This window comes from Paenibacillus selenitireducens (genome assembly GCF_002021565.1).
In the GTDB taxonomy this organism is placed as follows: domain Bacteria; phylum Bacillota; class Bacilli; order Paenibacillales; family Paenibacillaceae; genus Paenibacillus_K; species Paenibacillus_K selenitireducens.
The window spans coordinates 56,753-172,095 of record NZ_MSZX01000006.1 but is presented as its reverse complement, the minus strand read 5'-3'; the positions used below and the strand labels follow the sequence as shown (position 1 = coordinate 172,095).

111 protein-coding genes, 2 pseudogenes and 1 riboswitch (2 of these 114 running past the window's edge) are annotated in these 115,343 nt (G+C 44.9%); of the genes and pseudogenes, 93 read left to right on the top strand and 20 right to left on the bottom strand.

Annotated features, from left to right (window positions below; all coding sequences use genetic code 11):
* From dnaB to BVG16_RS16305, 40 genes are all read left to right on the top strand, one after another.
* On the top strand, positions 1-1,299 hold the 3' portion of the coding sequence (gene dnaB, locus BVG16_RS16490) for a replicative DNA helicase (RefSeq protein ID WP_078499779.1). Its footprint begins 117 nt before the window's first position; 1,299 of the gene's 1,416 nt are visible here — the last part of the coding sequence; the start codon falls outside the window, past its left edge; it ends in the stop codon at positions 1,297-1,299.
* Between the two features lie 16 nt (positions 1,300-1,315).
* Positions 1,316-1,507, top strand: coding sequence for a hypothetical protein (locus tag BVG16_RS16485; protein ID WP_078499778.1), 192 nt, complete (start codon positions 1,316-1,318; stop codon positions 1,505-1,507).
* A gap of 122 nt (positions 1,508-1,629) precedes the next feature.
* Positions 1,630-2,163 carry a crossover junction endodeoxyribonuclease RuvC gene (locus BVG16_RS16480; protein ID WP_078499777.1) on the top strand — a complete coding sequence of 178 codons (534 nt, stop codon included), beginning with the start codon at positions 1,630-1,632 and terminating at the stop codon, positions 2,161-2,163.
* Positions 2,164-2,165: 2 nt separating this feature from the next.
* Positions 2,166-3,176: a hypothetical protein gene (locus BVG16_RS33160; protein ID WP_198957490.1), complete on the top strand. Its 1,011-nt coding sequence runs from the start codon at positions 2,166-2,168 to the stop codon at positions 3,174-3,176.
* 56 nt (positions 3,177-3,232) lie between these two features.
* Positions 3,233-3,436 (top strand): hypothetical protein, encoded by a 204-nt coding sequence (locus BVG16_RS16470; RefSeq protein WP_078499776.1) that lies wholly within the window; start codon positions 3,233-3,235, stop codon positions 3,434-3,436.
* 17 nt (positions 3,437-3,453) lie between these two features.
* Complete coding sequence (locus BVG16_RS16465) at positions 3,454-4,593, top strand: DNA-methyltransferase (RefSeq protein WP_078499775.1); 1,140 nt, start codon at positions 3,454-3,456, stop codon at positions 4,591-4,593.
* A 26-nt stretch (positions 4,594-4,619) separates the two neighbouring features.
* Entirely contained in the window at positions 4,620-4,988 is a 369-nt protein-coding gene (locus BVG16_RS16460) for a nucleoside triphosphate pyrophosphohydrolase family protein (RefSeq protein WP_078499774.1), read from the top strand.
* Positions 4,989-5,034: 46 nt separating this feature from the next.
* Complete coding sequence (locus BVG16_RS33725) at positions 5,035-5,163, top strand: hypothetical protein (protein WP_269845602.1); 129 nt, start codon at positions 5,035-5,037, stop codon at positions 5,161-5,163.
* Positions 5,164-5,299: 136 nt separating this feature from the next.
* Positions 5,300-5,629: a hypothetical protein gene (locus BVG16_RS16455; RefSeq protein WP_078499773.1), complete on the top strand. Its 330-nt coding sequence runs from the start codon at positions 5,300-5,302 to the stop codon at positions 5,627-5,629.
* A gap of 128 nt (positions 5,630-5,757) precedes the next feature.
* On the top strand, positions 5,758-6,243 hold the full coding sequence (locus BVG16_RS16450; RefSeq protein ID WP_078499772.1) for a hypothetical protein: 486 nt from the start codon (positions 5,758-5,760) through the stop codon (positions 6,241-6,243).
* A 678-nt stretch (positions 6,244-6,921) separates the two neighbouring features.
* Positions 6,922-7,158, top strand: coding sequence for a hypothetical protein (locus BVG16_RS16445; RefSeq protein WP_078499771.1), 237 nt, complete (start codon positions 6,922-6,924; stop codon positions 7,156-7,158).
* A complete protein-coding gene (locus BVG16_RS16440) occupies positions 7,148-7,483 on the top strand; it encodes a hypothetical protein (RefSeq protein ID WP_078499770.1) in 336 nt (111 codons plus the stop codon). Before BVG16_RS16445 ends, BVG16_RS16440 begins: the two co-directional genes overlap by 11 nt.
* A gap of 179 nt (positions 7,484-7,662) precedes the next feature.
* A complete protein-coding gene (locus BVG16_RS16435) occupies positions 7,663-8,238 on the top strand; it encodes a protoporphyrinogen oxidase (protein WP_233147060.1) in 576 nt (191 codons plus the stop codon).
* Complete coding sequence (locus BVG16_RS16430) at positions 8,216-10,165, top strand: phage terminase large subunit family protein (RefSeq protein ID WP_078499769.1); 1,950 nt, start codon at positions 8,216-8,218, stop codon at positions 10,163-10,165. Before BVG16_RS16435 ends, BVG16_RS16430 begins: the two co-directional genes overlap by 23 nt.
* A gap of 13 nt (positions 10,166-10,178) precedes the next feature.
* A complete protein-coding gene (locus BVG16_RS16425) occupies positions 10,179-10,439 on the top strand; it encodes a hypothetical protein (protein WP_078499768.1) in 261 nt (86 codons plus the stop codon).
* A gap of 74 nt (positions 10,440-10,513) precedes the next feature.
* A complete protein-coding gene (locus tag BVG16_RS16420; RefSeq protein WP_198957488.1) occupies positions 10,514-12,145 on the top strand; it encodes a phage portal protein in 1,632 nt (543 codons plus the stop codon).
* Complete coding sequence (locus tag BVG16_RS16415; protein WP_078499767.1) at positions 12,126-13,307, top strand: head maturation protease, ClpP-related; 1,182 nt, start codon at positions 12,126-12,128, stop codon at positions 13,305-13,307. The genes BVG16_RS16420 and BVG16_RS16415 overlap by 20 nt, the downstream gene beginning before the upstream one ends.
* A 3-nt stretch (positions 13,308-13,310) precedes the next feature.
* Positions 13,311-13,700 carry a hypothetical protein gene (locus BVG16_RS16410; protein WP_078499766.1) on the top strand — a complete coding sequence of 130 codons (390 nt, stop codon included), beginning with the start codon at positions 13,311-13,313 and terminating at the stop codon, positions 13,698-13,700.
* Between the two features lie 14 nt (positions 13,701-13,714).
* On the top strand, positions 13,715-14,791 hold the full coding sequence (locus BVG16_RS16405) for a major capsid protein (protein WP_078499765.1): 1,077 nt from the start codon (positions 13,715-13,717) through the stop codon (positions 14,789-14,791).
* 16 nt (positions 14,792-14,807) lie between these two features.
* Positions 14,808-15,212, top strand: coding sequence for a hypothetical protein (locus tag BVG16_RS16400; RefSeq protein WP_078499764.1), 405 nt, complete (start codon positions 14,808-14,810; stop codon positions 15,210-15,212).
* The gene (locus BVG16_RS16395) at positions 15,209-15,547 is read left to right on the top strand and encodes a hypothetical protein (protein WP_078499763.1); all 339 of its coding nucleotides are present in this window, start codon (positions 15,209-15,211) and stop codon (positions 15,545-15,547) included. Before BVG16_RS16400 ends, BVG16_RS16395 begins: the two co-directional genes overlap by 4 nt.
* Positions 15,544-16,113 carry a phage tail protein gene (locus BVG16_RS16390; protein ID WP_078499762.1) on the top strand — a complete coding sequence of 190 codons (570 nt, stop codon included), beginning with the start codon at positions 15,544-15,546 and terminating at the stop codon, positions 16,111-16,113. The genes BVG16_RS16395 and BVG16_RS16390 overlap by 4 nt, the downstream gene beginning before the upstream one ends.
* A gap of 2 nt (positions 16,114-16,115) precedes the next feature.
* Positions 16,116-16,646, top strand: a complete 531-nt coding sequence (locus BVG16_RS16385; protein ID WP_078499761.1) for a hypothetical protein — start codon at positions 16,116-16,118, stop codon at positions 16,644-16,646.
* A gap of 25 nt (positions 16,647-16,671) precedes the next feature.
* Complete coding sequence (locus BVG16_RS16380) at positions 16,672-18,087, top strand: phage tail sheath family protein (protein WP_078499760.1); 1,416 nt, start codon at positions 16,672-16,674, stop codon at positions 18,085-18,087.
* 18 nt (positions 18,088-18,105) lie between these two features.
* Entirely contained in the window at positions 18,106-18,633 is a 528-nt protein-coding gene (locus BVG16_RS16375) for a phage major tail tube protein (RefSeq protein WP_078499759.1), read from the top strand.
* A gap of 12 nt (positions 18,634-18,645) precedes the next feature.
* Positions 18,646-18,945, top strand: coding sequence for a phage tail assembly protein (locus BVG16_RS16370; protein WP_078499758.1), 300 nt, complete (start codon positions 18,646-18,648; stop codon positions 18,943-18,945).
* 150 nt (positions 18,946-19,095) lie between these two features.
* Positions 19,096-22,179, top strand: coding sequence for a phage tail tape measure protein (locus tag BVG16_RS16365; protein WP_078499757.1), 3,084 nt, complete (start codon positions 19,096-19,098; stop codon positions 22,177-22,179).
* Entirely contained in the window at positions 22,166-22,372 is a 207-nt protein-coding gene (locus BVG16_RS16360; RefSeq protein WP_078499756.1) for a tail protein X, read from the top strand. The genes BVG16_RS16365 and BVG16_RS16360 overlap by 14 nt, the downstream gene beginning before the upstream one ends.
* A gap of 2 nt (positions 22,373-22,374) precedes the next feature.
* The gene (locus tag BVG16_RS16355) at positions 22,375-23,430 is read left to right on the top strand and encodes a phage late control D family protein (protein WP_078499755.1); all 1,056 of its coding nucleotides are present in this window, start codon (positions 22,375-22,377) and stop codon (positions 23,428-23,430) included.
* Positions 23,431-23,432: 2 nt separating this feature from the next.
* Complete coding sequence (locus tag BVG16_RS16350) at positions 23,433-23,852, top strand: hypothetical protein (RefSeq protein WP_078499754.1); 420 nt, start codon at positions 23,433-23,435, stop codon at positions 23,850-23,852.
* Positions 23,849-24,241: a phage tail protein gene (locus BVG16_RS16345; protein WP_078499753.1), complete on the top strand. Its 393-nt coding sequence runs from the start codon at positions 23,849-23,851 to the stop codon at positions 24,239-24,241. Before BVG16_RS16350 ends, BVG16_RS16345 begins: the two co-directional genes overlap by 4 nt.
* On the top strand, positions 24,238-24,531 hold the full coding sequence (locus tag BVG16_RS16340; RefSeq protein ID WP_078499752.1) for a GPW/gp25 family protein: 294 nt from the start codon (positions 24,238-24,240) through the stop codon (positions 24,529-24,531). The genes BVG16_RS16345 and BVG16_RS16340 overlap by 4 nt, the downstream gene beginning before the upstream one ends.
* A gap of 188 nt (positions 24,532-24,719) precedes the next feature.
* Positions 24,720-25,649, top strand: coding sequence for a baseplate J/gp47 family protein (locus tag BVG16_RS16335; protein WP_233147075.1), 930 nt, complete (start codon positions 24,720-24,722; stop codon positions 25,647-25,649).
* On the top strand, positions 25,642-26,205 hold the full coding sequence (locus BVG16_RS16330) for a phage tail protein I (protein WP_078499750.1): 564 nt from the start codon (positions 25,642-25,644) through the stop codon (positions 26,203-26,205). Before BVG16_RS16335 ends, BVG16_RS16330 begins: the two co-directional genes overlap by 8 nt.
* 1 nt (position 26,206) lies before the next feature.
* Positions 26,207-31,549: a phage tail-collar fiber domain-containing protein gene (locus BVG16_RS16325; protein ID WP_078499749.1), complete on the top strand. Its 5,343-nt coding sequence runs from the start codon at positions 26,207-26,209 to the stop codon at positions 31,547-31,549.
* Positions 31,550-31,575: 26 nt separating this feature from the next.
* Positions 31,576-31,902: a hypothetical protein gene (locus BVG16_RS16320; protein WP_078499748.1), complete on the top strand. Its 327-nt coding sequence runs from the start codon at positions 31,576-31,578 to the stop codon at positions 31,900-31,902.
* Complete coding sequence (locus BVG16_RS33155; RefSeq protein WP_198957487.1) at positions 31,902-32,066, top strand: hypothetical protein; 165 nt, start codon at positions 31,902-31,904, stop codon at positions 32,064-32,066. The genes BVG16_RS16320 and BVG16_RS33155 overlap by 1 nt, the downstream gene beginning before the upstream one ends.
* A gap of 70 nt (positions 32,067-32,136) precedes the next feature.
* A complete protein-coding gene (locus tag BVG16_RS16315; protein WP_078499747.1) occupies positions 32,137-32,595 on the top strand; it encodes a phage holin family protein in 459 nt (152 codons plus the stop codon).
* Positions 32,595-33,209 (top strand): glycoside hydrolase family protein, encoded by a 615-nt coding sequence (locus BVG16_RS33395; RefSeq protein ID WP_078500119.1) that lies wholly within the window; start codon positions 32,595-32,597, stop codon positions 33,207-33,209. The genes BVG16_RS16315 and BVG16_RS33395 overlap by 1 nt, the downstream gene beginning before the upstream one ends.
* Before the next feature lie 71 nt (positions 33,210-33,280).
* Positions 33,281-33,952, top strand: coding sequence for a DNA-methyltransferase (locus BVG16_RS16305; protein ID WP_078499746.1), 672 nt, complete (start codon positions 33,281-33,283; stop codon positions 33,950-33,952).
* 629 nt (positions 33,953-34,581) lie between these two features.
* On the opposite strand, the gene BVG16_RS16295 is transcribed toward BVG16_RS16305, so the two are convergent.
* The 4 genes from BVG16_RS16295 to BVG16_RS16275 form a co-directional block, all read right to left on the bottom strand.
* On the bottom strand, positions 34,582-34,818 hold the full coding sequence (locus BVG16_RS16295; protein ID WP_078499744.1) for a hypothetical protein: 237 nt from the start codon (positions 34,816-34,818) through the stop codon (positions 34,582-34,584).
* 70 nt (positions 34,819-34,888) lie between these two features.
* The gene (locus BVG16_RS16290; protein ID WP_078499743.1) at positions 34,889-35,299 is read right to left on the bottom strand and encodes a type II toxin-antitoxin system HicB family antitoxin; all 411 of its coding nucleotides are present in this window, start codon (positions 35,297-35,299) and stop codon (positions 34,889-34,891) included.
* A 28-nt stretch (positions 35,300-35,327) separates the two neighbouring features.
* The gene (locus BVG16_RS16285) at positions 35,328-35,516 is read right to left on the bottom strand and encodes a type II toxin-antitoxin system HicA family toxin (RefSeq protein ID WP_078499742.1); all 189 of its coding nucleotides are present in this window, start codon (positions 35,514-35,516) and stop codon (positions 35,328-35,330) included.
* Positions 35,517-36,103: 587 nt separating this feature from the next.
* Positions 36,104-36,322, bottom strand: a complete 219-nt coding sequence (locus BVG16_RS16275) for a helix-turn-helix domain-containing protein (RefSeq protein WP_078499740.1) — start codon at positions 36,320-36,322, stop codon at positions 36,104-36,106.
* A 317-nt stretch (positions 36,323-36,639) separates the two neighbouring features.
* Between BVG16_RS16275 and BVG16_RS16270 the strand changes: the two genes are divergently transcribed.
* From BVG16_RS16270 to BVG16_RS16250, 5 genes are all read left to right on the top strand, one after another.
* Positions 36,640-37,542 (top strand): hypothetical protein, encoded by a 903-nt coding sequence (locus BVG16_RS16270; RefSeq protein ID WP_078499739.1) that lies wholly within the window; start codon positions 36,640-36,642, stop codon positions 37,540-37,542.
* A 15-nt stretch (positions 37,543-37,557) separates the two neighbouring features.
* Positions 37,558-37,740 (top strand): hypothetical protein, encoded by a 183-nt coding sequence (locus BVG16_RS16265; RefSeq protein ID WP_078499738.1) that lies wholly within the window; start codon positions 37,558-37,560, stop codon positions 37,738-37,740.
* Positions 37,740-38,057, top strand: coding sequence for a hypothetical protein (locus BVG16_RS16260; RefSeq protein ID WP_078499737.1), 318 nt, complete (start codon positions 37,740-37,742; stop codon positions 38,055-38,057). Before BVG16_RS16265 ends, BVG16_RS16260 begins: the two co-directional genes overlap by 1 nt.
* A 114-nt stretch (positions 38,058-38,171) precedes the next feature.
* Positions 38,172-39,155 (top strand): ParM/StbA family protein, encoded by a 984-nt coding sequence (locus BVG16_RS16255; RefSeq protein WP_078499736.1) that lies wholly within the window; start codon positions 38,172-38,174, stop codon positions 39,153-39,155.
* Between the two features lie 12 nt (positions 39,156-39,167).
* Positions 39,168-39,425 (top strand): hypothetical protein, encoded by a 258-nt coding sequence (locus tag BVG16_RS16250; protein WP_078499735.1) that lies wholly within the window; start codon positions 39,168-39,170, stop codon positions 39,423-39,425.
* 679 nt (positions 39,426-40,104) lie between these two features.
* On the opposite strand, the gene BVG16_RS34030 is transcribed toward BVG16_RS16250, so the two are convergent.
* Positions 40,105-40,332 (bottom strand): helix-turn-helix domain-containing protein, encoded by a 228-nt coding sequence (locus BVG16_RS34030; protein WP_078499733.1) that lies wholly within the window; start codon positions 40,330-40,332, stop codon positions 40,105-40,107.
* 66 nt (positions 40,333-40,398) lie between these two features.
* Here BVG16_RS34030 and BVG16_RS16235 point away from each other — a divergent pair, with 66 nt between their 5' ends.
* Both BVG16_RS16235 and BVG16_RS16230 read left to right on the top strand, forming a co-directional pair.
* Positions 40,399-40,674 (top strand): LexA family protein, encoded by a 276-nt coding sequence (locus BVG16_RS16235; protein WP_078499732.1) that lies wholly within the window; start codon positions 40,399-40,401, stop codon positions 40,672-40,674.
* A 250-nt stretch (positions 40,675-40,924) separates the two neighbouring features.
* Positions 40,925-41,929: an HRDC domain-containing protein gene (locus BVG16_RS16230; RefSeq protein WP_078499731.1), complete on the top strand. Its 1,005-nt coding sequence runs from the start codon at positions 40,925-40,927 to the stop codon at positions 41,927-41,929.
* A 51-nt stretch (positions 41,930-41,980) separates the two neighbouring features.
* Here BVG16_RS16230 and corA read toward each other — a convergent pair whose 3' ends face one another.
* Positions 41,981-42,916, bottom strand: coding sequence for a magnesium/cobalt transporter CorA (gene corA, locus BVG16_RS16225; RefSeq protein ID WP_078499730.1), 936 nt, complete (start codon positions 42,914-42,916; stop codon positions 41,981-41,983).
* 369 nt (positions 42,917-43,285) lie between these two features.
* Positions 43,286-43,400: riboswitch (SAM riboswitch) on the top strand.
* 109 nt (positions 43,401-43,509) lie between these two features.
* On the opposite strand from corA, the gene metA reads away from it, so the two are divergent.
* From metA to mqnC, 5 genes are all read left to right on the top strand, one after another.
* Entirely contained in the window at positions 43,510-44,427 is a 918-nt protein-coding gene (gene metA, locus BVG16_RS16220) for a homoserine O-acetyltransferase MetA (RefSeq protein WP_078499729.1), read from the top strand.
* 21 nt (positions 44,428-44,448) lie between these two features.
* Positions 44,449-45,618 (top strand): aminotransferase class I/II-fold pyridoxal phosphate-dependent enzyme, encoded by a 1,170-nt coding sequence (locus BVG16_RS16215; RefSeq protein WP_078499728.1) that lies wholly within the window; start codon positions 44,449-44,451, stop codon positions 45,616-45,618.
* A gap of 3 nt (positions 45,619-45,621) precedes the next feature.
* Entirely contained in the window at positions 45,622-46,788 is a 1,167-nt protein-coding gene (locus BVG16_RS16210) for a trans-sulfuration enzyme family protein (RefSeq protein ID WP_078499727.1), read from the top strand.
* A 92-nt stretch (positions 46,789-46,880) separates the two neighbouring features.
* Positions 46,881-48,239 carry an EAL domain-containing protein gene (locus BVG16_RS16205; protein WP_078499726.1) on the top strand — a complete coding sequence of 453 codons (1,359 nt, stop codon included), beginning with the start codon at positions 46,881-46,883 and terminating at the stop codon, positions 48,237-48,239.
* A 123-nt stretch (positions 48,240-48,362) separates the two neighbouring features.
* Positions 48,363-49,496, top strand: coding sequence for a cyclic dehypoxanthinyl futalosine synthase (mqnC, locus tag BVG16_RS16200; protein ID WP_078499725.1), 1,134 nt, complete (start codon positions 48,363-48,365; stop codon positions 49,494-49,496).
* A 109-nt stretch (positions 49,497-49,605) separates the two neighbouring features.
* Here the strand turns inward: mqnC and BVG16_RS16195 are convergent, their stop codons facing one another.
* Both BVG16_RS16195 and BVG16_RS16190 read right to left on the bottom strand, forming a co-directional pair.
* A complete protein-coding gene (locus BVG16_RS16195) occupies positions 49,606-50,010 on the bottom strand; it encodes a DUF4183 domain-containing protein (protein WP_078499724.1) in 405 nt (134 codons plus the stop codon).
* A 138-nt stretch (positions 50,011-50,148) separates the two neighbouring features.
* Positions 50,149-50,433: a DUF4183 domain-containing protein gene (locus BVG16_RS16190; RefSeq protein WP_078499723.1), complete on the bottom strand. Its 285-nt coding sequence runs from the start codon at positions 50,431-50,433 to the stop codon at positions 50,149-50,151.
* A gap of 259 nt (positions 50,434-50,692) precedes the next feature.
* On the opposite strand from BVG16_RS16190, the gene ytxC reads away from it, so the two are divergent.
* From ytxC to BVG16_RS16085, 21 genes are all read left to right on the top strand, one after another.
* Entirely contained in the window at positions 50,693-51,607 is a 915-nt protein-coding gene (ytxC, locus tag BVG16_RS16185) for a putative sporulation protein YtxC (protein ID WP_078499722.1), read from the top strand.
* A gap of 365 nt (positions 51,608-51,972) precedes the next feature.
* On the top strand, positions 51,973-53,913 hold the full coding sequence (thrS, locus tag BVG16_RS16180; RefSeq protein WP_078499721.1) for a threonine--tRNA ligase: 1,941 nt from the start codon (positions 51,973-51,975) through the stop codon (positions 53,911-53,913).
* A gap of 223 nt (positions 53,914-54,136) precedes the next feature.
* Positions 54,137-55,045, top strand: a complete 909-nt coding sequence (locus BVG16_RS16175) for a carbohydrate ABC transporter permease (protein ID WP_078499720.1) — start codon at positions 54,137-54,139, stop codon at positions 55,043-55,045.
* 28 nt (positions 55,046-55,073) lie between these two features.
* Entirely contained in the window at positions 55,074-55,895 is an 822-nt protein-coding gene (locus tag BVG16_RS16170) for a carbohydrate ABC transporter permease (protein WP_078499719.1), read from the top strand.
* A gap of 128 nt (positions 55,896-56,023) precedes the next feature.
* Positions 56,024-57,382, top strand: coding sequence for an ABC transporter substrate-binding protein (locus BVG16_RS16165; RefSeq protein ID WP_078499718.1), 1,359 nt, complete (start codon positions 56,024-56,026; stop codon positions 57,380-57,382).
* Between the two features lie 151 nt (positions 57,383-57,533).
* Entirely contained in the window at positions 57,534-59,336 is a 1,803-nt protein-coding gene (locus BVG16_RS16160; protein WP_233147059.1) for a sensor histidine kinase, read from the top strand.
* Positions 59,302-60,912, top strand: a complete 1,611-nt coding sequence (locus tag BVG16_RS16155) for a helix-turn-helix domain-containing protein (RefSeq protein WP_233147058.1) — start codon at positions 59,302-59,304, stop codon at positions 60,910-60,912. The genes BVG16_RS16160 and BVG16_RS16155 overlap by 35 nt, the downstream gene beginning before the upstream one ends.
* A gap of 23 nt (positions 60,913-60,935) precedes the next feature.
* Positions 60,936-62,804 carry a DUF2264 domain-containing protein gene (locus BVG16_RS16150; protein ID WP_078500117.1) on the top strand — a complete coding sequence of 623 codons (1,869 nt, stop codon included), beginning with the start codon at positions 60,936-60,938 and terminating at the stop codon, positions 62,802-62,804.
* A gap of 28 nt (positions 62,805-62,832) precedes the next feature.
* Entirely contained in the window at positions 62,833-63,954 is a 1,122-nt protein-coding gene (locus BVG16_RS16145; RefSeq protein WP_078499716.1) for a glycoside hydrolase family 88 protein, read from the top strand.
* 532 nt (positions 63,955-64,486) lie between these two features.
* Positions 64,487-65,533, top strand: coding sequence for a peptidyl-prolyl cis-trans isomerase (locus BVG16_RS16140; RefSeq protein WP_078499715.1), 1,047 nt, complete (start codon positions 64,487-64,489; stop codon positions 65,531-65,533).
* Between the two features lie 37 nt (positions 65,534-65,570).
* Positions 65,571-69,902, top strand: a complete 4,332-nt coding sequence (locus BVG16_RS16135; RefSeq protein ID WP_078499714.1) for an S-layer homology domain-containing protein — start codon at positions 65,571-65,573, stop codon at positions 69,900-69,902.
* A gap of 143 nt (positions 69,903-70,045) precedes the next feature.
* Positions 70,046-70,663, top strand: coding sequence for a 3D domain-containing protein (locus BVG16_RS33720; protein ID WP_078499713.1), 618 nt, complete (start codon positions 70,046-70,048; stop codon positions 70,661-70,663).
* A 23-nt stretch (positions 70,664-70,686) separates the two neighbouring features.
* Positions 70,687-71,187, top strand: a complete 501-nt coding sequence (locus BVG16_RS16125; RefSeq protein ID WP_078499712.1) for a hypothetical protein — start codon at positions 70,687-70,689, stop codon at positions 71,185-71,187.
* A gap of 187 nt (positions 71,188-71,374) precedes the next feature.
* Positions 71,375-72,316 (top strand): cell wall-active antibiotics response protein LiaF, encoded by a 942-nt coding sequence (gene liaF, locus BVG16_RS16120; protein WP_078499711.1) that lies wholly within the window; start codon positions 71,375-71,377, stop codon positions 72,314-72,316.
* 5 nt (positions 72,317-72,321) lie between these two features.
* Positions 72,322-73,365, top strand: coding sequence for a sensor histidine kinase (locus tag BVG16_RS16115; RefSeq protein ID WP_078499710.1), 1,044 nt, complete (start codon positions 72,322-72,324; stop codon positions 73,363-73,365).
* A complete protein-coding gene (locus BVG16_RS16110) occupies positions 73,352-74,005 on the top strand; it encodes a response regulator transcription factor (protein ID WP_078499709.1) in 654 nt (217 codons plus the stop codon). The genes BVG16_RS16115 and BVG16_RS16110 overlap by 14 nt, the downstream gene beginning before the upstream one ends.
* Positions 74,006-74,107: 102 nt before the next feature.
* On the top strand, positions 74,108-75,754 hold the full coding sequence (locus tag BVG16_RS16105; protein ID WP_078499708.1) for a trypsin-like peptidase domain-containing protein: 1,647 nt from the start codon (positions 74,108-74,110) through the stop codon (positions 75,752-75,754).
* An 81-nt stretch (positions 75,755-75,835) separates the two neighbouring features.
* Complete coding sequence (locus BVG16_RS16100; RefSeq protein ID WP_078499707.1) at positions 75,836-76,531, top strand: response regulator transcription factor; 696 nt, start codon at positions 75,836-75,838, stop codon at positions 76,529-76,531.
* Positions 76,532-77,977, top strand: coding sequence for a sensor histidine kinase (locus BVG16_RS16095; protein ID WP_078499706.1), 1,446 nt, complete (start codon positions 76,532-76,534; stop codon positions 77,975-77,977).
* Positions 77,978-78,040: 63 nt separating this feature from the next.
* Positions 78,041-78,988 carry a 4-hydroxy-3-methylbut-2-enyl diphosphate reductase gene (locus BVG16_RS16090; RefSeq protein ID WP_078499705.1) on the top strand — a complete coding sequence of 316 codons (948 nt, stop codon included), beginning with the start codon at positions 78,041-78,043 and terminating at the stop codon, positions 78,986-78,988.
* A gap of 12 nt (positions 78,989-79,000) precedes the next feature.
* Positions 79,001-79,501: a DUF2062 domain-containing protein gene (locus tag BVG16_RS16085; RefSeq protein ID WP_078499704.1), complete on the top strand. Its 501-nt coding sequence runs from the start codon at positions 79,001-79,003 to the stop codon at positions 79,499-79,501.
* A 51-nt stretch (positions 79,502-79,552) separates the two neighbouring features.
* On the opposite strand, the gene BVG16_RS16080 is transcribed toward BVG16_RS16085, so the two are convergent.
* Both BVG16_RS16080 and BVG16_RS16075 read right to left on the bottom strand, forming a co-directional pair.
* Positions 79,553-80,749 carry an MFS transporter gene (locus BVG16_RS16080; RefSeq protein WP_078499703.1) on the bottom strand — a complete coding sequence of 399 codons (1,197 nt, stop codon included), beginning with the start codon at positions 80,747-80,749 and terminating at the stop codon, positions 79,553-79,555.
* A gap of 71 nt (positions 80,750-80,820) precedes the next feature.
* Positions 80,821-81,099 (bottom strand): ArsR/SmtB family transcription factor, encoded by a 279-nt coding sequence (locus tag BVG16_RS16075; RefSeq protein WP_408635341.1) that lies wholly within the window; start codon positions 81,097-81,099, stop codon positions 80,821-80,823.
* A 244-nt stretch (positions 81,100-81,343) separates the two neighbouring features.
* Here BVG16_RS16075 and aroF point away from each other — a divergent pair, with 244 nt between their 5' ends.
* The 3 genes from aroF (at position 81,344) to serC (ending at position 85,365) form a co-directional block, all read left to right on the top strand.
* Entirely contained in the window at positions 81,344-82,408 is a 1,065-nt protein-coding gene (aroF, locus tag BVG16_RS16070) for a 3-deoxy-7-phosphoheptulonate synthase (RefSeq protein WP_078499701.1), read from the top strand.
* Between the two features lie 290 nt (positions 82,409-82,698).
* Positions 82,699-84,123, top strand: coding sequence for a type I glutamate--ammonia ligase (gene glnA / locus BVG16_RS16065; protein ID WP_078499700.1), 1,425 nt, complete (start codon positions 82,699-82,701; stop codon positions 84,121-84,123).
* 153 nt (positions 84,124-84,276) lie between these two features.
* Positions 84,277-85,365 (top strand): 3-phosphoserine/phosphohydroxythreonine transaminase, encoded by a 1,089-nt coding sequence (gene serC, locus BVG16_RS16060; RefSeq protein ID WP_078499699.1) that lies wholly within the window; start codon positions 84,277-84,279, stop codon positions 85,363-85,365.
* Positions 85,366-85,451: 86 nt separating this feature from the next.
* Here serC and rsgA read toward each other — a convergent pair whose 3' ends face one another.
* Positions 85,452-86,510, bottom strand: coding sequence for a ribosome small subunit-dependent GTPase A (gene rsgA, locus BVG16_RS16055; protein WP_078499698.1), 1,059 nt, complete (start codon positions 86,508-86,510; stop codon positions 85,452-85,454).
* A gap of 274 nt (positions 86,511-86,784) precedes the next feature.
* The gene (locus BVG16_RS16050; protein WP_078499697.1) at positions 86,785-87,501 is read right to left on the bottom strand and encodes a response regulator transcription factor; all 717 of its coding nucleotides are present in this window, start codon (positions 87,499-87,501) and stop codon (positions 86,785-86,787) included.
* A 160-nt stretch (positions 87,502-87,661) separates the two neighbouring features.
* On the opposite strand from BVG16_RS16050, the gene trmL reads away from it, so the two are divergent.
* The gene (gene trmL, locus BVG16_RS16045; RefSeq protein ID WP_078499696.1) at positions 87,662-88,126 is read left to right on the top strand and encodes a tRNA (uridine(34)/cytosine(34)/5-carboxymethylaminomethyluridine(34)-2'-O)-methyltransferase TrmL; all 465 of its coding nucleotides are present in this window, start codon (positions 87,662-87,664) and stop codon (positions 88,124-88,126) included.
* Between the two features lie 114 nt (positions 88,127-88,240).
* The gene (locus BVG16_RS16040) at positions 88,241-88,495 is read left to right on the top strand and encodes an AbrB/MazE/SpoVT family DNA-binding domain-containing protein (protein WP_078499695.1); all 255 of its coding nucleotides are present in this window, start codon (positions 88,241-88,243) and stop codon (positions 88,493-88,495) included.
* Between the two features lie 273 nt (positions 88,496-88,768).
* Here BVG16_RS16040 and BVG16_RS16035 read toward each other — a convergent pair whose 3' ends face one another.
* Both BVG16_RS16035 and BVG16_RS16030 read right to left on the bottom strand, forming a co-directional pair.
* A complete protein-coding gene (locus tag BVG16_RS16035) occupies positions 88,769-89,839 on the bottom strand; it encodes a phosphodiester glycosidase family protein (protein WP_078499694.1) in 1,071 nt (356 codons plus the stop codon).
* Entirely contained in the window at positions 89,836-90,249 is a 414-nt protein-coding gene (locus tag BVG16_RS16030; protein ID WP_078499693.1) for a hypothetical protein, read from the bottom strand. Before BVG16_RS16030 ends, BVG16_RS16035 begins: the two co-directional genes overlap by 4 nt.
* A gap of 294 nt (positions 90,250-90,543) precedes the next feature.
* On the opposite strand from BVG16_RS16030, the gene BVG16_RS16025 reads away from it, so the two are divergent.
* Together BVG16_RS16025 and BVG16_RS16020 are read left to right on the top strand one after the other, a co-directional pair.
* A complete protein-coding gene (locus tag BVG16_RS16025) occupies positions 90,544-92,604 on the top strand; it encodes an alpha-galactosidase (RefSeq protein ID WP_078499692.1) in 2,061 nt (686 codons plus the stop codon).
* 137 nt (positions 92,605-92,741) lie between these two features.
* Positions 92,742-93,980, top strand: a complete 1,239-nt coding sequence (locus BVG16_RS16020) for an aminotransferase-like domain-containing protein (protein WP_078499691.1) — start codon at positions 92,742-92,744, stop codon at positions 93,978-93,980.
* A 105-nt stretch (positions 93,981-94,085) separates the two neighbouring features.
* On the opposite strand, the gene BVG16_RS16015 is transcribed toward BVG16_RS16020, so the two are convergent.
* Positions 94,086-94,844, bottom strand: a complete 759-nt coding sequence (locus tag BVG16_RS16015; RefSeq protein WP_078499690.1) for a DUF2161 domain-containing phosphodiesterase — start codon at positions 94,842-94,844, stop codon at positions 94,086-94,088.
* A 215-nt stretch (positions 94,845-95,059) separates the two neighbouring features.
* On the opposite strand from BVG16_RS16015, the gene BVG16_RS16010 reads away from it, so the two are divergent.
* From BVG16_RS16010 to BVG16_RS33380, 8 genes and pseudogenes are all read left to right on the top strand, one after another.
* The gene (locus BVG16_RS16010; protein WP_078499689.1) at positions 95,060-96,955 is read left to right on the top strand and encodes a PrkA family serine protein kinase; all 1,896 of its coding nucleotides are present in this window, start codon (positions 95,060-95,062) and stop codon (positions 96,953-96,955) included.
* Positions 96,956-97,145: 190 nt separating this feature from the next.
* Entirely contained in the window at positions 97,146-97,928 is a 783-nt protein-coding gene (locus BVG16_RS16005; RefSeq protein ID WP_078499688.1) for a class I SAM-dependent methyltransferase, read from the top strand.
* Positions 97,929-98,051: 123 nt separating this feature from the next.
* A complete protein-coding gene (locus BVG16_RS16000; RefSeq protein WP_078499687.1) occupies positions 98,052-99,401 on the top strand; it encodes an MATE family efflux transporter in 1,350 nt (449 codons plus the stop codon).
* A gap of 159 nt (positions 99,402-99,560) precedes the next feature.
* Positions 99,561-100,001: a MarR family winged helix-turn-helix transcriptional regulator gene (locus BVG16_RS15995; protein ID WP_078499686.1), complete on the top strand. Its 441-nt coding sequence runs from the start codon at positions 99,561-99,563 to the stop codon at positions 99,999-100,001.
* A gap of 24 nt (positions 100,002-100,025) precedes the next feature.
* Positions 100,026-101,213, top strand: a complete 1,188-nt coding sequence (locus BVG16_RS15990) for an MFS transporter (protein ID WP_078499685.1) — start codon at positions 100,026-100,028, stop codon at positions 101,211-101,213.
* Positions 101,210-101,767 (top strand): GNAT family N-acetyltransferase, encoded by a 558-nt coding sequence (locus tag BVG16_RS15985; RefSeq protein WP_078499684.1) that lies wholly within the window; start codon positions 101,210-101,212, stop codon positions 101,765-101,767. The genes BVG16_RS15990 and BVG16_RS15985 overlap by 4 nt, the downstream gene beginning before the upstream one ends.
* 133 nt (positions 101,768-101,900) lie before the next feature.
* Complete coding sequence (locus BVG16_RS15980) at positions 101,901-102,917, top strand: globin-coupled sensor protein (RefSeq protein ID WP_078499683.1); 1,017 nt, start codon at positions 101,901-101,903, stop codon at positions 102,915-102,917.
* Positions 102,918-103,445: 528 nt separating this feature from the next.
* A pseudogene (locus BVG16_RS33380) lies at positions 103,446-103,634 on the top strand (ATP-binding cassette domain-containing protein); the annotation flags it as partial.
* 240 nt (positions 103,635-103,874) lie between these two features.
* Here BVG16_RS33380 and BVG16_RS15970 read toward each other — a convergent pair.
* Positions 103,875-105,248 carry a sulfatase-like hydrolase/transferase gene (locus tag BVG16_RS15970; RefSeq protein WP_078499681.1) on the bottom strand — a complete coding sequence of 458 codons (1,374 nt, stop codon included), beginning with the start codon at positions 105,246-105,248 and terminating at the stop codon, positions 103,875-103,877.
* A gap of 214 nt (positions 105,249-105,462) precedes the next feature.
* A complete protein-coding gene (locus tag BVG16_RS15965; protein ID WP_078499680.1) occupies positions 105,463-106,314 on the bottom strand; it encodes a protein phosphatase 2C domain-containing protein in 852 nt (283 codons plus the stop codon).
* A 199-nt stretch (positions 106,315-106,513) separates the two neighbouring features.
* On the opposite strand from BVG16_RS15965, the gene BVG16_RS15960 reads away from it, so the two are divergent.
* Both BVG16_RS15960 and BVG16_RS15955 read left to right on the top strand, forming a co-directional pair.
* Positions 106,514-106,972 (top strand): DUF3939 domain-containing protein, encoded by a 459-nt coding sequence (locus BVG16_RS15960; protein WP_078499679.1) that lies wholly within the window; start codon positions 106,514-106,516, stop codon positions 106,970-106,972.
* Positions 106,973-107,123: 151 nt separating this feature from the next.
* A complete protein-coding gene (locus BVG16_RS15955; protein WP_078499678.1) occupies positions 107,124-107,555 on the top strand; it encodes an Rrf2 family transcriptional regulator in 432 nt (143 codons plus the stop codon).
* Here the strand turns inward: BVG16_RS15955 and BVG16_RS15950 are convergent.
* Positions 107,552-108,346, bottom strand: coding sequence for a helix-turn-helix domain-containing protein (locus tag BVG16_RS15950; protein WP_078499677.1), 795 nt, complete (start codon positions 108,344-108,346; stop codon positions 107,552-107,554). The two genes, BVG16_RS15955 and BVG16_RS15950, sit on opposite strands and share 4 nt — an antisense overlap.
* A gap of 146 nt (positions 108,347-108,492) precedes the next feature.
* Between BVG16_RS15950 and BVG16_RS15945 the strand changes: the two genes are divergently transcribed.
* The 3 genes from BVG16_RS15945 (at position 108,493) to ptsG (ending at position 112,873) form a co-directional block, all read left to right on the top strand.
* Positions 108,493-109,302, top strand: coding sequence for a phytanoyl-CoA dioxygenase family protein (locus BVG16_RS15945; RefSeq protein WP_078499676.1), 810 nt, complete (start codon positions 108,493-108,495; stop codon positions 109,300-109,302).
* Between the two features lie 235 nt (positions 109,303-109,537).
* Positions 109,538-111,139: an ATP-binding protein gene (locus BVG16_RS15940; RefSeq protein ID WP_078499675.1), complete on the top strand. Its 1,602-nt coding sequence runs from the start codon at positions 109,538-109,540 to the stop codon at positions 111,137-111,139.
* Positions 111,140-111,310: 171 nt separating this feature from the next.
* Positions 111,311-112,873 carry a glucose-specific PTS transporter subunit IIBC gene (gene ptsG / locus BVG16_RS15935; protein ID WP_078499674.1) on the top strand — a complete coding sequence of 521 codons (1,563 nt, stop codon included), beginning with the start codon at positions 111,311-111,313 and terminating at the stop codon, positions 112,871-112,873.
* A gap of 511 nt (positions 112,874-113,384) precedes the next feature.
* On the opposite strand, the gene BVG16_RS15930 is transcribed toward ptsG, so the two are convergent.
* Together BVG16_RS15930 and BVG16_RS15925 are read right to left on the bottom strand one after the other, a co-directional pair.
* On the bottom strand, positions 113,385-114,983 hold the full coding sequence (locus BVG16_RS15930; RefSeq protein ID WP_233147057.1) for an ATP-binding protein: 1,599 nt from the start codon (positions 114,981-114,983) through the stop codon (positions 113,385-113,387).
* 166 nt (positions 114,984-115,149) lie between these two features.
* Positions 115,150-115,343: pseudogene (locus tag BVG16_RS15925) on the bottom strand (SpoVR family protein); its annotated part runs 445 nt beyond the window's last position; the annotation flags it as partial.

Here is a 115,343-nt window from a genome sequence, read left to right as displayed (position 1 = left end):
GATACCTTAAAACCGATGGCATTCGCGAATCAGGCAAATAGATTCATTTTCGAAGCGGCGAATGAGCTGGTCAAGGAAGATGAACCAATAGATTTTGTTACGTTGACTAGCCGCTTAACCGAAAAACAACAACTTGAAGACACAGGTGGTCCAAGCTATTTGTTAAAACTGGCTCAATCAGTACCGAGTGTTGCAAATGTTCAGTCGTACATTGAGACACTGAATGAAAAATATATGCTACGTGAAATTATCCGGTCGAATATGTTGCAGATCCGCGACGCCATGGAAAATGGTAACGTTAAGAGTTTGCTCGCAAGTATGCAGAATACTGCGACAAAGCTGTCCGATCAGGCTGCGCCAAAGCAGGAGTTTAAGCGAATCAAGGATGTAGTGATCGAAGTATTTGACGATATGGAGCATCGATATGAGAACCGAGACAGTGGGGGAGTAACAGGTTTACCGAGTGGGTTTACAGACCTGGACGTTATGACCGCGGGTTTTCAAAATAGTGACTTGATCATTGTTGCAGCTCGCCCTTCCGTTGGTAAGACGGCTTTTGCTTTGAATGTGGCTCAGAATGTTGCAGTCAAAATTAAGGAAACCGTAGCGATTTTTAGCTTAGAGATGGGCGCGAAACAGCTTGTGCAGCGGATGGTAAGTGCTGAGGGTGACATTGATGCCAGCAAGATGAGGACAGGACGTTTTGAATCAAACGATTGGGTAAAAGCTTCGGAAGCGATCGGAGCGCTCGGCATGTCGAACATCGTAATAGATGATTCACCGACCATCACGGTAAATGACATCCGGAATAAATGCCGACGACTGAAGCGTGAAGAAGGCCTCGGTATGATAGTGATTGATTATCTACAACTTATCGCAAGCGTGGGGCGCGGCACTAATCGCCAAGAGGAAGTATCCCATATATCACGGATCTTGAAGCAAATCGCAAGAGAACTAGAAGTGCCAGTCATCGCATTATCTCAGCTCAGTCGTAGTGTAGAACAGCGACAGGACAAGCGTCCGATGATGTCTGATCTTCGTGAATCCGGGTCAATCGAGCAAGATGCTGATGTTATCGCATTCTTATATCGCGATGATTACTACGATAAGGAATCTGAAAAGAAGAATATCATCGAGATTATCATCGGTAAGCAGCGTAATGGTCCGGTCGGAACGGTTGAGCTAGTGTTCTTGAAGCAATATAACAAGTTCGTGAATCATGTCCGTTCTCAGCGTGATGAAAAACCAAACCAAGAGAAACAAAACAATAAAAAAACTGATAAGCGTAAATGGGCTTAAGAAAGAGAGTGAGCAAATGAGTCTCTTAACACGTTGGGCTGTCTATGAATATATGAAAATGCGATTTAGAAGCACGGGATGCGCTCCCGATCGGAACGAGCTGCTTAACGAATTCGCTGGCATAGATCCGGAAGAGTTGAACGAGGGCATCGAGGAGTTCAATGCGCTGATGGGGAATCAGCACGCGGGGGCTGGTCGCGTTGGCTAAGTTCGCGGATCCGCTTTATCAGAACGAGATTAGATTTGATGTTTTAGATAACGGGAGGGTGGTTGGTTCGGTGTTTTTGTTGGACCATAAGCTTCTTCCTAACAACAAGGGGAGAACAAGCTATGTTGATCTTAGGAATAGACCATGGAACGAATACCGCCGGCTGGGCAACGATGCGCGACGGAAAGCCTATTGATTTTGGATTACGGAATTTCACAAGTATTCCAATGCCTAATGTACTCGATGCAATCTATCAGGATACTTTTCGGATGATTGAGCAGGAGCAGCCGGATGTGATCGTACTCGAGCGTCCGGTTCATTTTAAAAATGCTAATAGTGTTCTTGCTTTAGTAGGTGCTTTCTCTGTGGTTACATTGGCCGCGCTTCACTTAAACGTACCGATCGCTCATGTAAGACCAACAGAACTAAAGATGCAAACAGGTAAAGGGAATGCAGACAAAGAAACTGTCGCCATGGAGATGCAGATGTTATTCGGTCTTGATTATGACGAATTGGCTGTGCCGGTGTATTACAAAAAAGATGATCCTAAAGGCAAATACAAATTAGGGGACGTAAGGGAACGCCTCTTCGATCCTTCCGATGCCCTCGCCCTATGCTGGACTTATCATCAAAACAAAATCAAAGGAGCTGTTTAACCATGAGTTACGTATCCTACAAAGCTAAATTAAAGAAGATCAACCTTAAGCCTGACGGCACGAAAGAGATCGTCCTAGAGACTGCGGATCTACAGGGGCAGCTTGAAACGTTAAGCGATATGATCGGAACTAAATTAGAGGTTACACACGACGATGAGGTTGTGACATATGCAGTTCAAATCAACACGAAGACTAATAAACCTATTCGTGAGTATAAAGTCGATGAGACAGGCGTTGTATCCGAAGTGAAGCCAGAGGGTGAACAGGTCGAGCTAGAACTTGATGGTGTTCCTAAAGAAGTGATCGAAACGAAATCAGAAGAGAAGGAACTCGACAAGGAAATCATTGATGATTTTATCGCTGCAGGTATGTCGCCAATATTCGAAGATATGCCATATGAATTTACTGATATGGTTCGACGTTTACGCGATGGTGAGACATACGTCAAGTTCGCAAATGAGCTGGACATGACGGTTATCGAAGTAGGGGCTATGTTCGATGAATACCGTAAGCGTGTTGCTGAGATGGCCATCAAGTGGGATTTATGGCGTAACGGTAAGATCAAAGGCGAACCGGCGGTACAACAAGTTACAGAAACTATAGAGGGCACTGAACCTGATCCAAATGCAGAACAGGAATCAACCGAGGGTGAGGAACAAATTCCACCGACTGAAGAAGTTAACTTTGAAACTGAAGAACAAGATCAAGCCGAATCAACCGACCAGGAAACTGTAAAGACTCCTGAACCTGAACAAGTTACTGAGGCGAAAAAAGAAGTTACTGCAGTTGATATCGACAACGAAGCTCTAGAAAAATACATCCTTGAGCATAAACCTAAATTTGATGGAATTGAACTTGATTTCCCGGAATTACTGAGACAGCGCAAAGAGGAAGGTAAGACATGGATGAATATCGCTTCTGTCATTAACTTGTCGAGTAGTAAATTGAGTACTATCTGGAAGTCTTATAAGGAACTGGTTGCAAAGAAAATGACAGAGGAGGGAGCGGCGTAAGCCGTTCTTTTCTTTCGATTATTAAAAACATAAAGAAGATCATTGGAGGAAGTAAATTGAACAAACATGATCAGCAGCGTAAAGATGCTTTGATAAAAACCTTATTGAAAGCAAAGGAGCAAGCGGAAACGGCCCATCTTTACTTATCAGTACTTGGTCAGGATCCAGAGGAGATCGCGGACACTATCTTCGCACTTGAGCACATTGAAATCGTATTGGAACAACTTAATAAGTCTCAATTGGTTGGAGCTATAGATTAAATGGAGGGGGTAGGGGGATGTCAATACTTCAAGGAGATTGTCGTCTGATTATGCAGCGCCTACAGTCGAATCACTTCCATACTTGCGTGACATCTCCACCATATTGGGGTCTCAGGGACTACGGCATTCCTCCAAGTGATTGGCCAGCTATGAGTTACTCCCCGATGGCAGGGCTTCCTGAAATAGATGTACCAGCGTGGACAGGCTGCTTGGGATTGGAACCGACTCCCGAAATGTTTGTGGGCCATATGGTTCTTGTTTTTCGCGAAGTATGGCGGGTGATGCGCGATGACGGAACACTATGGATGAACTTCGGCGATTCATACGCAGGATCGATGAAAGGAAGAAATGCAGATGGACAAGGTAACCCGGGAGGAGTTCATAAGCAACATAAAGGACAGCACTTAGGATCGATAAAGTATAAGGAGCAGCAAACGACGGGACTTAAACAAAAGGACCTTGTAGGTATACCGTGGCGCGTCGCTTTCGCCCTCCAAGCAGACGGTTGGTATTTGAGGATGGATAACATTTGGAGTAAACCAAATTGCATGCCTGAGAGTACCCGAGATCGTCCAACTAAAGCGCATGAATATATGTTTCTCCTATCTAAGTCCAAACAGTACTATTACGACGGCGAAGCTATTAAAGAGCCACTTGCTGCTTCGAGTATAAGTAGATTATCACAGGATATTGAATCTCAACATGGATCAGAGAGGGCTAACGGCGGCACAAGAACGAATAGAAGTATGAAAGCAGTCGGTGGATCAAAGGGTGCCTTCGGTCCTGCTCAATCACGTAGAAGAAGTGGGAATATTGAGCGAAAGACAGGAAAAGACAGAGGACGGCCAGACTCTAGCCTAGGGGCATCTGTTCCGTGGGAAGGGACAACGAGAAGCAAGCGATCCGTTTGGACGGTGGCCACAGCTCAATTCTCTGAAGCCCATTTCGCAACCTTTCCGGAAAAGCTCATTGAACCTTGCGTATTAGCCGGCGCTCCAGTTGGCGGTCATGTCCTGGACCCGTTCGGCGGATCCGGAACGACTCGAAAGGTCGCTCTCGAGAACAACCGGGAATGTACGATCATCGAATTGAATCCTGATTACATCGAAATAGCAGAAAAAAGAACGGCCGTTATTCAACCAGTATTGAATATATAGGGCAAACGCCCAGGGAGAGATGAGATATGAAATCAATTAACGATCTTGTAAAAGAAGCGCACCAAAATGCGGTATCAAAGGGATGGTGGGACGAAGAACGGAGTTTCGGAGAAATCATTGCCTTAATTCATTCCGAAGCATCGGAAGCACTGGAAGATTATCGAAGTGGTAGCAAACCAAATGAAGAGTGGTATCAACATAAAATTGACGGAGCAACATACACACAACATACTCCAGCACATAAACCGTGCGGCATCCCATCAGAGCTTGCAGACATTGTTATTCGCGTGTTCGACGCTTGCGGCAGATATGGGATCGACTTGGAACGCGCGATTGCTGAAAAGATGACATACAACGCAACACGGCCGCAGCGTCACGGCGGCAAAGTGATCTAGGGAACGGATATTAAGAAGAGGGCAAAGCCCAAGGAGGATGAAACGGATGGGATGGATTATTAAATTCACACAGGACTACGACGGGTATAAAGCTGGTGATGTGTTAGAACTTGACGAGTCAGGATTATGTATATATTACTGCGGCGTTAGAAAAGTAGCAGTAAGAATTGATTGATGCACATTACAACAATATAACGCAACACATAGGCCGAAGGACATCAATCGACTGAATCACCTAGCGAAGCGGCAGCCGTATAGATCAATTCTAATCAATCAAAGGGGAGGATACTCCCCTAAAGGAGAGTGCTTATATGAATCAGGAACGATTTGATGAAATAACACAAACATTAGAAGAAGTAGAATGGCATGGGTATGTTGGAGGGCAGGAGTACCATGAAGATATTTCATTTCTGTTGGATAAAGTAAAGAGACTGAAAGAAGAACTAGCTGCAGAGAAAATCAGGGCAGACGAATTGCAGACGCGATCCGCTGAATGGATATGCAGGTACAACAATGATAAAACAACCTACCATAAATCAAATGAGATGGCCAAAGCACTTCGACAGATTCGACAGATTGCGAATGATGCAGATTTAGAAGATTTCGCGATTATAGTGGATCAGGTGTTAGGGAGGGAGTAGCTTATCAAATATTGGAGCTGTATGTTGAATAAAACAAACCCCGCAATCCTTGGCCGGGTACGCGGGGCTTAACAATCAATATCTCACATCATCAAATATACCATATAGACGAATTGAGGGGAATGACGATGATGTGGGGACAAGGCGAGCTATTTGCTTTAGCTTCGAAGGAAGAGGTCCAGCGGACTAAATTCCTGCTCGAAAAATATAAAAGCATGATGTCGCTAATACAGGACTTTGAGAAACACCAGGCGGATCTCGCACAAGTCGCCGTTGATGGGGAGGTTGCCCGGCGGATCGATAACGAGGAATATTATGCTAACAAGACCGCCAATGCAGTAATACTCATGGAAAAGCAGAAATGGGTGTATGAGGAGTATAAGTTTTATACGTATATGCTTCGTCGCGCACATGCCATAATAGAAGAACACGAGGAAAGAGAAGCAGTAGAACTAAGATACTTCAATGGTTTCAGCCCTCAAAAAACTTACCATCATCTTCGTAAGCTAGGATGGAGTGAAAGAACAATTGGAAGAAGAATAGATTCTGGAATTGAATCTATGGCTAATTCATTGAAGATTATGGGATTCTTCGAAAGGAAATCGGATTTTTGATTTTTTGTCAGGTGAATGCCTAAGTTAGCTTTTTGTTGTCAACACATGACGAAAATACCGTGTTATTATGACATTGTAGAAATCAGGCGAGAATGACACGCACGGCTGCACAATGCAGCATATAACCGGGGCGTACCTCTTCTCGTCATTTCTATATTTATGATCAAATGTGAATTAGAGAGATATTAGAACATTAAGCGAGTAAATCAAATGTTTCTTAACTCAAAGGAATTTTGAATCGTTTGACTCCAATTTTGTTGGCTCGGTAAAATGGTCTTGTTCTTCCTCTCTAGTAACTAAGCACATATGCTTTTAAAGCGAAGAGCACAGCAAATTCGCGGCGGACGGTTTACGGACGCATGCCTTTAATCTTTTATATAGAACACACGAACCACTCCAATTGCGGGGTGGTTTTTTTATGTCCTCGAAAGGATGTGATTGAATGAACGATTTCTTTAAGTGGTTTATGAAGCACGCGAATATATGGGCTGAACAACCAATAGCTCGTAACAGGGAGGAAAGGCGACATGGTCAGAAAACGTAAGAAAAAACGAATTATTATAGGCCCGCCTCCAAAACAGCCAATCAAGTGTATAGGATGTACAATCGGAAGATGGGACGGTGTTAAACAGTTCTGTATGCTTCCTGGTGAGTGTAAGAGAAAGGAGTTTAAAACGTATGGATAATATTGTGGTTATTGTTCTTCCTGAAACAATTGCACAGTTCTTTAATATATTTGCCTCTGTGCTTCTGTTTATCATGGTGTTCTTCCACTTCAAAGATATCTTGAAGCAAATCAGACTAAAGCGAGAATTCAAAAAGCTGAATGATAGGGAGACTATTGTTCCTTTATCTGGTCACTTTAAAGTAGATGTTAATACGATCATGAAGGGTGATAAGCAAGATGAGCAGTGAATATCAAGTCGTCGATTGTAACGAATGCAAGCAAAAGTTCGAGATCAAGGCAATCAAAGTCAGGCGATTAGAGAATGCCGTTGATCTGAATTATTTCGTATGTCCACATTGCAAGCGCGAATACACATCCTTCTATACAAATACGGATATCCGTTTCGAACAGAAGAACGTTCAATCTTTGTATGCACGGTTTAGGAATGCTAAGACCCAAACGACCAGACTGAAGATCGATGAGAAGATCAAAGCAAGCAAGGTTAAGCTTAGGACGATGATGACGGAGCTTAGGCAGTCGATTGATAATGACTTACAGAATGGCGTCAATTAGCGCGTATATCAGTTGAATGATGAATAACACTCCCCATTAAATAGAACGGCTCAGAGGGCTACCCCCGTATTCGAGCGGGTCCTCCTGGGGGAAAAACCAGACTGCGGGTGCTAGCGACCCCGAATTCAAGCTAGTTGCAGAAAATTTTTTTTAGACCATTTCGGTAGGAGGTGAAGGTTTTGGGAGAGGAATCAAAAGTGAATCCGCAGACATCGGCTATGATAGCGAAGATATTTGGTGTCACATCTAAGAGAGTGCAGCAGCTCGCAGCTGATGGCACCATTGAAACGATCGATACCCCAAAAGGGCGGCGATATGATCTTATTCCTACCGTTCAAATGTACATTACTCATCTAGCTGATAAGGCGAATGGCCGCGAGAAGAAGGAGAAGGATTCGGATCTTGAGACTCTAAAGCTTGAAGCTGAAACAAAGAATAAAATTGCTAAGTCACGAATGGTTGAATTGGAGTTGGCCGAGCTTGAAGGCAGCATGCACAGGGCCGAGGATGTTGAGTCTGTTCTAACCGATCATATTATGCTTGTTCGATCAATGCTGATGGCCATGCCTGGTAAGCTTGCGGTCGATCTTTCAAAATCTAAAACAGCAACCGAGGCATCTGAACGAATAAAACGCGAGGTATATCAAATCATGGGTTATCTCGCTGAATATAAGTACGATCCTGACGAATTCAAAAAGCGTGTAAGGGAACGGCAAGGATGGAGTGAGCGACATGGAGAACGCGAAAACGAATAAAACACGTTTCCGAGTTTTAAATCAATCTATTTCTAGATCATTTCGTAATTACACGCCGCCTGAAGATTTAACTGTTTCCGAATGGTCAGGCAAGCATCGTGTATTATCACGTGAGAATAGTGCAGAAGCCGGCCCATGGAACAATGACCGAACGCCGTATCTTGTTGAAGTCATGGATGCTTTTACAGATTATCGGATCGAGAAGATCACACTTGTGGCATCGAGCCAGGTTGGTAAATCAGAGCTTGAGTTGAATATTATCGGATATATTATCGATCAGGATCCGGGCAGCGTTCTTTATATTCAACCAACCGAGGGCGATGCTAAGAAATTTAGCCGGCTGCGGATCGCTCCAATGATCAGAGATAGCGCACAACTTCGCAAGAAGGTCGCGGATATTAAGAATCGCGATAGTGGGAATACGATGTTACAGAAGTCGTTTCCTGGTGGGATGTTAACGATTGTTGGTTCGAATAGTGCGAGCGGTCTTGCGTCCACGCCTGCTCGTTACGTACTTGGTGATGAGCGTGATCGATGGGCATTATCGGCCGGCACTGAAGGTGATCCGTGGGCGCTCGCAGAAGCGCGGACAACAACCTTCTACAATAGCAAAATGGTTGATGTATCAACACCGACGATTAAAGGCTTTTCTCCAATTGAAAAATCTTTCGATGAAGGTACACAAGAACGTTGGTGTCATCAGTGTCCGGAATGCGATGAGTGGAACAATATTGTATTTGATCACATTAAGTTTAAGTTCGACACGGTTGTTGTTCGGAAAAAGAAAGATTATATTGTGAAATCCATTGAATGGTGCTGCCCATCTTGCGGGTGCTTATCGAGTGAAGATAAGATGCGCACGCAGCCAGCTAAGTGGATAGCAGAAAACCCAGCGGCGCTCCATAAGGGGCATCGCTCTTTTTGGTTGAACGCCTTTGCTTCTCCTTGGCAGCCGTGGTCTAAAGTCGTATATGCATTCTTATCAGCTCAAAATGATCCCCAACGTCTGAAGGTTGTTTATAACACAATGTTAGGCGAGCTTTGGGAAGATCGCGGAGATATTGAAGATGAAGATACATTGCTTTCACGGCGTGAAGATTACGGTGATCGTCCAGATGGGACGCCTGTCGAGTTACCAGCCGGTGTATTGGTTTTAACATGCGGGGTCGATACGCAAAACGACCGGCTAGAGTACGAAGTTGTTGGTCACGGACATTATGGTGAAACGTGGGGAATCAAAAAAGGGATCATTATGGGGGATCCTCATTTATCAGACGTTTGGGAACGGCTTGATGATTTACTTGATCATGTGTTTCGTTTTGCAGATCCTTCACGTGGTCTGAAGATTTCAATGACGTTTGTCGATAGTGGTGGTCATAAGACGCAAGATGTATATCGGGAATGTCGCAAGAGAACACACCGGAGAGTTTTTGCAATCAAAGGCGTCGGCGGGGACGGAGTTCCATACACAAGCCCGCCGCGAAAAGCAAAGATTGTCGTGAACGGTAAAGTCGTTGGAACAACCTGGCTTTATTCAATCGGCGTTGATTCTGGTAAGTCAGACATCATGAGCAACATTAAGGTTCAGGAAGCTGGCGCAAAGTTCTGTCATTTCCCACACGACGAAGAGCAAGGTTATGATTCAGTATATTTTAATGGTCTGTTGTCTGAACGCCTGGTAATTAAGCAAAGCAACGGTAGGACGCGATGGGCTTGGGAGAAGTTGCCTGGACATGAACGGAATGAAGCGCTAGACTGCCGAAATTATGCGCTGGCTGCTTTCCGATCTATGGATCCAGACTTGGATGCAGTCGAAAAACGATTGCGCGGTCTATCTCTTCCTTTGCAGAAGGATGATCAAGTGTCTGAGAAAAAGAAGAGGGCGAAGGTAAAAAGACATTCAGTCGCTTCCGGTTCAGAATGGTAAAGGAGGATGGATTATGATCAGTCGAAAAACACTTGAAGAACGACTTGCATTTCGAAATAAAGCTTTGGAAGAAGCAAGGGCTGCATACCTTGCATTGTTGAATGGGGGAGTGAAATCCTACTCGATCGGTAGCCGTAATCTAACGAAATTCGATATCCCGCAACTTGAAAGTACAATTTCGAGGTTAGAAAAGGAAGTATCGAGCTTGGAGAGCCAGCTGGATGGAACAGGTAGGTCCCGTAAAGCTATCGGTGTCGTTCCGCGTGACTGGTGAGGTTATATGTCGCAAAGCGGCTTTAACATAGAAGTCAATTCTAACGAAAGGAGGGAGTTTCAATCGACTACTTTATGAAAAATGGATTACTGCTTCCTAATACCGCGATGAGCACTGGTAAACAACAACGAGCCGACCCAATTCTGAATAAAGGGTATAGCGATGCTGGTGCTAGTTTCACGAAGAAGGCAATGAAAGGCATGATTCCCAACAGCGGAAGCCCTAGAGAAGATATTGATTATAACAATGCTACTCTTCGGCAGCGCGCTAGGATGCTTTACATGGCCGCACCGATTGCAACCAGCGCGATTCGAACCAACCGTACAAATGTTGTTGGTATCGGTTTGAAATTGAAAAGTACGATTAATCGTGAAGTGCTAAAAATGACACCTGAAGCTGCTGAATCGTGGCAAAAACATACAGAAGCTGAATTCGAGTTATGGGCAGGTCGTAAGCGATCATGTGACGCGACAGGAATCAACGATTTTAACAGCATGCAACAACTCGCTTTAGTCTCTTGGCTTGTATCCGGGGATGTTTTTGCAATCACTAAATACCGTGACCGTACAACTTTAATGCCATATGGATTAAGGATTCATATTATTGAGTCTGATCGTGTCAGAACGCCAGTGAAGTATGGAAGCTTATCTTCAAACTATACTACCGGCAAGTCTGGAAACGGCAATATGATTTATGACGGTGTTGAAGTGGATTCGGAGGGCGCTGTTGTAGCTTACCATATAGCGAATACTTATCCACAATCGATAGATTCAAGTATTACCGAATTTATTAGAGTCCTCGCATATGGTGAGAAAACAGGCTTGCCGAATATTATGCATGTTATGGAAAGTGAACGCCCTGAGCAGTATCGAGGGGTTACTTATCTTGCGCATGTCATTGAGCCTTTACTTCAAATGCGCAGGTATACAGAAGCCGAAATCATGGCAGCTTTGGTTCAAAGTTTTTTCACGGCTTTCATTAAATCTGAATCTGATCCTAACAACATGCCATATAACGAGGTGGGCGGTCAGCAAGAAGTGAGTCGGGATCCGAATGAATATGAGATGGGGCCTGGAACAATCAATGTAATGGAGCCTGGTGAGGATGTAGAGTTCGGAAGCCCAACGCATCCAAATTCGGGATTTGATGTATTTATGCGAGCGATTAGTGAACAGATTGGTGCGGCTTTAGAGGTACCAGCGGATCTCTTGCTTAAGTCCTTTAACAGTAGTTATTCTGCGAGCCGAGCTGCATTATTGGAAGCGTGGAAAGCCTTTCGAATGCGTCGTGTCTGGCTGACCAATGATTTTTGTCGACCGATTTATGAGGTTTGGCTTACTGAAGCGGTGGCACTTGGTCGCATTTCTGCTCCTGGCTTCTTGACGGATCCGCTGATTCGGCAAGCGTATCTCGGAAGCGAGTGGATTGGCCCGTCGCAAGGGCAAATCGATCCAGTCAAAGAGATTACTGCAGCTGTATTGGCGATCGATAATGGCTTAAGTACCAGGGAACAAGAAACGATCAAGCTGAATGGTGGACAGTATTCAAACAACGTCGAGCAATTAGCTATTGAAAATGAAAAGCTCATGGCAGCCAAAGGGCAACAATCGAATGAATCGATCGTTAATAACGAAAGCGTCGTGAAAAATGTAGTGAAAATGGTTATAAAGGAGGCGCTTCAGGGAGATGTCCAAAGCAAAACATGAATTACTTAAAGCCTATAATATGGCCATGATCGGCGATAACGATGCTGAGATTACAATGTACGGCGAGGTCGTCTCGACACGACCGATTGACTGGTGGACGGGAGAACCGGTGCCGGGTAGCTTCATCGCAGTTGATGAGTTCATTCAGGATCTCGAAACAATCAAAGATAAAGATAATATCACCATACACATCAACAGTGTTGGCGGCGATTTATATGGCGGCCTTGCCATTTACAACCGCCTTAAATCTTTGAAAGGCTACGTCACAACAATATGTGACGGGTTAGCAGCCAGTGCAGCGAGTTTAATTCTTCAAGCTGGTAAAACTCGAAAAGTATATGCCGGTAGTAACGTGATGGTTCACGGAGCTAGCGGCTTTTTATATGGCTACTACAATGTGAACGATCTTACGGAGGCAATGGAAACGATGGCAGCACATAACAAAGTTGCTGTTAATGCCTACGTTGAAGCAACTGGAAGAGACGCTGAAGAAATTAAATCGCTCATGAGCACGACCACCTGGTACGCCGGACAAGAAGCAGTTGACGCGAGCTTAGCCGATGAGGTGGTTAATAACGGAAAACCAGTGACTATGAGCATGAGTCAAGATCGCAGCCACATAATGGTGAACGGCGTTTCGATGTCGGCCCGTAGTTTAGGAAACATTCCGCAAGGTATCCCAGTTTCGCCGATGATGCCTATTAATAATCGTTTTACTCCGGAGGATCAATCCCCGGTTGTAATAAATAAAAATGATGGAGGTAAGAAAATGGAGATTAAGAATCTTGAAGAATTGCAAGCTGCTTATCCGGAACTTTGTTCAGAACTTACTAGAAAAGTTAATGCTTCAGCTGTTATTGCTGAAAGGGATCGAATCCGATCGATAGAGGATATTCAAAACGCTATCGGGGATGAAACATTGGTGAAGGATGCAAAATTCGGCGTAAATCCGATGACTGCAGAACAACTAGCATTCAAAGCAATGCAAGCACAGGCGTCCATAGGGATTAAAGTTATTGAAAATTTAGAAACTGACGTGAAAAATTCCGGAGGAGACAAAGTAACGCCTTCGCCAAATGATGGGAATAAATCACCTGAAATGCAAGAGTCAGAGGTCGTGAATATGATTGTCGGCAATCGTGCCGTAAAGAAGGGAGAATAAACAATGCCTAGATATGACGAAAACCTTGGTTCTATGCAATACGATAACCTGGTTAACAGTAGTGACGTTACACTTATTACAGCAATGCGTAATCTTCGTGGTGGGCAAGGTATCCTAAAACGCGGTACCGCGCTTGCGTTAAGTTCTGGATCCGCAGGTGATAAGTCTCTGGTTATCATCGGAACAGCTGCAGCAGCTGATGAGACTTTAACACCGAATGCAATTCTTACGGATGAAGTAGATACCGGAAGTGCAAGTGTGAAATCCGAAGTATATATTACTGGCCACTTCAACACCAATGGAGTTATCACAAAAGGTGATGTTGAAATTACTGCTGATCAGATCGAGGACTTCCGTAAAGTCGGTATTTTCTTCGATACAATGATGAAATAGGGAGGATTTACAATATGTCAATCAATATTTATGCAACTCATACCATGCTCGCAGCAGTTAATCAGATGCTTCCACGTGCTACCTTCTTACGTGATCGATACTTCCCAACTAACGAAAGCACGGATATGTTTCCTACTGAAGATGTTCTTGTTGAATACAAAGACGGAAACAAAAAGATGGCTCCTGTGGTTATGCCACGAAAAGGCGGGATCACTATTGAACGTGAGGGTTATACGACTCAACGTTACACGCCGCCGCTTGTTGCACCGCAGCGTCCATTAACAATTGATGATCTTAATAAAAAGGGTTTTGGTGAGAACTTATTCAGTCAACGTACACCAGCGCAACGGCAAGCGGAGATTCTTGGTCAGGATCTAGCTGACTTTGATGAGATGCATGGAGCTCGTGAGGAGTATATTGCAGCACAATGTATGATGAACAACGGGTACAAGCTTCGGCAGTATGCTGATAAGTACGGAAGCAGCGACTTCAAGGAGTACGAGATTAGATTTTATTCGGAGGCATCGAACCCTTCCATTTACACACCAACGATTGATTGGGATGATCCTAATGCTGACATTATTGCAGATTTAACAGTCATGATCCGTATGCTCACGTCTAAGGGGCTGCCTGCTACGGAGATTGTAGTTAATCCGGATGTGGCAGATACAATCATTAATAACCCGAAAATTCAGAAGTTGCTCGATAACATGCGTATCAATCTAGGGAATATTGCACCAACTTTATTACCTGCAGGTGCTGCGTCGATCGGTAAAATCAACGTTCAGGGTCGCGTGATTGAAATCATTAGCTATGACGAGCAATATGAAAACGAAGAAACAGGGGTCCTAGAATATTACATCCCAAGTGGTCAGGTTATTCTTACGGCTCCTGCCGCTGGTCGCGGATTGTATGGCGCTGTTACACAACTGGAGCAAACTGATAGTCAATTCCACACGTATATGGGTAAGCGGGTACCGAAGTATACTGCTGACGCTAAAGGCGAAGTTCGGGAATTGAAAGTTTCCAGCAGACCGCTATTTATTCCGAAGAACAAGAGCCCATGGGTAACAGCGAAAGTATTGAAATAAGTGGGAGGTAAAAAGCATGATTAAAGTCATTCAAGGCGTATATGGATTCAGGGATGGAGCCGTGCTTCGCCCTAAAACGATTAATGATGAGCCTTTTGAATTATCACCGCTAGAAGAACAAAGGCTTGTTGCTCGAGGTGTGGCTGAATATGTACAAGTCCATACAGACGGATCCACATCCGCAGTTGTTGGAATTCCGAAGTATGATGCTGAAATGAAGGCAGATGAATTACGTGCCATCGGCAAACTTTGTGGTCTGTCGTTCAAGGCGGGAACATCTAAAGTTGAGATGGTTGCAGCAATTGATGCGTTCTTAGCAGAACAAGATAAAGTTGAAAGTTCGACTGTCGGCACACATGCGGAACCAGGTGATGACAACGAGGAGCTCCCTTCGTTCAACCCTGCCGAGGCAGTTCAATGACTAGCGCATTTAAGAAAATGATTGAGAATGATACGAAAATATTCCTTAATATCGATGAGTTCGGTGAAGTGGCGAATATAGACGGGGACGATATCTTGGTGATGATCGATAACGACATCATTAATAAGCGTCCTCGTTTGTTTTCGACAGGCACTGATCCGTATGCACAAGGAGTATATCAGTCATTGATCACCTTCTTTGTAAAGAAAGTGGATCTCGGTTATACGCCTGTAGAGGGTCAAGATATACGATTTAATGGGAAAGTAAGCCTCGTTAAAAGTGTTTCGGATAATCTCGGTATATTCGAAATTACCCTGGAGTCGAATGAGACATGATAAAACTCTCTTCTAATACCATTGAAGAGTTAAAATCAATTACTAAAAGCCTTAAGTATGTTGAAAGAAACGTACCTAAGGCTTTTTCTGCTGCGCTCAATCGTACGGCTCAGGGCGTGCGCACTGAAGGAGTCCGGAAGATAAAAGGGACTTACCAGATTAAGTATCGTGGTCTTAAGAACGAGATCCGAATCACAAAGGCTAATCCTAAAAAGCTTTCAGCAATATTGCAAGCAAGTGGTCGAAACATTCCCTTGATTCAGTTTAAGACTTCACCTGGTAAGCCCCCAAGGAAGCAGCCGAAGGTGCTAAAAGCATCGGTTAAAAAAGGGAAGAACAAAGCAATCCCGGGTGCTTTCGTCGCGAATCTTGGGCAGTATCAACCAGGTGTATTTATCCGGACGGGGCCAGGGCGTCGCGCACCAGTTGAAGAATTATTTGGTCCTGGTATTCCGGTGATGTTAGGGGAGCCGGGAGTTGTCGAGCATATGCGCAAGGAAGCTGACCGAAGAATGGCGGGACGCCTTGATCACGAAATGAAGCGAGTACTAGGAAGGATGAAGTAAGCATGTCGGCAGTACTATTACTTGATGCAGTCAGCAGATTTGTAAGAAAGACGGTTGAGGAATACTCTGCAGCTCAAGGGAAGAACGGAGTTTATAAGCATCCAAAGGTTTTTGAGTGGTATCTTCCATTCAAAAATCCAAAGATCCCTGAGGATACTGATTTCCCCTATGTCGTTGCGCGGATTGTTAATGGCAAAGATGCTGTCAACCAACGGAACGATGCTGAATGCACGGTCGATATTGCTCTTTCATTTGGGGTGTATTCGGAGGCCACTGATGAAGAAGGATTCAAGCAGCCAGATGGAGGCTACGATCTTTTGAATTTAATGGAGCATGTACGCATTACATTACTCAATGAAAACATTATCGATAAGAAGTATGAAATTCAGCGGCCGTATGTCTGGGAGATCCCTGAGGAACAGCCGTACCCCCTTTGGGTGGGACTTGCACAAACTCAATGGAAATTCCAGAGTATCGAGCCACAAATAAAAGATATCGATATTTATGCAAATAGATTCGCTTGGGAGAAATGAAAATTATGAAAAGAGGTGCTGACCTGTGGCGTTTAAACACGGTGTATCAGTAAACGAAAGAGGCACGAAAATCACGGGGCAAAAGAGCGTAGACTCTGCAATAACGGTTGTGATTGGTACGGCTCCTATGGGACGAGTAAACGTACCGTTTGTTGCACGGTCTCGCGCTGAAGCTGTAGCAGAATTCGGTTTCTCAGAGGATTTCGAGAGTTTCACATTATCTGAAGCAATTGACTCGCATTTTTCTTTGTACAAGCAGTCCTATGCAATTCTAGTAAATGTTCTTGATCCGTCTCTTGCGAAGAAGTCCACTACTAATACGGTAGATTTATTACAAAGAGCGACCGTAACGAGTATCCAATATCCATTGGTGGATAGCGTGAAGTTGAAGAAGGATGCTGTTACTTATGTTAAAGATACCGACTTTACTGTTGCTCTTGATAAAGATGGTTTCTTAGTTATTTCTCTTACTGCTACGAGCACCATTACTACGCCGTCTATGGGGCTAACAATCACGTATGATGCGATTGATGTTTCAAAAGTTAAGAATACGGATATTATCGGGGTAGTTGATCCGGCTACCGGTAAGAAAACCGGATTAGAAATTTTAGATGACATTATGCCACTGTTCGGCGTTATCCCAGGATTGGTGATTGCTCCGAAATTTTCTACCGATCCGGTTGTTGCAACAGCTATGATTGCCAAAGCTCAAAATATCAATGGCATGTTCAAAGCGTTTGCATTGACAGATTTGGATACGAAGCTTATTCGCACGAAGCAAAAGGCTATCGAGTCGAAGAAAGTCGGCGATCCTGGACAGGATATCATGTGGCCGAAAGTGCAGAAAAATGGTCGGATCTATCACATGAGTACGCATAAAGCAGGGCTAATCGGTCAAATGGATGCGGCAAATAGTGGCGTACCTTCTAACTCTCCATCAAACAGATTGATGCAAGTAGATGGACTTGTACTCGCTGATAAGACCCCTGTGTCACTAGGACCAAATGATGCAAACGATCTGAACGGAGTTGGGATTTCAACAGTATTATCTTTTACTGGTGGCCCGAGAGCATGGGGTAACCGTACGGCAGCACATCCAAACTTAACAGACATGAAGGATATCTTCATCCACGCAAAGCGCATGATGTTTTGGATTAACAACTGGATCATTATTGATACTTGGGAGAATGTTGATGCTAACATTACCAAGCGATTCATTGAGGCCGTTACGACTAAGCATAATATTCGGTTAAATGGTTTGACCTCCATGGGTGCCATTTTAGGTGGGACATGTAAATATGATCCACTAGAGAATCCTGTGACTCAATTAATTGAAGGGACAGTGAATTTTAGTTTGTCAGTGGGTATTCCTGGAGTCGCTGAAAATATTCAGTTCGGCATAGAAATCGATCCGACATACCTAGCCACGCTATCACTGTAAATAGAAAGGGTGAAATAAATGAGTCGTACTTTGATTGATGAGAAACTGATAGATTATACCACTTTCCTTGAAGGAAATACGTACTTAGGGGTTACGAGCGTGCAATTACCGGCCCTCGAAATGATGTCGGATACTTTAAAAGGCGCAGGTATCGCTGGTGAAATCGATTCAATTACACCAGGGCACTTTGGGCCTATGCCGATTATTTTTAATTGGCGTACAACCCCGACTCGCGAAGCAGTTCAGCTTATGAAACCCAAAGCGCATTTAATTGAGTTCCGAGCTGCGATCCAGGTATTCAATAAGACAACTAGCGAACATGATGAAGTGGGGAAAAAAATCACTGTTCGTGCATTTCCAAAGAAACTGGATCTAGGAAAAGCAGAGGCTGCCACAACAATGGACGGCAGCAATGAAATGGAATGTATTTATCTTAAAGTCGAGGAAGATGGAGCTGTTCTGATCGAGATCGATAAATTGAATAATATTTATGTCGTGGATGGATTCGATTATCGAGCCAAACTTCGTAATATTTTGGCACTATAGGAGGGGATCCGGATGAAAGAAACAATTGAACTGCTAAATCCAATTGAGTTTCATGGGCAAACGATAACGGGAATCGAGCTAGACTTTGAAATGCTAACCGGCGAAGTTTTAATACGCATCGATCGAGAGTTTATGGCAGCAGATCGGATGAATGAAGCCGTGAATATTAGGGAGTACTCGAAAGAGTATCAAATTCTAACAGCTTCCCATCTATCTGGATTGCCAATGGAATTCTATCACAATATCAAGGCACGGGATTTCTCAGCTATTACTACGAGGGTCCAGCATTTTTTTATCGGTATAGACTCTTAAAAAATGATTCAAATACAAAGCGACTGCTCATGGAGGCAGTCGCTTTTCTTTGTAAAGAATCGTATACACCGATTTCTTATTATCTCCAGCTCCCGATTTGGGAGCTTTTTGATTGGTACGAATTATTCAAAGGCGAGGGGTGAGGGATAAATGACAAAAGCGTATGAAGTGGAGTTCAGGCTTGCCGGCCAGCTCGAATCATCGTTTCGTAAGACAATAACGGATGCGGCGAACGATTATAAGAAGCTGACTGATGCGGCAAAGAAGCTTGAAAAAGGCTCCGGCAAATCATCCCTTACACAACCTGTCCGCGAGGATCTAAAACGTACTCAATCCGAGATGAGGAATACGGAATCTGCATCACACAAGATGCGGAATGTATTGTCTAAGAGTCTACTTCCCTTAACTGCAGGATTAGGTGCTGGGGCAGTACTTGCAAGCTCATTAAATAAGTCGATTGACTTTGAAGCTCAACTTGATTCCATACAAGCAGTAAGTGGTATGGCAACGTCCGAGATGAAGAAAGTACACGATCTTGCGCTAAAAGAAGGAGCTAGAACAAAATATTCTGCTCTTGAAGCGGCCCAGGGCATGGAGGAAATGATCAAGGCGGGTCTTAGCGCCCAACAGGTGCTTGATGGTGGCTTAGCTGCAGCACTCAACATGGCTGCAGCCGGCGAGATCGGGCTTGCAGACTCAGCCGAGATCATGTCTACCGCGTTAAACGCCTTCAAGAAGGACGGGCTTGAAGCTTCTAAAGTAGCGGATATCTTAGCAGGTACCGCGAATGCTTCCGCAACCGGTGTAATGGAATTGAAAATGTCCTTGTCACAAGCGTCTGCTGTTGCTTCCGGTGTAGGCATGAAATTTAAGGATACCAACGTTGCGCTTGGGGTATTCGCGAATAATGGATTAAAAGGATCAGATGCAGGTACATCGCTGAAAACGATGCTTTTGAACCTGTCGCCGATAACAGCGGATGCACAATCTGAGTTTGAACGCCTAGGACTTACAACCTTTAATGCAACAAAGGCACTGGAGTTCCTGGAACGCCAGGGCGTTAAGCCAGCTTCGAAATCAACCAAAGATATTGTCGACGCAATGATGACATTTGCTGCTAAAACACAAGGAGCAAAGGTCGGTTCAGATAAGGCGAACAAATCTTTCCGAGAAATGGCGTTTAATGCGGGCGCGATGAGCTCCGAGTTTTATGACGCTAACGGTAATCTTCAATCTTTGGATCACATTGCTGGTGCATTGCGTAAATCTTTGTCGGCTCTTACATCAGAGCAGCGCCAAGTTGCACTTAAAACGATGTTCGGTACCGACGCAATCCGCGCAGCGAATATCTTGTATGAAGAAGGCGCAGACGGCGTAAGAAACTTTACCGAAGAAATGAGTAAGGTTACTGCTCTCGATGTCGCAAAGAAACGTATGGATAACGCCAAGGGTGGCATAGAACAATTCCGCGGAGCGATGGAGACATTGCAGATATCAGTCCTGGAACCAACGCTACCTTTGATTAAGGATCTCGCCTTGCAAGCTGCCGATGCTTCGGAGCAGTTCCAGTCATGGATGAATACACGCCAGGCTAAAGCATGGGGTAACACTTTACTATCTGTTCTCAAAGCAGCACCGAAAATGATTGGTGTAACGGCTGCTGCAATGGCTGCTGTGAAAGTGGGTCAAGGTGTAAACAAAACAGCGAATTTTATCAAGGGATTGGGTAAAGTCCAGGAGGCGGGTTCAGGTGCAGCGAAAGGTATTGCACTTCTTGGGAGAGCTGCTACCTTTTTGACTAACCCGGTGGGGATGGCAGTTGGTGCCGTAGGATTACTGACGGCAGGTGTTATAGCCTATAAACGTCACAACGAAAACGCAAGACAATCATTGATCCATATGAAAGATTCATTTGACACAGCTTTCTCCGACTATTCAGCGATTGTAGAGCACAGGCAAAAAACGAAGGATCTAATTGCTGAGTATGATCGTCTTAATACCAAAATACAGGATTCAAAGACACCTTCAGAGGAATTGACGACAGCACGCGAGAAGTTGGCAGATATTGAACAGCAACTAATCGACTTGAACCCGGATATTATAAAATCTGAAAGCGCCAAAACAGACAAGCTTCGGGAACAAGCTGAGTTAGCTGATCGTTTGAACGATGCTAAAGAAAAGATGGGCAGGATTGAGCTTCAAAAGACGGTAACGGATAACATAGCCAAGCGACCTCAAGTGGAGAAGGAGTATTCGAAACTTAAAAGTGACGTACCAAAGTATGAGTCAGAGTACGAGAAGCAGCGGGCAGATTACGTTTTATATAATGATTTTATTGCTCGACAAAATGAAGTTGTATACAATACCAGGCTGTCACTACATGATCAACAAGCACAGCTAGAAACTTTACTGAATGAGTTGGAAAATACAACCGGTAAATCATATCTCGGAAACTGGAACAATGTGTACGAAGAGAGGGATGCATTGTATAAATCATACCAAGATAACTATGAGAACTGGCAAAAAGCAAGCGAAGAATTGCAAATAGTCGAACAAAGTTATCTGTCTATGTATGATGCTGCTAAGAAGTATCACGAGCAAGAGACAAAACTCGAAGGAACACTTGAAGATCAAGCGAAGAGATATCAGTTTATGACTGATGAGCAGAAGAAGCATTTCCAAGAGGCCTTTGACAAAGTGTCGAAGTTAAGACAAGAGATGAACCTTTTGCCTGCGAAAACAACATTGGAATTAGAAGTTATCCAGAAGACTTCGGGAATCACTCCGAAGCCTGCTCCTTCTGATGTAATCCCTGAACCATTTAGGCTAAAAATCCCACATTATGCTGATGGTGATATCGTTAATAAACCTCATGTCGGAGTATACGGGGAAGCTGGTCCTGAAGCATTTATCCCAATCAATAACAAACCACGCTCTCATGCGATCTTAGATAGAGTTAATCAAATGATGGGGCGTACTGAGCAACAACCAAGAAGCAATCCTTTGGCTTCGGATGCTGCATCTTTTGGTCAACGCGCACAGACAAGTCCTGTGGTTTCAGGTCCACCTATAACCATTGAAAATAAGTCGAGTGTAGTTGTTCAAGGAAATGCAGATTCGAGCACGATTAAACTTATCGAGCAAGCGTTGCAAAAGAGCAATGAAGACTTTGCGCGTAAGATCGAAGCATACTTCAGACAAAAAGGGAGAGTGAGTATGAGTGGGCCAGTATAAAACGATCCAAGGGGACACATGGGATGCAATATCATTCAAAGTGTATGGAAACGAAATGCTGTTCCCTCTGCTTATGTCTGCCAATCCTGAGCATGTGTGGGTTGTGATTTTCGACGCGGGTTATACCCTGGCTATTCCGGATAAACCCGAAGAGGTATCGGAAGATTTACCGCCTTGGAAAAGAGGCGATTAATTATGAGGTCTTCCAAAATTCACATTAATTATAACGGAAAGAATATCACAGAAAGTCTCATGAATTATGTGACCGATTTAAGTTATACCGATGCTTCAAGCGGGGAGCTCGATGATCTCTCTATAACGGTTTCGGATAGAGATAACAAGTGGCAGAAATCGTGGGCACCGGTAGAAGGGGACAAGGTTTCTGTAGCCATCGAAGTTTTTAATTGGTATAAGGAGGGGGACCAGAAGAAATACCCTTGCGGTACATTTCATGTAGATGGCCTTACTTTCACTGGCCCACCTGATTTAATTGATATTAAGGCAGCTTCATTCCCCGTTTCTTCGGATGCTAGGCAAGTCAAAAGGACGAAGGTTTGGGAGAAAGTAAAACTATCGACCATATCCGCAGATATAGCTAAAAGGGCAGGATTAAAGCTTGTTCGAGAAGTGCCAGACGATCCTACGTATGATCGAATCGAACAACAAGAGCAAACGGATCTTGCCTTTTTGCTCGATTTGACCAAGCAAGAAGGAATTGCCGTTAAGGTCACGGAAGGAAAGCTTGTTCTCTTCGACGAAGCGAAATTTGAGAAGGGAAAATCCGTTGCTACGTTTGAGCGTGGCAAAGATAACCTAATTGATTACAACTTCGAATGGTCGGCGGCCAATTGTGCCTATCGTGCTTGTGAAGTCACATATGAGGAGTCAACCAAAACCACGAGCACCAGCAAGAAAAAGGGAACAAAGAAGGCTGTTAGCGTAACGAAAAAGGTAACATATACTCCGCCCGGCGCACCTGCGAACGGGCCTGTTTTGCGTATAAAGGAAACCGCGAAATCACAGGCCGACGCGCTGCGGATCGCTAAGAACCGGCTACGTGAGAGGAACAAACAAGCGAATAGGGCGACGATGACCATTGTAGGCGATATTCGTATTGCTGCAGGCGTTGTTGTGACGATCGTAGGCTTCGGCAAATTCGATGGGAAGTATATCGTCGATAAGGTGACTCATCAGGTCGGTAGCAATGGCTATGTATCACGAATGGAATTGCGAAAGGTATTGGGGTGGTAATTATGCAATGGGTACGACATGGTGAAGTGTCGACTGTTAACGCTGAAAATATGACGGTTCGCGTTGTATTTAATGGGTTAGATACATCTGTTTCAAATGATCTTACTGTACTCGTCCCTCCAGGGCGTTCCCAGTATTACATGCTTCCGGAAGTGGGTGACGAAGTTATATGTCTGTTCACTGAGTCGGAGGGGTTTTGTATTGCTGTTTATCAAACGGTCATACCAGAGGCAAGCCCTGGAACTTGGGGGATATGGTTTGATGATGATAATCAGATTGTATATGAGAATGGGAAACTTACGATCAAAGCAGCGGAGATACTCCTGAACGGCAAAGTCAGCACATCGGATTTGAAGATTACTGGTAACCTTGATGTTTCGGGTAAGATCAACGGATATACACCGGGGAGTGGAGACCTATGATCGGCTCCTTTGGTGAGGTAAATTTCTTAGTAAGCCATGACAAGATCCGGACATTCGATGATTTTCAACGGGCTACCGCGGGGCGATGGGCTGAACATGCTGTACTCGGGAAAAAGCCATTACTGCAATATATTGGCCCTGGGCTGGATACTGTCACATTCACAATGAAATTCAACATCTACTTGGGTGTGGATCCCCGCCTTGAACTTGATAGGTTGGTAACAATGGATCGCGGTGGAAAGGCCTATACACTGACAATTGGCGGGAAAGCACTAGGAACCTATAAGTGGGTTATCTCGACCTTAAACGAAGCTTTTAAAACGTTGGATAACGAAGGGAATATTTTAACTGCTGAGATCCAGATCGAACTGAAGGAGTATGCGAAATGATTGTAAACTTTAGTCCGAAAAGCATCGATGAAGAGATCCACCAGAATGTTGTATGCATTATCGAAACCGTCGCGGGATCCGTTCCGCTTAATCGGTCGTTTGGGCTAGATTCTACGGATACCGATTTACCCGTGAATATATTACAAGCGCAGATGACGAACAGGATTATATCTGCGCTGCAGGATCTTGAGCCGAGGATTGTCGTGGAAGCCGTAACGTACCAACCCGGCGAGGACGGGAAGGTGAATCCAAATGTGAAATATAAAATAGCCGAGGGGGTGACGTTTTGAACCTTGAGCAACTACCAGACATAAGTTTTGTGGATGATGATGTTGAGAAAACCTTGAATAACATCATTACTGTATATGAGGCGGCAGAAGGTCGGAGGTTATTACCCGGCGATCCTGTACGCCTTTTTTTATTGGCAATAACACAAATTATTGTGCAGCAGAGGGTGCTAATTAATCATGTGAAAAAGATGGATCACTTGAAATATGCATTTGGGAACTTCCTTGATCATATTGGAGCTCGAAGCGAGACAAATCGATTAGCAGCATCGCCGGCACAAACCACTGTGAAATTCACTCTCTCAGCCCCGAGGCCATCGGCCATAACTATTCCAGTAGGGACAAGGATCACAGGCAGTGGGAGTCAATTGTTTTTCATTACAAAGGGTGTTGCAGAAATTCTTCCAGGCTCTTTAACGGTGGACGTTCCCTGCGAATGTGTACAAGCAGGAACAGTTGGGAATGGTTTCTTGCCTGGTCAATTAGATACATTGGTGGACCTTATCCCTTTTGTAGCAACCGTGCAAAATATTACGTCAAGCGCAGGCGGAGCTGAAAGAGAATCGGACGACTCTTATCGTGAGCGGATCCGGACGGCTCCCGAAGGATTTTCGACGGCTGGGCCAGAGGGTGCATATCAGCATTGGGCCAAGACTGCAAGCCCCGCAATCGTAGACGTTGGTGTAAGTTCGCCGAGCGACGCGGTGGTGCAAGTCGTGCCGCTGCTCGCCGGGGGCGCGCCCCCTTCGCAGGATATCCTTGATGCGGTCGCGGGTGCGCTTAATGACAGGAGAATACGGCCACTAACAGATAAGGTCGTTGTCAAAGCGCCGACCATGAAGTCATTTTCAATTGAATTCACGTATTGGATCAGCCGTGAAAGGGCCGCAGAAGCTACCGCGATACAGGCGGCGGTGATTCAGGCCGTTAACGATTATATGCTATGGCAAAAGTCAAAGCTTGGCCGCGATATCAATCCCTCTGAATTAATCCGGAGAGTGATGGTCGCCGGTGCAAGCCGAGTAAATGTCGTAAAGCCAATCTTCACAGAGGTCAACACATCGGAGATAGCAACAGCATCCGCTCCCAATGTGACCTATGGGGGAATGGCCGATGATTAATATCAACGAAATAAGTTTGCTTGACCTTATCCCGCCAAATTTATTGCAGGATCCTAAAGTGGTTGCTGCAGCTAAGGCAATCGATAGCGAGATGCAACAGATCACGGATGAGATTAATAAGCTTCCTCGATACTCACGTATGGACGAACTTACAACGGAGGAAGTCGACGAGATGGCTTGGGAGCTGCATATCGATTTCTACGATCCAAAGTTGCCGCTCCAACAGTGCCGGGAACTGGTTAAGAATGCAATCCCTTGGCATCGACGCAAAGGTACGCCAAGCGCCGTCGAAGAACTTATTTCGACCGTCTTTGGGGGAGGCAAGGTTGAGGAATGGTACGAGTATGGAGGCAAGCCGTATTACTTCCGTGTATTGACTGACGATCCGGAAGCGACTGCAGCGAAAGCCCAGGAGTTCATTCGTGCGATCGATACCGTCAAGAACTTACGGTCCCGGCTTGAGAAGGTCATTATTACACAAACCACAGATTTACCAACTATTTTTGCAGGGGTCCTGCATATGGGCGAATACATGTATGTAAGACAGGAGGGGTAGTATGGGAGCTTTCGGCGGCATGATGTTTACGAACAAAGGACGTAATCTTGAGACCAAGGCGCAAACAGGTGTGCAATTGAAATACACAAGAATAGCTCTTGGTGACGGCGAGCTTAAGGGCGCTTCTGTTTTAGATTTGAAGAAGCTTATTAATGAGAAGAAGTCCCTCCAGATCAGGGAACTTCGCGTACAGGAAGCTGGCCGTGCTGTAATCGGGGCACTACTAACAAACCACGATATCACGACAGGCTTTTATTTTAGAGAAATTGGTATTTTCGCACAGGATCCGGATGAAGGTGAGATTCTATACTGCTATGCAAATGCTGGCACGAATGCGGAATACATTCCTGCAGGTGGCGGGTCCGATATCATCGAGAAGTATGTATATGCGAATGTGATTATTAGCAATGCAACGAATGTCACTGCGGTTATTGATCAATCTTTGGTGTTTGCAAAGCTGAATGAATTCAATGATTTGAAAGCGGCATATGATTCACACAAGGCAGATTCGGTCATCCATATTACCCAGGCCGAACGTGCTGCTTGGAATGCCAAGGAAACCCCGGCGGGGGCGCAAGCCAAGGTTGATGCTCATAAGAATGATACTACAATCCATATTTCTGCTGCCGAAAGAACGGCCTGGAATGCGAAGGAAACTCCTGCAGGAGCTCAAGCAAAAGTTGACGCTCACGCGAACGACACTGTTAAACACATAACAGCCGCCGAAAGAACAGGATGGAATGCAAGGGAGACCCCTGCTGGTGCTCAAGCGAAGGTTGATGCTCACGCTAATCGCAAGGATAATCCACATGGGGTTACTACGACGCAAATTGGTGCAGAGACGCCAGCGGGGGCTCAGACAAGGGCAGACAAAGCACTAACTGATGCAAAAGCATATACCGACTCAAAAGTAAATGAAGTCGTTCTAAAGCAATCCCTTGGCCCCAGCGCTAACCTAATCAATGCAGATCAAGCCAGCGCGGTGGATTTAACTGTATATGGAGTGATGCTAACTAACAGGCTAGGGGATTTGGGGACACTTAAAGATGCTAACGCAGATGGAGTTGCTGATACCTGGAGGAGATCTCCTGCCGGTCAAGGGAAATATACTTTTAATGGTAACTATCAAAAAATTGAGTCCTTATCATCGGATACGCTACAAAATGAAAGGTATATCGCCAGCGCTACTGGAACACCTCATAATAAAGTTATTGCTGGAAGGAAATACATTGCGATTGTAGACGCTGAATCAGATGGGGTATCGACTGCTAGACTAGTGTTGAACTTAGGCTCTAACGAGGGGAATCCTGTAGTTAGTGTAACAACAAAGGTTAATAAAACTTTATATGTAAAATTGGTTACAGTTGCGGATTCGAATAATGCATATATAGCTTTAGCAAATTATGATCCTGCAGGAACGGCTGGATGGGTTCAGTTTAGAAATGTGGATTTTTGTGAAGTCACCGACGACACTCTCTGGAATGCAATCGGCACTACAATCACAGAGAGCAACATCCGAGACTATATCCCGCACATCGATGGACGTAAGCCTGTACAGGGTATTGTGATTACCAAGCAAGGGAAAAACCTAATTCCACCATTTACTGAATGGATTACAAAAAGAAGTGATGGTAATTTTCCAATTGATAAAATTGAGATTACATCTAATTACGTAGCTAAAATGACAAGAACATCAGGTAGCGGAATGATGACTTGCAAAATAAGAACCGCACCAAACTCAAAACATACGCTTGCTTTTGAAACAAATGACAATATAAGTGTTTATGTTTACGATAGTAAAATGACTCAAATTGCAACAAAGCCATTCCTAGCTGGTAAAGGTCAATTGATCTTTGATTCCACAACTGGAACTGATTACGAAATTGGAATCTATATTTCAAGCACCACTCCTAATACTAGTGCAATTATTTATTATCCAATGCTAACGATTAGCACCGTGGAGGCCTCATTTGAACCACGCGAAGATCAACGAGTTCTTTTACCTGCAACACTAGGTGAAGTCAATGGGGTACGGGATGAAGTAACCGTAAGAGGGACAGAAGCGACGTTGAATCGGCGTGTTAGTATTATGAATGTACTTGATGGTAGTCAGTCGTGGGTACTTGCACAAGGCTTAACGGGCTTCAAGAGAATTAGATTAGACAATGTCTATTATGGTATAACAAACTCGGAAGTAGTAACTAAATTCAATGGAAAACTACTTGTTAATAACGGAGGGAACTATCCCGCAGCCGATATTAGTGGGTTATACAACCCATCAAATGTTAATACAAATCTTAATATAACCGTGGATAACGCTGATACAGGGTGGACAGACACCCTCAATCCTAATGCTAATGCAGTCAAAGCTTTGATGAACGGATGGAAAGCCACAGCCAACGATAGTAGCAAGTATACATCGTGGGTGTCGATTCTCGATGGCAAGGCAGCGACGACTAACACAGAGGCATGGGTAGCTGCAAACAAGGCTCCGGGCTGGACAGGCTGGGCAACACTTGATTATGCACTTGCTACACCTGTAATAAGCAAAGTAAACGATGCAGATGGATCTATTTCGCTTCATCCAGGCGGTAATGTGATTACGGTTGAGTCAGGGGCTATTTTCAAAGAGCCTATTATATTCAAGAATGGAAATGATGGTTTTTATTACAGTAATACTACATCGGGAAGTTTTGAAAGCACGGTATTTAAAAAGCGTGTTAAAAAGATTCTTAGAATAGACGAGGGTATTAAAACAAATGTGCCATTCCTTGCTTCTACAGCTAATATGTACGGTTTGGAAAGGCCTAAGATTAAAGTGGAAGAGTTCAATCCTAATGCGCAGTACTTTGCAAGTTATTTAACGTTGGATAATTACTCTTATTCCGCTAACGTGTCTCAGACGGACGTACAGTATAAGGTGGGGCTTAACGGTACGGTATCGGATGCAGTTAATAACATCGCACGCCTAACGACGGAAAATGACGCTCAGAACTACGCTGAAATGTATATTCAAGCGTTGGCGGAAAACAACAAGCTTGATATCGTAAATCACAAAGAAGATTATGTCAAACACCAGGCAGATGGTGGAACTACAGCCGGAACAAGCACAGCGTATACGTGTTCATCGTCACCGAACCCAACAGCGCTTGTCGATAAGACCTGCCTTGTAATCACGGCGCATGTCGACAGCGGAGCAAATCCTACTATCAAATGGGGAACGCTCGCGGCAGCACCAATTAAAAAAGCGAACGGTAACCCTGCGACGCTCAAGAAGGATGGCATTTACACACTAAGATACAGCGCTGGTACGGCGGCTTTTATCTTACAGGGTGAAGGGGGTGAGTACGGAGACGCTACCGCAGCGCACGTATTGAATCCTAAGACGATCGGAACAGATACCGGATTAGTAACAGGTACGATGGTAAATAACGGCGGTAAACCAATAGTCAGTGGTGCCACCATGATATCAGCCGTTAGAGCGCACGGGTCAGACCCTAACAGCATCATAATAGATTTAAAACCAACGGGCGCTATGTATGTTGACGCTAACACCGTTATTCAACAGACAGTTAACTACCTCATAGATAGTAACATTAAGCACGGGGTGAAGGTAGGGAACTTACAGAATGGAGCGCCAGCAGGATCGAGTATCACAGGCACATTCACGTCTGACGGCGTTGGTGACGCAACTTGGCTGCTTGAAGGGGCTGTGATGTACTCGAAGGGTGTCAAGTATGCAGGCTCTATGAAGAACTGGAGTGGAAAAGACTACCTTGTAGGATATGGATCGATAAAGAAGTATTATATTGACGGGTCGGACAACGTGCCTGCGTTCGAGGTAACTCCACCGACAGGAGGGTACCTCACGAATACCACTGTTTGGAAGCAACGGATAGCAGGGCTTTACGCCGACAGAATCGCACACGGACAGGTAATAGGCAACACAGTAATAGGAGGAGAAGCGATAGTAACAGGTACGTTCACCTCAGATGGAAATGGAGATGCAACATGGGTACTTGAAAGTGGAATAATGTACTCAAAGGGTGTACGGTACGCTGGGGCGATTAAGAACTATAATAATAAGACTTTCCCAACAGTAGCCTTGACATTCATCAATAAGGTTCTCTATGATGATACTCAGAAATTAGGCTCTATCCAGTTTAAGCCCAACACAGCGGGGTACGTAACTACAACGACAGACATCAAGCTGGACGTTTCGAACCTGTTGCCGTCGAATATAAAAGCGGGGGTGATGGTGGGAAACCCCGGATGGACAGACGGGTACATGACTGGTACGTTCACCAGTGATGGAACGGTCAACGCTTCTAGGATTCTTGCAGGGTTCATTGGATATGCTTTAGGCGTCAAGTATGTAGGCACAATGCCGAACTACATCGGCAAGGCTTTCCCGCTGATGAGCTCAGGCTATATCAAAGCCATAGACGTGGCACCGTTATACACCACAGTAACGTTCCAGCCGAACGGTAACGGGTACATTGATTCCACGTCAACCCTACAAGTCCAGATCGACAACTTGAGACCTGAGAACATCAAGCACGGTATCGAGATGGGGAACGTAGACAACCAGACCTTAGTTGTCACAGGTACGTTTACATCTGACGGCACGCTGCTTGACTCGTCCAGCCTGCTCGCTGGGCTCATCGCGTACTCGCGGGGCATGAAGTATACAGGTACTATGCAAGATTTGGCGTACTCTACGATGACTGTTGGGTCAGATAAGATGGAATCCATCGAGGAGATGACAGGCGGCTATATCGGGTCATACTTCACATACAAGCCTAATATATACGGTCGCATAACTGATACTACAAAGTTCAAAATGGGTGTGTTCGGAATCACTCCAAATAGCGTGCAGTTCGGTCAAAAGTACGGAGTGAGTGGCACGGGGCTGTTTAAGACAGGTACGTACACAAGTGACGGAAACATCACGGCGGGCGATCTTGCTGTAGGTAAGGTCGCGTATTCACAGGGTCAGAGGATAGCGGGTACAGGAACTAATTCGAAACGCTATGCAACAGGTCAAGTAACAAGTGGTTCAAGTCTTTGGCAATTCACACTTAATAACGATGGTTCAATTGGGAGAGCGTATCCAGCTGAGGTACTTGGTTTAGCCTTCAAACCGTCGACAATATTGTTGTACTTCTCCGCAGCACAAGTAATGTATAACGAAAATCAAATGCGTGATGGGTATAGATATGTCGAAAATGGTTATAAGGTATTTTGGCGGTTAGACGGTACACAAGCCTATGTTACACAAGGTGGGTTTAGAGTGCCGACTGATCTTGCAGCAGCTACTTACACATGGTATGCATATGAATAGTAATCAAAATTACGAGGTGATCTAGGATGGAACTTGGTAAAAGGCTTATATACGATAGTCAAACTGGAAAGATACTAAACGGGACATTTGAGGAAATGGCAGGTAGCCTTCAAGAAGGGTTGCGTCCGCTAGAAATTGATTTTATTGACCTACCTTATGGTTACGCCGAGAACAATTTCCGTCTCGCGTCTGCGTACCATATTGACGTCACAAAACCAAAAGACGCGCCGATTGTGGAGCGGATCGTAATCGACGGATATGTACCGCAGGTGCCGACGGAAGCCGATCGGATCAAAGAATTAGAGGACCAGCTGTTGATGCAAGAAAACGAAAAAGTGGGAGGGATTTTGTAATGGTAAACGAGGTTATTGTACGTATCTTGGCAGAGAGAATCTTAGGCGGCGGTGAAAACCCGTTGAAACAACGACCGTTTGAATTAGACGATGTCACGAACGCTGACTATCGCAAAGCGGTCGAGGATTATATTATCGTTAAGAGTGGAGTCGTAGAAGCTTAAGCGCCGCCGATATGGTAGGCGCTATTATTATGCCCTCGGGAGTCCGGGGGCTATTTTATTTGAGGGGGATATGTACGTGGAAAAAGCCTGGTCATATATCGCAGGCGCCCTATTGGTGCCTGGCTTTAATTTCTTTTACGGAATAAGCAGTACCGCACGCGGCTTAATGATCGCATTAACTTTCTTTGTAATTTTAGATTGGATCACCGGCATTCGTGCCGCACAGAAAGATAAATCATATGGGAGCAGATACGGGATAGATGGTGTGTTCAGGACATTTTTCATCTTGCTTCTTCCCGCGGGCGGCCATTTGTTGGATCAAGCATTCGGGCTTCCGGACGTATTATTTGGGGCGCTTGTTATCGGCGTGCTCTATCATCATTTGCAGTCGATGACGGCGAATGCGATCCGCGCAGGGTGGGGGAATTGGTTTCCCGAATGGCTGCTTAATAAGATAACGGACTGGGTAGAAAATGAATTGCAGAAAAAAGTAGAACGGGCTGATTCAAGAAAGGGTGAAGGTAAATAATGAGTCGTAAAATATTAGAAGCAGGTATCAAGCTTATTAAAAATTTCGAGGGTTGCCGCTTAAAGGCGTACAAACCTGTACCAACTGAAACATTCTGGACCATCGGATGGGGGCATTACGGCCCAGACGTTACGGCAGGAATGACAGTCACACAAGCTAGAGCTGACGCTATGTTTGTTGATGATTTGAAAAAGTATGAAGCGTATGTAAACAATCCATCCTATGTGCCGGTGACAGTGCAACTTAATCAAAATCAATTTGATGCGCTAGTATCATTTTGCTATAACTGTGGTCCAGGTAACTTGCAGACGCTTTGCAAAGACCGGACGATCGCTCAAATTGCAGATAGCATAACCAAATATGATAAGGCTGGGGGGAAAGTGCTGACTGGTCTAGTGCGTAGGCGTGAAGCGGAACTAGAGTTATTTAACAAAAAGGAAGCTTCGTCAGCGTCTGTGAGCGATAAAGTTAATGTGGATGTAAACGGTAAGAAGACGCTCGATGGAATTATGATTAATGGGCTGGCTTATGTACCGGTCCGTGTCATCGCTGAGTCGCTTGGTGCGCGGGTGGATTGGGATGGTAAGAGTAAGACGGTCAAAATTAATAAGTAATACGTTCCCCATCGGTTGCGGCTGGTGGGGCTTTTTCTCATCTAGAATAAACTACATTAGGAGATGACAGCATGATCTACAATATGGACTGTATCAAAGGAGCACAACAATATTTAGAGGATGAGTCTGCAGATTTAATCGTCGCGGATCCGCCGTATAATTTAGGGTTTGGCGGTACGACTCAGACCAAGACCAAGAAGCCAAGATTTAATATTATCGCGAATGATAAGCTCTCTGACCGTGAGTTTCAACGCTTCACCTTCTCATGGTTGCGCGAAGCTTACCGTGTTCTTAAAACAGGGCGGCACATTTATGTATGTATTGATTGGCGTATGTATCCTCTCATGGTGTTATGGATGAAGAAGGTTGGCTTCACAATTAAGAACTGCATTGTATGGGATAAAGAGCAGATGGGCATGGGCTGGCAGTATCGCTACCGGCACGAGTTTATTATCCTGGCGTCTAAGGGAAAGCAAAAGGTGCGGCGGATCAGTACGCGTAAGGCTACTGACGTTTGGCGTATTCCACGTATTAGCGGGAACAAGACAATTCATCCAACGGAAAAGCCGGCTAGCTTATTAGAACCGATGATCTTGAATAGCAGCGAGGAAGGGGAGCATGTCGTGGATTTCTTTGTCGGTTCAGGACCGGCATATCAGGCAGCCGTACAACATAAGCGAGAGTTTACAGGATTTGAGATTGATCCGTATCATTTTGAGAATGCAGTTAACAGATTGAAGTGAAAATAACCCCACCGGCTTAGGCTAGTGGGGTTATTTTATTTGAATTCCCAAGCGCCTACGAATTTCAATTACGTATAACTTTAACTTTGATTTACACTTCGGCTTTTTTTTATATATTATATACTTGATACACTAACTGTACTGTATCGGCATTATTAGCAACCGCATTCACCTAAACCACCAATACCACCCATACAACTGCAAGCGACTATTACTAACAAGATGAACAATACAAGGATTGTACCTGTGTTTGTAAATAGACCTCCACGAAACTCGCCCATGTAAACACCTCCCTATTTTTGAGTACACGTTATGTTATGAAGGCTGATCTCACTTTGTTTGGACGATTGTTACTAGTTATTCTTTTTACTATATTGATATTGACGCCATCAAAAAGAGAACAGGATCACTCTGAACTTTATACACGAAAAAAAGCATGGATACTGTAATAGCCAGTCCATGCATCTCGAAAGGGTTTGAAGAGGTTGTTTAATATATGTAAGCAACAGATGAAAGGACACTAGAACCGAGTGAATTGGTTAATATTTACTAGCTTCCGAGGCTTTTCTCCATTTCTATAACAAATAACCCCACTGGCTTAGGTTAGTGGGGTTATTTTTGATTTTCAGTTAGATTGCCATAATTCCAATTGGGCTGTCCCAGTCGCAGGCCTCTGATTCGTCAGTGGTTTCATTATTTGTAATATCCCAAGTAATCAAAAACTCTTCGTTATCAGTATTTAGCGCGTGAGCTTGGTACGTTTCGCCATCGTCACTTATGTGTGGATCTTGCGTCGTCCGATATTCTTCACCTTCAATTGTAAGAATCGTGCTGTTTCTTGCGTTCAAATCTTCGAATTTCAACATCCAATACATCTCCTTGTTGAATGATTATTAGAATGCACGAACGACAAACTACGTCTATACGTTCTATTTATTACTTCTTGTTCAAAATACCCAATTCCTGCTTTAAAGCATACTGAAGGACTTGAGAGAAGTTTAGGTCTGCTTTAGTGGCTTCAACTTCTAACCATTTCGGCAGAGTCACATTTTTTGTGACAGATTTGTTCAGATGTTTGTCGCGAATAAAACCAGTTCGCCCTTCGATGAGTGTATAAAACCCATCTTCAACCTTTTCAAGCTGTGAGAGATCGGAAGCTGCAGGGATTTCGTCGTTGTCTTCCTCCATACCGTATAGATGTAAGGACAATGCTTCTCGTGCCATCGCTAAAGCTTCCTCTAAGGCATCACCTTCGGTATGACAACCGGGTAAATCAGGGAACGAAACTGTAAAACCTGGGACGCCTTCCTCTGACTCAAATAATGCGGGGAATACGTATTTATCCATCTATTTAACTCCTTTCGGACGATGGGGGTTAATCCCCCATGTCCTTTAGAATGTTTCTTAATGTTTTTGGTTTCAAGTCTTTTCTAGGGTGCGTTATCGTAAGTTTGTGCTTGTGGGTTGGATGTTTGTAATGATGATGGCTGCCTTCTTGACTTATGAAGTACCAACCCTTTTGCAGTGCCATCTGGATCAATTCCCTAGAAGAATAACTCTTCAAGTGTTTCCCTCCTTTCTTAATCTTATTATAACACGCATAAATAATGCATGTCAACAAAAATATGCGTATAAAATATGCGTGTAAAAATAAAAAGAAGAATCTAGATAGATTAAGATTCTCCTTACTTGTTCACTAGTTATATTCCCATTATTTCTTTCTGTGTTAAAATTTAGGGATTACATAGAATGAAGGGATGAGGAAATGAGATTGAAGTCACTGCTAATACTATTCTTAGTCGTAATAAATGTTCTTATCTTGTCGGGCTGTGGAGATCCGGAGGAAAAGATTCGAGAGAGCTCACGGTACAACATTGTAAAGTCAGTTGAAATGTACTTAGAGTATATAGATTCGAATATCATAAATGATTCACTTAGAGATAATTTATTGACGGTTATTAAGAGGAAAATAAATGAATTGAATTCCAACAATATAAATGATTCAAATATGGAAAATTACCAAAAGCTTGTGGAATACATAGAAGGTGGCCGAGAGACTGACGAAGTGAGGAGGATATATTCGGCATTAGGTGGTGAATAGAAGCAAGTAATACATTGACAGAAATAAAGCCCTGGCATATCGCCGGGGCTTTATTTGTCGTTGGGCTTGTCTGGAATATGTTCGATCAGGTCGTTTACTGAGCAATCTAATGCAACGCAAATCTTATCCAAAGTATCGAATTTTATTCCGTCAGTTTTATCGTTGTACAGCTTAGTAATCCCGTTTCTATGTAATCCAGTTATATTTGCTAGGTCAGAGATTTTGAGCTTCTTTTCTCCCATTATTCTTGAAAGATGGACTTTGATCAATATAGACACCTCCGATAAACAAATTATACAACGCAATATTAAGAATATCAATTGAAATGTTGACAATGCACATTGTAGTGTGTATTATGAAGACATCGAATAACACTGCGGTGTTAAAATTACATATTGGGGTGGTTTTAAGTGACACTAAGATATGCACGACACTTCTTGTCTGGAACATTCATAATTACGCTAAGTAACGGCAAATGCTATTGCATGCTTCCAGACACATTCACGAAACTAACCGGAATTCACTCAGCAGCCTTCGAGGGTAGCTGTTTTATAAAATAACTTTCCAAGAAAGGAGACATCAATCAATGTCTACTCCCAAGGTTGTCATACAGCTAGCCGAAAAACGAAGTCGAAACGAATTGACTTTACCGATCCAGCACTTTATTGCCATGGATGATTGGATCGATAAACTCGGGAAACAGGCGTACATTGCTTGGCTCAAATTATATACATACGCAGATCGTACAGAGGAACAACGATTCAATGCTTCATTGACGAAGCTTTGTACACGTCTGGACGTCTCTAAGGGAACTTTCTACTCTAAAGTCGTTCCGCAGCTTTGGGATTATGGTTTCATCGATTTCAAGGAGTGCGACGGGTTCCTGACGATCATCGTCTATTCGTATCCGCAGAACAAGATTGAGTTGGCGTCTAAGCCACTTAATAAGATACGCGATTATGCAACGGAATGGGAGACAGAGAATCGGGAGCGGGCAAAGTCCGGCGGCAGAAAGCCTGGGCAATCTACAGGCTCCATCGGTTCAGAAAATGAACCATCTGTTATTAACGGTTCAAAAATAGAACCAAAAACCAGTTCAAAAATTGAACCCAATAATATATCTAAATCTCTTAATAACTCAAATAACTTGAATGATTGTATGGGCGATGCTGACGCATCGGCGGAACACTCAGAAATTTATCAAGCCTTACAAAAACATGCGAAAAAGAACTGCTATGTGCTCGATAACACGCCGATCGGTACCTGGTACATAGACGAGATGTACACCATGCTTATAAACCAGTTCTCCAACCAGCTTGATCCGCAAGTGGTGCAATTAGCAACAGAGCTATATTTTGAGCGAGCTTCAGCAATAACCGTAAATGGGGTGGTGATGAAACTGCAGCTGGATAATCCGGTCGGATACTTCCAGTGGTGCTATAAGGATGCAATCAAGCAGTTTAAGGCAAGAAGGAACAAAATAGCATAGAGAGGGTGTTTTGGAATGGAAGTAGGATACGTAACAGTGTTTACATATCTAGGGTATGAGATTTGCACGATGTCTCCAGCTAAGCCAGGACAGTTCGGTTATATCATTAATCATAAGATGTATGAAGATAAAGAGTTTGTATATATCCAACATGCAATTGAAGCAATCAATTTTGCTATTAAAAGGGGTGTATTGTGATGTGGAAATACGATGTGAATTCACCAGAGTGGCAGGAAGAATGGCAGGAATATTTAAGAAAGATTCACGAGTTAGAACGCGAAGAAGACCGTCTCGATCTTGGTACAAAAAAGAAGAGACGTATAACGGTAACAATGACTGACAAGCAACTGAGCATGCTTCAGGAGCGAGCTAAGGATTGTAATGTCTCTGTAGATGATATTCTTTCAAACTACATCGCCGATCTAACCTGTACCCATTCAAATGGGTCAGATGAAAGAGATAGAGCTTCATCATATTTTGAACGGACTTGGTTGGCTCACAATAGATATTTATAGAAGAAGTTATATAAAAACTTCTATAAAATGTATGATTCACACCGCTATAACGTTGGTTTTCTATAAAAAGTTATATAACTACTTATATAAAAAATGATAGGGAGAGTGTTTCGGATGAAAAATGTAAGAGCGACTGATATCGGATATGGACTACTGAAAGACATCGATGCAAAGGGGAATGTGTGCAAGACTCGGGCAGTAGTTGGTCGCCTTGGTGATTCATTGAATCCAGGGGACACGTTGGCAGCCGATGTTATTACGATTGATGGAGTATCATATGTCGTAGGCGATGACGTGTACAAGCTTGGTCGCAAGCCGATCGTCGCTAATGAGACTGTTGATAGAGCTCATTCGGAAGCCTATAAGGTACTAGCTATGTATTCATTTGCGAAACGCCACACGGAGGACAATGAAGGCGTCAGCGTTATCACGGGGTTGCCGTTTCAAAATTTAGATGAAGCTGGTCAAATTAAAGAATTATTCAATGGTGATCATTCTATCCTATTCAATGGCCAGGCATTGATCATTAAAATCGATCAAACCTTCGTCGTTTCTCAAGGTCTGGGTACATACTATTCACTTGTAAAGCAGCGGGGCAGCGACATCCTCACAAAGCGGATCCTAATTGTTGACCTTGGATTTAAAACGATCAATTATCTACCGACTACTAGCGGTGAAATCGATACTTTGACTGTAAAGACGGCCCGAGAGCTTGGCATCCAGGCAGCATACAAAAAGATCGCAGATGCGGTTAACCTGGAATACAAGACGGACTATAAATATTATCATGTCGACGAGCTGCTTGATAACGGTGTTTCTCAGCAGGACTTAGACAAAGGTAAATATTTCGAACCAATCAAAGAAAAGTCATACGTCAAGGAAGCTTTTGATGAATATGCAAAGAGTGTGTGGGCTGATCTACGAGACAAGTACAGTAGCACGTTTTTGGATGAGCTCGACGAGGTTGTGTTCGGCGGTGGTACGGCGGAGCGGGTGGAGGCGAACTTGCTGGAGCATAAGAAACACTATTGTTCGATCATGGATAATGCCCAGGACGCACAGGTTCTCGGATATGAAGAGATAGCAAAGAAGTTATAAGGAGACGATGACATGGCTGAGAAGCGCCGGCAGAAACTTATATACTTCGGTAAGCGTGATGATGCAATATGGGATGCGATTCAAGCAATACCTGACGGAGATCAGAATTTTCATATGAAGGAAGCGTTCAGGATGTATTTTCTAACTCAGGATGTAACCGAAGTAAAAGCAACACCTTCATCACTATCGGCTGTACACCAGCCTGCAGCAAATGAAGATCATACAGATAAAATTGATCTCATTAAGTTATCTGGATCAATGATACTGTGATTGAACAACTACCATAATGGCATAAGAACCGTTATGGTAGTTTTTTTACTTGTAAATAAGAACAAACGTTCTGTATAATGAAAACAACGTTCATAATTGGGAGTGACTACCATGAAAAGTTTTTTTAATAATCCGCTATCTGATATTCAGCGCAAGGTTTTAAGGATCCTTTGCAATTACAATCATACTCATAGACGGATGCCAACTCTTGGCGAATTAAGCATTATGACAGGTAGTGGTGAGTCGAGGCTACTCAGGACGTTATTGGCTCTTGAGGAACTGCAGTATATTATGTGGATACGCGGATACACTGACACGATTGTTGTTATTGAAGAGTATGAGAGAAGATCGGGATATAGCAGGTATGTAACCTCATCAAATTATTTATATGGCAAGATTTGAGTCTGGAGACGCATGACAGGATTTCCGTTGAATTTCTGGCTAGGCACAAAGAAACAGAGATTTTGTCGAATGGTAGGGTTTAATTAACTCGATCAACCCAGTTAATCCATGTTGGAGAATATTCTTCAATTATTTGATCATATGTTCCAAAAGTGTTGAGTGGTATAATTTTCACATATTGGTGTAACCGTAATTAATAGGAGGGATGATTAAAGGTTATTTTGTCAAAAGGGTTTGTTCAGCAATACTGAACAATAATCTAGAGGGGCGCAGTGTTTCACTGCTTTGCTCTTCTAACAGGCTCGTATTTGTATATGTCTTTTGGTTCACACTTTAGGATATGACAGGCTAAGAATAGGTTGTCTATACTCATAAAGTTCGTACCATTACACCAATTTGTTACCGCTGATCTATTTACACCCATTTTGTCAGCAAAAATTGATTTAGACATACGCCTTCTTTCCAATACCTGTTCAAGATGGCACCCCTCATAGATAAGTTCCATGAAGAGTTTTCTCCTATTAATATTATTTATTAAAAGTATAACATCAAAAGGCGGGCGACATAATTAATGGAATGTGATTATTTTTACCTTAGAGTGAACAATGATGATATGGTGGGAGATCTGATTAATGTTGGAGATGTCGTTATGATTAATAGACAGTCAGAAGTGGGCCCCCAAGATATAGCTGCAATAGTAAATGATTTCGGAATAATACTAAGGAGAGTTGATAGAAAGGGATGTAAATTTATATTAACGGCATCTAATCCCGATCTAACACAAGATGAATGTAATGATATTAGTATAATAGGAAGAGTTGTAAAGGCGCTAGTGAAGATTAAATAAAATCTACCCATAATGGCACCCACAATTCTACCCACATTTTGCCCACGGTGGGGGTTATTAACGCTTGTTATTCACTTGTTACGCTTAGTTATACATATGAACTCTAAAACTTCAAAACCCTTGGTACAACGGGCATCTTTAGTTACGCTTGGTTACGATTTGTTATACCTCAATAATAGGTAGCACCTCTCTTACTTCGGTGAGAGTGGTGCTTTTTTGCGTTCATTCGTTCAAATCATGGAGGTGCAAGATGAATATTGTGTTTCTGAATAGCTTTGATCGCGCGACTGAGGAGGATCGTATCGTGACCTCACAATTATCCATTGGCGAGGCGGATGGCGTGTGGCAGTTGGTGTGGAGTGAACCGCATGAAGGTAAGATGGAACCGACGATATGGTACTCCGGTACGTCGTGGGGAGAATTGCTGACTACCTTTCGACACGGTGTAGCCGTGAAGTTGGGTGAAGGCTATAAGCCGATAATTGATGGGATGTTACAGGATGTTTCTGAAAGCCAAGGAAGACAGCATCGTTCTCAATTACTAGCCTGCTATAGTGATTTATATCCGAATGACAATTTGTACGCGATGTTGAACACATGGCGAAGATCCCGTGCATCCGCGGATCGCAAAGCACCATACTTTATCGCAACGAACCGAATGCTTCGTTTATTAAGTGTGTACATGCCGCAGACGATGGAAGAATTATTGCAGCTGCCTGGTTTCGGGGAGAACAAAATCAAGCAATACGGAGAAGAGATTATTACGTTGATGCAGGAACAACAGCGTACGCATGACTTTCCATTAGATTGGGTCAAGGAACATGTATCCCAGGAGGAATACTCGCAGTGGCTTTTCAAACAAAAAGAAATCAAGTATAAGCAGGATATGGAACGTTTAGCAACCCATCGTCAGATTCTTGAAGGGGTTCAACAAGGTTACTCCATTGCAGATCTAGAGCATCACTGTCAGATGTCTCGCCGAAATATCATCATCGCCGTCGAGGCATTAGAACGCGAAGGGTATGAGACAGACGCTTTAATCGAAGCTGAGTTAAGACAGGTGCCGGCTGACGAACAAGCTGCCATTTGGTCCAGCATGGAGCGTGGCGGCGAGCGGTATTTGAAGCCGATCCTGCTCGATGTATACGGCGAGATCGGGTTGCAGGGAGATCAGAGCTCCATACTATACGAGCGAATTCGCCTTGTTCGAATCCGCTATCGTCGTCAACGTGATGTGGTGCAGCAAGCGGGATAAATGAGAAAGGACGTGATCGTGGGAACCTCCCAGCAATCACGTCCTCTCTGTTCATAACCAATCTTTCTTCTTGAAAAGGAAGAACATGCCAACCCCTAAGCAGAGCATGGCGCCTAATACGATATAGTATCCGTAGGACCAATCTAACTCAGGCATATTCGTAAAGTTCATGCCGTAAATCCCTGTAATGATCGTCAGCGGCATGAATATCGTAGTTAAGGCTGTGAACACCCTCATAATATCATTCGCTCGGTTCGCTACGCTGGACTGGTAAGCTTCTCGTAAGTTGCCCATGAGATCGCGGAACGTATCGAAGGTCTCTGATATTTTGACGGCATTCTCATAGATATCACTGAAGTACTTCTGGAGCTGATCGTCGATCAGACGCAGATCTTTTTTATTTAACGTTGCGATCACGTCTTTCTGCGGCCCAAGAACTTTCTTTAACCACAGAATTTCGGAACGCAATCCGATAATTTCATTGAGGTGGGTTTTCTTCGTATGGAGCACGATATCTTCTTCCAGATGTTCGATCTTATCTTCAATTCGATCACCGACAGAGAAGTAGCTGTCGACAACAAGGTCGACCAGGTGATATAAGAACCGATCGGGTCGATTGACCTCTTGTTCCCACAGAATCGGCTTCACCGTACGAAGTTCATTAATTTTTTGTTTGGTTACCGTAATAATATAATGTTTGCCTAAGAACATGTTCAATGCACGGAGGAAGATTTCCTCATCATCGAACCGAATGCTGTTAATAACGATAAAATAATGCCCTTCATAGATTTCAATCTTCGGGCGCTGCTCTTCTTCACTTAAACAGTCCTCCACGGCCAAGTCATGCAGCGTAAATAACGGTTGAAGTACGATGAGATCATCTACATCGGCATCAATCCAGTAAAAGCCATTCGTTGGAGGATTAATGGCCTCGTTAATATCTTCGACGGTACTAAAAACACCATCTTGTACCAAACGGATTTTCATCTGATTTCACCCCTCATCCCGAATGAATCAGGTCGGGGCGCAAGGGAGAGGTCTTAATAGACAGACTTCTGGCGCGACCGACAGATTTCATTCTTATTCAATTGTCCAATACACTTACACCTCGTTGGTATCGGGTCGCCGTCCATCCATTCTCACCTCACTGTAATCTGCTGAACACTCGTTTTAGTATAACTCGCAAGTACTATACAAGCAATAAAAAAACATGTGCTGAAGATAAAATACAATATGGGTTAAAACGGCGAAATGTGCGGTAACGAAAAACTTAATTGGCTGCAGGGAAGTGTATTGACGTTCCTTAAAATTTGGATTAAAGTAGGAAATAGTATAACTGAATATTTTTTTGCTATCTTCTTATCAAGAGTAGGTGGAGGGACCAGCCCGATGATACCCGGCAACCGACTGAAAAGCACGGTGCTAATTCTTGCGGAAGCGATTATTCGTAATCAATTCTGAGAGATGAGAGAGGCGCCTGAAATTGTGAATGAAGGCCTTCTCATGTAGGGAGGCCTTTTTTTTAATGCCTCCTTACAACAAAACAATTACATTTAGGTGCCAACAAGGAGAGATGAATAATGCCGATTAAAGTTCCAGATTCATTGCCAGCAAAAGAAATATTGAACAATGAGAACATTTTTGTGATGGATGACAGCACAGCCTATAAACAAGATATTCGTCCGCTGCAAATTGTTATTTTAAACTTAATGCCTACGAAGGAAACGACGGAAACGCAGCTTCTGCGACTAATCGGGAACACACCGCTTCAAGTGGATGTGGTATTGCTGCACCCGAAATCGCATACGTCCAAAAATACATCAGCCGAGCATTTAGAAACGTTCTATCATACCTTCGAAGATATTCGTCATCGCCGGTTCGACGGTATGATCGTTACAGGTGCGCCGGTCGAGCAAATGGATTTCGAAGAAGTAAACTATTGGGAAGAACTTCAGCAGATCTTTGAATGGAGCAAGACGCATGTCACTTCGACGATGCATATTTGTTGGGCCTCCCAAGCAGGCTTATATTATCATTTCGGTGTTCCGAAATACGCGTTGGAAGAGAAGTGCTTTGGCGTATTCCCTCATGAGATCAGCAAACCTAATGTGGGTCTTCTGCGCGGATTCGACGAGCAATTTTTCGTACCGCAATCACGCCATACGGAAGTTCGACGTGAAGATATTGCGAATATTCCTCAGCTTGATATCTTGTCCGAGTCCGAAGAGGCAGGCGTCTACTTGGTCGCGACCAAGGACGGTCGTCAAATTTTCGTGACAGGCCATTCCGAGTACGATCCGCTTACATTAAAATGGGAGTATGATCGTGATGTGGCGAAGGGGCTCGATGTGGCAATCCCAAGAAATTATTATCCTAATGATGATCCTACACGGATTCCGAAATCGTTATGGCGCGCCCATGCCAACTTATTATTCTCTAATTGGTTGAATTACTATGTATATCAAGAAACACCTTATGATCTAGGATCAGGGATTTAAATAAGAGGAGGAGTCATCAACATGTCTGAATACAAAATTGAAAGCCGCCTCGCGCAAATCGGTTCGATTGAAGAACCGGTAACCGGTGCGATTACCTATCCGATTTATCAAGCCACTGCCTTTCGACATCCCAAGCTAGGACAGAGTACCGGATTTGATTACATTCGTACGAAAAATCCAACGCGTTGCGTCTTGGAAGAAGCGGTTGCGAAGCTGGAGAGCGGCGATGCAGCATTCGCCTGTAGTTCAGGCATGGCTGCCTTGCAGACGGTGTTCGCGAAGTTTAGCCAGGGGGATCACCTGATTGTCTCGGTTGATTTATATGGAGGAACATTCCGTTTGCTTGAAAAAATCATGTCGCGTTTTGGCGTAACAGCTTCATACGTGGATACGAATGATTTTGACGCCTTGGAAAAAGTATATCAATCGAATACAAAAGCAGTCGTTATTGAGACGCCGACCAATCCGTTAATGATGGTGACAGATATAGAAGCCGTGGCGTCTTGGGCGAAGCACAAAAATATGCTGACGATTGTCGATAACACCTTGTTGACTCCTTTCCTCCAACGTCCGATTGAACTCGGTGCAGATATTGTCGTTCATAGCGCAACGAAATATTTGGGCGGGCATAATGATGTCTTAGCCGGGTTAATTATTACAAAGGGAAAAGAATTGTCGGAAGAAATCGGATTCTTACATAATTCGATTGGTGCGGTTCTTGCTCCAAGTGACAGCTATCAATTAATGCGCGGCATGAAGACGTTAGCACTTCGCATGGAACGTCATGAATATAACGCAACACGCGTGGCAACTTATCTACAAGAGCATCCCTCCGTGGATCAAGTCTATTATCCGGGACTGCCAGATCACCCGGGATACGATATTCAGAAGAAACAATCGTCAGGGAACACGGGGATTTTCTCTTTCAAAATGAAGGATGCAAGATACATTGAACCGATCCTGCGTCATATCCAACTCATTGCTTTTGCGGAAAGTTTAGGCGGGGTTGAGTCCTTGATGACGTATCCAGCCGTTCAGACCCATGCGGATATTCCGATTGAGATTCGTGAGCAAGTCGGGGTCGATGACCGTCTATTACGCTTCTCCGTTGGGATTGAACATGTCGATGACATTATTGCAGACCTTTCGCTTGCGATTGAAATGGCAAGACAAGAAATTGAGGGGGCATAGACGATGACACAACCATTGGATCCGCAAAATCGTAAATTTGCAACCAAATTGATTCATTTCGGCAGTGAGATTGATGAGACCACCGGGGCATCCAGCGTGCCTATTTATCAAGCCTCTACGTTTCATCATCATGACATTTTTAATCCGCCGACACATGATTACTCCCGTTCAGGAAATCCTACGCGTCAGGCGTTAGAAGATTATATTGCATTGCTTGAGGGAGGGGCGAAAGGCTATGCCTTCCCTTCCGGTATGTCAGCGATTTCAACGGCATTTTTGTTATTCTCCGCGGGGGATCATGTGATCGTGACCGAAGACGTATACGGGGGAACCTATCGTTTCCTGACTACGATTCTAAGCCGCATGAATATCGAGACAACGTTCGTCGACATGACTGATCTGGACCAAGTGAAGTCAGCTCTGCAAGCGAATACGAAGGGGATCTTTATGGAGACCCCGTCCAATCCGACTTTGAAAATAACGGATATCGCAGCGGTTGCCTCTTGGGCGAAGGAGCATGGACTCTTAACGATGCTGGATAATACCTTTATGACACCTTATCATCAACGTCCAATCGAGCTGGGTGTCGACTTGGTTCTGCACAGCGCAACGAAATTCTTAGGGGGACATAGCGACGTTCTTGCCGGACTGGCGGTTACCGCTACCGAAGAATTGGGACGCCAAGTCAAATATTTGCAGAATGGTATGGGATCTGTTCTGAGTACGCAAGAGAGCTGGTTATTAATGCGCGGTATGAAGACGCTAGAAGCGCGTATGGCACACTCCGAGAAGAGTGCGATCCAGCTAGCAAAGTGGCTTGAGCAAGAACCGTCGATTTCAAAAGTATATTACCCAGGTCTAGAGAATCACCCGGGCCGTGAAATCCATGAGAAGCAATCCGCAGGATACGGAGCGGTGGTATCTTTTGATGTAGGTTCAGGCGAGCGTGCCAAAAAAGTGCTGAATAAAGTGAAGTATCCACTTGTGGCTGTAAGTCTTGGAGCGGTGGAAAGTATCCTATCCTACCCTGCGATGATGTCCCATGCATCCATGCCGCGTGAAGTACGGTTGGAGAAGGGAATTACGGACGGCTTACTGCGTTATTCTGTAGGGCTTGAACATATTGAAGACCTCATTGCAGATCTGGCGAATGCGCTGCAAGAAGACTAAAATTCTAATTTTACTTCATGTCCTGCTGTGATAAAATTGAGACAATCAAGTTAGTCACGAACAACTTGGATACAAGGGGGCATGCGTAACGTATGAATACCGTATTTCAGCATTGGTTACAACGCTTGAAAACCTATAGTATGCTAACACGAACCAATCGTTCGATGAAGGTATTGCCGCCTCATTTTATCGTTCGCGATCCGGTTGTTGGATTGGTTCGAAAAGCCCGCAAAAACGGGCATGTGTGCTCTCTCGTTTTGATAAGTATCCAACAATTTGATGAACTCATTCGACACTATCCTGCGGAGACCGTTCGCTTCATTACCACGACGCTAGAGCAGGTTATGCGTGAGACCATGATGGAGTATGTAGATGAATCCCGATTAATCGGTGTGAAACAGCTACAGACGAATGTGTATGGTATTTTTATTCAAGAGCCGAGCATTTTTTCGGCACAAGAGACGGATACCCTAGCCATTCTCATCGGCAAATCCATTCAGACGGATTTGAATTTTGAACTTCAGAAGCAGGACATCTCGGTTCAGGTTATTAGCGCTGCGACACAATTGTCTAACGCCATTGCAGATGAGCAGTTAGCGATTCACCAAGCTTTGCAAGAAGCATGGTCGGCTGCTGTCGGCGCCATGTCAACACCGTACAATACGTTAAAGCAACAGTTGAACGATATTATTCTGCATAAAGATATTTCCGTGTTAGCCCAGCCGGTCATGAATCTGGAGACAGGGGATGTATTCGGTTATGAAATTTTAACGCGCGGACCTGAGAATACCGTGTTCCATGGTCCGGAGAATCTATTCGAATATGCAGACCGGGTGCAATTGCTGTCTGAATTGGAATTTGTCGTGATCCAGAAAGCTTTCGAAGAGGTCCGTTTGAAGCAAATACAGAATCAGGTGTTCATTAATATCACGGCCGTAACCCTCAGCCACCCTTACTTCGAGCGCAATGTAAGACGATGGACTTCAGCGTATGGCATCGAATCATGCCAGATTATTTTCGAGATTACTGAGCAGCACTTGATTCGTAATTTTGAGATCATCTCCAAAGTGATACATAAGCTGCGTGGGCATGGGTTCCGTCTAGCTATTGACGACGCGGGAACTGGGTATTCGAGTCTGCAGTCCATCCTCGAGATTATCCCGGACATTATCAAAATTGATAAGTCGCTGATTCAGCAGATCGATCGTGTGGCAGCGAAGGAATCGCTGCTGAAGGCCATTATGGCTTTTGCCCAAGATATCCATTGCCAAGTTGTAGCTGAGGGTGTTGAACGGGAAGAGGAAGCGGGCGTGCTCTTGAAACATAAGGTCGAAATGGGACAAGGATATTATTTTGCAAGACCCGAACAATTCATTGCAAATCTTCAGCAATTCGGGCTGGAGGAACTCAAACAAAAGATCCATCGCTTACGTTCCATCACAGCATCCTAGGATGCTGTTTTTCTTTGTGAATTGTGTTACGATGAGAAGAACGGGCTTTATGCTAGGCATGGACATACTTAAGGAAAACCAAAAATAGAAACGTAATTAATGAAGTTGGGAGATGACGAAGTCATGACGGTAGACCGTATATTAGATAAGGCTTTGGCAGGCGAACGCATCCAGGTGGATGAATGCATCACGTTGTTCGAGTCCGATCAAGTGGAGAAAATGGGGCATGTCGCAAATCAGATTATGAAGAAATGGCATCCCGATCCTGTTACCACATTCGTCATTGGACGGAATATTAACTATACCAATATTTGCGACGTATATTGCCGGTTCTGTGCATTTTATCGTGCCCCAGGAAAAGATGGAGGATACGTGCTGCCAGATGAAGTGATATTCCAAAAAATTCAAGAAACAATTGATGTTGGCGGTACTGAAATTCTCATGCAAGGCGGTACGAACCCGAATCTGCCGTTCAGCTACTATACAAATTTGTTGCGCGAGATTAAGAAGCGGTTCCCGGAGATTACGATGCACTCTTTCTCGCCCGCAGAAATTATGAAGATGAAGGAAGTTTCCAATGGCTTGTCGCTCGAGCAAGTTGTTCGCGAAATTCATGAAGCAGGTCTGGATTCCTTGCCAGGCGGCGGCGCCGAGATTCTAGATGATCGTACACGGCGCAAAATTAGCCGGTTAAAAGGTTCTTGGCGCGATTGGATGGATGTCATGCAGACAGCGCATAAAATCGGCATGAATACGACGGCTACAATGGTCGTCGGTTTCGGTGAAGGCATGGATGAGCGAGCATTGCATTTGGACCGTGTCCGTATTGCACAAGATGAATGCTTGACGAATCAATACCCGTCGAAAGGCTTCTTGGCCTTTATCCCTTGGACTTTCCAACCGGACAATACAAATATGAAAGCCGATAAAGTAACGCCTGAAGAGTACTTGAAGACCTTAGCGATCAGCCGGATTTACTTGGATAACATTCCGAATTTCCAATCCTCTTGGGTAACGATGGGACCTGAAGTCGGCAAGCAGACGTTAAGCTATGGCTGTAATGACTTCGGAAGCACGATGATCGAGGAGAATGTTGTATCTGCAGCAGGTACGACCCATAAAGTAAATATTGAATCGATCTTAAGACTTATTCGTGAAGAGGGTAAAATCCCAGCACAGCGCGATACGAAGTACAACATTATCCGTACGTTTGAAGAAGAATCGCATGTAGATCGCGATTTTATTATGCAGAACTAATCGATAATAACTACAACGCTTGTCAATTATTCATCCAAATGGAGGGATTAAATGACAAGCGTTTTTTGTCGTCTGGGATACATTGGAGATAAAATCGTTGGAGTTCCTTTTAAGATGTAGTGATTTTAATAAACTGAAGGATGATGGGAACACCTTGCGTAGGAGCTTCACTTAAAATCAAAATATCCTGATGTACAACATATAAATTGGGGGATTGAAGGATCCCATTAATAAACAGATTAATAATAGATATACCGTTAGGATCGAGTATACCGGAAGTACTGAATTGTAGCACTGCATCATTACTTGTGTACTGATTATTTGTTCCATCAGAAATCGTCGTATACTGGAAGATTTCTGTCTTCAGTATAATTGGAGGACACGGATTAGGAGGGCACGGATTCGGTTTGCCAGGAAAAATGTCTGGGCAACCTGATGGTGTGATAACTAGGTGCTGACTACGTCTGACATATGGCTTGCTCACGATGTTACTTTTCGATTCATAAGTCTTCATCTAACTACTCCTTACTTATAGTGATTAATTTCATCGCGAATATGTAGCCTCACTTGGGATTTGATCAGAACTGTAAAGCCACAATCTACAAATAGATAAACCCCAGGCGGTTTTATCCGCTTGGGATTTATCTATTTGTTAGTTGATAACGAATTCCACAGTTACTGGTGTACCAGCATTTTCAGCATCACCGTTCGGAATGGTAATTGCTGTGGTTGTGATTGTCGACGTATTACCTTGTTGAAGGATCCCATTAATGTAGAGATTGTAATAAACAAATGTACTGGGAAATGCAGTGGCTGCAACTCCAGCATCATTGTCAAACGCAGTTGCCGCAATGGCAAATGCTGGCCCAACGCCTGTTCCAACTCCAATTGTAGAAGTATACCTCGCAGACGTTAAAAATGGTTTGATAATTGCCATGTAAAATCCACCCCTAGTTTTTATATTTGTAAGGCCCTACACTTTAACATATGCGTTAATTCGTCTTCTTGAAACGGACAAATCTTATTAGGAATTCGCATATTATCGAATCACAAGCGTATTCAGATCAATTGAAAAATTTAACTTTAGCCAAATAGAAGGCCTCAGACGAGCTGCCAAAATCCACGTTGTATATCTCATTCCTAAAGCCCATATACTGAAGAAGAACATTGTAAGTGTTCGGGAAGGAGCGAGTCAGATGGAACTGTTTACAGTCACAATTACGACGACTTCCGAAGAAGCCTTGTCTAAACTTCTCAGTCATATGGAGCAGGAATTCGCTGATTTACATAAGCAGCCGGATGGCATTTATTTTGAGGAGTCGAGAATCCAATCGGAGCATTCGATCTCCTGTTATGGTAATTTGCCGGGATTTAAGCTGTCTGAGAAAGCGCCGATCGTCTACATGAAGGCGGCGAATGCGTTGGCTGACTATATTCTGGAAGTGCGAGAAAGAGCGATTTTACGAAGAATCATTCGTAAAGATTTTCACTACAAACATACGGACGACTTGGATAAAATTGAAAAATACTGCGTGCAGTTACTGGAAGAAACCCATGAGGAACTGCGAACGCCGGATGATCGGCAACGACGGAAAAAGCTTCTGGTTCAGAGTATCTCACAATATTTCGAAGAACAAACGGATCTACATATCGATGGTTACATTCGGTTCCGATTAGATTCGTATCTCAAGGAATTACATGAGATTGTGGAGTATTCGGTGGATGAGTACATTCTGGATCAGCAGTACCACGAGTTCATCGCCTTACTGAAATACTTCGTGTTCGTCCAAGAGACGAAGATCCCTGTTGCGCATGTAATGCACCGTGGTGATCATCAATTTGTGCTGCTGAATGAGCAAATGAGACCGATTGAGACCAAACAAATGACGAGTGTGGTTGTAGAAATGCCGGATCACGATATTGAAGTTGAGGATATGATTGTCAGTACCCTCATTACGGTATCTCCGCAAAAAATATTTATTCATACCCGTCAACCTGATCTGCAGGTCATCAAGACGATTCAGCAAATATTTGACACACGTGCTCAGCTCTGCGTCTATTGCCCAGTTTGTACACCTTATCTGAGCGAAAGTGCCCAGCAGCTTGACTAGGTGAAGGGAAATGCCTTGACCAGATGTCAAATAGGTTTTATAATAGCAGGTAACTAAACACGCGAATAGCGTTGACAAAGACATGAGTCTTGGATAGAACTGTTCAGAGAGAGGAAACATGGGCTGCAATTTCCTTCAGTGTTCACCAAGGGCTTACCCCTTTGTAGCTGATTCATCGAATGCGGTCCTGTGTAGGCATCGAACAGTAGATGAAGCCGAGTCATTCTCGTTATTGAATGTTCTAAGGAATGTCTACGTGATCAGGCTATAGACATTCGAATTAGGGTGGAACCACGGGTATAACACTCGTCCCTTTCCGGGATGGGTGTTTTTTGTTTTGTCATTGAAAAAGGAGGATCTTTATCATGTCAGTTAAAGTAACTTTGCCAGATGGTGCCGTACGCGAGTATGAAGCCGGCAGCACAACAGAGGATGTCGCAGCTTCCATTAGCAGCGGCTTGAAGAAGAATGCGGTAGCAGGGAAAATCGACGGAAAAATCGTTGATATTTATGCGCCGATCGAATCCGATGCAGCGCTTGAAATTATTACGTTGGACAGCAAAGACGGTCTGGAATTAATGCGTCATAGTACAGCGCATTTGATGGCACAAGCGATCAAACGTCTATACAAAGACAGTAATGTCAAATTAGGTATCGGTCCGGTGATCGAGGATGGTTTCTATTATGATATTGATATGGAGCATTCCCTCAATCCTGAAGATTTGGCGAAAATCGAAAAGGAAATGGAACGCATCGTCAATGAAAACTTGCCGATTCGCCGTCGTGAAGTGAGCCGTGATGAAGCTTTGAAGATCTACACAGAGCTTGACGATAACTTGAAGCTTGAGTTAATTCGTGATCTTCCGGAAGATTCGGTCATAACGATCTATGATCAAGGCGAGTTCTTCGATCTATGCCGTGGACCTCATGTACCGTCGACAGGCCGTATCAAAGCATTTAAATTGTTGAGCGTTGCTGGTGCTTACTGGCGCGGGGATTCCAAGAACAAAATGCTGCAGCGGATTTACGGAACAGCGTTCGTGAAGAAAGCGGAGCTGGACGAGCATCTTCGTCTCTTGGAAGAAGCGAAAAAACGCGATCACCGCAAATTGGGTAAAGAGCTGAAGATCTTTACGTTCTCCCAACAAGTTGGACAAGGTCTGCCGCTTTGGTTGCCGCATGGCGCAAAACTACGCCGTACATTAGAGCGTTATATCGTGGATTTGGAAGAAAAATTGGGCTATGACCATGTATATACTCCTGTTCTTGCGAACGTAGAGTTATACAAAACTTCAGGTCACTGGGAACACTATTCAGAAGATATGTTCCCGAAAATGATCATGGATAACGAAGAGCTTGTCCTTCGTCCGATGAACTGCCCTCACCATATGATGGTGTTCAAGAGCGAAATGCGCAGCTACCGTGATCTTCCGGTTCGTATTGCCGAACTAGGAACAATGCACCGTTATGAAATGTCGGGTGCCCTTACAGGCTTGCATCGTGTTCGTGCGATGACATTAAATGATGCGCATATCTTCTGTCGTCCCGATCAAATTAAAGAAGAGTTTGCCCGCGTCGTGAACTTGATTCAGCAAGTATATGAAGATTTCGGCATCAAGGAATACCGTTTCCGTCTATCCTACCGTGATCCGCAAGATACGGAGAAATACTTCCAGAACGATGAAATGTGGGAAATGTCCCAACGTATGCTTCGTGAAGTGGTAGAAGAATTGGGTCTTCCATTCTTCGAAGCCGAAGGGGAAGCTGCGTTCTACGGTCCGAAATTAGATGTTCAAATTAAGACAGCGTTAGGAAAAGAAGAGACGTTGTCGACAGCACAGCTTGATTTCTTGCTTCCAGAGCGCTTTGAACTGGAGTATGTCGGCGATGATGGACAGAAACACCGTCCTGTTGTGATTCACCGCGGGATCATCAGTACAATGGAACGGATGACAGCTTTCTTGCTCGAAAACTTTGCAGGCGCATTGCCATTATGGTTGTCGCCGGTACAAGCGAAAATCATTCCTGTCTCTAACGCATTCGAAGGCTATGCGAAAGAAGTAGTTGAGAAGCTGCAAGCCGCAGGTATACGGGTTGAAGCTGACTTACGCAATGAGAAGTTGGGCTACAAAATCCGTGAAGCACAGCTTGAGAAAGTGCCTTACATGTTCGTTGTAGGTGAAAATGAGATGAATGAAGGCGGCGTATCCGTACGTCAACGTGGCGAAGGCGACCAAGGGATGCATAAGCTCGATGCGATCATTGCTCGTCTAACCGAAGAAATCCGCACACACCTTATTTTCTAATTGCATATCATGTTTATCAGAGATCTCTCGCTTTCGCTTTATGCGGTGCGGGGGATCTTTTTTTTGTGCGCAAAAAGTAAAATTCGTTCCAAAATGCACGTTTCTATTTCTTATGATCCGAAGCTGATTTTCTTACAATGGAAGTAACAACCATCATAGCAGCAGATTCGGATAAGCTTCCGAAGCTAGTTTTGCTAAGCAAAACGTTGAGGAGGAGAGAATTATGAAACGAACGAACAAATCCATATCGTTGAGTATGGGTGCGAAGGAGCAGGTCGCTGGTTATTTATTTGTTGCCCCTTTAATGATTGGACTCATTATTCTTACATTAATTCCGGTCATCGGCTCGCTCTTGCTGAGCTTCACGAACTGGAACTTTGTCGCAGGGATTGGGGCGATCAAATTCGCCGGATTGGATAATTTCGCGAGATTATTTCACGATAGCGCATTTATGCAGAGCTTGGTGAACAATCTGATCTTTATTATCACGGTGCCTATTACGTTAATTCTGGCTCTAGCGCTTTCGATTCTTATTGATAAGCATGTGTACATGAAGGATGCCTTTAAAGTGGTGTACTTCTTACCGTATATTTCAAGTATTGTAGCCGTTGCAATGGTGTGGCAGGTGTTGTTCCATCCCTCCTTTGGTCCCGTGAACAAAACACTCATGTCGATGGGGATCGCGAACCCGCCCAAGTGGTTGGCTGACATTGACTTCGCCCTGCCATCGCTGATGATGATTCAAGTCTGGATATTGCTTGGTTATAACATCATTATTTACATTGCGGGTCTGCAATCGATTCCGAAAGATCTCTATGAAGCAGCAGATATCGACGGGGCCAATACATGGGTGAAATTCCGCAACATCACGTTACCTTGCATCTCGCCGACGACATTCTTCTTATTAGTGACCGGGATTATCGGCACGTTCAAAATATTCGACTTGATTCAAGTGCTGACGCAAGGCGGTCCAGCGAATTCTACCACGGTGATTGTGTATGAATTGTACGATACGGCCTTCAACCAACTGAAGACAGGGTATGCTTCCAGCATGGCGCTCATTCTATTCTTGATTTGTCTGATCATTACCGGGGCACAAATGCTGGCTCAGAAAAAATGGGTTAACTATTGATTGAACTTCGAGAGGAGGTACAAAACATATGAAACTAAATATATCCAAAATCATCTGGACGATCGTGATGGCACTGATCGGCGTTCTCTTCATCCTTCCGTTTCTATGGATGTTATCGGCTTCCTTTAAGCCCGAGACCGATGTGTTCAAATTTCCGATCGAATGGATTCCGACGCATTGGAATGTCATCGAGAACTACAAAACGGTATGGAGCGGACAATTCGTACGGTACTACTGGAATTCGATCTATATCACCATTGCTACCACGATCATCAATGTGTTCGTCTGTTCGTTAGCGGCTTACGGCTTCTCTAAATTGCGCTTCCGTGGCAGAGATACGATGTTCGTACTCGTTCTCGCGTTATATATGGTACCACCTCAAGCATCCTTGGTGCCGCAATTCTTATTGTTCAACTGGCTGCATCTCATTGATACCCATATCGGGTTGATTCTCTTGAACAGCTTCAGTATTATCGGGGCATTCATGCTGAAACAGTTCTTCATGGGGGTCAGCAATGAGTATATTGAATCTGGCAAAATGGATGGCGCAGGTTACTTCCGTACCTTCTGGCAAATTGCGCTCCCATTAATTCGTCCTGGTGTTGCAACCTATGCCATACTTCGGTTTATCTGGACATGGAATGACTATCAGTACCCGTTAATCTTCTTGAAATCGAAAGACTTGTTCACTATTCAGCTCGGGATTCGGTTGTTCGGAGATCAATACGGCGATGTCTATTCGTTAATGATGGCCGGTGCGGTATCTGCGATTCTGCCATTGCTGATTATCTTTGCGATTGGTCAAAAGCAAGTGATCGAGGGCATTTCCCTTGGCGGTGTGAAGGGATAATAAAAGTCAAAATAGTTTGGCTTCCGTAAAAAATGGGAACTACGCAAAAAGAATGATCATGTTAGGATGTTCTTGTAAGCACTTACTTACAAGTTTCGCCAATTAGATATTCTAGAGGAGGGGTCAACATGAAGATTAAAAAGTTATCTGCGATGTTGTTGTGTCTATCTCTTGCTTTATTCGTTGCCGCTTGTGGCAATGGAGGAAGCAAAGCTTCTGATCCTGCGGCAGAAGGTGCAACCGATACTGGGAAAGAGCCAGCGGCAGAGCAAGTCGTGTTAAAACTAAGTACATGGCAGACGGATGCCAAAGCGCAATGGAGCAAGATCATTCCAGAATTCGAGAAGAAATATCCGAATATTAAAGTCGAATTGGATCTTCTGAACGAAAAGGGGGATTCGGTGGCATCCATGCAGAAGTTAGACCTCATGGCAGCATCGAACGATCAGCTTGATATTGTTGAACTCCCGTATACGAACTATTCGCAGCGTGCGGATATCGGCTTGTTGGAACCGCTAGATAGTTTCATCGAGAAAGACGGTTATAAATACGAAGACGAATATTTAGTCGATACACATGTGAACGGCAAAATTTATGCACTTCCATCCTCAATGCAGCGTTGGTTCGTCATCATGAACAAAGCGATGCTGGATGAAGCGGGATTGCCTGTACCTACAGATTGGACTTGGAAAGATTTCGAGGACTACGCGAAGAAATTGACGAAGGGCGATGGCGCAGAGAAACGTTATGGCGCATACCTTCATAACTGGCCGGATTACTTCCAATTGCAATTGATGAGCAAGCCGTCAGACAATACATTCTTGAAGAGCGACGGAACGTCAAATGCCAAAGATCCATTGCTAAAAGCGAACTTGGAAATGATGAAGAAAATGATGTATGAAGACAAGAGCGTCAACGCGTACGAGGATATTATTTCGCAGAAGCTGGCTTATCGTAACCAGTATTTCAACAGACTTGCAGCGATGCTTCCGATGGGAGACTGGATGGTTGCAGAATCCGGCGGAACGGATGCCATCCCTGCTACATTCCTTACCGCATTCGCACCGCTTCCAAAAATAGAGGGCGAGAGCAAACATTACTCACCGGTTCAACCGACATATATGGCTGTAGCCGCAAAATCGAAGAATAAAGAAGCAGCTTATCAATTCGTGAGATGGTATACGTCCGAAGGCTTGGAAATCGGCGGCAGAGTATTCTCTGGCTGGGCGAAATCAGATACCGATAAACTTGTCGATACAATCGTAAATTCATCCAAAGATCCATCGAAAATCGATCTTGAATCCTTGAAATATACGATTAAGAACACGACGCCTGGTACGGCTCCTGTACCTGCCAAATATGCAGATGAAGCGAAAAATGTCGTTATTCCAGAAGCTGAATTGTACATTTTGAACAAGCAAGACATTGACAAGACCATTGATAGCATCGACCAGAAGATTTCCGAAGTCGTGAAGAACAACCAGTAACGATCCTAACGAACCTCTCAAATAATAGTTGATGCATCAGGCAATGCGGATTTACAATAAGGGCAATAGGGAAAACCTTGGTTTTCCCTATTGCAATTCCAATTCCAATTCAGATTCGAGGCCTGCATCTGTGATGATGAGACGATTCTCGTTGCGTAAAAAATTGATCTGGTCGGCGTTATTATGTTTTCTTCTTCCTCTCGTAGGCATTTATCTGGTGACGAATTATTTCACCAAAGACTTAATCTTGGATCGAGCTGTAACCAGCTCGGAAGAAGCGTTAAAAGCCGTGCAATCCGATGTCAATGGGGTGCTGGATCAGACCTTGGAGCTGTCGAATGTGGTGTTGACGAATTCAGAGATTCGACAACAAATCGTATTCAGTCAGAAAATGATGGGAACGAAGGAGAAAAAAGAGGAATATCTCGTGAATTATAGCAGGCTCGTTCGATTATTAGATGAATTGTTCGGGCAGCATGATGATTACTATGTTACGATTTTAGGCAAGAACGATTTTACATATACGAATTATTCCTATAGCGATTTTAACCCCAAGCGGCTCTATGAGCAACCGTGGTTCGAAGCGTTAAGCCATACACCGACATTCTCCACGTATTGGGTGGGGTTGCAAGTCAATTATTTAAATTCCCTCGACAAGAACGGATCCTTTTTGGTTACGATCGGACGCCCGATTCGGACATCATCGAATAGCGCTATCGGCTATGTCGTCATTAGTGTCAATGAGCGTAAAATTCGCAATGTACTCAAGAGCAATTCGAATTCGAACCAAGAAATGATGTTAATAGATAAAGATGGATATGTGATATCGCATTCCAATCCGATGAAAATCGGCAGCAAGATGACATGGTGGCAGCGTGATTCCCATACGAGGACGGTTGAAGTAGACGGAAAAAGTTATGTCTATGCCGAACAGCCGATTCATGCGAACGATTGGCGTCTCGTGAGTTTAATACCGTTATCGTCTGCCATATCGAAGAATAAGCAGGTATTATTGATTAGTTTTGGCTTACAAGTCCTATTTTTTACCCTGTTCTGTGTCCTCCTGACGTTTTTAATCTCAAAAATTACGCAGCCGATCGGGAATTTAAGCCGGTTCATCACCAATATCGGCCGCGGCCAACTGGACATCAGATCAGGCATTCGCGGGAAGAACGAAGTGGCACAATTGGCACGGACGATCGACCATATGTTGGATCGGATCGAGTCCATGTTCGAACAGATTACGATGGAACAGACGAAAAAGCGGCGAGCGGAGCTGGAGATGCTGCAAGCCCAAATTAATCCGCATTTTATGTTCAATTTATTGAATTCGATCCGGATGAACATTCTGATTCAGGGCGACAAAGAGAACGCGGAGCTCATCGCTTCCCTCTCCTCCTTGCTGCGTATGACGATCAACCGAGATAATGAATTCATTCCATTACAAGAAGAAGTGGATACCGTGAATCACTACATCCGGTTGATGAATTTCCGGCATGCGAATCAAGTGAGGCTGGAAGTCCATTTTGAGAATGGATGCGAACAAGCGAAAGTGCCGAGATTTGTCATTCAACCCCTCATTGAAAACGCTATCATCCATGGGTTCGAACAATTTGACGGAGAGATATTCATTGATGCGATTCGCATTCGTGAAGCTGGGGCAGACGATGTTCTAATCTCGGTACGGGATAATGGAATCGGTATGACGGAGGATAAGCTGCAAGAATTGCGTGCGAAGGTAGAACGGGATCAAGAGACCCAAGATCATGGCAAAAAGGGCTTCTCAGGGATCGGCGTGCAGAACGTTTTCCAACGCTTACGGCTTATTTATGGCAAGCAGGTTCAATTGGATATTGCTAGCGAACCGGATGTGGGCACGAAGATTACGATTCGATTCCCATTAGAGTATGAGAGAGTAGGTGAGCATTGTGCTGACAGCCATTCTGGTGGATGACGATTACCCGGTAGTACGTTATTTGTCACAAAGTGTTTCATGGAAAGACCTCGACATTGAACTCATTGGATGTTATGCGAACGGCTTGGAGGCATGGGAAGGTGTACAGCGAAGTTTGCCGGACATCGTGATTACGGATATCGGCATGCCCAAGATGAACGGGTTAGAGATGCTGGAGAAATTTAACGAAGTCAATCCGCTGTTTCGCGCCGTGATCTTATCTTGCCATAATGAATTTAGCTATGCGCAGCAAGCGATGAAATTAAAAGTCAGCGATTATATTCTCAAGGAAAGTCTGAACGTTGAGCAATTGCAGCGCATTTTGCAGACGATCTCCGTAGATCTCAGTCAAGAGAAACACCGAGCGGCAGAAGTCATGCGATATAAACAGAAGGAATCTTTGAACCGCTCGGCGCTCAAAGAGAAATTTTTGAAGGACACGTTATATCAGATGAATTGGTCCAAAGAAACGTGGCTTGATCAGGCACAACGTAATGGAATTACACTCGATGCTAAATATTACGTGCCTGTCGTGATTTCGGTGGATCGCATATCAGAGGCCTCCCGTTCTCGCAAAATGAATGATTATACGATTGCATTTGCGGTTGAGAATGTCCTCCAAGAGATCTTGGAGTCTATGCACCGCTGCGTTATTTTTCGCCATAGCAATAATGAGCTGGTCGTTTTCATCTGCTGTGATGAACCGTTGAAGGAACAACAGCTGCTCTACTATTCGCTGCAAAAGGGGATTTCGGCTGTCCTGCAATTTTTGAAAATATCGATTTCGTGCCTGGTCGGTCGTGAAGCACGGCATCCCGAGGAAATCCGGCACACGTTAATGCCGATGCTCAAAGAATCGAGTCAGCGGTTTTATCTGGGAGAAGCGAAAATTCATCGATTTGAGATAGCCAAATTCTCGAACGAGGATATGTACACCGAATATGCTTCATTTTTCTCAGCAATCAATGACAGCCTAGCTTTGAACCGTCCCGAGGAGTTAGAGGGCGTAGTGAAAGAATGGGCAGACTGGGTGCGAGCGCATGCTTTTCATCCTGGCGATGTGAAGGAATGGGTGCTGCAATTGCTCATGGATTTACAGATGAAGACGAAGGTAACCCTGCAATACCAACAAGAGATTTCGGAAGAGAAGCTATACGACGTGGTGAACGGCATTCATACGATGGAGCATCTGGAGTGCTGGATTACGCAATACCTGCAGGAGCTGTCCCGTAAGCTAAGCGTGCTTGCGATTCGTTCCAAGCGAACGGAAGTGATTCGGGCGCAGCAGTATGTCATCCAGCACGTTACCGAGAAGATGACCCTGGAAGATATGGCAAGTTATTTGAATCTGAATTCTAGTTACTTCAGTCGGTTATTTAAACGTGAGACCAATCAAAACTTCATCGAATATGTCAACATGGTGAAGCTGCAAAAGGCCAAGCAATTATTGCAGCAATCCAACAAGACGGTAGAGGATATCTCGGATTATTTGGGCTATGCGAATAAAAGCTATTTTATTAAATTGTTCAAGCGGGAAATCGGGATGACGCCAAGCGAGTATACCGCTTGGAATTAGCGCATGAATGGGGAAATGAAGACATGACTATGCAGACAAAGGAATTTTCTCAAGGGTTAACATTTCGTACGAAAGTAGATTTACAGCGGATGGTTACCGATACATTCGAGCCATTGAAACAACGATTTACCCCAGGCTTAGCTGGCTTGGATCTCGGTGCCACGGGAGCTGTTCATAACGAAGCGATTGCCTTGATGGAGGCATTTGCTCGTCCGTTATGGGGACTTGTTCCACATGCCAGTGGCGGCGGAGAATCGGATTTATGGTCCTTGTATGTGCAGGGGATGGTGAACGGGACAAATCCGGAGCATGAGGAATATTGGGGAGACTTCGGGACGAAGGACCAACGGATGGTCGAACAAGCCGTGCTAGGACTTGGACTGGCGCTTGCTCCGCATAAGCTGTGGGACCCTTTGAACGAGAAGGAGAAGCAGCAGGTTTTTCAATGGCTGAATCAGATCAATCTGGTGGATCGATCGAATCCGAACAACTGGTTAATGTTCACGGTACTCGTGAATATCGGGTTTAAGAAGGTCGGATTGCCTTATGACCAAGCCATTATGGATGCCTATCTCGATACGATTGATACATATTATTTGAGTGATGGATGGTACGCGGACGGGAAGACGGATCAACGTGATTACTATATTCCGTTTGCCATGCACTACTATACGTTGATTTATGCCAAATTGATGGAGAACGACGACCCGGTACGATCACAGATTTACCGGGATCGCGCGAAGCAATTCGCATCGCAATTTATCTACTGGTTCGAGGAAAACGGGAGCAGCATTCCGTTCGGTCGAAGTTTAACGTACCGATTTGCTCAGGCTTCCTTTTGGAGTGCTCTTGTATTTGCCGGTGTGGAACCTTATTCCTTAGGCATCATGAAGGGGGTCATCATGAGACATCTTCGGTGGTGGTTCGATCAACCGATTTTTACGCCGGATGGCTTGCTGAGCATCGGATATGCTTATCCGAATTTGATTATGGGAGAAAGTTATAATGCGCCAGGTTCTCCTTACTGGGCCTTCAAGTCTTTTCTGATCTTGGCATTGCCTGACGATCATCCATTCTGGACGGTAGAAGAAGAGCCGCTGCCTCCATTACAGCCCGTATCGGCTCAGCCGTTAGCACGGATGACCGTGTGCCGCCCAGAAGGTCACAAACATGTCGTTGCCTATACCTCAGGTCAGATGGCGAACTTTGATATGTCGCATAGTGCAGCAAAATATTCGAAATTTGCTTACTCTACGCTGTTCGGTTTCAGCGTTCCTAAAGGGTATTTCGGGCTGACGCAAGGAGCGCATGATTCGATGCTGGCGCTGAGTGAGTGTGACGAGCATTATCGTGTGCGGCGCTTCTGTGAGGAGTACCGCATCGAAGAGCAATGCGTCTATTCCAAGTGGCGTCCTTGGCGAGACGTTGAGATTCAGACCTGGCTGATCCCTGCGGGGATGTGGCATGTCCGGGTACATCGAATCGTAACGGAACGGCAATTGAATGCGGCAGAAGGCGGATTCGCGATTCAACGTCCTACGGATTTTAGAATCAAAGAGGAAGATTGCATCCAATCAACACCTAACCGCATCGCAGCTTCGTTGCCATGGGGGATTAGTGGCATCCTGAATGTTCGGGGATATGAGCAAGCGGAGATGGTGTTTGCCGAAGCAAATACGAACGTGCTGAAGCCAAGGACGATGATTCCAACCTTAATGACGGAGTTGGAGCCCGGCGAACACGGGCTGGTATCAGCTATATTCGGGGCCACAAATACGAAGGAAAGCATGGATAGCCTAAGCTTACCACCGCAGGTCGAATGGGACGACAAAGGAAACATGACGGTGCGGGCCGCGGACTCAAACACGGTGTACTATCAGTTCGAATCGTAAAACATTGCTTCATGAAAGGATGAGGAATATGTGGAAAAATGCCATTGAAGACGCCATGCTGAAGATCAAGCAAAATATTATCAAGCATCCGGGGAAGCTGCCTCATATCATCGAAGGGCAGCGTTACGAGTGGGGAGATAATGATGATTGGATTGAGGGATTCTACACGGGAATGATGTGGCTTGCTTATGAATACGGGGAAGACCCCTTCTATAAGGAAGCGGCAGAGTCCTTTCTTGCCAACTTTAAGGATCGGCTAGACCGTCATGTGGTATTGGATCATCATGATATCGGGTTCTTGTATTCCTTGTCTGCGGTCGCACAATGGCGCGTAACAGGAAGCGAAGAGGCTCGAGCGCTTGCATTGCAAGCAGCGGATCGACTTGTTGCGCGTTGGAGACCTCAGATGGGGATGATCCAGGCTTGGGGAAAAGAAGGCGATCCGGAGAACGGCGGGCGCATCATCATCGATTGCCTCTTGAACCTCCCTCTTCTATTCTGGGCGCATGAGCAGACAGGGGATTCCACGTATTATGATATTGCCTTGCAGCATGCGCTCAAAAGTCAGAAATTTCTTGTACGCGGCGATGGCTCTTCGTATCATACGTTTTATTTTAATCCTGAGAATGGAAATGCGCTGCGCGGCGGGACACATCAAGGATACCAAGATGGTTCAACGTGGACGCGTGGGCAGGCATGGGGCATTTACGGCTTTGCATTAGCCTATCGCTATACGAAGCTGGACACCTTCTTGGATACCTCCAAACGGTTGGCTCGTTATTTTATCGAACGGTTACCTGAAGATGGGGTTGTATATTGGGATTTCGACGTCCCCGTGGAAGAGGGGACGCCTCGCGACAGTTCGGCTTCTGCCATCGTGGCATGCGGATTGTTGGAGCTTTTAGATGTAATGGATCAGGAGGATCCGGACCGCGTCGCGTTCGGGGAAGCCTTGAAAGCCAGCATGGCATCTTTGGTCACAGGATATGCAACGACAGATCTTCCAGATGCAGAAGGATTGCTGAAGCATGGTTCGTATCACGTCAGAGGAGACCGTGCGCCTGACGATTATATGATCTGGGGCGATTATTATTATTTAGAAGCTTTGGTTCGATTGGACAAGGGAATCAAGGGATATTGGTACGAATAGAGAAAGGTCGTTCTTAGTAGAACCTCTGACAGTTATCGCTGTCAGAGGTTTTTTTGACATTCTAGAATGTTTAACTTTTCGAGAGATTGGCGAAATCAAATTAGGGTGGGAACAGAGCGAGAAATGAACATGAACGGACACAGGAGACCTTAATGATGCCAAAAGCACTCAAAATGCAGGGTGAACGGACACAGCAGCTCTTATCATGCTAAAAATAAGCTAGAAAATCATGATTCGAATGGAATAAGGGCATCTAGGTCCGCAACAACGGCTAATCTATGAGCATAGCAAACAATAAGGTCTCTCATGTCCGTTATGCACAAAGAGCCCACCGACGTATAAAGGACCGTCGGGTGATCCCCTGACGGTTTTTCTCAATTCTTTATCCTCTTTATTGGGGTGGTATGAAAGAGGTAAAATTCGTGTGGTTTCCGTCAAATTTGTTCATTATATGTTCTTTCTATGTCTGCCTATAATAGGGATAACTTCAATTGAAAAGGCTTTCATTGAGAAGAAGGAGGGGACTCATGGGATGAAGAAGCTGTTGGTGCAGAAACATCGTCTTCTGATTGGAGGGATGATCGTAATTCTAATGCTTGTCATGGTTGTGATCTATCGGAGTGTGGCTTTAGCGTCAGCGGAAGATACCGTTGTATTCACGATTGACAATGAAGCCATCCCGGAAGAGGAGTTTCGTCTTTTTTTACAGCAGAACAAAGCGCTAACGACGAGCTATTTCAAACGTAAGTACAATGTCGATTATGGTGATGGCTTCTGGACAACGACATACCATGGGGAAAATCCAATGGATTATGTGAGGCAAAAAACAGTGGAAGATCTCAAAAAGATAAAAATCGAACAGATGTTGATGAAGGAGCATGGTGTGCTTCAAGATGTTTCCTTCGCGACGTTTCTGAAGCAGCTTGATTCGGAGAATGACGAAAGACAGCTGAAGCTTCGTAATCAGCAACCGATTTATGGTCCCAAAACCTATCGTGCGAACGAGTTTTATTCCTATACCCAGAGCAATAATTATCAGCGATTAATCGATACGTTGGTGAAACAGCGTAAAGACACCCTCTCCGACGAGATCTTGAAGCCTCTTTATGAGGAAGTGAAGTCTTCGTATTTTCATCAAGGGTATGTCTTTGAGTACGAGAAAATAACTGCTCCTACGAGACAACCGCTTGAAGAGATTCAACAACAGGTGAAAATGACACATCAGCAAGTGGAAGATGCCGTTGCTGCGTGGCAGGAACCGGCAGCGATTACGGTAGAGCGGGAGACGCTCGATATCGATGAAAAGTCGAAGGACGATGACAGGGCGCAGTATCTTCAGGAATTATTCCAATCCATGCAGGCAGGGGATTTTACGGAAGCAGAAGAATCGGATGACGGTGTTATCGTATATAGGCTTCTCGCAACGAAGGACAAAGGCTATGAACCGTATGATCAGGTCAAGGCCGCCTTAATTCAGATATATGTACAGAAGCAACTGGAACAAGAGGTTCAACGGCGTCTAAGCGATGCCAACATCCAGATCCATGAGGAGGTGATGAAGCGAATTTCGTTCACTTAAACGTTCATCATTTCACAAATGAGGAGGATGACTGCAAATGAATCAGGTTAAGACTAGAAAAAATCGAAGGTTTCTATCCGCATGTCTCAGCATCGTGTTAATGGCAACGCTTGTTATTCCTATATTGCCTGCTTCGCATGTGAGCGCCGCGCAAGAACAGGTAACTAACGAAATACATCAACCGAAGATCGCTACGACAGGGCATACATACTATGTCAGCAATGATGGCAATGACATGAATGACGGGATGTCGGAGGAGCAGGCTTGGGCATCTCTCGATAAAGTAAACAGTGTGAAACTCCAACCGGGCGACCATATCTTATTTAAAGCTGGAGACGTGTGGAATGGCTCCATGAAGCTGAGAGAAACTTCGGGGACAAAGGAAGCGCCGATCGTGTTCAGTTCTTACGGTGACATCGAACAGGATGGACGTCCCGTCATCAATGGGAATGGAACAACGACGACTGAAAAATCCGCCATTATTCAGAATTATAACGGGGTTGCAGACAAGACATTGTCAGCGACGATTGATGTGGTCGACGGGAGTTATCTGGAGTTTTCTAACTTTGAAATAACGAATTTCAATCCTGATGTCATCTCTCAACGAGCAGGGATCAATATTCGTACGGCTTCAACGACGGTAGCTGAATGGGAAGCGAATCCCCATCAAGGAATCGTCATTACGAATAACTATGTCCATGATGTTGACGGCAATCCAAAAGGCTGGAAAGTTGGCAGCGGCGGGATCTTGATCCTCGGAAATATTTCCGACGTCCTCGTGGAGAACAATATCGTTAAGCGCGTAGATATCGAAGGCATTCGCAATGCCGGCCTGTACAAAGAAGGCGATATCAAAGCGAATTTCCCCCGCGTGTTCAAGAACATTATTTTCAATAACAACTATGTGGAAGAAGTACAGGGCGACGGCTTTGTCATGAGCAACGTTGGCGAGAACGGACGCATGGAATATAACACCGTGGTGAAGCACTCCGCGAAAAACGTCGGGAATGTGAACTACGCAGGGCTATGGGTTATCGGGGTCAAGGATATGATCATGCAATATAACGAGGTGTATGGCGGGATCTATGGATACAACGACGGGCAAGCTTTTGACGTCGATATGTTCTGTGAAGGCACCTTGTATCAATATAATTACAGCCACAGCAACCGCGGCGGGTTTATCTTATTTATGGGGGGTTCGACCAACTCCTTAGTTCGCTATAATATGAGCGTAAATGACGGGGATGGCAGATACATCTTCCATTACTTGCCGACGACGAGTGCGGATGCGCCGATCATCCATAATAATACGTTTTTTATCGATTCTCAGATCAAAACGAAACTGATCAGCGACTCCGGCAAATATCTGAAAATGTATAATAATATTTTCTATTCCAAAGCCAATACCCCGATGGGGCAGGATAAATTTGCCGGCGGTGAAGTGAAGAACAACATCTTCTACCCTGGCACAGGATATCAAGACGTGACATTTACGGGCATATCGCTAAAAGATAATATTTTCGCAAGCCCTCAATTCGCTCGGGCAGGAGAAGAACCGCAAGATCTAATCAATGCTGCGAACAGTACGTTCGATGTTGAGCAATTGAGTGGATACAAGCTTTTACCAGGCTCTCCAGCAATTGATGCGGGTCAAGACATGAGCGCGATCACGCCTTCGGTATGGTCAGCAGCGACGAAAGATTTTTTCAATAATCCAATAACCGATGGAAAAGTGGATATCGGTGCGCATGAATATTCCGGGGATGAACCAGCGAATCAGAAGCCTGAAATCATGCCGGAGTTGATTACATTAAGCAAGTCAGAGCTTGAGCTGTATGCGCAGCAAGCAGGCAGAACCTTAACGGCAACCTTTACACCATCGAATGCTTGGTTCCAAGGCGTCAAATGGTCTAGCAGCAATCCGCAAATCGCAACGGTGAATTCGAACGGGTTTATTATGCCAATGGCACCAGGTGAAGCGATCATTACAGCTGAAAGTACCGTAGATCCTTCGATTAAAGCACATGCGCGTGTTCAGGTTCTGGCTCCATCACCAATCGTTTCGTATCAAGTAGCAACAAATGATGGGGAATTGTCCGAAGCCCATCCTTCTGTTCAATTACGGATGGATGGAATAACCGAGGAAGGGAAAACGATGCTTTACGCTCCTTTTTATCACGTCAGATATTCGACAAATCAGGAGCAGATCGTGGTAGACCCGCAGACAGGAGTAATGACGGCAACGGGGACTGTGACCGGAGTGGATGAGGTCGAAGTTACCGCGGAAGTCCAAGAATATAAGGACCTTCGTTACACGCAAAGTTTTGAAGCAGGATGGGGAGATTTTATTCCGGAGTCCGGCAGCGAGATTAAGACAGCAACGATATCGAATAAAGTTGCCTACCATGGAGAACAAAGCGCGTTGTATGTCACGGGCGATGGAAACAATGCCATACAGAAGCTTTTTGGCTCACCGCAGCAAGGTGTTGTATCCATGATGATGTATGATGACGGTACAAAGGAAACCAAGACGCGATTGGTTGCCCATGTTGGGAATGCAAGATCTACACTGCTCGCAGGTATGGGAATATTAAATGATGGCAGTACGAGTTACGGTTCTTTGGACTATTATTCGGTCAGGGCAAGCGGCAACTCAACGGCCTGGGAAACGACATCGGTGAAGCGCAGCAAGGGCTGGCATGAGCTGAAATGGGATTATACGTCAGGAACAGATTTGAAGATGTATATCGACGGAACGTTGGTGAAAACGACGACCGCGATTAAATCATTTGATCGCATTGTGCTGGGCTTTTTATGGGATTCTGCCAATGGACGCACCTTTGCATTTGATAATATCAAGTATGCTCTTTCGAATGAGGTGATCACGAAATCCGCGGTACCGCTCAGAATTCCAGTGAAGTTTGCCGCGAATAAGGAAGCGTTTGGTAACGCGATTTCGGTAGCCCAAAGCGTCTATGACGCGGCCGTTGAGGGCTATGAGCCGGGGCAATATCCGGAAGGCAGCAAGGAAAGCTTGAGGGCAGCGATTGGGGCAGCTCAAGAGGTGTACGATAAAGATAACGCGTCGCAAGGAGAGGTTAGTGCAGCTATTGCGACATTGAATTTAGCGGTCGAGACGTTCAAGTCTTCAGTAATTGTTGACCCGTCAGAACCTGCCGATAAGGCGGCGTTGATCGAGGTCATTTCGGTTGCTAGATCCGTGTATGAGAATGCTGAGGAAGGGCTGAATCCTGGTCAGTATCCTACGGATGCCAAGATTCGATTCGGAGCAGCTATCGAAACCGCGGAAGAGGTAGCGGCGAAAGAAGAGGCTACGCAGCATGAAATCCAAACAGCCGTATATACACTGAATACAGCTCTTGAAGCATTCCGAGCTAGCATGGTACCGGTCGCGAACTCGCCAACATGGATGAACAGCCGATTAACGGCAAGTGGTGTCACCACATCAGGCATGAGGTTGACATGGTCCGGCGAGGTAAATGCTTCAGAAGTCACGGGGTATAAGATTTATAAGGATGGTACGGGATTAGTCACTGTAACAGGTTCCGTCTATCAATATGATATAACGGGTTTGAGTTCGAATACGACATATACGTTCAAAGTAGAAGCAAGCAATGAGCATGGGTTATGGAGTAAGGATGGGCCGAATGTGGTTCAACGAACCCAAACGCAAGAAACGTCCAACCCGAATCCATCGACGCCGAGCCCAACAACGCCAGAGGTATCCAAACCGGATGATCAAAATAACAAAGACAAAGACAAAGGAAAGGAAACCGAAGGTGAATCTACAGGAACGGATGAAGATATCAAAAAACCGGAAATCCTGGTTACGGATATAGAAGGACATTGGGCAGTAAAATTAATCAAGCAAGCGCTCACGTACGGATTTGTTCAGGGCTACGAAGATAACACCTTCCGCCCGGATGCCAAAGTAACCCGTGCTGAATTCGCAACGATGCTTGGTCGGGCTTTGAGATTGGAACAGCAGGGAGAGTTAAGCTTCGTTGATGTAGACAAAATTCCAGCGTGGGCCAGATCATTCATTTCTGCTACCGTCGGTGCTGGCATTATTCACGGGTATGAAGACCATACGTTCCGTCCAGCGAAGGAATTGACTCGTGTAGAATTAGCCGTTATGGTTGTCAGAACGATGGGACTTCCAGTAGATCCACAGGCTAAACTATCCTTTTCAGATGCTGGCCAGATTCCAGTATGGGCCATGCCGTATGTTGCAGCCGCGTACGAAGCAAAGCTGATTCAAGGCAGAGGCGATGGTACATTCGCCCCGAATGACGCAGCAACGCGGGCAGAATCCATCAGCTTAATTCTTGCTATATTGATGCGATAACTTCATAAAAAAGGCTTGGAAAGTACCCCATATAAAGGGGGTTTTCCAAGCCTTTATTTTGTTTCCGGAAAATATTATTATCCTATCTCGTGTATAAAAATGTCTACGTCTGGAAAGCCTTCGGAATAAGGGGGAGTAACCAAATGTTAACACTTATTATGAACATTCCGAAATATGTATGTATGATATTGGTTGTATTGTTGTTATGGAGTGGATTACCTGCTGAGCAGGATCTTGCGGAAGCACGCATGCTGGAGGATGCCTATGGATATCGAGGAAATGGCATCCATCCCAATAAACAAACGAATAATACGCCCAAGACAAAGGAAGTCAGTGCACCGGATCCACATGACATTCTAGAGACGATGAATGTTGTAGCAACAGGTTATACCGCAGGCAAGGAATCAACGGGGAAAAAGCCAGGACATCCCGAATATGGGATTACCTATTCCGGCGTCAAAGTAAGACGAGATAAAAATAAAATATCTACGATCGCAGCGGATCCGAAGATTCTGCCGATCGGCACCGTGCTTTTTATTCCAGGTTACGGTTATGGGATTGTAGCGGATACAGGTTCTGCCATTAAAGGTCGCAAAATCGACTTATATTATAAAACAACGAAGCAAGTTTACAAAGAATGGGGCAAGAAAACGGTTCAAGTACATGTCATTCAACGGGGAAAAGGGAAAGTGACGGAGCAGCTTATCCAAGAATTGAATGATGCTGTGATTATGAATAAGACGCCAAAAGAAGTCGCATAATACTTCTTGGAGGTGAGGTAATCATGGCAAAAAACAATAAATTCAATAACAAAGCAAACGTAGGTGCAAATCAAAAGTTCAACACGGAATTTGCAAGTGAATCTTCCGGGGTGAATTCTGCTGCACAAGCGAATGCTGCTAGTCGCGCGAACAAAGTAAGCAGCGCAACGAATGCGAGTCAGAACTTTAACACAGAATTTGCAAGCGATGCAGCTTCTAGTGTTAGTTCTGCTGCACAATCGAACGTAGCTAGCCGCGCGAACAATATGAGCGGCTCTATGAATGCGAGTCAGAACTTTAACACAGAATTTGCAAGTGATGCAGCTTCTGGTGTTAATTCTGCTGCACAAGCGAACGCAGCTAGCCGCGCGAACAAAGTGAGCAGTACTACAAATGCAAGTCAGAACTTTGATACAGAATTTGCAAGTGATGCATCTTCTGGTGCGAACTCTGCTGCACAAGCAAACGCAGCTAGCCGCGCGAACAAAATGAGTCGTGCCAACGCTGACTCCCAAGACTTGTAGGATATAACATCGAAGAGAGGGCGCACATTGCGCCCTCTTTTTCATTACATAGGAATATTACTAATTATTAGGTTCTCTCTCGGTCTCGAGACCGAGACGAAGTTCAATCTGTCGACGCTGTTCATCCTTCAGAATATGCTTTACACTACAAGTAAGATGAACGAAAAGTTAGTGGAGGCGTAAAATTATGAATTCAGGATTAGTATCGCGATTGTTTGGCGGATTGATACTTGTAGGCATCGGTGTAGTATTCTTATTGAATCAAATGGGATATATGGAAATTGATCTCGGCTATGTCATCCGTACCTATTGGCCTGTCATTCTGATCTTAGCAGGGCTTAAAAACGTACTTGAATACAACAAACATCCTTATGGGCGTTCGATTTCAATCGGAAATCTTATATTAATTGCCATCGGCGGTTATTTCCTTGCTCGTAACTTGGATGTGATCGTGTTATCACCCGGAGATTTCTTCCGTTACTTAGTACCGACAATGTTGATTATTGCAGGTTTGTATGTCATTCTCAAACCGCGTAATTCGTCGAAATCATATCATGATCCATCGAAAACGTATCATGATCCATCTAAATCTTATCATGAAACGTCGAACTATTCTTCTTTTGATCCGACGATGTCCGACGCTGATATGTCTGGTATGCACTCGAACCCGAACCCGAACCCGAACCCGAATTCGCATTCGAATTCACATTCCAAAAATACTTGGAAAGAGGATCATGGTTGGAGCTCCAGTACAGTGAACAAATCCGGCTTTATTGGTGACCTGCATTTGGGAAGTGATTATTTCGAGCTGCGTCCAACGAATGTATCGCATTTCATCGGGGACACGGTGATTGATCTGACGAAAGCAAGTATCCCATATGGCGAGACGAAGATTACGATTTCATCGTTTATGGGCGATGTGAAGGTCTATGTGCCGAATGATTTGGAAGTTGGCGTAGCTGTAACCTGCACCGCATTTCACGGCGAAGTGAAAGTATTGGATCACTATGACAATGGATTCATGAAAAATATTCAACAACAAACACCGTTTTACGGTGACGCCAGCAAAAAAGTTCGCATTATCGTGAGTACGTTCCTCGGTGATGTGAAAGTGAACAAAGTAGGGTAAGCGGTATGATAACGAGGATTTTTAAGAACACGAAATGGGGCTTGTTATTATACTTTGCCTTATCCAGTCTGTTATCGATCGTGGCGGTGGTCATAGCTTGGTTCAAGTATGAGCCTTTGCTAACGGGCTTGAATTTATGGGTATGGTACTTTGTATTGATTGTTGTTGTATCCACGATTGCGGGTTATGCGATAGCGCAGCGGAACCAACGCCGTATAGACGCGATTCATGACAGTATGCTGCAAGTATCGAGAGGGAATCTATCCGTTCGGCTTCGCCCAACGGAGGACCCTTCTTTTTCACGTCTATATTATGAATTCAATACGATGGTGGATGCGGTAGAGAAGAAGATGAAGCTGCTCCAAAAGCTTGGGGAAAGCAATGTGATGCAGTTGGAGAAAACAACCGAATTAGCTGTATTGGATGAACGCAAGCGGTTAGCCCGTGACTTGCACGACTCGGTGAGCCAGCAATTGTTCGCGATTCATATGTCGGCCTCTTCGCTGCCTAAAGTGATGGACATGGATATGGATCGTGCGAAAATGGTTGTAGAGCAGCTTATTCAGATGTCTTATCTGGCTCAGAAGCAAATGCGAGGGCTCATTGCACAGCTTCGTCCCTTGGAGTTAGAGGGGAAAACGCTTGCTCAGGCGCTGGACAGTTGGTTTCCAGATTATTGTCGCCATAATGGCCTGCAAGGTACCAAGGAACTGGAGATTCACGAGCCGATTTCCGAAGCTAAGGAACATCAGTTGTTTCTTATCATTCAAGAAGCCATGGCGAATATTGTGAAGCATGCGTCTGCAAGTGTAGTCACATTGAAGCTGACAGAACGGGAGAGTCAATATATATTATCCATTAATGATGACGGCAAAGGCTTTAATCAAACGATGCTGAAGCCGGGATCTTATGGGTTGTCTACGATGCAAGAACGAGCGGAAAAATTGGGCGGACGAGTCGACATTATTAGTCAGACAGGAGCGGGGACGACCATCCGCGTACATATTCCGAAATTCGAAGAGGAGAATGAAGTCGATGGAACGAATTAAAGTCATGATTGTCGATGACCATGAAATGGTACGCATGGGATTGCGAACGTACCTGATGGTTGAACCTAAATTTGAGGTCATTGGTGAAGCAGGGAACGGGCAAGAGGCTATCGAAGCACTGCGTCAAGGTTATGCGGAAGGCATGCCGGATGTCATTCTGATGGATCTTATGATGCCGAACATGAACGGGGTAGAGGCAACACGATTGATTATGCAAGAATTCCCGCAGATGAAGATTATCATATTAACGAGTTTCTTAGAGGATGAACAAGTGGTTGAAGCGGTAGAGGCTGGTGCGGTCAGCTATGTTCTTAAGACCGTCTCCGCAGACGAATTAATCTATGCCTTGCAAGGTGCCTATCGGGGGATGCCTGTCATGACAGGCGATGTGTCGCAAGCCTTGACTCGCGGAATCCGCCAACGTACGGCGCAAGGGGAAGCAGACGGATTGACGGAGCGTGAGAAAGAAGTGCTGCTTCTGATTGCAGAAGGCAAGACGAATAAAGACATTTCCGAAGAACTCCATATTAGCATTAAAACGGTCAAGACCCACGTTAGTAATCTGTTGATGAAATGCGAGATGGATGACAGAACGCAGCTCGCGATTTATGCACATCGGAAGGGCTGGGCAAAAGCCTAAAGGTTTTAGCTGGGTTTAAATTGTTTTTAAGGTTGGTTTAAGGTTAATAGTTCATGATAATGAATATAAAGAAGAGCCAACATCGCTTAGGAGGTCATTCGTATGAGTGAAGAAAAACGTAATGATAATTTATTCGACAATCATGATCATGATGCGAACAACGAACATAAAGAAACAACATCGGAGTCTACAGAGCAGAAGTCCTCGTATTATTATTCATACGGGCCTTTCAAATCGGTTCCGACAGACCCAAGCAGCGAGCCAATGACTTCGGGAGAGAACGTACCGTATACTTCGCCTTCGAATGTAGAGGTTACGCCGCCAGACCCGATCAAGCCAGCGCCAACGCGTTCCTTTTATACATCGGGCGGCATGGAATTGAAGACGAGCAACGTCGATTTCTCGAATTACAATACGGGGAACGGCAGTGGCAACGGAGGTGGAGGCAACGGCAACGGCAACTGGCAATATAATAATCAACGTCCGAAGTCCTCATTTAAAACCGTTTTCTTGTCCTTCCTTGCGGGGATGGTGGTTATTAGCTCACTAATGTTCGCTTCTGACTATTATAATTTGTTCACGAAAGGCAATGTGGATGCGGGTAGTTCATCCAATTCGGGCAACGCTATTACGACAAGCGCGAATGTGAATACACCATCGCTTGAACGTCCTGGCGATATCACAAGCATTGTAAAACAAACAAGCCCAGCGGTTGTCAAAATCGAAACGTATGTGAAATCCAGCAAAGTAAATCGCGGCGGCTCCAGCTCCATCATGGACGATCCGTTCTTCCGTCAATTCTTCGGTGATGGCGGCGGCAGCAATAACAATAATAACCAAGGCCAGAATGGTCAAAGTGACTCTTTGATTGAAAGTGGTTTGGGTTCCGGGTTTATTTTCGATAAAAACGGTTATATCCTAACGAACCAACACGTTATTCAAGGCGCGGATGAAATTAAAGTCGTTCTTGAAGGACATGACAAGCCTTATACAGCTAAATTGCTCGGTTCAAGCTTTGATCTGGACTTGGCGGTATTGAAAATTGAAGGCGAGAACTTCCCTACCATTAACATTGGGGATTCAGATACAACGCAATCAGGAGACTGGCTCGTAGCGATCGGGAACCCGAACGGATTCGACCATACCGTTACCTCAGGAGTATTGAGTGCGAAAGAACGTCAGATCAGCATTCAAGATACCGAAACGGGCAAAACAAGAAACTACAAGCATTTGCTCCAAACGGATGCATCTATTAACCCAGGGAACTCTGGCGGTCCGTTGTTGAATATGAATGGTGAAGTGATTGGGATGAACGTAGCCGTTAGTGCCGATTCCCAAGGGATTGGATTTGCGATTCCATCAAATACGATCAAAAGCGTGCTTGAGACCCTAAAAGCGAACAAGGAAGTCCCTCAAGAGCCTGTTCCATTCATTGGAGCAACGTTAGCTACGATGACAGATGAGATTGCAAAGCAATTGAACACGGAAAAAGTCGATGGCTCCATTGTTACACAAGTGTTGTACAAAACGCCGGCATACGACGCAGACTTGCGTCAATATGATATCATTACAGGTATTGACGGTACGAAACATTCGACGAATGAAGAATTGATCGCAGCGATTCAGAAGAAAAAAGTCGGCGATGAAATTACGGTGAATATCGTACGTAATGGTAAAACGCTAGATCTGAAGGTTAAAATCGGCGATAAAAACAAATATAATGCAAGTGCACAACAAACACAGCAATAATGACAATGAACCGTGAGAAGGAAGCGGAAGGTAGAGAACCTTCTTGCTTCCTTTTCGCATGATATATAAGGGGGAAATGCAATGCGTTCACGAATTCTTGTGATAGATGACGATGATAAAATCATTTCGATGTTAAGGCGGGGACTTGCTTTTGAAGGCTATGAGGTGATTACAGCTTCCAATGGGGAGCAAGGACTGAATAAAATGATGGAATCGGAGCCCGATATGGTGATTCTCGATGTCATGATGCCCAAAGTAGACGGTTGGGAAGTCTGTCGAAGAATTCGTGAAGCAGGCAGTGCCGTTCCTGTATTAATGTTAACAGCGAAAGATGACATTAAGGATCGGGTAAAGGGATTAGACAATGGGGCTGACGATTATTTGGTCAAGCCTTTTGCACTTGAGGAACTATTAGCCCGGGTACGTGCGCTGCTTCGCCGTAAATCGAGTGAAGCGGAGAGTGAGTCGGTGACTCGTCAAGTTACGTATGAAGATCTTGTGCTTGATTTGGACATGCGTCAAGTGATTCGGGATGGACATACGATCGAATTAACCACGAAGGAATTCGAGCTGTTGCACCTGTTTATGCTGAATCCGAAGCGGGTATTAACGCGTGATACGATTATGGAGAAGATCTGGGGATATGACTTTAGCGGTGAATCGAACGTACTGGAAGTCTATGTGGCGATGCTGCGTCAAAAAACAGAAGAGTTCGGCGGCAAGCGGATTATTCAGACGGTACGCGGCGCGGGCTACGTACTAAGAGGTGAGTCCTAAATGTCAATCCGATTGCGGCTTACCGCTTGGTATGCCTCGATTCTAGCCCTGACCTTCCTCATCGTAGGTTTTGCTATTTATGGGTTCGCGGCGAACAACATTTACGGCGGTTTGCGGGAGAGAATTTCGAAGCAAGTGAATCAGATTAATATCGTTGTGAATTATAATTTTTTGGATGGCGTTGATTTGAATGTAGATCGTGGGATCGGTGATGAAGAGATTTATATTCAATTCGTCAATTACCAGAACGGCGCGATCAAAGGCACACCTAATTTAGGGAAAATGCAATTTCCTTATCCCGCATCATCTAAAGACATTAAAGAGGGTTTTAAGCATGTCAACGTGAACGGTTTTCCGTTTTATGTCTACGAATCGGCTATTAAAGTTCGCGGCAAGGTCATCGGGTTTGCGACATTCGGTGTATTCACGGGGAAAGAAGTGGACTTTTTCAATCAACTCAAAAATATATTAACGCTTGTATCCATCACGATGGTCATTATCGCCTCCACGATTGGATTGTTTATCGCACGAAAAGCGCTGCGACCGATTGAGAATGTCATTCGAGCGGCGAATCAAATTCAGCATGGGGCTGACTTGAGTGTGCGTATTCAACGCGAGGGACCTAATGATGAGATTGGGCAGCTGACCGATACGGTGAATGGGATGCTCTCCCGTATGGAAATATTCTATCGAGAGTTGGACGAATCCTACCGGGCTCAGCGACGTTTTGTCTCGGATGCTTCGCATGAGCTGCGTACGCCATTAACGACGATTCGCGGGAACGTAGATTTATTGGAGAAGATGTGGTCCGACGCGACAGAGCAGGATAAGCCGCATTGGGATGAGAAGATGAAGCGGGAGATGTCGCTTGAAGCTTTACAAGATATTGCGGGTGAATCCCGGCGGATGTCCCGGCTTGTCAATGATTTATTGGCGCTTGCACGTGCAGATGCCGGAGTAATTATGGAGAAAGAACCGTTACAACTGAAGCCGCTGATGGAAGAAGTCATTCGACGCGCACAGTTTCTTCCTCGCACAGCGGATTGGATTACGGGAGATATCTCGATACTAGATGACATTGTCGTCAACGGACATAAAGAGTACTTGCAACAAATGCTATTCATATTTATTGAAAATGCGTTTAAATATACACCTGAAGGTTCTGTCACGATTGAAGCTGTCGTGCATGATCAACAGGTGGGCATCCGGATTGTAGATACCGGGATCGGTATGGATCGTGAACAAGTTCCGCATATCTTCGATCGATTCTACCGTGCCGATGAATCCCGCGGCATTACGGCGGGGACAGGTCTAGGACTATCGATTGCCAAATGGATTATTGATGAGCATTATGGCTCTGTTGAAGTAATTACCGCGGTGGAGAAGGGGGCTGCATTCATCATCTGGCTGCCAATCGTTAACGCCTTTCCTACGAACCTTGAATAAGGTATAATGAACGAGTAGAATCATTATCAATGACATGGGGTAGTCGTAGAAAGCGGGTGCAAGATGGATGTAGTCAAGATTTCACCACGCGGGTATTGTTACGGAGTTGTCGATGCGATGGTGCTTGCGACTCAGACGGCAAGGAATTTGGATTTACCGCGCCCAATATATATATTAGGGATGATCGTGCATAATAGTCACGTCACTGAAGCCTTCGAGAAGGAAGGGATCATTACGCTGGACGGCGAGAATCGTCTTGAGATTCTAAGCAAGGTAGATCAAGGGACGGTGATCTTCACGGCCCATGGTGTCTCCCCAGAGGTTCGTCGCTTGGCACGGGAGCGAGGATTGACCACGGTCGATGCAACTTGCCCGGATGTGACGAAGACGCATGATCTTATTCGTGAGAAGGTCGCTGAAGGCTATGAAGTGATTTACATCGGTAAGAAAGGGCATCCAGAGCCTGAAGGTGCTGTTGGAATCGCGCCTGAACATGTACACCTGATCGAGAGAGAGGAAGAAATCGATCTATTGCATTTGCCAGAGGGACGTATCATTATTACGAATCAGACTACGATGAGTCAATGGGATATCAAACACATCATCAATCGATTGATTGAGAAATTTCCCGGCGCCGAAATTCATAACGAAATTTGTCTTGCCACGCAAGTACGTCAGCAAGCTGTGGCTGAACAAGCTTCCAGTACAGATCTGGTCATTGTGGTGGGGGATCCACGTAGCAACAATTCGAACCGCTTAGCGCAAGTATCGGAAGAAATTGCTGGCGTGACAGCCTATCGCATTTCGGATTTATCGGAATTACAGAGAGAATGGTTAACAGGAGTTCGTACCGTCGGTGTCACCTCGGGCGCTTCAACACCGACACCGATAACGAAGGAAGTTATTGCTTATTTAGAGCAATATGACCCTGAGAATGAAGCCACTTGGCCAATAACACGTACGGTTAACATGAACAAGCTGTTACCTACCGTACGAGGAAAGTCGAGTTAAGGATTCACGATCATGCCACGGCGGAACATCAAGTGGGTTAACGGCATGAAAAGATGGTTGAAATATAAATACTTGATGCTGATCCGCGCTCGAGGCGGAGGAGCTAAGGTTGCCAAAGGATTTTCAATAGGGATTGCTATTGAGATGTTCACACTTCCTACGGCAGGTCTCGCCTTCTTCTTCATTTTTCCTCTTGTCTATTTATTACGGGCAAGCTTTGCAAGTGCGTTGATTGGTTTTGTATTCGGTAAGATCATTTATATTCCGTTTTCTTTTTTGAATGGAATGGTAGGTGGTATGCTGTTACCGAAGCATGTCCATATTCATATTCCCTATGTGCCAGAATGGATTAATCGGTTCATGATGTATAACCTGAAATTAATTGTTGGCGGTATTGTCGATGGGATCTTACTTGGTCTCATTTTGTATTTACCAGTGAAATGGTTAATTGATTACGTTGGAAATAAACGTAAGGAAAAGCGCAAAACAAGAAGACTGCAAATCGACGGATAACGTGGATTGCAGTCTTTTTTTCTGTTTGAGACAGATCTTAGGGAAATGGATTTAAAGTCTTGCCTTCTGAACTTGACCTTCGCCTACGGGTAGATGTGTTCGTGATGGTGTTCGCCGGAGAGAGACGATAGCTATGCCTGCGGAGACGGCAACGCCCAACGCTCCGATCCAACTAATGGACGGTAGCGATACTTGCTCGACAATTATGCCGCCAATGCCTGCACCTGCAGCCATGGCAAGTTGCAAGACCGAACTATTCAAACTTAACATGATGCCGGAAGCATTCGGAGCCAGGGAGATTAAATGATATTGTAGTGTGGGTGCGGATGACCAAGCTGAGAAGGCCCATAGAACGAGAATGGGGAATAAGATCGCTGTGTATGGCGCTGCTACCGATAATAGGATAAGAGCTGTAGCATGCAGCAGCATACCGAAGATTAAGGTGCGGGGAACTCCCCATTTATCTGTGCTGTAACCGCCGAACTTGGAACCAATCAAGCTGGATATCCCGAACGCGAATAATCCTGCACTGATCCCCTTCTCGCTCATCCCTGCAACGGTAAGTAGGTAGGGAGAGATGTACGTATAGACGATGGAATACCCGACGATCCAGAAGAAGGTTACAGATAAGGCCCTCAAAATTTTAGGGTCCCTAAGCATGGCAAGTTGGTTGGATAACGGTACCGGTTCATCCCCATCCATTCGAGGAATAATGAAGGATATGACCAATATGGCGAATAGTCCCAGCACACTAATGCCCCCGAAGATTGTCTTCCAATGATAGGCTGAGGCAACCAGCCTTCCAAGAGGCACACCGATAATCAGCGCAGTACTAAAGCCCATGACCAGCGTCGCAATGGCGCTCCCTTGCTTGTGTGTGGGAGTTATTTTGGAGGCAACGGTCAGAGAGGTCACAACAAATACGCCAGAGCTAAGCGCAACAATGATTCGCGAGATCAAGAGAAATTCAAAGCCTGATAACGTCATGGCGATGGCATTCCCAATAACAAAAACACTCAGCGCGTAGAGCAACAGGGTTCGTCGCGATAAGCGAGCTGTTAGGGCCATGAGTATGGGAGTCCCTACAGCGCAGCTGAGGGCGAATACCGTAATAAGCTGGCCAGCTATGGATACGGAAACTCCGATATCCGCTGCAATTCTATCCAGAATCCCCGCAATAATGAACTCCGACGTACCGACCAGGAAGCTAACAATGGCTAGCATATAAATTTTCCATGGGTTTGACACGTTAGATCGACTCCTCTCTCCACTCTATCTTTGTTCTATATTTCTAAAAGTATAGAAATAAATTCATAAAATTATTCCAACAAATACGGCGCGTATTTTCGAGCGATTTCACGATTCACCCGGTAGTAGATGTAGGTTCCTTCTTTCCGGAGATCGAGCAGCCCGCAATCCGTCAGTTGCTTGAGGTGATGAGATAAGGTTGAGCCCGCGACAGATTCCAGTTTGTCTTTGATTTCAGAGCAGCATAGATTCACTTCCTCGGTTAGTAACTGTGCGATTTTAAGCCGCGTCGGTTCTCCGAGCGCTTTGTAGATTTTGACCGCTTGCTGTATTTCCAGATTATCATCCAAGATGAGGCCCCTTCCTTTGGAATATTATCATTTCTATAAGTATCGAAATTAAAATACCATAATTTACAATTAAAGTAAATATGTATATTCTGTGATGTCTAGTGGAGGATCATCAATTCATCTTGACGAATGATAAGATAGGTCGTATAATCACTTTAACGAATAAAAGCTTAAAAGCGGATAAGCGTTGCAGTGAAATAGAATATAAACTCATAAAATGAATTGAAATAGAGGAGTGTTGAATATGATCGCTATTACATCCAACAAAACGTCAGAGGAACGGGTTCGCGACATCGTGAAAGTAATTGAACAAGCCGGGGCTCAAGCTCATATCTCTCGAGGCGTAGATCGTACTGTGATTGGGATCGTGGGTCAGTACGAACCGAAGCTTGCTGAGCACTTGCGTTCGATGAAAGACGTGGAGAATGTCATTAAAATTTCGAAATCTTACAAACTAGCAAGCCGTGATTTCCATCCGGATGATACGATTATTGAGATTAAAGGGGTCAAAATTGGCGGTAACCATTTAACCATCATGGGTGGTCCTTGTGCTGTGGAATCCCCAGAACAAATAGATGAGATTGCTAGACTTGTCAAAGCAGCAGGCGGTCAAGTACTCCGCGGCGGTGCCTTCAAACCAAGAACAGGCCCATACAGCTTCCAAGGAATCGGTGTGGAAGGTTTAGTGATGATGGCCGAGGCTGGAAAGAAGCATGGCTTATTAACGATTACTGAAGTGATGACACCGGAGACGGTGGATGTATGTGCGGAATACGCAGATATTCTTCAAGTCGGAACGCGTAACATGCAGAACTTCGATTTGCTGCGCAAGCTAGGTGAGACGAATACACCGGTATTGCTGAAACGTGGCTTCAGTGCAACTTATGATGAGTTCCTGAATGCAGCGGAGTATATCTTGGCGGGCGGGAACCCGAATGTGATGTTGTGCGAACGTGGAATTCGGACGTTCGAGACCTACACACGGAATACGCTTGATTTGACAGCGATCCCTGTTCTCCAACAGCTAAGCCATTTGCCTGTCATTTCAGATCCTAGCCATGGTACAGGCCGTCGTGAGCTTGTTGAGACGATGTCCAAAGCTTCTGTAGCTGCAGGGGCTAACGGACTTATTATCGAGATGCATACGGATCCAGACAACTCGATGACGGGTGATGGCGTTCAATCGCTGTTCCCAGATCAATTCGCCAATCTCTTAAAAGATTTAGAAAAGCTAGGCGCCGTGTTAGGAAAGACGTTTGACACGGAGAAAGCTCCAGCTGAAGCATTCCAATCCTGGAAAGTGGTATAAAGTTCGGTTTTAGACACATAGATTCGCACGTAACCTAACGGGACCACCGCAAATATGCGGTGGTTTTTCGCTGTGTTCATCGCCGAAAAGGCTTGTGCTGTCTAGGATTTGCACTATTTAGCGAATCATTTGTACATAATGTAATAATACCTGACACGTAAATAAAAAAATACCTTACATGAGTATTGACGATGAATTGTCATGGGAATATAATAACTTCAACAAAGAAAAAAAGTTGAACATTCAATAGCGTAATCCCGATAAATGTTCGGGAATGGGAGGAATTAAGGATGTCAGTTGAAAACGTATTGGACATTATTAAACAAAACAACATTGAGTGGGTAGATTTCCGCTTCGTTGACCTATCAGGTCGCGCACATCACATTTCTTTACCTGCTTCCGAAGTAGAAGCAGAAACATTTGTGAATGGTGTAGCTTTCGACGGTTCTTCGATCCCAGGTTTCCGCGGCATTGAAGAGTCGGATATGGTTATGATGCCAGATCCTGAATCCGTATATATTGATCCATTTACAGCACATGCAACATTGATCGTGATGTGTAACATTCATACACCAGATGGTGAGCGTTATGAACGCGACCCACGTGGCATCGCGCAAAAAGCGGAGCAATTCATGCAAACAACAGGTGTTGGTACGACTGCATTTTTTGCTCCTGAATCCGAATTCTTTATTTTTGACGATGTTCGTTATGAGAACTCCATGAACAGTTCTTCTTTCTATGTCGATTCCGAAGAGGCATCATGGAATACGAACCGCAAAGAAGATGGCGGTAACCTTGGATTTAAAGTTCGTACAAAAGGCGGATATGTACCTGTAGCTCCAGTAGATACGCAGCAAGATATCCGCAGCGAAATGTGCCGTCTGATGACCGAAGCAGGTCTTCGCATCGAGCGTCATCACCATGAAGTTGCGACGGCAGGTCAAGCAGAAATTAACTTCCGTTTTGACACATTGACCAAAACAGCGGATAACTTGATGAAGTACAAATATATTATTCACAACACAGCCAGACAATATGGTAAAGTAGCGACATTCATGCCTAAACCATTGTTCGGCGATAACGGCAGCGGTATGCATGTTCACCAATCCATCTTCAATGGCGATACGCCTTTGTTCTATGAAAAAGGCGGCTATGCGAACTTGAGCGAAATGGCATTGCACTACATCGGTGGTATTCTTCATCATGCGCCAGCATTGATCGCTTTGACGAACCCGAGTACGAACTCTTTCAAACGTCTGGTACCAGGCTATGAAGCACCCGTTAACTTGGTATTCTCCAAAGGTAACCGTTCTGCAGCCGTGCGTATTCCTGTGGCAGCTGTAACACCAAAAGGCTGCCGTATCGAGTTCCGTACACCGGACTCCACAGCGAACCCTTACCTTTCCTTCGCAGCGATGTTAATGGCAGGTTTGGATGGTATCAAACGCAAGATCGATCCCGTTGCCCTAGGTTATGGACCATTCGACAAGAACATCTACGAATTGTCTGATGCGGACAAACGAGAAATTCGCAGCGTACCGGGTACATTAGATGAGGCGTTGAACGCATTAGAAGCAGACTATGAATTCTTGACAGAAGGCGACGTATTTACAAAAGAATTCATCGAGAACTATATCGACTTGAAACGCGGCGAAGCTAAATCGGTAGCGATTCGCATTCATCCGCAAGAATATAGCTTATACTTCGATTGCTAAGAACGTAACAAGTTCCTGCTTCGACCGAATTCGGGGGAAGCGGGGACTTTTTTGCCATGTTCATAGCAAATTCACTTGCTGTAACTTCAGATTATTGCTATCATATCCGTAACCTTTTTTTTGTAAATATAGACAAGGCAGGGAGAGAAGATCATGAGCCAAAGAGCATTTAACTTCAACGCAGGACCAGCAGCCATTCCTTTAGTCGTATTAGAACGGGCGCAGCAAGAATTTGTGGATTTTAGAAATTCCGGGATGTCCATCATGGAAATGTCCCATCGTGGTGCGATCTATGAAAGTGTACACAATGAAACGGAAAGCCTGCTGCAGAAGTTGTTGAACATCCCTGCAGGCTATAAAGTCCTTTTCTTACAAGGTGGAGCAAGCACGCAATTCGCGATGATTCCGATGAACTTGTTAGGCGCGGGGCAAGTTGCCAGCTATGTATTGACAGGCAGCTGGGCAGATAAAGCCTATAAAGAAGCTAAATTGATCGGCGAAACACATATTGCTGCCTCTTCGGAAGCAGATAAATTTATGCGTATTCCATCCCTGAACGAAATCGAAGTGCCGGATAATGCAGCTTACTTGCATGTGACTTCGAATGAAACGATTGAAGGTACACAATTTCAAGAATATCCAAGCACAGGCCATGTGCCATTAATCGCCGATTTGTCGAGTGATATCCTTTGTCGTCCGCTGGACGTGTCGAAATTCGGCATGATCTATGCTGGAGCACAGAAAAACCTCGGACCATCTGGTGTAACGGTTGTCATTGCACGTGAAGATTTGATCTCTTCATCGCCGAAGACCATCCCAACGATGCTTCGTTACGATACGCATTTCAAAAACAACTCGCTATACAATACGCCACCTTCATTTGCTATTTATATGGTAAATCAAGTATTGAAGTGGATTGATGAGCAAGGCGGGCTTACGGCCGTGGAGAAGAACAACCGTGAGAAAGCGAACCTGATCTACAATACCATTGACCATAGCAATGGGTTCTACCTGGGTTGTGCACAGCCTGAGAGCCGTTCGATCATGAACCTGACTTTCCGTCTGCAATCCGAAGAACTAGAGAAGAAGTTTATTAAAGAGTCCGAACAAGCAGGTTTTGTAGGTCTAAAAGGACATCGCAGCGTTGGCGGTTTGCGTGCTTCTGCCTATAATGCGGTACCGTACGAGAGCTGTAAAGCACTTGCTGATTTCATGGCAGAATTCCAACGTCAGAACGGATAAGCTTATTGAAAATAAAGAAGGGGCCGTTCCCAAACGTCAAGTTATTGACCTTGGGAACAGCCCCTTTTGTTGTGAATTCGAAATCATCATGCATGAGTTTTTCGAATATGTTTCGATAATTTTTTGACTCGTTGTTTCTCGAGCTGTCGTAGTTTGGCATCTTCCTTACGCGCGAGATAAGCGAGTTCTGCTTTCATTTTGTTATAATTCTCATAACGACTGATATCCAGCGAACCGTTGTTTAATGCTTCTCTTACGGCACACCGTGGCTCATTCTTATGCGTACAATCCGTGAAGTAACATTGTTCAATCAATGTTTCAATGTCTTGGAAGGAGCCTGAGAACCCTTCATCCGCATCCCATAGCTGCAATTCACGCATTCCCGGCGTGTCAATCATCATGCCGCCGTTCGGAAGCAGGAACAGTTCACGATGGGTTGTCGTATGTCGACCGCGATCATCTCCGTCACGAACCCCTTGAACCTTCTGCATCTCTGTTCCAAGCATACGATTGATAATAGAAGATTTACCGACACCGGAGGAACCAAGTAGTGCAATGGTTTTTCCTTCGGTGAGATAGGGGGCCAGCGCATCGAACCCTGTATCCGTAAAGGTGCTTACGATATGAATGGGTACCCCGATCGCGACGGATTCAAGTTCTGATAATATGGCTTCAGGATCTTCGCACAAATCTGCCTTGCTTAAGATGATGACGGGATTCGCACCGCTCTCCCATGCCATGATGAGATAACGTTCCACACGCCGAACATTAAAATCATTGTTCAGTGCATTGACGAGAAAGACGGTATCGATATTCGCAGCTACTATTTGCTCGTCGGTTGTACTGCCTGCAACTTTGCGTGAGAATTTACTCATACGGGGGAGAAGCGCGTGAATGGTTGCCCGCCCATCCTCAGGACGACCTTGAATGGCAACCCAGTCGCCAATCCCAGGGTAATCACCGCGTTCTAATGCTTCAAAGCGATATTTGCCGGAGACTTCCCCAAGTAATTCTCCTTGTTCTGTGTATAACGTATATAGATGGGTATGCTCAAGTGCTACGCGAGCGGCTTGATACCCTAATTTGGCGTATGCCTCAAATGCGGTTTGATACTGTTCATTCCAACCTAATTGCTGTAATTTCAAAGCGGATTCCTCCTAAGTGGTCTGGTAGTTTGGGACCATGCCACAGAGAATCCTTAAAAGCTGAGTTCATAAAGTGTCAAAGAAACGAATTTAAGGAGCTCTGTGACCTCGCGACGGGTTACAATGGGTTACAATCAGCTTTTTTACCATAGTTATCACTCCTTCAATCGTAATGGACACTTTTACTAAAACAAGATCATTATAGTGTTTCATCCATAAAAAAGCAACGGTGTAATTATCCCGTTGCTTTTTAACCTGCCTTTATGAACTATTGTTAGGCTAACTCTTCTTTGACAGCCGGCTCAATTAACTTATAGCCAACATTGCGAATGGTCATAATATATTGCGGGCTTCGCGCATTCTTCTCGATTTTATCGCGTAAATGACTCACATGAACATCGACGATCCGTGTATCGCCTAAAAAATGATAATCCCACACGCCGTGCAGCAGCTGCTGACGGCTTAGGACCTTGCCGCGATGTCGGCATAGGAATAAGAGCAGCTCGAATTCTTTGGGCGTGAGTTCGATCGGATTGCCATCAAGAAACACTTCGCGTTGCTCTTCATGAACCATGAGGCGTCCGATTTCATATAAGGTTCCTTCTTTCGTAGAAGGCAACGCTTGCACCCGGCGCAGAATGGCTTGAATGCGGGAGATTAATTCTTGGGGACTGAAAGGTTTAGTCATATAATCATCCGCACCATAATTGAGACCTGTAATCTTGTTGGAAATATCTTGGATGGCCGTAAGCATAATTATAGGAACTAAATTGTTATCGTCGCGCAGCTTGCGGCAGACTTCGAGCCCGTCCGTCTTAGGAAGCATAAGATCCAGCACGATTAAATCCGGTCGGAATTGTTGAATGACTTCAAATACAGCTTCCCCATCGTAGACACACAATACGTCAAAACCGGCTAGTTTTAAATTAAAATCTATTAAGGTGGAAATTGAAGGTTCATCATCGACGACAAGAATTTTCTTCTTCAACATTACGCCGTGTCTCCTTTACAAATAGTCCTGTTGGTGGATATTACATCCTATTATGAAGGAGGTTCGTCATACGGGTATTAATAAAACGTAAACTCCATGTTAAATCGATAATTTTGACAGTATGTTGTATAATGAAAATGGATGTGAGGTGAATGAACGGATGGCATTACATATTGTATTAGTTGAGCCCGAGATTCCTGCCAATACCGGCAATATTGCCCGCACTTGTGCAGCGACGGGAACCCATTTGCATTTGGTACGTCCTTTAGGATTTCGTACCGATGATGCAACATTGAAGCGCGCAGGCTTGGATTACTGGTACGCCGTTAATATTGAGTACCATGATTCGTTTGCAGAGGTGCAAGCGAAATATCCAGAAGGCCGGTTCTTCTATGCGACGACCAAGGCAAGCAATCGCTATGTTGATTTTGAATTCCAAGATAACGATTTCTTCGTCTTCGGAAAAGAAACCAAAGGATTACCTGAATCCTTAATTCATGCAAATCCAGAAACTTGCATGAAAATGCCAATGACCGATAAAGTACGGTCGTTGAATTTAGCCAATTCTGCGGCTATTATTGTCTATGAAGCGCTTCGCCAGCTTGATTTCAAACCACTTGGTTAACAAATTAAATAATTCAATGCTTTTAGCAGGATTTTATGCAGTTATAAGCGAAGTGTAAAAGGGCAGAGTTTTCTAAGGTTCAAATAGACTTATAGAGAAAGGTGGCCGCTGCTTATGAAACCTGCCGGTGTAGTCAGAAAAGTAGATCAACTGGGGCGTATAGTTTTACCGAAATCGTTACGTAAACGGTATCAAATGAACGAAGGGGACCCTGTAGAGATTCTTGTACAGGGGGATCATATTATTCTAGAGCGTTATCGTCCGAAATGCGTGTTTTGCGGATCGATGGTGGGTGTAATTGAATTCAAGGAAAAATACATATGCACTCAATGTGCCGATGAAATGAACCTTCTGCAAAGACAAGCCTAATAGATCTGGCAAATAAAAAGCTTCCTCCATCCAAACGGATAGGGGAAGCTTTTTATCAAGGTGCGGTATATGTATTACAGCCCTTTAGTTTTATCTTCGTTATACGAAGAAGTGAGGATCGCAGTAATGAATAGAACAAACACTAACATAATAATCCAAAACGTCAGTGACATGATGCACACCTCCAATAACTAACCCCTATTATACCCAAAATATACCTAAAAGAAAATCTAAAAAAATGTGAATTTTTTCATTGAAATCTGGTATAGGCATTTATTTGAAGAATAAAAAATGAGTCGGTACGGGACGTAATTGTCCATCTGAAGGACTATTCACCACTCTACCGTTGAAAATCAGAGACGAAGATCCTCCACCATCCAGGTTATAGGCATCGACGACACCCAGATTAGCAAGTTTATTCTGGAGTTCCATTAAGGTAGCGCCCGAAGAACCGTTCTCATTCCGGCCATTAATGACCATCACGAGGAGTTGATCATCTTTATAATTCCCTATGACGGTCCGCGGCGCACGGGATGGAGAACCTTTCCACTTATCAGGAATCGGATTTTTCACGCCATGGGTCAATAGGACAGGTACGAATGTTGCACCAAAGGATGGTTCTAGACGATCCAGTTGACTTTTGGATTGAAATTTACCGCCAATCAACTGCCCTTGCTTATTCAGTCCGACGAAGCTCAGGTCTTTGTAGCTTGCTTCAAAACCGCCGTTCACATACTTTCCATTCATGACTGTGGTACTGAGTGGATATCTGCCTCCGCCGCCATCCGCGAAGCCCCCCGCATTGATACCGGCTGCAGCCCCGTGCCGCTTGACGGCTTGCATCGTGGTTTCTGCGCGGCCTACTGTATCATGACCAAGGACCATTTTCATGGCCTTCGGATCCTTCAGTTTTATCTTGACCGCATACCCTTCATACGTCGATTGATTGATCCGATACAGCTCCATGGTGATGTTCTCGGAATCCACACGTTCTGAGGCACCGCCCAGTCGTTTCGTAATTCGTGTATTATAGATTTTCTCCGGACGAGCGGCCTGTATCGTCGATTGATTGACAATCGCATTCATCGTCGATGTTGTTTTCTGATACAGCGTTGCCACTTTTCGAATGGAATCGATCGTGAACTTCGCGGTCGTACTAGCTTCATCTAACTGTGTGTTAATAGCAGCCGTGGATTGTTTCCAATCATTTGGTGTCGCTGTGGATTGTATCTCATAGGTGATGTCCGTAGGATAAGATGCTGCGAGCAAGAAGAAAAACAGACCAATGAAAGGAGCGCTAACGAGCATGAGCATGCGATTCATGCGTTGAATGGGCGTTCTCATTTCAATAGATCCATTTTTTTCTGGAGCGCATCCAATTTTTGTTTGACATCATTCAGCTGGGTGTACAGCTTATTGCTGTTATCGGTCTTGCTGCTTGCATTGTCTTTCGTGAACGTGAGCAGTTCATTAAAGGTATCCACTTTACTCTTTAATGTGTTCATTTCTTCACTCATGGACTTCAACTGAGCGGAATAATCAGCCTTCATCTCCGCGATTTGTTGATTTGTTGACGTCTGGATTTGGGAGATCATCTGCTGCTTCATATGATTGCTGTACAGATACGTTGCTACCACGCCAATTCCTATCATTACAATCCAAAACAATAGAAACCACAGAGCAGATCCGCCCGCCTTCTTCGACGCCCGTCTAGCCGCAATTGATTCGGCATTTGGCTCTAAAGAAGAATTCATTGCGATCACCTCATAAGTCTATAATTCTTGTATTTGTGTATTCTACCATATTCCTGTCAATTTTCGCAAAAACGACAAATGCCAATGTCGATAAATGAATTGCAACATGACAGAACTCTTAATACAAGCAGGGTGATATTATGGATTCGTAAATATTGGAAGATTTTCGAAGCTGAAAAATTGTGTTGGATTCCACTATAAATCTGAAGATATTAGCATAGAATCCACTTTCCCCCTTCTTTACAATGGGTGACATGGAAGTGTCCATATTATTATCAGAGGAGGCTATACACCATGTTACAAGAAAAGCACGCGCAGATTAACGTAGTTACTAGCTCTGAAGAGGTAATTCAGCTTGACAATGGATTGATTCAATTACGAGTGGATCTTCGAACAGGAGAGGCGTCCTATCACGGAAAACAAGGATTTGAGATGAACGGTATTGTAAGCGCTGTACGTTGGATGGGCAAAGAGCTGCATTCGAACCAGTATCAACAGCATGGGCTCCATGGAGAGTTTGTACAAATCGAAGACGAATTTGGTCAAGGCGTTCAAATCGCCATTCGGCATGAGGCATCTCTTTGGCCTGCAATGATACAGTACATGACGATATATGAACATCAACCTTTTGTATTATTGCGTACGGACGTGACAAGTCAAGATGTGATCAAAGTAAATCGAATTTCGGTGTTAAAGGCTGCGTCACTTCAGGTTCCTGCGAAGGCAAAGGTCGATGCGGATCCTCTGCATGTGCTGCAGGTTCCCTTTGATAATGATAAATGGGTACGATACAGTGCCAACCCACTGCCGCTAGAAATTGAAAGCTATGAAGTCTCAGCGATCTTCCGCAATGAAAATCGCCATGGGCTCGTGCTGGGTTCATTGACTCATGATGTGTGGAAAACAGGTATTCAAGTCCATGGTAAACAAGCAGATGGCATCGATGCGTTGGATGTTTACGGCGGTGCATCCAGTACATTTACAAGGGATTCGCTTCCGCATGGGTACGTTTCCGGGAGAACGATTAAATCGCCTCTTGTTTTCCTGGGATTCTACGAGGATTATCGGGAAGGACTCGAGGCATACGGCCGTGCGAATGCCAAGGTAACGCCTGCGCTGCCATGGGAAAGCGGTGTCCCTTTCGGCTGGAACAGTTGGTCGGCTGCGGCGGATAAGCTGGATTATGACCTCTATACCTCCACGTCGAATTTTCTGAAGCAAGAGGTTCAAGCAGAAGGATTCCAGAATGAAGGAACGCTCTATATTAATTTTGATTCGTTCTGGACGAATCTATCGGAAGATCAAATGCAAGATGCGGTGCAGCTCGTTCGTCGCAATGGCCATAAGCCGGGAACGTATTGGACCCCGTTCACGTTCTGGGGCGGCGTTGCGCAATTTGACGATGAAGTGGAAGGAACGAATGGAAAGTACACATATCGCGATATACTACTGAAGGATTGGCAAGGGGAAGTGTTGCCGGATTTGGATGGTGGATTGGCGATTGATCCAACACATCCAGGTACACTGGAGCGAATTGACTGGTACACGGATAAGTTCATCACCGAAGGCTTCGAATATATTAAACTCGACTTCATGGCACATGGTGCGTTGGAAGGTGTACATCACAATCCGATCATAACGACTGGGATCGCAGCCTATCACTTTGGCATGAGTTATCTGACGTCCAAGCTATCTCCTGAACGGGTGGGGAAACCGTTCTTCATTAATTTGTCGATTGCGCCGCTATTCCCTGCGCATTTCGCCCATAGTCGGCGAGTATCCTGCGATGCATTCGGAACGATTGCGGATACTGAATATATGCTGAATTCGGTAACGTACGGATGGTGGATTAACGATACAGTATATCGGTTCAACGATCCGGACCACTCCGTTCTATATAAGAGTTACAACCAAGATGCAACGACTCGGCATGAAGGGAGAAGCCGTCTCACCGGATCCGTGATCGCAGGAACGGTTTTGTTGATGGGGGATGATTTCCGGGAAGAAGAAGCCGCTTGGCGGGCCAAAGCCTGGCTCACGAACAAAGACATTATTAATGTAGCACGTATCGGTAAGACGTTTGTTCCGGTTGAAGGGAATAACGGTTCAGGAGCTGCGGATGTCTTCGTCCAATCAGATGCTGACGGTGACGTTTATGTTGCTGTATTTAACTATGATGGGTCTTGTGAGGTCGAGAAAAATATCGATTTGGCACGATTGGGGTTAGATGCGGCAGCTGGATATCGCGTTCATGATTTGTGGGACGGGTCGGAAAGCGAGGCCAGCGGGTCGTGGAATGTAAAGCTGCATCCTGCTGAATCGAAAATCTATCGATTGAAACAGATGGAACAATAGATAGAGGATAAGCCACATCCTGTGAAGCGAAGTCTTCACGGGATTCTTTTTTTTGTAGACAACATGGCGTCAGATATTGCGGATAAAAATGGAAAGGGGTATAGTCTTGTTAATATGTAGAGGAAGGGGGACGTTGTATGCAGTATCGATTTGTTCCGAATGTGCAGCAAGGCAAAGCATCCGCAGTTCGTGAGATTCTAAAATTAACGCAAGGGAAGTCCATGATTTCATTAGCCGGTGGACTGCCGAACGAGGCATTGTTCCCAATGGAGGCCGTACGCAGTGCAGCTGATCGCGCCTTATCTGGGGATCCGCAAGCGCTCCAATACGGGATTACGGAAGGGTATGTACCGTTACGCGAGAAGCTGTGTGAACGTATGGCAGAACGCAAGAATATCCACGTGGGGCTGGAAAATATAATGCTCACCACAGGATCGCAGCAGGCGATCGATTTATTGGCCCGCGTGTATTTGGAGCCGAATGACGTCGTCCTGGTAGAGAACCCGACTTATTTGGCTTGTCTGCATGTACTCAGATTCCGCGACGTACACATCGTGCCGGTGCAAAGTGATGAACATGGCATGATCCCAGAAGATTTGGAGAATAAAATCAAACAATACGCGCCCAAAATGGTCTATGTCGTACCGACGTTCTCCAATCCAACGGGGAATGTATGGAGTGTTGAACGCCGACTTGCGTTGCTTAATGCATGCAGAGCTCATGAGATTCTAATCCTCGAGGATGATCCTTATGGGGAATTGCGATTTGGAGATCAGGACGGACAGGCTCAAGATGCCGCCAATCCACAGGATCCTTTTCCGACGATTTTCTCACTTGATCAACATCCTGATGATAGCGTTGTCGTCTACACAAGCACGTTCAGTAAGACGGTTGCCCCGGCTCTCCGTACAGGATGGGCCATCGCTGATAAACGTGTCATCCAAATGATGACTCGCATGAAGCAGTCCGTAGATATTCATTCCAGCATGCTGGATCAGCAAATTTTGTATGAATTGTTGAATGCCACGGATTTCAGTCTGGATCAGCATATTTCAGAAATTCGGACAGAATATGAATCGCGCATGCTCTTAATGAAGAGTCTCCTTGAAGGTGATGATTGGCGTGAAACGTCGTGGACTACCCCAAAAGGCGGCATGTTCTTCTGGGTAGAACTGCCTGACGGTTTAGACGCAGATGCGCTGTTGCGTGTGTCTGTCATGAAAGGCGTTGCCTTCGTACCGGGATCGGATTTCTATGCGGCGGAGGCGAAGCGGAATCGCATGCGCTTGAATTTCACACACTCATCCCGTGAGCAGATCACGAAGGGCATGCACATTTTAGCGGAATCCATCGGTGAATTCGTGGCGCGAAGCTAAGCATACGTATCTGGATGAAAGAAGGCTACCGAGATCATCATCTCGGTAGCCTTTATGTATTACATTCCCTTCACAGCATTGGATGCGAAGAAGGGACAAGAAGCTTTAGCGCTCTTCGTTCTTCTGCGAGGCAGCAGCCGATTCGCGCACGACCTCTGCGTACTGCTGGAGCGCCTCATGCCCCGTGGGCGTCAGCTCGTATATGCCGCGTCCTACGCGCGCGAACCAGCCGTAGTAATTGTGCTGGAGCATGGCAGCTGCGTTGCTGTACCCGAGCTGCTCACGCAGGGCGCGCGGGCTAAGCTGACCATGGTCGTTCATGCACTGTGCCATGCGCAGTGCTTTCTCGCGGTAGGCGGTGACGAGCTTGCGCTGCGTGCTGCCGCCTACATTGTAATCCCCGCTGCGCTCCTTGAATTCATGAAGCAAGCGGGATTTGCGGCGTCCGCTGACACGAGCGGGCGAACCGACAGGCGAAGCGGCATAGGCAAGCGTGCCAGCGGCTTCGCATAATACCTCGACGACAGGCTTCTTTGTTTTATAGAATGTCACGGTCATCAGCCCCAGCCCTAGACGCTTGCACAAGCGCGTAAGCTCCCCCCAGCGCTGATTGACCGCTCCTTTTTTGCTTCGGTTCCGTTCCACCGCGAGATACACCTGCTCACAGGACTGCATTCGATCGACCCCTTGCAGCAGGAGCGAGAGGTTAAACGTCTTTTTGAATTCAACAATAACCATATCCTGTTCCTGCTCACCGACAGCGACAAGGTCGCAATGACGAACTTCCCCTTTGACGGTGTAGCCGCGTTCTTCATAGAAACGCTTGATGGGCTCATATAGCTCTGTTTCGTGCTGGATCGCCACAGACTCTCCCCCTTGTCCTCACGAATCTAACATCATTCCACATTTTGTGCCTAGACTAGCCCTCATTATATAGTATCGAACCGAAAATTTCGAGCAACTAATCCCACCTTCGCGCATAGTTATGTAATACACTTTTAAATTGGGTTTTTGGCACGCTGTCACACCTCGGTTGGATATGGCACCAATAGAAAATGGAAGCGTAGGAGGTTAGAATCATGGACTTATTTAAACGAATATCTGAACATCATGCAGAGAGTGAGCGAATTTCTTGGATTGGGACCTTTAGAGAATACGTCGATTTGCTGCGTAATGATCCAACCCCGGCCATGACCGCCCATGCCCGGGTGTTTGAAATGATTAAGTCCCATGGTGTGGAAGAGGGTCATGGACATAAACAATACAAGTTTTTCAGGAAAGAATTGTTCGGTTTGGACCGGGCATTGGAAAAACTAACAGAAGAATATTTCCACTCTGCGGCGCGGCGGCTGGATGTTCGTAAACGGATCCTGCTCTTAATGGGTCCTGTCAGCGGCGGTAAATCGACATTGGTTACGATGCTTAAAAGGGGATTGGAGCAATACTCGAGAACGGAGAAGGGCGCTGTGTACGCCATTAAGGGCTGCCCGATGCAAGAAGAGCCTCTGCACCTGATTCCGCATGAGCTTCGACCTGAAGTAGAAAGCGAGTTAGGCGTTCGGATTGAAGGCAATTTGTGCCCATCCTGCCAAATGCGTCTACGAACAGAATATTACGGCGATATTGAGCGCGTCTTGGTGGAACGTGTCATTATTTCAGAGGATCAACGGATTGGGGTCGGTACGTTTACGCCTTCGGATCCGAAGTCGCAAGATATTGCCGATTTGACCGGCAGCATTGATTTCTCAACGATTACGGAATTCGGCTCTGAATCCGATCCGCGGGCCTATCGATTTGACGGCGAATTGAACAAGGCGAACCGCGGTCTGATGGAGTTCCAAGAGATGTTGAAATGTGACGAGAAGTTTTTGTGGAATTTGCTCTCACTTACGCAAGAGGGTAATTTCAAAGCTGGACGGTTCGCATTGATCAGCGCGGATGAGCTAATCATTGCTCATACGAACGAATCGGAGTACAAAGCCTTCATTGCAAATAAGAAGAACGAAGCTCTTCAATCGCGGATGATTGTCATGCCAATTCCGTATAACCTTAAGGTAAGTGCGGAAGAAAGGATTTATGATAAGCTTGTCGGTCAGAGCGATATGAAGCATATTCATATTGCACCGCATGCACTTCGGTCTGCAGCCATATTCTCGATCCTTACACGCTTGAAGGAAACCAAGAAGCAGGGCATGGATCTCGTGAAGAAAATGCGCATGTACGACGGGGAAGAAGTCGAAGGGTATAAAGAAGCCGATCTGAAAGAAATGCAGAGTGAATACGCCGAAGAAGGGATGTCTGGCGTTGATCCGCGTTATGTCATTAACCGGATATCCAGCGCTTTGATCAAGCAGGATCTACAATGTATCAATGCGTTGGATGTATTGCGTGCACTGAAGGATGGGCTGGATCAGCATGCTTCGATTACGAAAGATGAACGTGAGCGCTATTTGAACTTTATCGCGGTAGCGCGTAAAGAGTACGATAACCTCGCGAAGAAAGAAATTCAGAAGGCATTCGTCTATTCTTATGAGGAGTCGGCAAAGACATTGTTCGAGAACTATCTCGACAATATTGAAGCCTTCTGCAATTGGACCAAAATTCGGGATCCGTTGACCGATGAGGAGTTGGATCCAGATGAGAGATTAATGCGTTCCATTGAAGAGCAAATTGGTGTCTCGGAAAATGCCAAAAAAGCGTTCCGCGAAGAAATTCTCATTCGGATTTCCGCATATTCTCGCAAAGGACGTAAATTCGAGTACAACAACCATGATCGTCTGCGTGAAGCGATTGAGAAGAAGCTGTTCGCTGACTTGAAGGATATCGTCAAGATTACAACCTCAACCAAGACACCGGATGAGAAGCAATTGAAACGAATTAATGAAGTGTCCAAACGTTTGATGGATGAGCATGGCTATTGCCCTGTGTGCGCCAATGAACTTCTACGCTATGTGGGAAGTCTGTTGAACCGCTAAAGTTTTGATATACGTTTGGGATAAACAAGTACATCGATAACCATGGTTGTTCTTCGGAGCAGACATGGTTATTTCACGTGGATGGGTGAACGTATATAGGGTAAACCTATTACATTTATTTGTTTTATATATTTCACTTATAACAATACATATGTAAAAATATACCTATCACAGAGAGGGGCGGGTAACAATGAAGCAAATCGAGCATCAACAAGCATGGAATGCACAGCAGTATGATCATCACATGGCATTTGTATCCGCGTATGGGAAGGATGTTATGGAATGGCTTCGTCCGCAAGCTGGAGAACATGTTATCGATTGGGGATGTGGAACGGGGGATTTGACGGCAGCTATTGCCGCAAGTGGCGCGAGTGTACTTGGGATTGATTTTTCCCGGGAAATGATTGAGGAAGCGCAGCGGAAATATCCAAGTATGGCGTCCTCCTTCGAGCAAGCAGATGGTCAAGCGTACCAAACGCGCGATTTGGCGGATGCGGTGTTCAGCAATGCGGCATTGCATTGGATGAAAGATGCCCATGGTGCGGCAGATTCCATATTTCATGCTTTAAAACCAGGCGGCCGATTCGTTGCGGAGTTTGGTGGGAAAGGGAACATTGAGTCCATCGCAAATGCATTAACCGCGGTCTTGCGCGAACGTGGGTGGTACGAAGAGGAGATGAATCCATGGTATTTTCCAAGTATCGGAGAATATACTTCGTTATTAGAGTCTATCGGGTTTCAGGTACAGCAAGCCGTGCGGTTTGAACGACCTACAACCTTAGGCGGTGGTGAGCAGGGGTTAGAAATTTGGCTGGATTCATTTGCGGGTTCCTTCGTCAATAAGCTGCAGCCGGAGCAGCGCCGTGATGTCTATAACGAAGTGGCTGAACGCATTCGACCGAAGTTGATGCAAATGGGACAGTGGCAAGCGGATTATTGCCGACTTCGGGTCTATGCTGTGAAAAAATTGTGATCGTCCACGAAGGCATTGTATGAAATGACAAATTTATTGTAAATAGGAAATCTCCGGTTGCTTAATAGAAGGTTCTCATGCAAAATGAGACTTGACTATTATTGAAGAAAATGAGGCTGGATGATGCTGCAAAACTGGAAAAAGATTTTAATGCTTGCGATCCCATCGCTGCTTTCTTTTGCGACGGCGACGGTGATTGGAACGGTGAATCTCATCATGGTAGGGCATTTGGGAGCCCTTATTATTGCCATCGTTGGGGTATCGAACATCATTATGTACAATGGCTTTGCGATATTCTCCGGCATTGGACATACGGTGAATTATTTGGTCGCTCAAAATTATGGTGCGAACGATATGCGGACCGGTATCAAGCGTATGTATTATGCGCTATACTTAGTTACGATTTTTGCCATTATATTATTTGTTGTGGGATGGTTTTTCTCGGGGGAAATTCTCGGCTGGACGGGCGGATCTTCTGAGCTTGTGGGCGTGGGTGAGCAATATCTTGAATTGCGTTTCTTTGCACTTTCTCTCGGTATGATCTCATTTGTCTTTCATGGATTTCTTCGCGGTATTGGAGATACCAAGACGTCCATGGTTCTATCCGTGATTAGTAACGTCATTATATTATTTTTGGTATATGGCCTTGTCTTCGGACATTTTGGATTACCGGAATTGGGCTTGGAAGGGTCCGGCTATGCCATTCTAATTGGAGAATTCGTTGGATTAGTATTAGCGATCTATGTATACTTCTTCCGACTTCACCCGTTATATCAGACGCGTACTTGGGTGGTTCCGCGCCTTCGGGACATGAAGGAATTAATCACCGAGAGTACAAAGCTAGGGGTACAGGAATTCTCGATGAGCCTGTCGATGTTCATCTTTACGGTATTCGTGGCCAGATTAGGGACCGAAGCGTTAGCGGCGAATGAGGTGGCTTTGAACGTCATGTCATTCGGATTCATGCCGGCATTTGCCTTCGGAGCAACGGCGACGATTTTAGTGGGTCAGGAAGTGGGGCGAGGTCAACCGTTGAAAGGACGCCGCGCAGGTACGGATACAGCAATTATGGGATCTATTTTTCTGCTCGTACTCGGTACGCTGGAATTCATATTTGCTGAGAACATTGCGATGCTCTACAACAACACGGATCCGGCTGTATATCACACGGCAGCGCAATTGATTATGATATCGGCCTTTTTACAATTATTCGATGGCTTCTTGAACTTCTATGCAGGAGGACTGCGGGGCATTGGGGATACGACGTTCTTGCTTCGGACATCGCTTGTCGTTGCTTGGTGTTTATTTGTTCCCTTGTCATACGTGCTTATCTTCGTCTTCGATCTGGGCAGTATAGGAGCATGGATTGCATTGTATTCGTATCTGATGGTATTTGGTCTCACATTAATGTACCGCTTCTATCGGACGGATTGGCAGCATGTGAAGATCAAAGGAGCCGTTCACGCCACATAATCGCATATGAGGATAGTAAACTCCCTTTCATTCTAAGGTTTCATGGAATGAGAAGGGAGTTTTTTTCAGAAAATAATGAAATTATAAAAAGTGATTTACATCACAAGATTGTATGACATATAATTAGTATACTAATTAATTAATTTGGAGGCTTTTTACATGGGTCGAAGTATTTTAGATGATTCGCTAGGTTATCAATTAGGGGTTACGTACCGGAAGATGCTGCATCCCCTCATGCAACGCTTTAAGCCCTATGATCTAACACCAGAGCAATTTACCGTACTGGTGCGATTATACGAGGAAGATGGGATTAATCAGAAAGAGCTCGCCTTACGGACGTCAAGAGATCAACCAACTTTAACCCGGATTCTCGATTTGTTAGAGCGTAAAGGGATGGTCCGCAAAGAGACAGATCCTTCTGATCGACGTGCGTTTTTATTATATGTGACGGAGGAAGGCCAAAAGATTACAGAAATCCTCACACCGATTGAACAACAATATAATCGCGAGTTGTTCGCAGGGATGAATCGCGAGGATATTGAGAAGTTTAGACAGAGCCTTGAGCTTCTCTTGGAGAATGCCGAACGACTCAGTGAATAATAACGGTATAGAAGAGGTGTTCTTATGGAACTAGCACAACCCGTTCAGGGCAAGCCTGAAGCCACATCGAGATTGTGGACGAAAGATTTTATTTTATTAACCTTATCCAATTTATTCGTATATTTGAATCTTCAAATGATTACGCCGGCGCTTCCGGCCTATGTCTCGGAGAACTTCGATGTAAGCAGCTTTACGATTAGTTTTGTCATTAGTATGTTCGCCTTATCCGCGATTGCGACACGGATGTTCGCAGGCGTGATGGTGACGCGTATGAAACGTCTCCCGCTGGTGTTAGGGGGCTTGCTCATCTTTATGCTGTCGACGATGACCTATTACGGCGTGGGGTCCATTGCTGTAATCGTCTTGATTCGTATGGTATATGGCGTGGGATTTGGTATCATTAGCACAACGTACGGCACGATCGCCTCGGAGAATATCCCTAAACATAGAATTGGCGAAGGCATGGGTTACTTCGGATTATCTTCGAGCTTGTCCATGGCTATTGCTCCAATGATCGGATTGTGGCTGCTGAACGATTATGGTTTCGGCACATTGATTTTCGTCGCGACACTATTGGTTGCCGTGGTTATTCCGATTACATTCGCGATTCGCTTGAAGAAAGAACAACCGGCGAAGCCAGCGGGACCTATCAAAATCATCCTCATGGACCGCAATGCGCTGCTTCCTTGTCTATTAACGATTCTCTTATCCATTACCTATGGCGGGCTTATTACCTTCATTACGATGCTCGGCAAAGAAAATCATATCCCGAATGTCGGATGGTTTTTCTTATTCAACGCGTTAGCAGTGCTGCTCGTACGCCCGATTTCAGGACGAATTTATGATCGTAAAGGTCATGGAGCGATTCTACCGATCGGAGCTTTGATGGTTGTCATTTCGATGGTCATTCTGTCTTTTACAACCTCTCTGGGCATCTTGATTGTATCTGCTGTCTGCTATGGGATTGGCTACGGCACATTGCTGCCATCTCTTCAGGCTTGGGCCATTCAGCGGGCGAAGCCGGAGAATCGCGGCGTTGCGAACGGCGCTTTCTATAATTCCATTGACTTTGGGATTGCTCTTGGTTCGATGACGTTGGGCATGATTGCGCTGAAAACAAGCTATGCGATGATGTTTCGCTTATCCTCCTTATTCATGATATTATTTATAGTGATCTATTACCTATCAAGAAGGAGACATACACAACCATGATTCGAGCAGCGCAGCCTCAAGATTTTGAACAAGTGGTCCCATTAATTCATGATGCGATTGGCAGTATTGCCAATACATTAGCTGGTACGACCGATTCGCAAGAAGCCTTGCAGGTCGTCGGCGAGTTTTTCCAACAACCGGGAAATCGTCTAAGCTATGAGAATACGATTGTCTATGAAATCGACGGACAAGTTGTAGGTTTTCTATTAGCCTATCACGGCAGCCAATCCGATGCGTTGGATCAGCCTTTTATTGAGCGAATTATCGCGAAAACAGGCAATAAGGACGTTACGCTGGCAAAGGAAGCTCGTGATGATGAATATTATCTGGATTCCGTCGCGGTATCGAATACCCATCAAGGACAAGGCATTGGCAAGAAGCTGATGCGAGCATTTGAAGAAGCAGGCCGTGCGAAAAAGTATGCGAAATTATCGTTACTTGTGGATTTCGAGAATGAGAATGCACACCGTCTGTATGTGAAAATGGGCTATCATGAAGATGGTGAGCTTATGGTGAGCGGATATCATTTCCGGCACATGATCAAGTTTTGCTAAATTATGATGGATAAAACCCATAACTTACCATTTCATGCAATATTTTACCTGTGACTTCCAAACGTATTTCACTATAATCATAAAGGACGCGAGTTGTGTCGGATTATGATGAGTTAGGAAGGGGCGGGAGCAAATGATTAGCGTATCCTCGAATCGTCTTAGACAAATAGAGTATACCGGAATTACCGATGAGGATTTGCAGTTGCTTCAACAGCATCACTCCATTTTCAAGCAAGTGGTCGACCGTGTCGTGGATCGTCTTTATGAGCAGATGCAAGCACAGCCTGACCTCGTTGCGCTGATTGAGAAATTTAGCACGATTGATCGACTGAAGCAAACGCAAGTTGAATATTTTATGTCGCTAAGCGCAGGAATCATTGATGATGCATTTTTGGAAAATCGAATTCGGATCGGTGCGGTGCACTCGCGGATCGGGTTAACGACGGAATGGTATTTAGGCACCTATATGGTGTATTTAAATATTGCGACCGAATTGTTCAAAGTAGAACTACCGAATGCGTGGCTTCATGTCGTACATGCCATCACGAAGATGTTCAATCTGGACTCCCAGCTGGTATTGGAAGCCTATGAGATGAAGGAAAAGGGCAAGATCCAGCAGATGGTAGACATACAAGAGCACATGCTGCATAAGATCAGTCTGATTGTTCAGGAACTCGCAGCAATGATGGTGGAACTGGATACGAGTGCACAGACGATTGCGGAGACGGCTATTACGACAGCAGAATCACAAGATCATGCGAATGAGCTCGTAGAGAGCTTGAACACCGAGGTTGGCCAAATTACGGAGATGGGGACGCTGATCCGGGAAATTTCGAACCAGACCCATTTGCTGGGATTGAATGCAGCCATTGAAGCAGCACATGCTGGAGATCACGGGCGCGGCTTTGAAGTCGTAGCCAATGAGGTGCGTAAGTTAGCACTGACGTCACGGAATGCGCAGGAGCGAATTCAAGAGCGTATTGAGTTAATTGAATCGAAGCTGAGAGATGTGAAGCTCGAATCCGAGCAAACATCCGTTAATGCGCGTCATCAGGCGGCAAGTTCGGAAGAGCTTCATGCATTCGTCCAGATGATTGAGAAGGTTGCACAAGATTTGCAAGCATTAAATGAGCATAAGGTCCAAATATAGAGGAATCAGAGAACCGTGTGAGACATTTGTCTTGTACGGTTTTTTTTGACATTCTAGAATGTATAACTTTTCGAGAGATTGCCGAAATCAAATTAGGGTGCAGGGAGCGGAGCGAGAAATGAACTGAGCGAGCAATGAACGGACACAGGAGACCTTAATTATGCCAAAAGCACTCAAAATGCAGAGTGAACGGACACAGCAGCTCTTATTATGCTAAACATAAGCTATATACCCATGATTCGAATGGAATAAGGGTATCTGTGTCCGCAACAACGGTAATCTATGAGCATAGCAAACAATAAGGTCTCTCATGTCCGTTACACACAAAGAGCTTATTTAATTTGTCAAGATTTCGTATCTTCGACAGCTGAAACGGAAACACCAACCCATCTCTCCTTTCCACCGACGTATAGCTTCACACAATAAGGACCGTCGGGTGATCCCCTGACGGTTTTTCTCATGCTTGCCCCGGACAATGAGAGATGAACCTAGGAGCGTTAAAGAGGCTGGGAAGGAAGGTGCGGCCGAATGAATGATGACGTGTTATTGAAAATGGAGAAGATAAACAAATCCTTTCCTGGCGTAAAGGTGCTGCGTGATGCTCGATTTACGTTACGACAAGGAGAAATTCATGCGTTGATGGGTGAAAACGGTGCCGGCAAATCGACATTGATCAAGGTGCTGACGGGTGTATATGAGATGGAGATTGGCGACATTCTTCTTTATCATTACAACAACGTTCATTGTATCTCAGCAGGAAGCTGCTATCCCTGTAAGGTTGGAATCGAGTCGGTTCGTAGAGGGTGCGGATTCAGGTAAGGAGAGCAGAACGGAATACGTAGGAAAAGAAAACCGCTCTCGGGGATAGAGGGCGGTTATTTAGGTGATTCCATATCGTCTATCGAATGGATTCGTTTATTATTCTGTTGAAGTCAGCAGCGGTCAACTATCAGAAAGTTATTCGCATAAGAGTACAGGGACATCCTGAAGGATATCGCCGTTCTCCACCATCCAAGTTTGGAGTGCCGCAGCTAATCGGTTGATATGTTCCGTATTCGCTGGCTGGCTAGATACATCCGTGGTTTCCCATGGGTCTTGTTCCAGATCGAACAGCTGCAGCCTGTTACTGCCTCTACCCGAGCTCTCCGATACGTAATAGCGAATCAACTTCCAGCGATCATCCCGTATCATTCGCTGAATATCGGCATAGACCGTCCCGACGACAGCTTTTTTATGTTCCGGTTTGTCCTTTAGCAGCGGAATCATGCTGGTTCCATCAACCTCTGGTGCGGCCAATCCGCAAAGTTCAGCAAGTGTTGGGAAAATATCAATGTTGCTGGTTAGATCTTGTAATTGCACCCCGGTCGGGATGCCCGGACCTTTCACAATCAGAGGAATACGTACGCTGTGTTCGAATACGTTCTGTTTCCCCATTAATCCATGTTGACCTAAGGATATGCCGTGGTCAGCGGTGTATACAATAATGGTATTATCATAGATTCCTTTTGCTTTCAATGCTTCCACGACTCTTGCGATTTGAGCATCCATGTGGGTAATCATGCCGTAGTAGTCGGCAATGTGTCTACGTATTTCGGCGGGATGACGTGGCTTTTCGGCCAAGTGTTCGTCCCTGACATCCATTTCACCATTATCAAAAGGGAAATCAGTGCTGAAATTGGGTGGAAGTGAAATGTTGCTAGGATCATACATGCTGGCAAACGGCTCCGGTGCCGTTCGCGGATCGTGTGGAGCTGTATAAGCGATGTACAGGTAAAAGGGCTGATCCGTTGTATAATTTTCCACAAACTGAATGGCTGCGTCGGAGAACAACTCCGTCGAGAACTTGTCTCCAATATACTCTCGTTCTACTGGATACACGCCATCAGGATCAAAATCCTGAACAGGTACGCTCCAGTGATCGCTCATCCCACCAAAGAACAGCTTGTCGCCACCCGTAAAGCTCCGGGCAAAACTAGGCTTATCATTATGCCATTTGCCTATCGCGTGAGTCACGTAGCCTGCGTTTTTCATGGCTTGCGGCATGAGCACCACATCAGATCGAATGGTTATCGCATGATCCCAATTGGTGACATCATTTCCGATCATGGAACGGAAGATCGATATCCCTGAATTTACGCATGCTCGGCTGGGCGCACATACCGCTCCGGTCAATCCTCCAAAAATGTGAGTGTTACTGAACGACGTGCCTTCCTTGGCTAGCGCATCAAGCGTAGGCGTGTGGATGTCCTTGTTGCCGAAGGCATTAACGGATTCGGCACGGTGATCGTCAGCAATGATGAATACGACATTCGGTTGATTCGCATGACTCATTTGACTTCTCCTCTCTGATATCCTGGACTTCATCCATTAGGAAAGATCGAACACGTAATTGCCACCACAAATTAACAGACTTTGCGGGGGGTGTCAAGCCGTGAAGTGTATTTCTCCGGGATTCTAAATAGGCTGCATCGCCAAATATATTAGTTCCGAATAACGTGAATATTAACGAATAAGACGCCAAGTGGATGGCGTCTTATTGTTTCGTCTAGAAGGTGATGAGGATGCCCGTCTTGTCATCCGAAACTTTGAATCGCGGCGATTCAAGACACGCCTTATCCTCTGCTTCCCACGTACAGAGTTGTTCGACATACTTGGATAACCCGAAATCCACGATATCTTCAATGAAATCATGTCTGAAGGCATTCGGATTCCCTTTGGAAGCTGGGTAAGCTGGAAGCCAAGGATAAATCCCGTCTGTGATCAAGAGCAGATGACGAAGTTCATTACGCGCAATCCGACCTGATTCGATGTACTGGGCGAACTCGGGCTGACCATTCATGACGCTGTAGCCGCTGGGTTGATTGGCAAGCTGCCGATTTCGCTGCAGCGTTCTCGTAACCTCGTCGGGTTTCTTCCCATGGATGAGCTTGGCATTATATTTCTGATACCAGAGATGAAGAGCGCGTTCATCATGGATATCTACACTATCATAGGTTAACGTGCGAACGAGACCGTGATCATAAATGGCATAAATCATACAATCCCCACTCTGCACCCAATCAATATAATGCGGCTGAATTTGAACGACGGCATGAACGGCACTCCACAATGCGCTTACATCATGAATATCGACTTTTGCTTCTAACATGGTGTGTCGAAGCTGATCGTTCGCAGCAATGCTGATACGGCTTAGGGTCGGGAGAAGCTCATTTGTCGCATTGAAATGCTCGGACACGATTCGCGCTGCAATTTGTCCCGAGCTGGTATTTTCTTGATGGAAGGCTTGAAGGCCGGAAACACCGTCAACGACCCCATAAATATGGTGCGTCGGATTAAGGATCAGCGCATCTTCGTTAAATAACCCCTGTCCTTGCTGGTAAATGTGTTGGATATGCATACAATCCCTCGCTTATGAATGAATATCATGAAACAAAATAGCTGAAAAATTGGAAATGATTACGATACTATGACAATTCTAGCATTTCCCTGATGTTCCGTGGTGGAATTGTGGTATACTTAATGTAAGAAGTTGATGATGACTCGTCATATTCTTAGCCGTTTGAAAGCGGATACCGACACACCGAGGAGGGATCTTTATGTGGTTGACCAAATTTTTCCACAAGAAAAATAGACCGAATCAAGAGCCGGCACGGATCCAAACGACGTTAAAAGACATTGAAAGAGCAGTTCATGAATTTGAATTGAACCTGCCTAAGCAGGTAAAGAGAACCGTCCTTGTAGACAAGAATAATCGGATTGATGCGACGAAATTAGCTCCATACTTGGGTGGAATTCCAACCGAGGAATACTATATGAGCACGCAGACATACGAAATCTTTCAAGAGCAAGATCGTCTCATTCCGCATTACTTGGACATCGTACAGGCTGCTGTGGATGACTATGTAGATGATAACAATAAGTTGCCGTTAATGCCAGGTTGTGTTGAAGGTCGCGTGCATTATGACCTGCTCATGCAGCAATATTACCTAAAAGAAAAGCCGCCTTTCCCGTTATTTATTACGGATGATGAGTACATGTTGACTCACCATATCTAACATTCGCAGCCGTTCCTATTCGCATCCTCCCGGATTGTTCCCGGGAGGATGTTTTTGCCATCGCACGGCATAAGCGCAATTGACAAGGGTTTTCTATGTAACTATAATTGTTACAGCATATAGTAAGAGGTAAAAAGGAGGTTGTCTCTCGATGATAAGCAGTCGTTTTGCGGTAGCCGTGCATATCTTATCTTTGCTAGACATTAATAAAGAAGGTCGGAATACGTCTGAATATATCGCAGGCAGCGTAAATACCAATCCTGTGGTGATTCGACGGACGATGAGCTTGTTGAATAAGGCAGGATTAATTCATTCCAGTCCGGGTGTTGCCGGTGCAACGTTAGCACGTCCGACGAACGAAATTACGTTGCTTGATGTATACCGTGCCGTGCAAGCGGGGGTTCAAGATGAATTGTTCTCCATTCATGATAATCCGAATCCACAATGTGTCGTGGGGAAAAATATTCAGAGTACACTAGAGCAAAACTTCGCCAAAGCGCAAAATGCGATGGAACAAGAGCTTGCAGGCATTACCTTAAAGCAAGTGACTTCAGATCTGTTACACGAAGAGACATCAAGTTAACGGTTCCGATATGCGGTCGGTGTGGTGAAATAGTATTTACGAAATTGGTTCATAAAATGATTATAGTTATGAAATCCGACATCTTGGCTAACTTCAAATGCGCTTCGATCCGTATGAGCTAATAATAACGCGGCTTGTCGAATTCGCATTTGATTCAAGGCCTCTATGATCGAGTGCCCCGTTTGTTCTTTGAAGAGATGGGACAGCCTGGATGGCGATAGTCCAATCGTTCTTGCGATCCCCTCTATCTTCCATGGTTCTCGGATGCTCTGTGAGAGCAGCAATAGGACCTCTTCTACCCGAGCATCTAATTTTTGCTGATGACGCTGTGCAAGTAATATTAGCACTTCCTGCAAAGCGTTATAGCAGAGCTCACTCCAGTAAGTACCCCTTTCCGTCGAATCCACAATTATTTTTCGAAATGCCCGATAAATCCGCCGTTGAACGGATGTATTCTCGATGGTCTTCACATAGATTTCTTGGGTTGGAAGCCACATATGCTGAACCTGTTGGGGGGAGAAATGCGCCCATACAAAATGCCAATGCTGTCCTTTTCTCGTGCCGTATTGATGCGGAACTTCCGGCTTCAACAGCATAAGGTCGCCTGCCCTACATACGGCTTCCATCTCGGGTGTATTTGCATACCCTTCTCCATCTAAGGTATACGTAATAAGCCAATCCTTCATTCCTTCAAGACGTTTGGACAGATACGTATCTGATTCGTGGTAGTGACCGGCGATAAGATGATGCCCATGTACATCCTTGAATTTGTCTGAAGCATCCGATTGCATGACGAGATTACCTTCTTTCAAGTCTGATATACAGAATAGCAGGATTGTGTGAAAGATTAGCATGATCGATGATTTAGAATGCGCTGTCATGTGAATATACTAAATTTGAAGAAACAATTCTAGTATATTGGAACGGAGGCGTTCGAATGACATTTCAGCTTCAGTTATTGACGCAAGAGCAGAAGGAGCGGTTCGAACAAGAAGGTTATCTCATTGTAAAAGGGCTCTTCTCCCCAGCGGATGTAGATGTGATTGTACAGACTTTTGAAGACATAAGTCAACAGTGGATCCCGGGGCACTTTGAACCGAATCTTTCGGCTGACGTCACGGATCCATTATCGCGTTATCCGCGTGTCATGCAGCCTCATCGTTTTAATGAAACGGCGATGCAGTATTTATTGCACCCGCCAGTCCTTCGGGTATTAGCCGATTTATATGAAGAGGATGCTCTTGCGGCACAGACGATGTTCTACTATAAACCGCCGGGCTCGCGAGGGCAGGCATTGCATCAAGATAATTTCTATTTAAAAGTCGAGCCAGGGAACTGTATTGCCGCCTGGACGGCCATCGATCCTGCGGATGAGGAGAATGGGGGGATGCTCGTCGTTCCGAAGACGAATCATTATGACATTGTATGCCCGGAACATGCGGATCAGCAAGAATCTTTTACTTCACATTATGTGAAGCCGCCGAAGGAACAGAAGGCCGTGCCCGTGCGAATGGATCGAGGCGATGTGCTTTTTTTTAACGGGAATTTGATTCATGGTTCATATCGTAATAAGACGAAGGATCGATTCCGTCGGGCTTTCATATGCCACTATGCCAATGCCTCGGCTACGCAAATTGGTAGCTGGTATCGCCCTTTATATCGTGCAGATGGTTCTGTTGCAGACCTTGAGGCCAATCCGGATGGCGGCCCTTGCGGGATTGAATTTGAAGCGAGTTATCCGCATTGATGCACAAATCCAACCGATTATCGACCAATGGTCTCCGTCCGTATCTTTTATAAATCTTGTGAGATTGACGGGGTTCGACATGATTCCAGCAGGCAAAAGAAGTCAGGGATCTTTCTCTGACTTCTTGATTTTTAAGGGGCGGAACTGAAAATTTTGGAAGTTTTATTTAGATAACTGTGTTATTCTTTGTAAAGTACCCTACTTTTGGTGTGATGTTTATGAAAGGATTTGACTCATGGAAGCTCCTTATATTATCGAATCAAAAACCAGATGCCTCGCACGCGGGCTGACCTCCAACAGCATTCCCTACTCGAAAAATCGATTATGTGAGGCTGAACTTAGGCAAATCCGAAGTAAATATTGCGAAGTCATATCGGTCATGGACTATTTCGGGGATAAGACGAGCCGTCAGTTGGAGGGCATCCCTATTCTGATTGCATTAACGGATCATGAAGGATATATCATCGGTTTTTTTGGAAATGAGAAAATCAAAGATCTAATGCGTGTTGTTGGCATGCAAGAGGGATCTCAAATGAATGAAGAGGATATGGGGACCAATGCCGTAAGTTTAGCGATGCAGGAGCAACAGCCCATTGTATTGTTAGGCGAGGACCATTTTCATGAATATATGTATAGCACAGCTTGTTATAGCGTTCCCTTTCATTTCGAGCAGGTGGATCAGCTGGCGGGAACGTTATCGATGATGACATTTGTAGAGCATCACAGTTCTTTTGCGCTGCCGTTATTGTCTAATATGGTAGATTCGATGGAACGAGAAATCGTGCTGCGCAGGAACAGCCACAAGAAGGATCTAGTACAGCATTTGCTGATTAATAGCGTGAATAACGGTATTCTAATCACGGATCAGGCGGGCATTGTGATTGAATGCAATCAATTGATCGAGAAGATCACGAATACAGGACGATCTGAGATGATTGGCCAATCGGTCATGGAGATCGAGACGTTTGCAAGTTATTTGCGGGACGTGATCCAGCTCGGAGTCCGATTGGAAAATCAGGAATGTGTCTTTTCGCTGTCAGCAAATAGTCGAATGTCATGTCTTCTGGATGCGATGCCAATCTTGAATGATAAGCAGGAAATGGTGGGGGCTTACCTCCAACTGCGGGATATCACCGAACGTAATGACCTTGAGAATCAAATGTTAACGTATGAGAAATTCTCAGCCATCGGGAAGCTTGCCGCGGGGATCGCCCATGAAATTCGTAATCCGCTGACCTCTATTATGGGATTTATTAAATTGCTGCGGGGCAGGTCACTAAGCCAAGAAAATCATATTCGCTATCTTGAAATTGTCTACGCAGAGCTTATAGACTTGAGCAAATTAGTATCTGATTTCGTACTTATGGCGAAGCCTAGTTATCCCGAGAAGCGGGAGCATAGCTTGCAAGATATCGTCATTGATACGGTGCAATTTATGACGAGTCAAGCCAATTTCAATAATGTGATTATAACGACAGATTTGTGTGAGCCTGATCTTAGCCTTTATATTGATTCAATTCAGATTAAGCAGGTGCTGATCAATCTGATCCAGAATGCCTTTGAGGCGATGCCGCGGGGCGGTCAAGTGGATATCCGGTTATCGATCCATAAAGAGCTGAACATGGCGATGATTACGATTCGGGATTATGGCGTGGGGATCAGCGAAGAACAAATGAATCATGTCTTCAACCCGTTCTTCACGACCAAAGAGAATGGTCTGGGGTTAGGACTCTCGATATGCTACCGCATTATTGAGAATCATGGCGGCAGTATTCAGATCAAGACGCCGGTTGGACGCGGGACGCAATTTACGATTTCACTTCCTATAAGCAAATAACAATTTCATCCCATTAAATAGCTCGTAGAATCCCATGATGGATTTTGCGGGCTATTTATTTTTTTTCGGATGACGCAGTGAACATGTGATAATTTTTCAAATTCTGGAGATTATAAAGTTAAAATTTCTAGAAATGGCACAAGCTGTATCATATAAAGCGAGGTTACTGGGATGTTCAAAAATATATTCGGAGTACTTCAAAAAGTAGGTAAAGCACTGATGCTTCCGGTAGCGATCTTGCCGGCTGCGGGGATCCTGCTTGCCTTGGGAAATGTACTGCATAATCCGACATTGTTGGAATGGATACCTGCTCTTGATAATGAAACTGTTCGAGGAATATCAGCCGTTATGGAACAGGCGGGCGGCATTATATTCGATAATTTATCATTGTTGTTCGCGGTGGGCGTAGCCATTGGCCTTGCCGGCGGTGATGGTGTTGCCGGATTGGCGGCGATTATTGGATATCTCGTGATGAATGTGACGATGAAGCTCATCGTTGGGATCACACCTGAAATGGTCGCTTCGAATTTGTCGTATGCCAATGTGTTGGGGATTAGTACGCTGCAGACAGGTGTATTCGGGGGGATCATCGTTGGTATTTTGGCGGCCATGCTATATAAGAGGTTCTTTACGATTGAACTTCCTTCCTATTTAGGATTTTTTGCAGGTAAACGATTCGTCCCGATTATTACAGCAGCTTTATCTCTGTTGCTCGGCATCATCATGGTATTTATTTGGCCCCCAATTCAGAGCGGCTTGAATGCATTCTCCCACAGCATGATCGATAAGAATCAGACTTTGGCGGCTTTGATATTCGGGGTTATTGAACGATCTCTTATTCCTTTTGGCTTGCATCATATTTTCTATTCGCCGTTTTGGTTCGAGTTCGGTCAATATGTGAACAAAGCTGGGGAGCTTGTCCGCGGGGATCAGAAAATCTTCTTCGCTCAATTAAAGGATGGTGTGGAGCTAACAGCAGGTACGTTCATGGTCGGGAAATTCCCGTTCATGATGTTCGGATTACCGGCAGCGGCGTTAGCAATGTATCATGAAGCAAGACCTGAGCATAAGAAGATGGTTGCCGGCATGATGGGCTCCGCGGCATTGACGTCGTTCCTGACAGGGATTACGGAACCATTGGAATTCTCGTTCTTGTTCGTTGCACCTCTTCTATTCGCGGTGCATGCGGTATTTGCAGGATTGTCGTTCATGACGATGCAATTGTTGAATGTGAAAATAGGGATGACCTTCTCGGGCGGCGTCATCGATTTCTTGCTGTTTGGTGTGCTGCCGAATCGTACGCACTGGTGGTTGGTTATCGTCGTTGGTCTAATCCTGGCGGTTATTTATTATTTTGGCTTCCGGTTTGCGATTCGTACTTTTAACCTGAAGACGCCGGGCAGAGAAGTTGTCCAAGAGAAGACGGTTGTTGGAGCACAGGGGGCAGATGAACTTCCTCGCAATATTCTGAATGCACTCGGCGGTCAAGAGAACATCGCATCGCTCGATGCATGTATTACGCGGTTGCGCGTTGCGGTGAAGAATTCAGGCGAGGTGGATAAAAATCGGTTGAAGCAGCTGGGGGCTTCCGGCGTACTAGAGGTCGGGAACAATATTCAAGCGATTTTTGGTCCGAAATCGGATATCCTTAAGACGAAAATTAGTGAGATCATTACACGAGACAGTATGGAGCTGGACACATCGAAGAATGATACGAAGGATGCAGAGAAGTGAATTGCACAATATAGACGCTTGAATATATGCAAATCCGTTGAAATTATTGGATAATCCAATATAGCGTAGCCACCAACACGAATTCGCGTACCTATCCTGGATTTATCCAACATAGGTTCACTACCAGTACTAAAACGCGCACCTATACTGGACGTTTCCAATATAGAGGGGGAAAATCAGCATTTTAGAGGCATTTTCAGCACATTCTATTGGATTTATCCAGTATAGAGTGCGAAATCGTACTGAAGACGGCGAAGTTAGTGGATTTATCCATTATAGTACCACCACAAACACGTTTTCCCCACCTATACTGGAGTTTAAACAACATCGCAAACTTCATTCATCTTCATCATTGTTTTAGATCGTTTTAAATTGGCTTTTCTTCTACGAAACGAGATCACCCCAAAAAATAAAGTGCCGAAAAGTCCTCTGGACTTTATCGACACTCTGACCGATTATTTTATCGGCCTTGCTTTTTTTTATGGCTTTAGCCTGTTGAGCACTGTGCTGACTATTCATCTTCAAGTTTGGGCATATGTGGGATAATCGGGAGTCGAAGGCGAAAGATAGATCCTTTGTCAATTTCGCTGGTGACATCTAAGGTACCCCCATGATCTTGGGCGATTTTCTGACAGATCGATAACCCTAATCCCGTTCCATTATCTTTGGTGGTGTAGAAAGGATTAAAGATTTTGACAAGATGCTGTTCCGGGATTCCGCTGCCCGTATCTTCAATTTCGATGTTCGCGGCGAAATCATTGACTTGAATGCGTATGTATACATCGCCGGATTCTTGCATGGCTTCGAATGCGTTCCGGACGAGATTGAGTAAGACTTGTACGATTTTGTCGCGATCCATATTGATATGTTCGCACGAGTTCGATGGTTCATAGTGGATGCGGTGTCCCCGAAAGGCCGCTTCGGATTCAATCAAAAATAACAGACGATCGATTAGATGCCCGATCGGCTCTGGCTTCATATTGCTGATGTGCGGTTTGGAAAATTGCAGAAATTCAGCCGTAAGCTCATTCATACGCGTAATCTCACTCATGATGGTATCGAACCAAGGTCGTACGTTGTAATCATGATGAACAGCGATTTGCATAAATCCCTTAATGGTTGTCAGCGGATTTCGAATTTCATGGGCCATGCCTGCGGCAAGTTCCCCTACAGCTTTGAGCTTCTCCGAGCGAAACATATTCTCCTCGCGTTTGAACCAGAGCTTGCGGCGGTTCTGGAATAATTTTTCCTCTGCGAACGTGATAAGTTCTTGGGACGTCACCGCTTCGGAAGGAAAGCGTGTTGTACAATAGGTGACTTGAAATCCGAGTGCATTGGAGTCGAGCATTTCACCCAGCTGCAGCAACACGTTATCTTGCGGCGGGAGGATGAGTGCAAATCTGTCACCGGCGTATCTGGATATCGCTTTGGCATTCGGGAAGAACACATGAAGAAGCTGCGCAATTTTTGCCAGTATTTCATTGCCGTTCTCCATACTTTCATGGTTAATCGACTTGAAATCCTGTAAATCCAGCAAGACGAGGATGAAGGGTTCTTCTTTTTGGACAAAGTCTTGGATCGACTTCATATAACCCTCGTAATTTAATAAACCGGTTACAGAATCATGCGTACTGAGAAAATTGTATTTTTTGCTCAAGCGTTTCTTCTCCATTTCTAAATTCATGACATATCGGAACAAGAGAACAATGACGATCGATGTCATGAGATCGAAAAGTGAGACGAGCAGATTATACGTACTCAAGCTCTGGTAGGATAACCGGATAGCCGTATATTGAAGTACGTAATAGATCGCAATGAATGCGCCATGTGCATATTTCGGTTTTTTCTCAATCGCACTAATGACAAGAATACAATAAAGCAGTTGGCACCAATTGAGGTGACTGTACCAATGAAACAATCCGAGCAGCAGAATCTGTGTGTACTGGAGACGGGGCCACTTTTTATCGAATACGATGCTGAGCATAAACAGGCAACCCGATATCAGGAGTGCTGCAAGATTTGGAGCCTTGTCTAATACAATGGACGACATGATGATTAGCACACAGATGGAGGGAACTATAAATAGTTTGATGATATTGATAATAATCAACTTCACACACTCCAAACTCGACAATCGCTCGAATTTATTCGTTATCATTATAAACGAGAATTGCAAATTTGAGTGTCGAAAGGTGTCGGTTGGAAGGCATAAAAAAACGATCTTCCCCCCTGGGAGGGAAAGACCGTATTCTCTAAGCGCAGCGGGGCTAGTTTACCTATAGGAACTTACGGTTTTGTTTTCTGCCGTCATAGGTAAATAGTACTTTTTTATCTTCGACAAAGGTTTCAAGGTGGATAGGTTTGCCCCAAAGCTGGAAGACAAAGGGGAGTGTCCGCTCCAAATATTTAAGATCCAATTCGATCCCCTCATATTGATGTTTTAAGTATAGCTCTCCCGTACGTAAGAAAT

Excerpts from the sequence above, each read along its gene's own strand:
- BVG16_RS16110 (WP_078499709.1), top strand. The coding sequence starts at position 73,352 with ATGGAACGAATTAAAGTCATGATTGTCGATGACCATGAAATGGTACGC.
- BVG16_RS16450 (WP_078499772.1), top strand. The coding sequence starts at position 5,758 with ATGATGTGGGGACAAGGCGAGCTATTTGCTTTAGCTTCGAAGGAAGAG.
- BVG16_RS15945 (WP_078499676.1), top strand. The coding sequence starts at position 108,493 with ATGACATTTCAGCTTCAGTTATTGACGCAAGAGCAGAAGGAGCGGTTC.
- BVG16_RS16000 (WP_078499687.1), top strand. The coding sequence starts at position 98,052 with ATGCTGCAAAACTGGAAAAAGATTTTAATGCTTGCGATCCCATCGCTG.
- BVG16_RS16455 (WP_078499773.1), top strand. The coding sequence starts at position 5,300 with ATGAATCAGGAACGATTTGATGAAATAACACAAACATTAGAAGAAGTA.
- BVG16_RS16415 (WP_078499767.1), top strand. The coding sequence starts at position 12,126 with ATGTCCAAAGCAAAACATGAATTACTTAAAGCCTATAATATGGCCATG.
- BVG16_RS16140 (WP_078499715.1), top strand. The coding sequence starts at position 64,487 with ATGAAGAAGCTGTTGGTGCAGAAACATCGTCTTCTGATTGGAGGGATG.
- BVG16_RS16270 (WP_078499739.1), top strand. The coding sequence starts at position 36,640 with ATGTCTACTCCCAAGGTTGTCATACAGCTAGCCGAAAAACGAAGTCGA.
- BVG16_RS16090 (WP_078499705.1), top strand. The coding sequence starts at position 78,041 with ATGGATGTAGTCAAGATTTCACCACGCGGGTATTGTTACGGAGTTGTC.
- BVG16_RS16315 (WP_078499747.1), top strand. The coding sequence starts at position 32,137 with ATGTACGTGGAAAAAGCCTGGTCATATATCGCAGGCGCCCTATTGGTG.
- BVG16_RS16095 (WP_078499706.1), top strand. The coding sequence starts at position 76,532 with ATGTCAATCCGATTGCGGCTTACCGCTTGGTATGCCTCGATTCTAGCC.
- BVG16_RS15940 (WP_078499675.1), top strand. The coding sequence starts at position 109,538 with ATGGAAGCTCCTTATATTATCGAATCAAAAACCAGATGCCTCGCACGC.
- BVG16_RS16425 (WP_078499768.1), top strand. The coding sequence starts at position 10,179 with ATGATCAGTCGAAAAACACTTGAAGAACGACTTGCATTTCGAAATAAA.
- BVG16_RS16350 (WP_078499754.1), top strand. The coding sequence starts at position 23,433 with ATGCAATGGGTACGACATGGTGAAGTGTCGACTGTTAACGCTGAAAAT.
- BVG16_RS16430 (WP_078499769.1), top strand. The coding sequence starts at position 8,216 with ATGGAGAACGCGAAAACGAATAAAACACGTTTCCGAGTTTTAAATCAA.
- glnA (WP_078499700.1), top strand. The coding sequence starts at position 82,699 with ATGTCAGTTGAAAACGTATTGGACATTATTAAACAAAACAACATTGAG.
- ytxC (WP_078499722.1), top strand. The coding sequence starts at position 50,693 with ATGGAACTGTTTACAGTCACAATTACGACGACTTCCGAAGAAGCCTTG.
- BVG16_RS16125 (WP_078499712.1), top strand. The coding sequence starts at position 70,687 with ATGGCAAAAAACAATAAATTCAATAACAAAGCAAACGTAGGTGCAAAT.
- BVG16_RS16400 (WP_078499764.1), top strand. The coding sequence starts at position 14,808 with ATGATTAAAGTCATTCAAGGCGTATATGGATTCAGGGATGGAGCCGTG.
- BVG16_RS16105 (WP_078499708.1), top strand. The coding sequence starts at position 74,108 with ATGAGTGAAGAAAAACGTAATGATAATTTATTCGACAATCATGATCAT.
- BVG16_RS16170 (WP_078499719.1), top strand. The coding sequence starts at position 55,074 with ATGAAACTAAATATATCCAAAATCATCTGGACGATCGTGATGGCACTG.
- BVG16_RS33155 (WP_198957487.1), top strand. The coding sequence starts at position 31,902 with ATGGTAAACGAGGTTATTGTACGTATCTTGGCAGAGAGAATCTTAGGC.
- BVG16_RS34030 (WP_078499733.1), bottom strand. The coding sequence starts at position 40,332 with ATGGAACTTATCTATGAGGGGTGCCATCTTGAACAGGTATTGGAAAGA.
- BVG16_RS16085 (WP_078499704.1), top strand. The coding sequence starts at position 79,001 with ATGCCACGGCGGAACATCAAGTGGGTTAACGGCATGAAAAGATGGTTG.
- BVG16_RS16150 (WP_078500117.1), top strand. The coding sequence starts at position 60,936 with ATGACTATGCAGACAAAGGAATTTTCTCAAGGGTTAACATTTCGTACG.
- BVG16_RS15980 (WP_078499683.1), top strand. The coding sequence starts at position 101,901 with ATGATTAGCGTATCCTCGAATCGTCTTAGACAAATAGAGTATACCGGA.
- BVG16_RS16005 (WP_078499688.1), top strand. The coding sequence starts at position 97,146 with ATGAAGCAAATCGAGCATCAACAAGCATGGAATGCACAGCAGTATGAT.
- BVG16_RS16345 (WP_078499753.1), top strand. The coding sequence starts at position 23,849 with ATGATCGGCTCCTTTGGTGAGGTAAATTTCTTAGTAAGCCATGACAAG.
- BVG16_RS16010 (WP_078499689.1), top strand. The coding sequence starts at position 95,060 with ATGGACTTATTTAAACGAATATCTGAACATCATGCAGAGAGTGAGCGA.
- metA (WP_078499729.1), top strand. The coding sequence starts at position 43,510 with ATGCCGATTAAAGTTCCAGATTCATTGCCAGCAAAAGAAATATTGAAC.
- BVG16_RS33725 (WP_269845602.1), top strand. The coding sequence starts at position 5,035 with ATGGGATGGATTATTAAATTCACACAGGACTACGACGGGTATAAAGCT.
- BVG16_RS15955 (WP_078499678.1), top strand. The coding sequence starts at position 107,124 with ATGATAAGCAGTCGTTTTGCGGTAGCCGTGCATATCTTATCTTTGCTA.
- thrS (WP_078499721.1), top strand. The coding sequence starts at position 51,973 with ATGTCAGTTAAAGTAACTTTGCCAGATGGTGCCGTACGCGAGTATGAA.
- BVG16_RS33395 (WP_078500119.1), top strand. The coding sequence starts at position 32,595 with ATGAGTCGTAAAATATTAGAAGCAGGTATCAAGCTTATTAAAAATTTC.
- BVG16_RS15960 (WP_078499679.1), top strand. The coding sequence starts at position 106,514 with ATGTGGTTGACCAAATTTTTCCACAAGAAAAATAGACCGAATCAAGAG.
- BVG16_RS16295 (WP_078499744.1), bottom strand. The coding sequence starts at position 34,818 with ATGTTGAAATTCGAAGATTTGAACGCAAGAAACAGCACGATTCTTACA.
- BVG16_RS15990 (WP_078499685.1), top strand. The coding sequence starts at position 100,026 with ATGGAACTAGCACAACCCGTTCAGGGCAAGCCTGAAGCCACATCGAGA.
- BVG16_RS16030 (WP_078499693.1), bottom strand. The coding sequence starts at position 90,249 with ATGAATTCTTCTTTAGAGCCAAATGCCGAATCAATTGCGGCTAGACGG.
- BVG16_RS16410 (WP_078499766.1), top strand. The coding sequence starts at position 13,311 with ATGCCTAGATATGACGAAAACCTTGGTTCTATGCAATACGATAACCTG.
- BVG16_RS16390 (WP_078499762.1), top strand. The coding sequence starts at position 15,544 with ATGATAAAACTCTCTTCTAATACCATTGAAGAGTTAAAATCAATTACT.
- BVG16_RS16355 (WP_078499755.1), top strand. The coding sequence starts at position 22,375 with ATGAGGTCTTCCAAAATTCACATTAATTATAACGGAAAGAATATCACA.
- serC (WP_078499699.1), top strand. The coding sequence starts at position 84,277 with ATGAGCCAAAGAGCATTTAACTTCAACGCAGGACCAGCAGCCATTCCT.
- BVG16_RS16405 (WP_078499765.1), top strand. The coding sequence starts at position 13,715 with ATGTCAATCAATATTTATGCAACTCATACCATGCTCGCAGCAGTTAAT.
- BVG16_RS16460 (WP_078499774.1), top strand. The coding sequence starts at position 4,620 with ATGAAATCAATTAACGATCTTGTAAAAGAAGCGCACCAAAATGCGGTA.
- BVG16_RS16195 (WP_078499724.1), bottom strand. The coding sequence starts at position 50,010 with ATGAAGACTTATGAATCGAAAAGTAACATCGTGAGCAAGCCATATGTC.
- BVG16_RS16325 (WP_078499749.1), top strand. The coding sequence starts at position 26,207 with ATGGGAGCTTTCGGCGGCATGATGTTTACGAACAAAGGACGTAATCTT.
- BVG16_RS15965 (WP_078499680.1), bottom strand. The coding sequence starts at position 106,314 with ATGCATATCCAACACATTTACCAGCAAGGACAGGGGTTATTTAACGAA.
- BVG16_RS16145 (WP_078499716.1), top strand. The coding sequence starts at position 62,833 with ATGTGGAAAAATGCCATTGAAGACGCCATGCTGAAGATCAAGCAAAAT.
- BVG16_RS16255 (WP_078499736.1), top strand. The coding sequence starts at position 38,172 with ATGAAAAATGTAAGAGCGACTGATATCGGATATGGACTACTGAAAGAC.
- BVG16_RS16260 (WP_078499737.1), top strand. The coding sequence starts at position 37,740 with ATGTGGAAATACGATGTGAATTCACCAGAGTGGCAGGAAGAATGGCAG.
- BVG16_RS16365 (WP_078499757.1), top strand. The coding sequence starts at position 19,096 with ATGACAAAAGCGTATGAAGTGGAGTTCAGGCTTGCCGGCCAGCTCGAA.
- BVG16_RS16040 (WP_078499695.1), top strand. The coding sequence starts at position 88,241 with ATGAAACCTGCCGGTGTAGTCAGAAAAGTAGATCAACTGGGGCGTATA.
- BVG16_RS16035 (WP_078499694.1), bottom strand. The coding sequence starts at position 89,839 with ATGAGAACGCCCATTCAACGCATGAATCGCATGCTCATGCTCGTTAGC.
- BVG16_RS16385 (WP_078499761.1), top strand. The coding sequence starts at position 16,116 with ATGTCGGCAGTACTATTACTTGATGCAGTCAGCAGATTTGTAAGAAAG.
- BVG16_RS16175 (WP_078499720.1), top strand. The coding sequence starts at position 54,137 with ATGAAACGAACGAACAAATCCATATCGTTGAGTATGGGTGCGAAGGAG.
- mqnC (WP_078499725.1), top strand. The coding sequence starts at position 48,363 with ATGACGGTAGACCGTATATTAGATAAGGCTTTGGCAGGCGAACGCATC.
- BVG16_RS16265 (WP_078499738.1), top strand. The coding sequence starts at position 37,558 with ATGGAAGTAGGATACGTAACAGTGTTTACATATCTAGGGTATGAGATT.
- BVG16_RS16135 (WP_078499714.1), top strand. The coding sequence starts at position 65,571 with ATGAATCAGGTTAAGACTAGAAAAAATCGAAGGTTTCTATCCGCATGT.
- BVG16_RS16020 (WP_078499691.1), top strand. The coding sequence starts at position 92,742 with ATGCAGTATCGATTTGTTCCGAATGTGCAGCAAGGCAAAGCATCCGCA.
- BVG16_RS15995 (WP_078499686.1), top strand. The coding sequence starts at position 99,561 with ATGGGTCGAAGTATTTTAGATGATTCGCTAGGTTATCAATTAGGGGTT.
- BVG16_RS15950 (WP_078499677.1), bottom strand. The coding sequence starts at position 108,346 with ATGCAATCGGATGCTTCAGACAAATTCAAGGATGTACATGGGCATCAT.
- BVG16_RS15970 (WP_078499681.1), bottom strand. The coding sequence starts at position 105,248 with ATGAGTCATGCGAATCAACCGAATGTCGTATTCATCATTGCTGACGAT.
- BVG16_RS16340 (WP_078499752.1), top strand. The coding sequence starts at position 24,238 with ATGATTGTAAACTTTAGTCCGAAAAGCATCGATGAAGAGATCCACCAG.
- trmL (WP_078499696.1), top strand. The coding sequence starts at position 87,662 with ATGGCATTACATATTGTATTAGTTGAGCCCGAGATTCCTGCCAATACC.
- BVG16_RS16165 (WP_078499718.1), top strand. The coding sequence starts at position 56,024 with ATGAAGATTAAAAAGTTATCTGCGATGTTGTTGTGTCTATCTCTTGCT.
- corA (WP_078499730.1), bottom strand. The coding sequence starts at position 42,916 with ATGAAAATCCGTTTGGTACAAGATGGTGTTTTTAGTACCGTCGAAGAT.
- BVG16_RS16250 (WP_078499735.1), top strand. The coding sequence starts at position 39,168 with ATGGCTGAGAAGCGCCGGCAGAAACTTATATACTTCGGTAAGCGTGAT.
- BVG16_RS16320 (WP_078499748.1), top strand. The coding sequence starts at position 31,576 with ATGGAACTTGGTAAAAGGCTTATATACGATAGTCAAACTGGAAAGATA.
- BVG16_RS16465 (WP_078499775.1), top strand. The coding sequence starts at position 3,454 with ATGTCAATACTTCAAGGAGATTGTCGTCTGATTATGCAGCGCCTACAG.
- ptsG (WP_078499674.1), top strand. The coding sequence starts at position 111,311 with ATGTTCAAAAATATATTCGGAGTACTTCAAAAAGTAGGTAAAGCACTG.
- BVG16_RS16235 (WP_078499732.1), top strand. The coding sequence starts at position 40,399 with ATGGAATGTGATTATTTTTACCTTAGAGTGAACAATGATGATATGGTG.
- BVG16_RS16100 (WP_078499707.1), top strand. The coding sequence starts at position 75,836 with ATGCGTTCACGAATTCTTGTGATAGATGACGATGATAAAATCATTTCG.
- BVG16_RS16290 (WP_078499743.1), bottom strand. The coding sequence starts at position 35,299 with ATGGATAAATACGTATTCCCCGCATTATTTGAGTCAGAGGAAGGCGTC.
- BVG16_RS16420 (WP_198957488.1), top strand. The coding sequence starts at position 10,514 with ATGAAAAATGGATTACTGCTTCCTAATACCGCGATGAGCACTGGTAAA.
- BVG16_RS16485 (WP_078499778.1), top strand. The coding sequence starts at position 1,316 with ATGAGTCTCTTAACACGTTGGGCTGTCTATGAATATATGAAAATGCGA.
- BVG16_RS15985 (WP_078499684.1), top strand. The coding sequence starts at position 101,210 with ATGATTCGAGCAGCGCAGCCTCAAGATTTTGAACAAGTGGTCCCATTA.
- BVG16_RS16335 (WP_233147075.1), top strand. The coding sequence starts at position 24,720 with ATGGATCACTTGAAATATGCATTTGGGAACTTCCTTGATCATATTGGA.
- BVG16_RS33720 (WP_078499713.1), top strand. The coding sequence starts at position 70,046 with ATGTTAACACTTATTATGAACATTCCGAAATATGTATGTATGATATTG.
- BVG16_RS16115 (WP_078499710.1), top strand. The coding sequence starts at position 72,322 with ATGATAACGAGGATTTTTAAGAACACGAAATGGGGCTTGTTATTATAC.
- BVG16_RS16210 (WP_078499727.1), top strand. The coding sequence starts at position 45,622 with ATGACACAACCATTGGATCCGCAAAATCGTAAATTTGCAACCAAATTG.
- BVG16_RS16205 (WP_078499726.1), top strand. The coding sequence starts at position 46,881 with ATGAATACCGTATTTCAGCATTGGTTACAACGCTTGAAAACCTATAGT.
- BVG16_RS33160 (WP_198957490.1), top strand. The coding sequence starts at position 2,166 with ATGAGTTACGTATCCTACAAAGCTAAATTAAAGAAGATCAACCTTAAG.
- BVG16_RS16215 (WP_078499728.1), top strand. The coding sequence starts at position 44,449 with ATGTCTGAATACAAAATTGAAAGCCGCCTCGCGCAAATCGGTTCGATT.
- liaF (WP_078499711.1), top strand. The coding sequence starts at position 71,375 with ATGAATTCAGGATTAGTATCGCGATTGTTTGGCGGATTGATACTTGTA.
- BVG16_RS16230 (WP_078499731.1), top strand. The coding sequence starts at position 40,925 with ATGAATATTGTGTTTCTGAATAGCTTTGATCGCGCGACTGAGGAGGAT.
- BVG16_RS16025 (WP_078499692.1), top strand. The coding sequence starts at position 90,544 with ATGTTACAAGAAAAGCACGCGCAGATTAACGTAGTTACTAGCTCTGAA.
- BVG16_RS16440 (WP_078499770.1), top strand. The coding sequence starts at position 7,148 with ATGAGCAGTGAATATCAAGTCGTCGATTGTAACGAATGCAAGCAAAAG.
- BVG16_RS16330 (WP_078499750.1), top strand. The coding sequence starts at position 25,642 with ATGATTAATATCAACGAAATAAGTTTGCTTGACCTTATCCCGCCAAAT.
- BVG16_RS16375 (WP_078499759.1), top strand. The coding sequence starts at position 18,106 with ATGAGTCGTACTTTGATTGATGAGAAACTGATAGATTATACCACTTTC.
- BVG16_RS16480 (WP_078499777.1), top strand. The coding sequence starts at position 1,630 with ATGTTGATCTTAGGAATAGACCATGGAACGAATACCGCCGGCTGGGCA.
- BVG16_RS16305 (WP_078499746.1), top strand. The coding sequence starts at position 33,281 with ATGATCTACAATATGGACTGTATCAAAGGAGCACAACAATATTTAGAG.
- BVG16_RS16050 (WP_078499697.1), bottom strand. The coding sequence starts at position 87,501 with ATGTTGAAGAAGAAAATTCTTGTCGTCGATGATGAACCTTCAATTTCC.
- aroF (WP_078499701.1), top strand. The coding sequence starts at position 81,344 with ATGATCGCTATTACATCCAACAAAACGTCAGAGGAACGGGTTCGCGAC.
- BVG16_RS16190 (WP_078499723.1), bottom strand. The coding sequence starts at position 50,433 with ATGGCAATTATCAAACCATTTTTAACGTCTGCGAGGTATACTTCTACA.
- BVG16_RS16445 (WP_078499771.1), top strand. The coding sequence starts at position 6,922 with ATGGATAATATTGTGGTTATTGTTCTTCCTGAAACAATTGCACAGTTC.
- BVG16_RS16395 (WP_078499763.1), top strand. The coding sequence starts at position 15,209 with ATGACTAGCGCATTTAAGAAAATGATTGAGAATGATACGAAAATATTC.
- BVG16_RS16370 (WP_078499758.1), top strand. The coding sequence starts at position 18,646 with ATGAAAGAAACAATTGAACTGCTAAATCCAATTGAGTTTCATGGGCAA.